Source organism: Azospirillum endophyticum, assembly GCF_016595245.1.
GTDB classification, from domain to species: Bacteria; Pseudomonadota; Alphaproteobacteria; order Azospirillales; family Azospirillaceae; genus Azospirillum; species Azospirillum endophyticum.
The window spans coordinates 165,884-279,974 of record NZ_JAENHM010000030.1; the positions used below are offsets into that span (position 1 = coordinate 165,884).

At 68.1% G+C, this 114,091-nt stretch carries 99 protein-coding genes, 1 tRNA gene, 1 other RNA gene and 1 pseudogene (2 of these 102 cut by a window edge); 33 read left to right on the forward strand and 69 right to left on the reverse strand.

Features of this window, described 5'->3' with window-relative positions; translation table 11 throughout:
• The 25 genes and pseudogenes from lpxC to JHL17_RS10345 form a co-directional block, all read right to left on the reverse strand.
• Positions 1-447: the 5' end (the start) of a UDP-3-O-acyl-N-acetylglucosamine deacetylase gene (gene lpxC / locus JHL17_RS10225; protein ID WP_345773778.1), read on the reverse strand. The gene continues 489 nt to the left of window position 1, outside the view; 447 of the gene's 936 nt are visible here — the first part of the coding sequence; its start codon is at positions 445-447; the stop codon falls past the left edge of the window.
• 404 nt (positions 448-851) lie between these two features.
• Positions 852-2,780: a cell division protein FtsZ gene (gene ftsZ / locus JHL17_RS10230; RefSeq protein ID WP_200192683.1), complete on the reverse strand. Its 1,929-nt coding sequence runs from the start codon at positions 2,778-2,780 to the stop codon at positions 852-854.
• 120 nt (positions 2,781-2,900) lie between these two features.
• On the reverse strand, positions 2,901-4,175 hold the full coding sequence (gene ftsA / locus JHL17_RS10235) for a cell division protein FtsA (RefSeq protein ID WP_200193157.1): 1,275 nt from the start codon (positions 4,173-4,175) through the stop codon (positions 2,901-2,903).
• Between the two features lie 85 nt (positions 4,176-4,260).
• Positions 4,261-5,220, reverse strand: a complete 960-nt coding sequence (locus JHL17_RS10240; RefSeq protein ID WP_200192685.1) for a cell division protein FtsQ/DivIB — start codon at positions 5,218-5,220, stop codon at positions 4,261-4,263.
• A complete protein-coding gene (locus tag JHL17_RS10245; protein WP_200192687.1) occupies positions 5,205-6,164 on the reverse strand; it encodes a D-alanine--D-alanine ligase in 960 nt (319 codons plus the stop codon). The genes JHL17_RS10240 and JHL17_RS10245 overlap by 16 nt, the downstream gene beginning before the upstream one ends.
• 140 nt (positions 6,165-6,304) lie before the next feature.
• Positions 6,305-7,252: pseudogene (gene murB, locus JHL17_RS10250) on the reverse strand (UDP-N-acetylmuramate dehydrogenase); the annotation flags it as partial.
• Between the two features lie 14 nt (positions 7,253-7,266).
• Complete coding sequence (gene murC, locus JHL17_RS10255) at positions 7,267-8,685, reverse strand: UDP-N-acetylmuramate--L-alanine ligase (RefSeq protein WP_200192689.1); 1,419 nt, start codon at positions 8,683-8,685, stop codon at positions 7,267-7,269.
• A 7-nt stretch (positions 8,686-8,692) separates the two neighbouring features.
• On the reverse strand, positions 8,693-8,944 hold the full coding sequence (locus tag JHL17_RS10260; protein WP_200192691.1) for a hypothetical protein: 252 nt from the start codon (positions 8,942-8,944) through the stop codon (positions 8,693-8,695).
• A complete protein-coding gene (gene murG / locus JHL17_RS10265; protein ID WP_200192693.1) occupies positions 8,941-10,197 on the reverse strand; it encodes an undecaprenyldiphospho-muramoylpentapeptide beta-N-acetylglucosaminyltransferase in 1,257 nt (418 codons plus the stop codon). The genes JHL17_RS10260 and murG overlap by 4 nt, the downstream gene beginning before the upstream one ends.
• Positions 10,194-11,315, reverse strand: a complete 1,122-nt coding sequence (locus tag JHL17_RS10270; protein WP_200192695.1) for an FtsW/RodA/SpoVE family cell cycle protein — start codon at positions 11,313-11,315, stop codon at positions 10,194-10,196. The genes murG and JHL17_RS10270 overlap by 4 nt, the downstream gene beginning before the upstream one ends.
• The gene (gene murD / locus JHL17_RS10275) at positions 11,312-12,733 is read right to left on the reverse strand and encodes a UDP-N-acetylmuramoyl-L-alanine--D-glutamate ligase (RefSeq protein WP_200192697.1); all 1,422 of its coding nucleotides are present in this window, start codon (positions 12,731-12,733) and stop codon (positions 11,312-11,314) included. Before murD ends, JHL17_RS10270 begins: the two co-directional genes overlap by 4 nt.
• An 11-nt stretch (positions 12,734-12,744) precedes the next feature.
• Positions 12,745-13,830 carry a phospho-N-acetylmuramoyl-pentapeptide-transferase gene (gene mraY / locus JHL17_RS10280; protein ID WP_200192699.1) on the reverse strand — a complete coding sequence of 362 codons (1,086 nt, stop codon included), beginning with the start codon at positions 13,828-13,830 and terminating at the stop codon, positions 12,745-12,747.
• Positions 13,831-13,839: 9 nt separating this feature from the next.
• Positions 13,840-15,363: a UDP-N-acetylmuramoylalanyl-D-glutamyl-2,6-diaminopimelate--D-alanyl-D-alanine ligase gene (locus JHL17_RS10285; RefSeq protein ID WP_200192701.1), complete on the reverse strand. Its 1,524-nt coding sequence runs from the start codon at positions 15,361-15,363 to the stop codon at positions 13,840-13,842.
• Entirely contained in the window at positions 15,360-16,835 is a 1,476-nt protein-coding gene (locus JHL17_RS10290) for a UDP-N-acetylmuramoyl-L-alanyl-D-glutamate--2,6-diaminopimelate ligase (protein WP_200192703.1), read from the reverse strand. Before JHL17_RS10290 ends, JHL17_RS10285 begins: the two co-directional genes overlap by 4 nt.
• Positions 16,801-18,672: a peptidoglycan D,D-transpeptidase FtsI family protein gene (locus JHL17_RS10295; RefSeq protein ID WP_200192705.1), complete on the reverse strand. Its 1,872-nt coding sequence runs from the start codon at positions 18,670-18,672 to the stop codon at positions 16,801-16,803. The genes JHL17_RS10290 and JHL17_RS10295 overlap by 35 nt, the downstream gene beginning before the upstream one ends.
• Positions 18,669-19,502, reverse strand: coding sequence for a cell division protein FtsL (ftsL, locus tag JHL17_RS10300; RefSeq protein ID WP_200192707.1), 834 nt, complete (start codon positions 19,500-19,502; stop codon positions 18,669-18,671). The genes JHL17_RS10295 and ftsL overlap by 4 nt, the downstream gene beginning before the upstream one ends.
• Complete coding sequence (rsmH, locus tag JHL17_RS10305; protein ID WP_200192709.1) at positions 19,499-20,488, reverse strand: 16S rRNA (cytosine(1402)-N(4))-methyltransferase RsmH; 990 nt, start codon at positions 20,486-20,488, stop codon at positions 19,499-19,501. The genes ftsL and rsmH overlap by 4 nt, the downstream gene beginning before the upstream one ends.
• Complete coding sequence (locus tag JHL17_RS10310) at positions 20,488-20,934, reverse strand: division/cell wall cluster transcriptional repressor MraZ (protein WP_345773779.1); 447 nt, start codon at positions 20,932-20,934, stop codon at positions 20,488-20,490. Before JHL17_RS10310 ends, rsmH begins: the two co-directional genes overlap by 1 nt.
• Before the next feature lie 780 nt (positions 20,935-21,714).
• Positions 21,715-22,116: RNase P RNA component class A (gene rnpB / locus JHL17_RS10315), an RNA gene on the reverse strand.
• A gap of 59 nt (positions 22,117-22,175) precedes the next feature.
• On the reverse strand, positions 22,176-22,772 hold the full coding sequence (locus JHL17_RS10320; protein WP_200192713.1) for a Uma2 family endonuclease: 597 nt from the start codon (positions 22,770-22,772) through the stop codon (positions 22,176-22,178).
• A 66-nt stretch (positions 22,773-22,838) separates the two neighbouring features.
• Positions 22,839-23,534 (reverse strand): N-acetylmuramoyl-L-alanine amidase, encoded by a 696-nt coding sequence (locus tag JHL17_RS10325; protein WP_200192715.1) that lies wholly within the window; start codon positions 23,532-23,534, stop codon positions 22,839-22,841.
• A gap of 7 nt (positions 23,535-23,541) precedes the next feature.
• On the reverse strand, positions 23,542-24,420 hold the full coding sequence (locus JHL17_RS10330) for a DMT family transporter (RefSeq protein WP_200192718.1): 879 nt from the start codon (positions 24,418-24,420) through the stop codon (positions 23,542-23,544).
• Positions 24,417-26,246, reverse strand: a complete 1,830-nt coding sequence (locus JHL17_RS10335) for an ATP-binding cassette domain-containing protein (protein ID WP_200192720.1) — start codon at positions 26,244-26,246, stop codon at positions 24,417-24,419. Before JHL17_RS10335 ends, JHL17_RS10330 begins: the two co-directional genes overlap by 4 nt.
• 116 nt (positions 26,247-26,362) lie before the next feature.
• Positions 26,363-27,415, reverse strand: coding sequence for a hypothetical protein (locus JHL17_RS10340; protein ID WP_247893440.1), 1,053 nt, complete (start codon positions 27,413-27,415; stop codon positions 26,363-26,365).
• A gap of 212 nt (positions 27,416-27,627) precedes the next feature.
• Positions 27,628-28,410 carry a TerB family tellurite resistance protein gene (locus tag JHL17_RS10345; RefSeq protein WP_200192724.1) on the reverse strand — a complete coding sequence of 261 codons (783 nt, stop codon included), beginning with the start codon at positions 28,408-28,410 and terminating at the stop codon, positions 27,628-27,630.
• A 279-nt stretch (positions 28,411-28,689) separates the two neighbouring features.
• Between JHL17_RS10345 and JHL17_RS10350 the strand changes: the two genes are divergently transcribed.
• Both JHL17_RS10350 and JHL17_RS10355 read left to right on the forward strand, forming a co-directional pair.
• A complete protein-coding gene (locus JHL17_RS10350; RefSeq protein WP_200192727.1) occupies positions 28,690-29,271 on the forward strand; it encodes a GNAT family N-acetyltransferase in 582 nt (193 codons plus the stop codon).
• A 195-nt stretch (positions 29,272-29,466) separates the two neighbouring features.
• Positions 29,467-33,123, forward strand: a complete 3,657-nt coding sequence (locus tag JHL17_RS10355; RefSeq protein WP_200192729.1) for a hydantoinase B/oxoprolinase family protein — start codon at positions 29,467-29,469, stop codon at positions 33,121-33,123.
• A gap of 253 nt (positions 33,124-33,376) precedes the next feature.
• Here JHL17_RS10355 and JHL17_RS10360 read toward each other — a convergent pair whose 3' ends face one another.
• Positions 33,377-35,326 (reverse strand): sigma-54-dependent Fis family transcriptional regulator, encoded by a 1,950-nt coding sequence (locus JHL17_RS10360; RefSeq protein ID WP_200192731.1) that lies wholly within the window; start codon positions 35,324-35,326, stop codon positions 33,377-33,379.
• A 254-nt stretch (positions 35,327-35,580) separates the two neighbouring features.
• Here JHL17_RS10360 and JHL17_RS10365 point away from each other — a divergent pair, with 254 nt between their 5' ends.
• Positions 35,581-36,495: a GGDEF domain-containing protein gene (locus JHL17_RS10365; RefSeq protein ID WP_200192733.1), complete on the forward strand. Its 915-nt coding sequence runs from the start codon at positions 35,581-35,583 to the stop codon at positions 36,493-36,495.
• Between the two features lie 121 nt (positions 36,496-36,616).
• Here the strand turns inward: JHL17_RS10365 and JHL17_RS10370 are convergent.
• The 7 genes from JHL17_RS10370 to epsC all read right to left on the reverse strand — a co-directional run bounded on the left by JHL17_RS10370 (position 36,617) and on the right by epsC (position 41,877).
• Positions 36,617-36,691, reverse strand: a tRNA-Met gene (locus tag JHL17_RS10370).
• A 137-nt stretch (positions 36,692-36,828) separates the two neighbouring features.
• Complete coding sequence (gene mnmA / locus JHL17_RS10375) at positions 36,829-37,992, reverse strand: tRNA 2-thiouridine(34) synthase MnmA (RefSeq protein WP_200192735.1); 1,164 nt, start codon at positions 37,990-37,992, stop codon at positions 36,829-36,831.
• A 125-nt stretch (positions 37,993-38,117) separates the two neighbouring features.
• Positions 38,118-38,447: a ferredoxin family 2Fe-2S iron-sulfur cluster binding protein gene (locus JHL17_RS10380; RefSeq protein WP_200192737.1), complete on the reverse strand. Its 330-nt coding sequence runs from the start codon at positions 38,445-38,447 to the stop codon at positions 38,118-38,120.
• A 62-nt stretch (positions 38,448-38,509) separates the two neighbouring features.
• Entirely contained in the window at positions 38,510-39,187 is a 678-nt protein-coding gene (locus tag JHL17_RS10385; protein WP_200192739.1) for a molecular chaperone DnaJ, read from the reverse strand.
• 205 nt (positions 39,188-39,392) lie between these two features.
• Complete coding sequence (locus JHL17_RS10390) at positions 39,393-40,529, reverse strand: aminotransferase class V-fold PLP-dependent enzyme (RefSeq protein ID WP_200192740.1); 1,137 nt, start codon at positions 40,527-40,529, stop codon at positions 39,393-39,395.
• Positions 40,530-40,585: 56 nt separating this feature from the next.
• On the reverse strand, positions 40,586-41,071 hold the full coding sequence (locus JHL17_RS10395; RefSeq protein WP_200192742.1) for an Rrf2 family transcriptional regulator: 486 nt from the start codon (positions 41,069-41,071) through the stop codon (positions 40,586-40,588).
• On the reverse strand, positions 41,068-41,877 hold the full coding sequence (gene epsC / locus JHL17_RS10400) for a serine O-acetyltransferase EpsC (RefSeq protein ID WP_200192744.1): 810 nt from the start codon (positions 41,875-41,877) through the stop codon (positions 41,068-41,070). Before epsC ends, JHL17_RS10395 begins: the two co-directional genes overlap by 4 nt.
• 311 nt (positions 41,878-42,188) lie before the next feature.
• Here epsC and JHL17_RS10405 point away from each other — a divergent pair, with 311 nt between their 5' ends.
• Positions 42,189-42,851 (forward strand): alpha/beta hydrolase, encoded by a 663-nt coding sequence (locus JHL17_RS10405; protein WP_200192746.1) that lies wholly within the window; start codon positions 42,189-42,191, stop codon positions 42,849-42,851.
• A 69-nt stretch (positions 42,852-42,920) separates the two neighbouring features.
• Here JHL17_RS10405 and JHL17_RS10410 read toward each other — a convergent pair whose 3' ends face one another.
• The 7 genes from JHL17_RS10410 to JHL17_RS10440 all read right to left on the reverse strand — a co-directional run bounded on the left by JHL17_RS10410 (position 42,921) and on the right by JHL17_RS10440 (position 47,753).
• On the reverse strand, positions 42,921-43,223 hold the full coding sequence (locus tag JHL17_RS10410) for a DUF2155 domain-containing protein (protein WP_211113378.1): 303 nt from the start codon (positions 43,221-43,223) through the stop codon (positions 42,921-42,923).
• Positions 43,224-43,492: 269 nt separating this feature from the next.
• Entirely contained in the window at positions 43,493-43,747 is a 255-nt protein-coding gene (locus tag JHL17_RS10415) for a hypothetical protein (protein ID WP_200192750.1), read from the reverse strand.
• A gap of 118 nt (positions 43,748-43,865) precedes the next feature.
• Positions 43,866-44,402 (reverse strand): outer membrane lipid asymmetry maintenance protein MlaD, encoded by a 537-nt coding sequence (gene mlaD / locus JHL17_RS10420; protein WP_200192752.1) that lies wholly within the window; start codon positions 44,400-44,402, stop codon positions 43,866-43,868.
• Between the two features lie 91 nt (positions 44,403-44,493).
• Positions 44,494-44,886, reverse strand: coding sequence for an NADH:ubiquinone oxidoreductase subunit NDUFA12 (locus tag JHL17_RS10425; RefSeq protein ID WP_200192754.1), 393 nt, complete (start codon positions 44,884-44,886; stop codon positions 44,494-44,496).
• 134 nt (positions 44,887-45,020) lie between these two features.
• Positions 45,021-45,428, reverse strand: coding sequence for a hypothetical protein (locus JHL17_RS10430; protein ID WP_200192756.1), 408 nt, complete (start codon positions 45,426-45,428; stop codon positions 45,021-45,023).
• Positions 45,429-45,438: 10 nt separating this feature from the next.
• Complete coding sequence (locus JHL17_RS10435) at positions 45,439-46,689, reverse strand: MFS transporter (protein WP_200192758.1); 1,251 nt, start codon at positions 46,687-46,689, stop codon at positions 45,439-45,441.
• A 125-nt stretch (positions 46,690-46,814) separates the two neighbouring features.
• Complete coding sequence (locus JHL17_RS10440) at positions 46,815-47,753, reverse strand: LysR family transcriptional regulator (protein ID WP_200192760.1); 939 nt, start codon at positions 47,751-47,753, stop codon at positions 46,815-46,817.
• A gap of 119 nt (positions 47,754-47,872) precedes the next feature.
• On the opposite strand from JHL17_RS10440, the gene JHL17_RS10445 reads away from it, so the two are divergent.
• Positions 47,873-48,340 (forward strand): NUDIX hydrolase, encoded by a 468-nt coding sequence (locus JHL17_RS10445; protein ID WP_200192762.1) that lies wholly within the window; start codon positions 47,873-47,875, stop codon positions 48,338-48,340.
• Here JHL17_RS10445 and JHL17_RS10450 read toward each other — a convergent pair.
• From JHL17_RS10450 to hisS, 10 genes are all read right to left on the reverse strand, one after another.
• Positions 48,294-49,169, reverse strand: coding sequence for an EAL domain-containing protein (locus JHL17_RS10450; RefSeq protein ID WP_345773781.1), 876 nt, complete (start codon positions 49,167-49,169; stop codon positions 48,294-48,296). The two genes, JHL17_RS10445 and JHL17_RS10450, sit on opposite strands and share 47 nt — an antisense overlap.
• A gap of 206 nt (positions 49,170-49,375) precedes the next feature.
• Positions 49,376-51,046, reverse strand: coding sequence for a Na/Pi cotransporter family protein (locus tag JHL17_RS10455; RefSeq protein WP_200192766.1), 1,671 nt, complete (start codon positions 51,044-51,046; stop codon positions 49,376-49,378).
• Between the two features lie 148 nt (positions 51,047-51,194).
• Positions 51,195-52,295, reverse strand: coding sequence for a redox-regulated ATPase YchF (ychF, locus tag JHL17_RS10460; RefSeq protein WP_200192768.1), 1,101 nt, complete (start codon positions 52,293-52,295; stop codon positions 51,195-51,197).
• 104 nt (positions 52,296-52,399) lie between these two features.
• Positions 52,400-53,002, reverse strand: coding sequence for a DUF4276 family protein (locus JHL17_RS10465; protein WP_200192770.1), 603 nt, complete (start codon positions 53,000-53,002; stop codon positions 52,400-52,402).
• A 3-nt stretch (positions 53,003-53,005) separates the two neighbouring features.
• Complete coding sequence (locus JHL17_RS10470; RefSeq protein ID WP_200192772.1) at positions 53,006-54,223, reverse strand: AAA family ATPase; 1,218 nt, start codon at positions 54,221-54,223, stop codon at positions 53,006-53,008.
• A 92-nt stretch (positions 54,224-54,315) separates the two neighbouring features.
• Positions 54,316-54,888, reverse strand: a complete 573-nt coding sequence (gene pth / locus JHL17_RS10475; protein WP_200192774.1) for an aminoacyl-tRNA hydrolase — start codon at positions 54,886-54,888, stop codon at positions 54,316-54,318.
• A gap of 91 nt (positions 54,889-54,979) precedes the next feature.
• Positions 54,980-55,576 carry a 50S ribosomal protein L25/general stress protein Ctc gene (locus JHL17_RS10480; RefSeq protein WP_200192776.1) on the reverse strand — a complete coding sequence of 199 codons (597 nt, stop codon included), beginning with the start codon at positions 55,574-55,576 and terminating at the stop codon, positions 54,980-54,982.
• A gap of 267 nt (positions 55,577-55,843) precedes the next feature.
• A complete protein-coding gene (locus JHL17_RS10485; RefSeq protein ID WP_200192778.1) occupies positions 55,844-58,900 on the reverse strand; it encodes a transglycosylase domain-containing protein in 3,057 nt (1,018 codons plus the stop codon).
• A gap of 93 nt (positions 58,901-58,993) precedes the next feature.
• A complete protein-coding gene (locus JHL17_RS10490; protein ID WP_200192780.1) occupies positions 58,994-60,709 on the reverse strand; it encodes a DUF262 domain-containing protein in 1,716 nt (571 codons plus the stop codon).
• A 114-nt stretch (positions 60,710-60,823) separates the two neighbouring features.
• Positions 60,824-62,173, reverse strand: a complete 1,350-nt coding sequence (hisS, locus tag JHL17_RS10495) for a histidine--tRNA ligase (protein WP_200192782.1) — start codon at positions 62,171-62,173, stop codon at positions 60,824-60,826.
• A 205-nt stretch (positions 62,174-62,378) separates the two neighbouring features.
• Here hisS and JHL17_RS10500 point away from each other — a divergent pair, with 205 nt between their 5' ends.
• Both JHL17_RS10500 and pyrC read left to right on the forward strand, forming a co-directional pair.
• Positions 62,379-62,939 carry a hypothetical protein gene (locus JHL17_RS10500; RefSeq protein WP_200192784.1) on the forward strand — a complete coding sequence of 187 codons (561 nt, stop codon included), beginning with the start codon at positions 62,379-62,381 and terminating at the stop codon, positions 62,937-62,939.
• Positions 62,940-63,107: 168 nt separating this feature from the next.
• A complete protein-coding gene (gene pyrC, locus JHL17_RS10505) occupies positions 63,108-64,163 on the forward strand; it encodes a dihydroorotase (protein ID WP_200192786.1) in 1,056 nt (351 codons plus the stop codon).
• A 184-nt stretch (positions 64,164-64,347) separates the two neighbouring features.
• Here the strand turns inward: pyrC and JHL17_RS10510 are convergent, their stop codons facing one another.
• Both JHL17_RS10510 and JHL17_RS10515 read right to left on the reverse strand, forming a co-directional pair.
• A complete protein-coding gene (locus JHL17_RS10510) occupies positions 64,348-65,340 on the reverse strand; it encodes an alpha/beta hydrolase (RefSeq protein WP_200192788.1) in 993 nt (330 codons plus the stop codon).
• 41 nt (positions 65,341-65,381) lie between these two features.
• Entirely contained in the window at positions 65,382-65,909 is a 528-nt protein-coding gene (locus JHL17_RS10515) for a phenolic acid decarboxylase (protein ID WP_200192790.1), read from the reverse strand.
• Positions 65,910-66,035: 126 nt separating this feature from the next.
• On the opposite strand from JHL17_RS10515, the gene JHL17_RS10520 reads away from it, so the two are divergent.
• Entirely contained in the window at positions 66,036-66,926 is an 891-nt protein-coding gene (locus JHL17_RS10520) for a LysR family transcriptional regulator (RefSeq protein WP_200192793.1), read from the forward strand.
• A 192-nt stretch (positions 66,927-67,118) separates the two neighbouring features.
• On the opposite strand, the gene xseA is transcribed toward JHL17_RS10520, so the two are convergent.
• Positions 67,119-68,750 carry an exodeoxyribonuclease VII large subunit gene (gene xseA, locus JHL17_RS10525; protein ID WP_200192794.1) on the reverse strand — a complete coding sequence of 544 codons (1,632 nt, stop codon included), beginning with the start codon at positions 68,748-68,750 and terminating at the stop codon, positions 67,119-67,121.
• A 72-nt stretch (positions 68,751-68,822) separates the two neighbouring features.
• Here xseA and purD point away from each other — a divergent pair, with 72 nt between their 5' ends.
• The 3 genes from purD (at position 68,823) to JHL17_RS10540 (ending at position 70,899) form a co-directional block, all read left to right on the forward strand.
• Positions 68,823-70,109, forward strand: coding sequence for a phosphoribosylamine--glycine ligase (gene purD / locus JHL17_RS10530; protein ID WP_200192797.1), 1,287 nt, complete (start codon positions 68,823-68,825; stop codon positions 70,107-70,109).
• A gap of 131 nt (positions 70,110-70,240) precedes the next feature.
• A complete protein-coding gene (locus JHL17_RS10535) occupies positions 70,241-70,510 on the forward strand; it encodes a nucleotidyltransferase domain-containing protein (RefSeq protein WP_200192799.1) in 270 nt (89 codons plus the stop codon).
• On the forward strand, positions 70,507-70,899 hold the full coding sequence (locus JHL17_RS10540) for a HEPN domain-containing protein (protein WP_200192801.1): 393 nt from the start codon (positions 70,507-70,509) through the stop codon (positions 70,897-70,899). Before JHL17_RS10535 ends, JHL17_RS10540 begins: the two co-directional genes overlap by 4 nt.
• 67 nt (positions 70,900-70,966) lie before the next feature.
• Here the strand turns inward: JHL17_RS10540 and JHL17_RS10545 are convergent, their stop codons facing one another.
• Both JHL17_RS10545 and JHL17_RS10550 read right to left on the reverse strand, forming a co-directional pair.
• Complete coding sequence (locus JHL17_RS10545) at positions 70,967-72,472, reverse strand: methyl-accepting chemotaxis protein (RefSeq protein WP_200192803.1); 1,506 nt, start codon at positions 72,470-72,472, stop codon at positions 70,967-70,969.
• Positions 72,473-72,720: 248 nt separating this feature from the next.
• A complete protein-coding gene (locus tag JHL17_RS10550) occupies positions 72,721-73,173 on the reverse strand; it encodes a nucleoside deaminase (protein ID WP_425599598.1) in 453 nt (150 codons plus the stop codon).
• Positions 73,174-73,278: 105 nt separating this feature from the next.
• Here JHL17_RS10550 and JHL17_RS37865 point away from each other — a divergent pair, with 105 nt between their 5' ends.
• The 3 genes from JHL17_RS37865 (at position 73,279) to oxlT (ending at position 77,236) form a co-directional block, all read left to right on the forward strand.
• A complete protein-coding gene (locus tag JHL17_RS37865) occupies positions 73,279-74,688 on the forward strand; it encodes a pseudouridine synthase (protein WP_200192805.1) in 1,410 nt (469 codons plus the stop codon).
• Positions 74,669-75,229, forward strand: coding sequence for a 16S rRNA (guanine(966)-N(2))-methyltransferase RsmD (gene rsmD / locus JHL17_RS10560; RefSeq protein ID WP_345773782.1), 561 nt, complete (start codon positions 74,669-74,671; stop codon positions 75,227-75,229). Before JHL17_RS37865 ends, rsmD begins: the two co-directional genes overlap by 20 nt.
• 660 nt (positions 75,230-75,889) lie before the next feature.
• Entirely contained in the window at positions 75,890-77,236 is a 1,347-nt protein-coding gene (gene oxlT, locus JHL17_RS10565; protein WP_200192810.1) for an oxalate/formate MFS antiporter, read from the forward strand.
• 83 nt (positions 77,237-77,319) lie between these two features.
• Here the strand turns inward: oxlT and JHL17_RS10570 are convergent, their stop codons facing one another.
• Positions 77,320-77,556, reverse strand: coding sequence for a hypothetical protein (locus JHL17_RS10570; protein ID WP_200192812.1), 237 nt, complete (start codon positions 77,554-77,556; stop codon positions 77,320-77,322).
• A 310-nt stretch (positions 77,557-77,866) separates the two neighbouring features.
• Between JHL17_RS10570 and JHL17_RS10575 the strand changes: the two genes are divergently transcribed.
• Positions 77,867-79,552 (forward strand): alpha-amylase family protein, encoded by a 1,686-nt coding sequence (locus JHL17_RS10575; RefSeq protein ID WP_200192814.1) that lies wholly within the window; start codon positions 77,867-77,869, stop codon positions 79,550-79,552.
• Here JHL17_RS10575 and JHL17_RS10580 read toward each other — a convergent pair.
• Positions 79,549-79,986, reverse strand: coding sequence for a winged helix-turn-helix transcriptional regulator (locus JHL17_RS10580; protein WP_200192816.1), 438 nt, complete (start codon positions 79,984-79,986; stop codon positions 79,549-79,551). The two genes, JHL17_RS10575 and JHL17_RS10580, sit on opposite strands and share 4 nt — an antisense overlap.
• 148 nt (positions 79,987-80,134) lie before the next feature.
• On the opposite strand from JHL17_RS10580, the gene JHL17_RS10585 reads away from it, so the two are divergent.
• Complete coding sequence (locus tag JHL17_RS10585; protein WP_200192818.1) at positions 80,135-80,746, forward strand: NAD(P)-dependent oxidoreductase; 612 nt, start codon at positions 80,135-80,137, stop codon at positions 80,744-80,746.
• 122 nt (positions 80,747-80,868) lie between these two features.
• Positions 80,869-81,108, forward strand: coding sequence for a zinc ribbon domain-containing protein (locus tag JHL17_RS10590; RefSeq protein WP_200192820.1), 240 nt, complete (start codon positions 80,869-80,871; stop codon positions 81,106-81,108).
• A gap of 130 nt (positions 81,109-81,238) precedes the next feature.
• Here the strand turns inward: JHL17_RS10590 and JHL17_RS10595 are convergent, their stop codons facing one another.
• From JHL17_RS10595 to JHL17_RS10610, 4 genes are all read right to left on the reverse strand, one after another.
• Positions 81,239-81,613, reverse strand: coding sequence for a helix-turn-helix domain-containing protein (locus JHL17_RS10595; protein WP_200192822.1), 375 nt, complete (start codon positions 81,611-81,613; stop codon positions 81,239-81,241).
• A gap of 2 nt (positions 81,614-81,615) precedes the next feature.
• Entirely contained in the window at positions 81,616-81,912 is a 297-nt protein-coding gene (locus JHL17_RS10600) for a type II toxin-antitoxin system HigB family toxin (protein WP_247893442.1), read from the reverse strand.
• A 132-nt stretch (positions 81,913-82,044) separates the two neighbouring features.
• A complete protein-coding gene (gene mutL / locus JHL17_RS10605; RefSeq protein WP_200192824.1) occupies positions 82,045-83,976 on the reverse strand; it encodes a DNA mismatch repair endonuclease MutL in 1,932 nt (643 codons plus the stop codon).
• A gap of 59 nt (positions 83,977-84,035) precedes the next feature.
• Positions 84,036-84,401, reverse strand: coding sequence for a hypothetical protein (locus JHL17_RS10610; RefSeq protein ID WP_200192826.1), 366 nt, complete (start codon positions 84,399-84,401; stop codon positions 84,036-84,038).
• A 301-nt stretch (positions 84,402-84,702) separates the two neighbouring features.
• Between JHL17_RS10610 and JHL17_RS10615 the strand changes: the two genes are divergently transcribed.
• Positions 84,703-85,938, forward strand: coding sequence for a DUF3095 family protein (locus tag JHL17_RS10615; protein WP_200192829.1), 1,236 nt, complete (start codon positions 84,703-84,705; stop codon positions 85,936-85,938).
• Positions 85,939-85,965: 27 nt separating this feature from the next.
• Here the strand turns inward: JHL17_RS10615 and JHL17_RS10620 are convergent, their stop codons facing one another.
• Positions 85,966-86,403, reverse strand: a complete 438-nt coding sequence (locus JHL17_RS10620) for a YccF domain-containing protein (RefSeq protein ID WP_200192830.1) — start codon at positions 86,401-86,403, stop codon at positions 85,966-85,968.
• A gap of 349 nt (positions 86,404-86,752) precedes the next feature.
• On the opposite strand from JHL17_RS10620, the gene JHL17_RS10625 reads away from it, so the two are divergent.
• A complete protein-coding gene (locus JHL17_RS10625) occupies positions 86,753-87,301 on the forward strand; it encodes a hypothetical protein (protein ID WP_200192832.1) in 549 nt (182 codons plus the stop codon).
• 389 nt (positions 87,302-87,690) lie between these two features.
• The gene (locus JHL17_RS10630; protein WP_247893444.1) at positions 87,691-88,245 is read left to right on the forward strand and encodes an alpha/beta fold hydrolase; all 555 of its coding nucleotides are present in this window, start codon (positions 87,691-87,693) and stop codon (positions 88,243-88,245) included.
• Positions 88,246-88,470: 225 nt separating this feature from the next.
• Here the strand turns inward: JHL17_RS10630 and JHL17_RS10635 are convergent, their stop codons facing one another.
• Together JHL17_RS10635 and JHL17_RS10640 are read right to left on the reverse strand one after the other, a co-directional pair.
• A complete protein-coding gene (locus JHL17_RS10635; protein WP_200192836.1) occupies positions 88,471-89,154 on the reverse strand; it encodes a LuxR C-terminal-related transcriptional regulator in 684 nt (227 codons plus the stop codon).
• A gap of 323 nt (positions 89,155-89,477) precedes the next feature.
• Positions 89,478-90,158, reverse strand: coding sequence for a LuxR C-terminal-related transcriptional regulator (locus JHL17_RS10640; RefSeq protein WP_200192838.1), 681 nt, complete (start codon positions 90,156-90,158; stop codon positions 89,478-89,480).
• A 582-nt stretch (positions 90,159-90,740) separates the two neighbouring features.
• Here JHL17_RS10640 and JHL17_RS10645 point away from each other — a divergent pair.
• From JHL17_RS10645 to recN, 10 genes are all read left to right on the forward strand, one after another.
• Positions 90,741-93,104 carry an ATP-dependent helicase gene (locus tag JHL17_RS10645; protein WP_200192840.1) on the forward strand — a complete coding sequence of 788 codons (2,364 nt, stop codon included), beginning with the start codon at positions 90,741-90,743 and terminating at the stop codon, positions 93,102-93,104.
• A gap of 145 nt (positions 93,105-93,249) precedes the next feature.
• Positions 93,250-94,446 (forward strand): hypothetical protein, encoded by a 1,197-nt coding sequence (locus JHL17_RS10650; RefSeq protein ID WP_200192842.1) that lies wholly within the window; start codon positions 93,250-93,252, stop codon positions 94,444-94,446.
• Between the two features lie 106 nt (positions 94,447-94,552).
• Positions 94,553-95,443, forward strand: a complete 891-nt coding sequence (locus JHL17_RS10655) for a 50S ribosomal protein L11 methyltransferase (protein WP_200192844.1) — start codon at positions 94,553-94,555, stop codon at positions 95,441-95,443.
• Between the two features lie 80 nt (positions 95,444-95,523).
• A complete protein-coding gene (locus JHL17_RS10660; protein ID WP_200192846.1) occupies positions 95,524-95,994 on the forward strand; it encodes a tellurite resistance TerB family protein in 471 nt (156 codons plus the stop codon).
• Between the two features lie 261 nt (positions 95,995-96,255).
• Positions 96,256-98,307 (forward strand): M24 family metallopeptidase, encoded by a 2,052-nt coding sequence (locus JHL17_RS10665; protein ID WP_200192848.1) that lies wholly within the window; start codon positions 96,256-96,258, stop codon positions 98,305-98,307.
• A gap of 245 nt (positions 98,308-98,552) precedes the next feature.
• The gene (locus JHL17_RS10670) at positions 98,553-98,918 is read left to right on the forward strand and encodes a chemotaxis response regulator CheY (protein ID WP_012974572.1); all 366 of its coding nucleotides are present in this window, start codon (positions 98,553-98,555) and stop codon (positions 98,916-98,918) included.
• Positions 98,919-99,065: 147 nt separating this feature from the next.
• The gene (locus tag JHL17_RS10675; RefSeq protein ID WP_200192850.1) at positions 99,066-100,223 is read left to right on the forward strand and encodes a protein phosphatase CheZ; all 1,158 of its coding nucleotides are present in this window, start codon (positions 99,066-99,068) and stop codon (positions 100,221-100,223) included.
• A 202-nt stretch (positions 100,224-100,425) separates the two neighbouring features.
• Positions 100,426-101,151 (forward strand): hypothetical protein, encoded by a 726-nt coding sequence (locus JHL17_RS10680; RefSeq protein ID WP_247893445.1) that lies wholly within the window; start codon positions 100,426-100,428, stop codon positions 101,149-101,151.
• A 126-nt stretch (positions 101,152-101,277) separates the two neighbouring features.
• Complete coding sequence (locus JHL17_RS10685; RefSeq protein ID WP_200192854.1) at positions 101,278-102,093, forward strand: outer membrane protein assembly factor BamD; 816 nt, start codon at positions 101,278-101,280, stop codon at positions 102,091-102,093.
• An 8-nt stretch (positions 102,094-102,101) separates the two neighbouring features.
• Positions 102,102-103,793 carry a DNA repair protein RecN gene (gene recN, locus JHL17_RS10690; RefSeq protein ID WP_200192856.1) on the forward strand — a complete coding sequence of 564 codons (1,692 nt, stop codon included), beginning with the start codon at positions 102,102-102,104 and terminating at the stop codon, positions 103,791-103,793.
• 3 nt (positions 103,794-103,796) lie between these two features.
• Here recN and JHL17_RS10695 read toward each other — a convergent pair whose 3' ends face one another.
• Both JHL17_RS10695 and JHL17_RS10700 read right to left on the reverse strand, forming a co-directional pair.
• Positions 103,797-104,702 carry a LysR family transcriptional regulator gene (locus tag JHL17_RS10695; protein ID WP_200192858.1) on the reverse strand — a complete coding sequence of 302 codons (906 nt, stop codon included), beginning with the start codon at positions 104,700-104,702 and terminating at the stop codon, positions 103,797-103,799.
• Positions 104,703-104,749: 47 nt separating this feature from the next.
• On the reverse strand, positions 104,750-105,373 hold the full coding sequence (locus JHL17_RS10700; protein WP_200192860.1) for an NUDIX domain-containing protein: 624 nt from the start codon (positions 105,371-105,373) through the stop codon (positions 104,750-104,752).
• Between the two features lie 393 nt (positions 105,374-105,766).
• On the opposite strand from JHL17_RS10700, the gene JHL17_RS10705 reads away from it, so the two are divergent.
• Positions 105,767-108,334 carry an HWE histidine kinase domain-containing protein gene (locus JHL17_RS10705; RefSeq protein WP_200192862.1) on the forward strand — a complete coding sequence of 856 codons (2,568 nt, stop codon included), beginning with the start codon at positions 105,767-105,769 and terminating at the stop codon, positions 108,332-108,334.
• On the opposite strand, the gene JHL17_RS10710 is transcribed toward JHL17_RS10705, so the two are convergent.
• The 3 genes from JHL17_RS10710 to mltA all read right to left on the reverse strand — a co-directional run bounded on the left by JHL17_RS10710 (position 108,331) and on the right by mltA (position 110,891).
• On the reverse strand, positions 108,331-109,098 hold the full coding sequence (locus tag JHL17_RS10710; protein WP_200192864.1) for a TrmH family RNA methyltransferase: 768 nt from the start codon (positions 109,096-109,098) through the stop codon (positions 108,331-108,333). The genes JHL17_RS10705 and JHL17_RS10710 overlap by 4 nt on opposite strands.
• Before the next feature lie 72 nt (positions 109,099-109,170).
• Positions 109,171-109,713, reverse strand: a complete 543-nt coding sequence (locus JHL17_RS10715) for a GNAT family N-acetyltransferase (RefSeq protein WP_200192866.1) — start codon at positions 109,711-109,713, stop codon at positions 109,171-109,173.
• A complete protein-coding gene (gene mltA / locus JHL17_RS10720) occupies positions 109,713-110,891 on the reverse strand; it encodes a murein transglycosylase A (RefSeq protein ID WP_247893446.1) in 1,179 nt (392 codons plus the stop codon). The genes JHL17_RS10715 and mltA overlap by 1 nt, the downstream gene beginning before the upstream one ends.
• A gap of 380 nt (positions 110,892-111,271) precedes the next feature.
• Here mltA and JHL17_RS10725 point away from each other — a divergent pair, with 380 nt between their 5' ends.
• Together JHL17_RS10725 and JHL17_RS10730 are read left to right on the forward strand one after the other, a co-directional pair.
• Positions 111,272-112,669 carry an RsmB/NOP family class I SAM-dependent RNA methyltransferase gene (locus tag JHL17_RS10725; protein WP_200192870.1) on the forward strand — a complete coding sequence of 466 codons (1,398 nt, stop codon included), beginning with the start codon at positions 111,272-111,274 and terminating at the stop codon, positions 112,667-112,669.
• A gap of 312 nt (positions 112,670-112,981) precedes the next feature.
• Positions 112,982-114,091, forward strand: the 5' portion of a protein-coding gene (locus tag JHL17_RS10730; protein ID WP_200192872.1) for a leucyl aminopeptidase. The gene runs 399 nt beyond the window's last position; the window shows 1,110 of its 1,509 coding nt (coding positions 1-1,110); it begins with the start codon at positions 112,982-112,984; its stop codon lies beyond the right edge, outside the window.

The window sequence follows — 114,091 nt, forward strand, 5'->3', positions numbered from 1 at the left end:
GCCGATGGCGACCGGCTTCAGGATGCGGATGAAGCGGCGGGGCGACTTCTGCACGGCGATGCCGGCCTGTTCGATGGCGGCGACGAAGGGAGCGGCGCTGCCGTCCATGATCGGCACCTCGATGCCGTCCAGCGACACGATGGCGTTGTCGATGCCGCAGCCGGCCAGCGCCGACATCAGATGCTCGATCGTGCCGACGGTGCTGCCATGCTCGTTGCCGATCACGGTGCACAGGCGGGTATCCACCACCGTGTCCCAGCGCGCCGGGATGACGGCCGCAGCCCCACGGAGATCGGTGCGCAGGAAGGTGATCCCGGAATTCGCATCGGCCGGCGAAATCGTCAACGTGACGATGACGCCCGAATGCAGCCCGACGCCGGCGATGGTCACCGACTTCTTCAGGGTCTGCTGGAACATGCCGTCCGCGTTGCTGCGATTGTTGGCCACGATGTCTTTTCCATCTTGGTCGTGAAGGAGAGGTTTCCGGCGATGCCGCGCCGCGTGATCTTGGGAGATCACCACGTCGGCGGCTTTCGCTTTCGACCATGCTGATAGGTAACACCCGGTCTCGGAAATCGGCAAATCACTCATTGTTACCGTTTGTTGCAGGGCAAAAGTGGTGGGCTACGCAAGCAATCAGTTGGGTTTCTCATGGGGTCGCAAACAAAAAATCCCCGGCGACGCATGACGGCGTCACCGGGGTCCGAAAAGTTCGGTCAGGTTGTGGAGCCGCCGGCGCCGCGATTGGAGGCTGCGGCGTCGACGGTTATCTCCGGCTTTCGCCGGGATCGGCCAGCCGCCGTGACGAACACGGCGGCCGAGTTCAGTTCACGTCCGGCCGGCCCGTCCGCTCAGTTGGCCTGCCGGCGCAGGAAGGCGGGGATGTCCAGCTCTTCCTGCTCGCCCGGCTTGGCATCGACCCGCGGGGCCGGAGCCTGCGCCTGAGGGGCGGGGTAGCCCGGAGCCTGCTGCGGAGCGGCCTGCTGCGGCGGGTAGACCGGCTGCTGCGGAGCCGCCGGGTATTGCTGGCCCGCCGGGTAGCCCTGGTGGGGCGCCTGCGGCTGTTGCGGATAGGCCGGCTGCTGCTGCGGGTAGCCCTGGGGCGCCGGCTGATAGGCCTGCTGCGGGGCCTGCTGCGGCTGGTAGGCCTGGGGGGCCTGCTGCGGCGCATGCTGGGGCGCCGGCGGGTGCGCCGGCTCGGACTTGCGGCCGAGGCCGGTCACCAGGCCGAACAGGAAGTTGCCCTTGCGGGCCGGAGCCGGTTCCGGCGCGGGAGCCGGGGCCGGGCCGACGGACAGGCCGCCGGGATGCTGCTGATGGGCCTGCGGGGCGGCGTGATGGTGCTGCGGCGCTGCCATCGGGGCCGGCTGCTGCTGCGGCTGGTGCTGCGGGTGCTGGGGCTGCTGATGGCCCTGCATCTGCGGCGCCTGGGGGGCGTGCTGTTGCGGGGCATGCTGCTGCGGGGACGACAGCGGGGCGGCGCCGACGGTCACCGGCTGGCGCGGGCCGGCATCGGCCGGCTTCGGCGCGAAGAAGTGGCCGCCCTGGTTCTCGCCATGCAGCGGGCCGGTGGCCGGCTTGGGCATTTCCGGCTGCTGGTGGGTCGGCTGGAGCTGGGCCGGGTCGTGCTGGATGGCGGCGGCACCGGCGGTGACCGGCTGCGGCGTGCGTAGGCCGGCGGCGGCGCTGGGGATCGCCGAGCCCTGGGGGGCCGCGGCGCCGGTCAGGTTGCCGGGAAGGGCCGGCTTCTTGGCGCGGTCGCCGGGGACCAGCGACAGGTTGACCGGATGCAGGGTGCGCGGGTTGCTCATCGCCGCGGCGTCGATGCCGGTGGCGACGACCGACACGCGCATCACGCCGTCCAGCGAGCTGTCGAAGGTCGAGCCGAAGATGATGTTGGCGTCGGGATCGACCTCGTCGCGGACGCGGTTGGCCGCCTCGTCGACCTCGAACAGGGTCATGTCGTAGCCGCCGGTGATGTTGATGAGGACGCCGCGGGCCCCCTTCATCGACACGTCGTCCAGCAGCGGGTTGGAGATGGCGGCTTCGGCGGCCTCGATGGCGCGGCGTTCGCCGCCGGCCTCGCCGGTGCCCATCATCGCCTTGCCCATCTCGGTCATCACCGACCGGATGTCGGCAAAATCCAGGTTGATCAGGCCGGGCATCACCATCAGGTCGGTGACGCCGCGCACGCCCGAATGCAGAACGTCGTCGGCCATCTTGAAGGCGTCCGCGAAGGTCGTCTTCTCGTTGGCGATGCGGAACAGGTTCTGGTTCGGGATGATGATCAGGGTGTCGACATACTGCTGCAGTTCGGCGATGCCGCCTTCCGCCAGCCGCATGCGGTGGCCGCCCTCGAAATGGAAGGGCTTGGTCACGACGCCGACGGTCAGGATGCCGCGCTCGCGGGCCGCGCGCGCGATGACCGGGGCGGCGCCGGTGCCGGTGCCGCCGCCCATGCCGGCGGTGATGAACACCATGTTGGAGCCTTCGAGATACTGGACGATCTCGTCGATCTGCTCCTCGGCCGAGGCCCGGCCGACATCCGGCTTGGAGCCGGCGCCCAGACCGCGGGTGGTGCCGGTGCCGAGCTGGATGCGCTTCTCGCACAAGGAACCCTTCAGCGCCTGCGCGTCGGTGTTGCCGACGACGAAGTCCACGCCTTCCAGGTTCGACTTGATCATGTTGTTGACGGCGTTGCCGCCGGCGCCGCCGACGCCGAACACGGTGATGCGCGGCTTCAATTCGGGTTCGATTTGGGGAATGGTCACGTTGATCATGTTTTCAGGCCTCCACAACCTGTTTTCGTTGGGTTTGATGTTCGATGAGCCGCGACCGGCGCCCGGTTGTGTCCGGTGTCTGTCCGATCGGGAATCGGTGGATGGCGGCGGGGAGGATCATTACAGATTCTCCCGCAGCCACAGGCCGACGCGGCCGAGGAGCCCGGTGGACGCGACCGCCTCTTGGCCGGTCACCATCAGCTCCGTCGGATTGCGGACGGCATGTAGGAGAAGGCCCGCCACCGTCGCGAAGGCCGGTCCGCCATGCGCCTCGTTGAGGCCGGCGATCCGGGTGGGACGGGCGATACGGACCTGCTTGTCCAGGATGGGGGCCGCCATGTCGCGCGTGTTGGGCAACTGGCTGGCGCCGCCGGTCAGCACGACGCGCCGGCCGACCAGCTGGGAATGGCCCGACTGCTCGATGGCGCTGCGCACCTCTTCGAAGATCTCTTCCATCCGCGCCTGGATGATGCTGACCAGGAAGGAGCGCGGATGGCTGGCGCTGCCGCTGCCGCTGCGCTCGTCCTCGCCGATCTGCGGCACCTCGATCATCTCGCGCTCGTCGGCCGGGTTCACCCGGGCGCTGCCGTAGAGCACTTTCAGCCGTTCGGCATGGGCCAGCGGCGTGGCCAGCCCATGGGCGATGTCGTTGGTGACATGCCTGCCGCCGAGCGGCACAAAGCCGGTCCATACCAGGTTGCCTTCGGCGAAGATCGAGATGGTGGTGCCGCCGCCGCCGATGTCGACGCAGGCCGCCCCCATCTCCATCTCGTCCTCGACCAGGCAGGCGAGGCCGGAGGCGAAGGGGCTGACCACGATGGACTCGATGTTCAGGTGGCAGCGGGCGATGCAGGCGTGCAGCGTGCGGATGGCGCCGGCCGCGGCGGTGACGACATGCAGCTGGGCGCCCAGCGCATGGCCGCTCATTCCCTTGGGGTCGCGGATGCCGCGGCTGCCGTCGAGCGTGAAGCCCAGCGGGATGGTGTGGATCAGCGCCTGGTCCGGACCGGCCTGCAGGGTGCGGGCATGGGCCATGGCGCGGCGGATGTCGCCCTCCGTCACCTCCTGGCCGGAGACCGGGACGGTCGCGGTGAAGGCATGGGAACGCGGGTGGCCCATCGACAGGTTGACGACGACGTCATGCACCGTCTCGCCGGCCATCTGTTCGGCGGCATGCACGGCGGCACCGATCGAGGTCTCCGCCGCCTCCATGTCGATGATGGTGCCGGCGCGGATTCCCGTGGCGATCTGGTGGCCGACGCCGATCACGCGGAGGGAGCCGGGCTCCTCCATCCGCGCGATGACGCAGCACACCTTCGTCGAGCCGACGTCGAGCGCCGTGACGATCCCGCCACGGGTCGGCCGCTTCGGCTTCTTGGCGCCGTTGAATCCCATACCGAACATGCCCCCCAAGACTTTTCCTCTGCTCCCGTCCGCCGGCAGCGGGCGCTTCCCCAAAAGCGCCTGCCGGCTGCCGGCCTTACGATTTCTTGCCGTTCTTCTTCTTCGTGTCGTCGTCCCAGCCCGGAAGCTGGGCGGTGGCGGAGGTCTGGATCGCGGCCTTGTCGGGCAGGCGCAGGTCGATGGCGACGATGTCGCGGTCCAGCACATGGCTGGCCGTGTGCATCTGCTCCAGTTGGCGCAGCGCACGGCGCATCTCGGCCGCGCCTTCCGGCAACTTCACCGTCACGCCGTTGCCGAGCTGCAGGTTCCAGCGGCGGTCGCTGATCCAGCTGGCCGAGGACAGCATCGGCGCGATGGTCGGGGCGCCGTCCAGCGCCGACAACAGGGTGTGGACCTGCTGCGGGGCGTTGGCGCCGATCACCTGCGGCAGCGTATCGATCCGCTGGTTGCCGCGGCGCGCCAATTCCGCCGCATCGGCCAGCGGGCGGCCGGCGCGGTCGATCACGGTGAACTGGCGGTCATGCTGCCAGATCGCCATCGGCTGGCGTTCGGACAGGCGGATATAGAGGAAGCCGGGCAACCGCCGCTCGATCGAGGCCGACGACACCCAGGGCAGCTCTTCCAGCCTCTGCTTGGCATCGGCGAGGTCGATGGACAGGATCGGCTCGCCCCGGCGCACGCCCAGCGCGTCGAGCACGGCGTCGCGTTCCGTCTCGCTGCGGCCGACCACCAGGATTTCCGACAGGCGGAAGCCCAGGTCGCCGGTCGTCCGGATGACGCTGTCCCGCGCCGCTTCCAGTGTGTCGGCCAGGTTGCCGCGCTTCCAGGCCGAGCCGGCGGCGGCGGTCAGCCCCAGCACCGGCACCAGCAGCAGCGCCGCCTTGACGGCGGAGCGGGTCCAGCGCGGCCAGGCGCGGCGCCGCTTGCCCTTCTCCGCCGACGCGGCCATGGCGCGCGGCGGGGTCGGCATCTCGTCCCGGGCGCGCGCGCCGGCGGCGGCGCGGAAATCCGGGTTGGCCATCAGGCGAGCTGACATGCGGCGTTCTCCACGAGCCAGCCGACCAGCGCGCCGTAGGTGATCCCCACATGCGCGGCCTGTTCGGGCACCAGCGACAGGGGCGTCATGCCCGGCTGGTTGTTGATCTCCAGGAAGTACAGGCCGTCGGTTCCCGGCCGGCCGTCATCCCAGCGGAAGTCGCTGCGCGACACGCCCCGGCAGCCCAGGGTGTGGTGCGCCAGCACCGCCACCCGCTTCGCCTCCTCCGCCACGGCCTCGGGGACCGCGGCGGGGATGGTGTGAACGGCGTGGCCGGCGCTGTATTTCGCGGTGTAGTCGTAGACCTGAGCCTGAAAGACGATCTCGGTCACCGCCAAAGCACGGTCACCCATGACGCCCACGGTCAGCTCGCGACCGGGGATGAACTCCTCGACCAGCACGCGTTCGCCGAAAGTCCCTCCGAACGAACCATCGTCGCCGACCGGGCTGTTCTGCCCCTCGCGGACCAGGGTTACGCCAACGGTCGAGCCTTCGTCCACAGGCTTGACGATATAGGGCGCCGGCATTGGGTGGGTACCGCCGGTGATCTCTCCGCGGGACAGCACCATTCCTTTGGGGGAACGAATGCCCACGGTCTCCAGGACCCGCTTGGTCATCGCCTTGTCCATGGCGATGGCGGCGGCCTGGACGCCCGAATGGGTGTAGGGCAGGCCGAGGAACTCCAGCACGCCCTGGATGGTCCCGTCCTCGCCGCCGCGGCCGTGCAGGGCGTTGAACACCACGTCGGGGCGCGGGCTGGCCAGGGCCTGCATCAGCCCGCCCAGGTCGCGCTGCACGTCGATGGCGGTGACCCGGTAGCCTTCCTCTTCCAGCGCCTTGGCGACGCCGGCCCCGCTGACCAGCGACACCTCGCGCTCGGCCGACCAGCCGCCCATCAGGACGGCGACATGCTTCTTGCGGGCGTGGAGCAGGGCTTCGGTCATGCGTGGCCTCCGTCGGCCATATCTCCCTCTCCCCCCCGGGGAGAGGGTTGGGGTGAGGGGGAACCGTCGGCCGGAGCGTCCGGCTGGCGCCGAACCCCCTCATCCCGACCTTCTCCCCGGGGGGGAGAAGGGGAAAATTCCACGCCGATGCGCTTGATTTCCCACTCCAGCGTCACGCCGCTGGCCTCGAACACGCGGCGGCGGACCTCCTCGCCCAGCGCTTCGAGCTGGGCGGCGGTGGCCGTGCCGTTGTTGATCAGGAAGTTGCAGTGCTTTTCCGACACCTGGGCGTCGCCGATCGACAAACCGCGGCAGCCGGCCTTGTCGATCAACTCCCAGGCCTTGTGACCGCCAGAGATTTCGGGGGCCGGGTTCTTGAAGGTCGAGCCGCCGGTGCGCGAGCGGACCGGCTGGCTGTCGGCGCGCTTGTCGGAGATCTCCGCCATGCGCCGCGCGATCTCCAGCGGGTTGCCGGGCTCGCCGCGCAGGACGGCACCGGTGAAGATGCAATCCTCCGGTGCGGCGCTGTGGCGGTAGGTGAAGCCCATGCCGGCATGGCTGAACTCCAGCCGCCGGCCGTCGCGCGCGACGGCGGTGGCCGACACCAGCACGTCGGCAAGCTCGCGGCCATAGGCGCCGCCGTTCATGCGCAGGGCGCCGCCGATGGTGCCGGGGATGCCGGAAAGGAATTCCACTCCGGCGATGCCGGCGTCGCGGGCGACCATGGCGACATTGAGGTCGAGCGCCGCGGCGCCCGCCGCCAGGAGCATCCCGTCGGCAGCGATGTCGGTGAAGCCGCGGCCGAGCCGGATGGTGACGCCCGGCACGCCGCCGTCCCGTACCAGCAGGTTGGAGGCGACGCCGATCACCGTCACCGGCACCTCGGCCGGCAATGCCGCCAGGAAGGCCGCCAGATCGTCGGCATCGGCCGGGCGGAACATCACCTCGGCCGGGCCGCCGACGCGGAACCACGTCACCGGCGCCAGCGGGGCGTCGGCGGTCAGCCGGCCGCGCACGGCAGGCATCCGCTCCATCAGATGGCCGCTGGGCAGATGGCCGTTGGGCAGATGGCCGTCAGCCGGACCCATGCGCGACACCGCCGTCATCGCGTCGCGCCGTACAGGGCGGTCAGCTCGCCCGGCAGGGCGTTCGCCCATTGGGTGATGTTGCCGGCGCCCAGGCAGACGACGAAGTCGCCGGGCCGCGCCATCTCGCGCACCACCTGCGCCAGCTCCTGCTGGTTGTGCAGGGCGACGACGTGGCGGTGGCCGTGCATGCGCAGGCCCTCGACCAGGCTGTCGCGGCTGACGCCCTCGATCGGGGCCTCGCCGGCGGCATAGACGTCGGCGACGATCACGGCGTCGGCGTCGTTGAAGCAGGTGCAGAATTCCTCGAACAGGGCGGCGAGGCGGGAGTAGCGGTGCGGCTGGACCACGGCGATGGTGCGGCCGGTGCCGGCGGTGCGCGCGGCCTTCAGAACCGCGGCGATCTCCACCGGGTGGTGGCCGTAATCGTCGATGACGGTGACGCCGTTGGCTTCGCCGGTCTTGGTGAAGCGGCGCTTCACCCCCTGGAACTTGGCCATGCTGTCGCGCATCACCACGTCGGGCAGGCCCATCTCGTTGCCGACCGCGAAGCAGGCCAGCGAGTTCTGGACGTTGTGCGGCCCGTACATCGGCAGGCGCACGCCGGCGATGGCGCGGCTCTCGCCGGTGTGGCGGTCATAGATCAGCACGTCGTATTTGGCGCCGTCGGGACCCAGCTCCACGTTCACCGCGCGGATGTCGGCCTGCGGCGAGAAGCCGTAGGTGACGATGCGGCGGTCCGACACGCGCGGGATCATCGCCTGCACTTCGGGATGGTCGATGCAGAGGGCCGCGAAGCCGTAGAAGGGGATGTTCTGGACGAAGCTGTCGAAGGCGGCCCGGGCGTTGTCGAAGGTGCCGTAGAAGTCCAGATGTTCCGGATCCATGTTGGTGACGACGGCGATGCAGGCCGGCAGCTTGACGAAGGTGCCGTCGCTCTCGTCCGCCTCCACCACCATCCAGTCGCCGGTGCCGAGCCGGGTGTTGGAGCCGTAGGCGTTGATGATGCCGCCGTTGATGACCGTCGGGTCGAGGTTGGCGTGCTCCAGCATGTGGCCGACCATCGAGGTGGTCGTGGTCTTGCCATGGGTGCCGCCGATGGCGATCGCCCATTTCAGCCGCATCAGCTCGCCCAGCATCTCGGCGCGGCGGACCACCGGCACCAGGGCTGCGCGGGCGGCCACGACTTCCGGATTGTCGCGCTTGACGGCGGAGGAGATGACGACCACCGCGGCCCCGGCGATGTTCTCGGCCCGGTGGCCGACGAACACCGTGATGCCCAATTCGCGCAGGCGCTTGACGTTGGCGTTCTCGGCGAGGTCGGAGCCCTGGACGGTATAGCCCAGGTTCCGCAGCACCTCGGCGATGCCGCTCATGCCGATGCCGCCGATGCCGACGAAGTGGATGGTGCCGATCGAGAGGGGGAGGGCGCGCATGTCAGGCTTACTTTCCGCGGCGAAGCATCAGGCGAAGGGTGGCGTCGACCGCTCCGTCGGAGAGGTCGTCGGGGAGGGGTTGCGATCCGTGGATCACCGACAGGCGGTCGCGCAGGAAACCGCCTTCGGCCAGGAAGCGCGGCACCAGCGGACAGCCCGGACGGTTGTACCAGCCCCCCTCGGTCCGAGTCATGTCCGCCGGCCAGTCCTGCAGCGGACGCAGCGTCGGTCGGGTCAGGTTCCGCATGGCTTTGATCATTCCGCGGCCCCCTTGGCGCTGGCGCCGGCGGCGGACCGCCGGGCGTGGTGGGATCGGTCGTGGTCGGTCAAGGTCGGATCGGTCTTGCCGGAATCGGCATGGGCGGAACGGGCGCCGCCGCCCAGCATCGCCAGCACGGCGTCGGCCAGCGCGGTGGCGGCGTCGGCGGTGCCCCACTCTTGCGCGGCCCGTGCCGTGGCGGCGAGCGCCTGCGGGTCGGCCAGTAGGGCGGACAGCCGCCCGGCGAGCGCCTCGGCGGTGAAGGAGGGCTGCGGCACCAGCCAGGCGGCGCCGGCCTCCGCCAGATGGCGGGCGTTGGCGGTCTGGTGGTCGTCGGTGGCGTGCGGGTAGGGCACCAGGATCGCCGGCCGGCCGACGCAGGTCAGCTCGGCGATGGTGGAGGCGCCGGCGCGGGTGACGGCGAGATGGCAGGCGGCCAGCCGGTCCGGCACGTCGCGGAAGAAGGTCTGCAGTTCCAGCCGGGCGAGCCCCAGCGGCTCCAGCGCGTCGCGGGCGGCCTCCAGGTCTTCCGGGCGGCACTGCTGCGCCAGATGGATGCGGGCGCGCATCCCGTCCGGCAGCAAGGCCAGCGCGGCGGGAATCACCTCGGAGAAGATGCGGGCGCCCTGGCTGCCGCCTATGACCAGCAGGCGGATGGGGCCGGCGGCACCGGGTGCCTCGTAGGGGCTCGGGCGGCGGGCGGCGACTGCCGGACGGACCGGGTTGCCGGTGCGGACGATCTTGGCGCGCTGCGCCTCGCCCAGCTTCTCGATGTCGGGGAAGGCGACGGCGATGCGGCGGGCCCCGGCGATCAGCATCCGGTTGGCGCGGCCCAGCACGGCGTTCTGTTCGTGCAGCAGGGCCGGCAGCTTGGACTGGATGGCGGCGTAGACGGTGGGGACGGACGGGTAGCCGCCGAAGCCGACCACCGCGGCGGGGTCGAGCCGGCGCATCAGCGCCCGCGCCTCCAGCAGGCCCAGCCCCATCTGCAGGGCAGCCTTCAGCTTGCCGCCGATGCCGGCACCGGGGGAGGCGGCGCGGATGCGGTGGACCGGCACCTCCGGCAGGTTTTCACCGAAGGCATGGCCGCGCTTGTCGGTGACCAGCGTCACGGCGCGGCCGCGGGCCAGCAGCTCGCGCGCCAGCGCCTCGGCCGGGAACATGTGTCCGCCGGTGCCGCCGGCGGCCAGCACGATCACCTTGCTGGCGCTCGTATCCAGGGTCGTCGCGCCCAAATCCGTCGGCCTCCTCATTCCAGGGGGCCGAAGCGCTTGCGTGTCAAAGCCAGAACCATACCCATGCCGAACCCGAGAGCGAGCAGCGAGGAGCCGCCGTAGGAGATGAAGGGCAGGGTCATGCCCTTGGTCGGCATGAGATGCAAGGACGAACCCATGTTGATCGCCGCCTGAAGACCGAACTGGATCAGAAGGCCGGCGGCGGCCAGCAGGACGAAGTAGTTGTTGTCGTTGAAGACCCGGGCGAACCCGCGCAGAACGACAAAGGCGAACAGCACCACCAATCCCAGGCAGAAGATCAGTCCCAGTTCTTCGCCTGCGACCGCGAAGATGAAGTCGGCGTGGCTGTCGGGCAGATAGAACTTCACCGTGCCCTGGCCGGGGCCGGTGCCCATCAGCCCGCCGTTGGCGAAGGCCTCCAGCGAGCGGTTGACCTGATAGTTGTCGCCGGCATGGGGGTCGAGGAAGCGGTTGATGCGGCTGGTGACATGCGGCAGCGTGTAGTAGGCGCCGACCAGCCCGACGACGCCGAGCCCGCCGAGCCCCATCACCAGAACGAGGTTCAACCCGGCCAGGAAGAATTGGGTGAACCAGACGGCGGACACGACGAAGGTCATGCCCAGGTCGGGCTGCAGGATCAGGCCGACCATGGTGATGCCGTAGAGCGCCATCGACACCAGCGCGCCGGGGAAGCCGGGATTGGTGCGCGACAGCGAGAACAGCCAGGCCGCGACCACCGCGAAGGCGGGCTTCACGAACTCCGACGGCTGGATCGACAGGCCGGGAATATGGATCCAGCGGCGGGCGCCCTTGATCTCCACGCCCACCACCAGCGTCGCGTAGACCAGCGCCACCGAGATCAGGAACACGCCCAACGCCACTCGCCGCACGCCGCGCGGGCTGAGCAGCGAGACGCCGATCATGATGGCGATCGCCGGGATCAGCATCATCACATGGCGTTCGACGAAGTAGAAGGTGTCCTGGATGCCGATGCGCTCCGCCACCGGCGGGCTGGCCGCGGTGATCAGGACGGTGCCGAGGAACATCAGCAGGGCGACGGCGCCGAGCTGCCAGCGGTCGACGGTCCACCACCAGCGGCCGAAGATCGATTGGTCGGTACGGTCGAAGGTGATCATGCGACGTCCCCGCTGGTGCCGTCTCCGGCGCTCTCATGCGCCGCGATGATGTTCGCGACATAGGCCGCGAAGGCTTCGCCGCGCTTCTCGAAATTGGCAAACTGGTCCCACGACGCGCAAGCTGGGGACAACAGCACGCAGGCGCCGTCCAGCCGCTCCGCCAGCGCCAGCCCGGCCGCCTTCGCGGTCGCGACGTCCAGCGTTCCGCAGCGGGTGAAGGCGACGCCCTGCGCATCGAGCCACGCGGCGAACTGGTCCTGCGCCTCGCCGATCAGGAAGGCGTGGCGGACGCGGTCCATATAGCCCTCCAGGCCGTTCAGCCCGGTGTCCTTGGCCTGTCCGCCGAGGATCCAGTAGATCGGGTCGAAGGTCGCCAGCGCCTTTTCGGTGGCGTCGGCATTGGTCGCCTTGCTGTCGTTGACGAAGCGCACGCCCTCCAGCATGCCGACCAGCTGCTGCCGGTGGGCAAGCCCGGGAAAGGTCGCCATCGCCGCGACGATGGCCGGCGCCGGCAGGCCGGCGGCCTTGCAGGTGGCGAAGGCGGCGGCGGCGTTCTGCCAGTTGTGGACGCCCAGCAGGCTGGGCAGCGCCGACAGGTCCGCCACGCGCACCGCCTCGCCGTCGGTGTCGTCCACCAGCCAGCCGTCGGCGGCATAGACGCCGCCGGCGACCGGCCCCCGGGCGGAGATCGGCCAGATGCGCTGGTCGCCGGCGGCGACGAGGTCGGCGTGGATCTTGCGGCAATGCTCGTCGTCCACCCCGATCACCGCGGTGCGCGGCCAGGTCTGGCGGTGGAAGATCAGTGTCTTGGCGGCGATGTAGCCCGCCATCCCGCCATGGCGGGCGAGATGGTCGGGCGTGATGTTGAGCAGGACCGCGATGTCGAAGGTGATGGAGTGGGTCAGCTCCAGCTGGTAGCTCGACATCTCCAGCACGCAGGTGCCGCCGGACCCGATCGGATCGAAGGTCAGCACCGGCGTGCCGAGGTTGCCGCCGACGGCGGGCTTGCGCCCGGCGGCGGCCAGGACGTGGCCGATCAGGGTGGTGGTGGTCGATTTGCCGTTGGTGCCGGTGATGCCGATGAAGGCGCAGTCGCGCTCCGCCCGGCCCAGCAGCTCGACGTCGCAGATCAGCTCGATCCCCATCGCCCGGGCGCGCTCGGCCACCGGGTGCGGCTTGGGGTATGTGTGGGGGATGCCGGGCGACCAGACGATGGTGGTCAGATCCGACAGGTCGGCGGTGGCGAGATCGACCGCTTGGAAGCCCTCGGCCTCGGCCGCGGCGCGGGAGGCGGGGTTGTCGTCCCACACCCGCACCTCCGCCCCGCTGTCGCGGAGCGCGCGGGCGGTGGCGAGGCCGGACTTGCCCAGCCCCATCACCGCGACCGGCAGTTCCTGCATGTAGAACAGGTCGATCATCGCCGGCCCCCTCAGCGCAGCTTCAGCGTGGACAGGCCGACCAGCGCCAGGATCGAGGCGATGATCCAGAAGCGGATCACCACCGTCGGTTCGGCCCAGCCCTTCTTCTCGAAGTGATGGTGCAGCGGCGCCATGCGGAACACCCGCTTGCCGGTCAGCTTGAAGGAGGCGACCTGCACGATCACCGACACCGTCTCCAGCACGAACAGGCCGCCGATGATGGCCAGCACGATCTCGTGCTTGGTGACTACGCTGACGGCGCCGAGCGCACCGCCCAGCGACAGCGACCCGGTGTCGCCCATGAACACCATCGCCGGCGGCGCGTTGTACCAGAGGAAGCCGATGCCGGCGCCGACCAGCGCCCCGCAGAAGACGGTCAGTTCGCCGGATCCCGGCACATGGTGGATCTGCAGGTAGTTCGCGAAGATCGCGTTGCCGGACAGGTAGGAGATCAGCGCGAAGCAGCCGGCGGCGATCATCGTCGGCACGATGGCGAGGCCGTCCAGCCCGTCGGTCAGGTTCACCGAGTTCGACGCGCCCACCATGATGAAGGCGCCGAAGGGCACGAAGAACCAGGAAAGCTGGACCAGGAAGTCCTTGACGAAGGGCACTGCCACGCCGCCCGACAGCGGCGGGGCCGACACCCACATGATCAGCGCCGAGGCGACCAGCCCGATGGTGATCTCCCAGCCCAGCCGGAAGCGGCCCGAAAGCCCCTTGGTATTGCGCTTGGTCAGCTTCAGGTAATCGTCGCCGAAGCCGATCAGGCCGTAGCCGATGGTCACCAGCAGCACGATCCAGATGTAGGCATTGGTCACGTCGGCCCACAGCAGGGTGCTGACCGTCATGGCGATCAGGATCATCAGGCCGCCCATGGTGGGCGTGCCCTTCTTCTTGAAATGGCTCTCCGGGCCGTCGGCGCGGATGGGCTGCCCTTCGCCCTGCTTGCGCTTCAGCCAGGCGATCAGGCGCGGAAAGAAGACGAAGCTGATGACGAGCGAGGTCAGCACGGCGCCGCCGGTCCGGAAGGTCAGGTACCGGAACAGGTTGAACGGCGTGAAGACGTCGGCCAGACCGAAGAGGAGGTTGTAGAGCATTTGGGTCCGTCAGCCTCGCGGGGCTTGCGCGGATTGCGCGGCCGCCTGCGGCTGGTTGGTGGTTCGGGAGGCGGCTTTGTCCTCGCTTTCGCGCCCGCTGTCGAGTGCCGCGAGCGCATCGACGATCAGACCTGTACGACTGCCCAGGGAGCCCTTGACCATGATGACGTCGCCGCCCTTCACGGCCCCGGTCACGATGGGCGCCAGCTCCACGCTGGTCTCGGTCCAGGCGCCGCGGATCGCCGCCGGCAGGCGGTCGAACAGCGCCTTCATGTGCGGTCCGCAGGCGTAGACGGCATCGACCTGCGCGGCGCGCAACGGTTCGGCCAGCGCGATGTGCAGCGCGTCGGCACGGTCGCCGAGTTCGCGCATGTCGCCCAGTACGGCGATGCGCCGCCCGCCGGCACCGGGGTCGGTCTTGCCCAGCACCTCCAGCGTCGCCGCCATGGCGGCAGGGCTGGCGTTGTAGCTCTCGTCGATCAGGGTGAAGGCGCCCTGCGGCAGCGGGATGCGCTTGCGGGTGCCGCGGCCCTTGACCGACGGCAGGCTCGACAGCGAACGGGCGGCGGCGGCGACGTCGGCGCCCAGCGCCTTCACCGCCAGCAGCACCGACAGGCTGTTCATCACCCAATGCCTGCCGGGCTGCGACAGGCAATATTGCAGCCGCTCACCGCGGACGACCGCGGTCACGGCGCTGCAGGTGGCGTGCAGCGAGCAGTCGATCAGCCGGGCGTCGGCATCCTCATGGGTGCCGAAGCTCCAGATGTTCGCCAGGCCCTGGCGGCGCGCGGCGGCGGCCAGCCGGGCATACTGCCCGTTGTCGCGGTTCAGCACGGCGACCCCGTCGGGACCCAGCCCTTCGAAGATCTCGGCCTTGGCGTCGGCGATGGCCTCGACGCCGGAGAAGAATTCCAGATGCGCCGCCTCGACCGTGGTGACGATGGCGACATGCGGCTTGACCTGCCGCGACAGCGGCCCGAGTTCGCCGGCGTGGTTCATTCCCAGTTCGAACACGCCATAGGTGCAGTCGGCGGGCAGGCGGGCGAGCGACAGCGGCACGCCCCAATGGTTGTTCAGGCTGCCTTCGGTGGCATAGGTCGAGGCTTGCGCCGACAGGACGTGGCGCAAGGTCTCCTTGGTGCCGGTCTTGCCGACGGAGCCGGTGACGCCGACGAAGCGCGCACCGCAGCGGGCCCGGGCGACCGCGCCCAGCGCCGCCATCGACTCCAGCGTGTCGGCGGGGGCGATCAGCAGCGGCGCGTCGGCCGGCAGGCCGTCCGGCAGATGGTCGACCAGCGCCGCGGCGGCCCCGGCGGCCAGAGCGGAGCCGACGAAGGCATGCCCGTCGAAATTCGGCCCGCGGATGGCGACGAAAAGGTCGCCCTGCGCCACCTTGCGGCTGTCGATGGTGACGCCGGTGGCCGCCCAGGCGGACGGGCCGGCCAGCCGCCCGCCGGTGGCCGCGGCCGCCTCCCCGGCAGTCCACAGGACCATCTTCCCCGCCGTCCGGAGGACCGTCTTGTCCTCGCTCATGCTCCAACCTCCGCTACGGCCTTCCGGGCCTCGTCCGCATCGTCGAACGGACGCACCTCGGTGCCGATCGTTTGTCCCTGTTCGTGGCCCTTGCCGGCGATGACCAGCACGTCGCCGGGCTGAAGCTGCCGCACCGCGGTGCGGATCGCCTCGGCCCGGTCGCCGATCTCTTCCAGCCGGCCGGCCAGATCCCCGGTGGCGCCCGCCAGCACCTGCCCGCGCACGAAGGCGGGGTCCTCGGTGCGCGGGTTGTCGTCGGTGACGATGGCGCGGTCGGCCAGCCTCGCCGCCAGCGCCCCCATCACCGGCCGCTTGCTGCGGTCGCGGTCGCCGCCGCAGCCGAACACCGTCACCAACCGGTGCGCGGCATGCGACCGCAGCGCCAGCAGCACCGTTTCCAGCGCGTCCGGCGTGTGGGCGAAATCGACATAGACCGTCGCCCCGTTGGGGTGGGTGGCGACGTGCTGCAGCCGTCCCGGCACCCCTTCCAGCGAGGGAAGGGCGGCCAGCGCCTGCCCGGCGTCGCCGCCGGAGCCGATGACCAGGCCCAGGGCGCAGAGCACGTTCCAGGCCTGGAAGCGGCCCGCCAGCGGCAGGTCCACCGTCACGTCGCGGCCGAGCACGGACAGGGCGAGGCGCTGGCCATGGGCCAGCGGTTCCACCCCGGTCACCCGAAGCTCGGAGCCGGCCAGACCATAGGACAGGATCCGGTGTCCACGTTCGTTACAAATCGTGGCAAAAAATGGGAAGTCGTCACTGTCGGCGTTCAGGACGGCGGTGCATCCTGTCGGCAATACACGCTGGAACAGCATCGCCTTGGCGTCGCGATAGGCAGCCATCGTGCCGTGATAGTCCAGATGGTCCAGCGTCAGGTTGGTGAATCCGGCGGCCTTGACCGTCACGCCGTCCAGTCGGAACTGTTCCAGGCCATGGCTCGACGCTTCCATCGCCAGATGGTCGATGCCGGCATCCTTGGCAGCGGCGAGGTCGCGATGCAGCGACACCGGATCGGGTGTCGTCATCCCGCCATAGCCGTGCAGGCCGGGACCCAGCAGCCCCAGTGTGCCCAGGCTGCCGGCGGGCAGCCCCATGCGCGTCCAGATCTGTGCGGCGAACTGCACGGTGGAGGTCTTGCCGTTGGTTCCGGTCACCGCCACCACCGTCTCCGGCTGGCGCCCGCCATGGAAGGCGGCGGCCATGCGCGCGAAGGCGAGGCGGGGCTGCGGGTCGGTCAGCAGCACGGCGGCGGACCCGGCGGGCAGTTCGGTCCCTTCGGACGCCAGCACGGCGACGGCGCCCCGGGCGAGCGCATCGGCGATGAAGGTGCGGCCGTCGGCCTTCACGCCGGGCAGGGCGGCAAAGACAAAGCCGGGTCCGACCGCGCGGCTGTCGGCGGTCAGCCCGGCGATGTCGGGGTCGGCAGCGCCGCGGGTGGCGTCAGCGCGGCTTGGTCTGAGTTGGGAAAGACGCAACGGTGCTTCCCTTCGACGGGGGTGGGGCGGTGACGGGAGGCTGCGATTGCTGCCAATTGGTGGAGCCGGCGGCGTTCAGGTAGGTGGAGTTCAGGATCTCCGGCGCGTTCTCGTCCACCGTCGGCACGTTCAGCAGCGGGCCGATCTGCTTGACGATGCGGCCCACCGCCGGCGCGGCGACCCAGCCGCCGGTGGCATAGCCGTAGGTCTTGGCTGTCCCCTTGGGCTCGTCGATCAGCACATAGACGATGTAGCGCGGATCCTGCATGGGGAAGGCGCCCAAAAAGGACGACATGCGCGAGTTCTTCTGGTAATGCCGCCCCTTCTGCTTGTCGGCGGTGCCGGTCTTGCCACCGACGACATAGCCTTTCACTTCGGCCGACTTGCCGGTGCCGTCGGCAACGACGAAGCGGAACATGCGCCGCATCATGTCCGACGTCTGGCGCGACACCACCTGTTCGGTCGGGATCTCCGCATCCGGCTGGCGCTTCAGCAGCGTCGGCTTATGGAAGAGGCCGCCATTGATGACCGAGGCGGCGGCGGCCACCGTGTGCATCGGGCTGACCGAGATGCCGTGGCCGAAGGAGATCGTGAAGCTGTTGACCTCGCGCCACGGGTTGGGCACCAGCGGCCAGCCGTTTTCCGGCAATTCCAGCCCGGTGGGCTTGGTGAAGCCCATCTTGGTCATGAAGGCCTTCTGCGCCGCGATGCCGATCTGCTGCACCATGCGGACCGACCCGAGGTTGGAGGAGTGCTGGAACACCTCCGCCACCGTCAGGGCGCGGTGCAGGTTGTGAAGGTCGTTGATGGTGAAGCGGCCGATCTTGACCGGGTGGGCCGCGTCGAACATGTCCGACACCCGGATCTTGCCGCTGTCGAAGGCCAGTGCCGAGTTGAAGATCTTGAAGGTCGAGCCCATCTCGTACACGCCGAGCGTCGCCCGGTTGAACAGCGTGTCGGGGTTCAGGCCGGTCGGGTCCTGCGGGTCGAAATCGGGCAGCGAAACCATCGCCATCACTTCGCCGTTGCGCACGTCGAAGACGATGCCGGCGGCGCCGATGGCGCTGAACTCCTGCACCGTGGCGGCCAGTTCCTTCTTCAGGACATGCTGCAACCGCAGGTCGATGGAGAGCTGCAGCGGCGTTCCCGGCTCCTCGATCAGCCGCTTGTTGAAGCCCTGCTCCATGCCGGCGAGGCCGTTGTTGTCGATGCCGGTGAAGCCGACGATGTGGGAGGTCAGCGGCCCGGCCGGGTAGAAGCGGCGCTCCTCCCGCTCGAACGCGACGCCGGGAATGCCGAGCCGGTGGACGGCGGCCTGCTGCTTCGGCGTCAGGTTGCGCTTCAGCCAGACGAAGCGGCGGTCGCCGCTCAGCTTGCCCAGGACATCCTTGTAATCGAGGTCGGGCAGGGCGCCGACCAGCTTCTGCGCGGCTTCTTCCGGGCGCGAGACCAGCTTGGGATCGGCATAGAGCGATTGGGTGACGAGCGAGGTCGCCAGCAGGTTGCCGTTGCGGTCGGTGATGTCGGCGCGGTTGGTCGGGGTGTTGTCCAACTCCAGCGCGACATGCTGGCGCGGTTCGCCGCCGCCGGCGAACAGCGTGGCCATCGCCAGCTTGACGCTGATGGCGGTGAAGACGGTCGTGACCACGGCAGCCGTCACCATCAGGCGGTAACGGCTCTGATCCAGCGCAACCGCCAGCGAGGTCCGCGGCTTGGCGGACGGCTGCTGGGGCGGCGGGGAAAAGGGCGACGGCGCCGGCGGCGGCACATAGGTGCTGCCGGTGCTGGCGCCGGGCTGGCCGTGGCCGGCCGGGCCGCCGTGGTCGTGACCGGTCATCGATTGGCCCCCAGGCGCGCAACGAGCAGCCCGAGGCTGTCGGTCGGCTTGGGCTGGTAGGGCTGTGCCGCAGGAACCGCAGCGGCCGTCTTCGGAGCGGGAACGGGCGCCGGAGTCGGGCGGGAGGCCAGCTCGGTCGGACGCGAGGTCGGGGCGGTCGGCGCCAGCTTGCCGGCGGCACGGTCGGGAGCGGTCCGGTCGGTGGACTTCTCGACCGGCGCGCGGGCGGAGCCGGGGACCAGGGCGGCGGGCTTGATCCGGGTGGCGCGCGACGGGTCGGCGAGAGCGCCGGAGGAGGGCAGGGACGCCGGCACGATGACCGGCGCACGTTCCAGCGCCTTTTCCATCGGCAGCGGCTTCGCCAGGGCCGCACCGGCCGGGAGTGCGACTGGAACGATTCCCGCGGCGACGCTGTTGTTGGGAGCGGCGGGGGCGCGGGCAACGGCGACCTGCGGGGTGCCGGTGGCGGGCGCGCGGACCATCGGCGGCAGCGGGGCCAAAGCGGGCGGGGTCTGGCCGGGCGCGGTCTGGGCCGGCGGCTGGACGGCATCGCCCGGGCGCATGGGGATCACGTCCATCGCCAAGTACTGGCGCGGCTCGGTCGGCTGCAGCGCCAGATAGGCTTGGGCCATCTGTTCCAGCTTGGTCGGGTCGTTCAGGTAGCTCCACTCGGCCTTCAGGACCTGGATGGACTCCTGTTCCTGAATGATCTTGCGGTTCAGCCCGGCGAGCTTCTCCTCAAGATCCTGGACGTCGTAGCTGGTCTGGAACAGCACGCCACCGGCGGCTGCGATCAGGCCGCCCCAGAACAACCAGGTCTTGCCTTTCATGCTGCCTCCTTGCCGGGCGCCGGGAACGCGGGCGCCTCGGTACGTTCAGCCGCGCGCAGCCGGGCGGACCGGGCGCGGGGATTGTTGCGGGCTTCGGCCTCGCTCGGGTCCACGGGTTTCCGGGAGAGCAGGCGGAAGGATGCATGGTGCTCCGCGACCGCGGTCACGGGCGTGTGGCGGGACGGGGAGGGCGGCGGCGAGGAGCGTTCCCGCAGGAACGCCTTGACCTCGCGGTCCTCCAGCGAATGGAAGGAGACGACGGCCAGACGCCCGCCGGGCGCCAGCAGCGACTCGGCGGCGGACAAGCCGCGCCGCAACTCGCCCAGTTCGTCGTTCACATGGATGCGCAGGGCCTGGAAGCTGCGGGTGGCCGGGTCGATCCCGTCGCCCTTTCCCTTCGGCACCACGGAGCGGATGATCTCGGCCAGCCGCGCCGTGCGTTCGATCGGCGCTTCGCGGCGGGCGGCGACGATGGCGCGGGCGACGCGGCGCGCCATCCGTTCCTCGCCCAGGTGGTAGATGATGTCGGCCAACTCCGCCTCGCCGGCGGTGTTGACCACGTCGGCGGCGGTCGGCCCATCCCGTCCCATCCGCATGTCGAGCGGGCCGTCGAAGCGGAAGGAGAAGCCGCGCTCCGGCTCGTCGATCTGGGGGGAGGAGACGCCGACGTCGAGCGCCACGCCGTCGACCTTCTCGACGCCATGCCCGGCCAGCAGCTCGTCCCCCAGCAGCCGGTCCATATCGCCGAAGCGGCCTTCGATCACCTCGAGCCGGCCTGGGAACTCTTGAGCCAGGGCCCGGCCGCGCTCGATCGCCGCGGGGTCGCGGTCGATGCCGATCACCCGACAGGAGGACGACTGCAGCAGGGCGCGGCTGTAGCCGCCGGCGCCGAAGGTGCCGTCCACATAGAGGCCGCCGTCGCGCGGGGACAGCGCGGCGAGCACCTCGTCCAGCAGGACGGGAATATGGATGCGGGTGTCGGTCATCAGGCGCCTTCCCCGCTCCGGCCGGCGGCGCCGCGGGAGGCCTTGGCAACGATCTGGCTGAGGGAGATGTCCTTGCGCACGACCTGCTCACGGAGGACGGCCTCATGGGCCTTGAGGGCTTCGGGTTCCCAGACCTGGAAGGTCTTGCGGCGGCCGATGAAGGCGGCCTCCTCGGTGATGCCGGCGAACTCCGCCAGCTCCTTGGGCAGGACGATGCGGCCTTCGGCGTCGGAGGAGACGGGGATCAGCTTTCCGAAGATGAAGGTCTCGATCATGTCGCGCTCGTCGGCATCGAGGTCGGGGGATTCGAGGCTTTCGGAGAGGACGTCGAGATAGTCCTGATCGGCGCCTTCCAGCGCCTGGTGGTTCAGCGAGGGCCAGAGATAGACGGTGCTGGGAGCCGAAGTCTTGGCAAGCGACTGCCTGAACTGTGCCGGGATCGACACACGCCCTTTCCTGTCAACTTTATTGACGTATGTGGACAGGAAAACGGCCATAGGCCCGGCGATCCCCCCTGCTATTCCCCGTGCGCGGTCGGGTGCCCCGCGCTAGCCCCGCTTGGCCCATCCAACTCCCGCCCCCGGTGTTAACCAGAATGGGTAGGAGCCCCCCTGAAATGGGCGTTCTTGGGATAGCATGGGACGGCATGGGCGTCAACGGCCCCCCGAGTATTCAGACGGGGGTGTCAAGACTTTTGGGTCAGCCTGTGGCATCTGCGCAAGTTGGTGTACGAATTTTCAGAATCTTCGCAGTATTCCGCTGGACTCTGCCGATGTGGATAAAGTTATCCACATAGGTTCGTTGAACGTTCCAAAGTTTTAAGAAAATGTGCCCGATCCATGGTTTGTCAATCGTCCGAATCGACCCCCTCGGATGGCATAGGACCTTGGGTGGGAAGGACCGGTCCGGCATGGGACGGCATGGGAAATCGCCCCACAGTTATCCACCGGCTGTGGATTAGTCTGGGGAAAATGTGGATGGGGCCGTGGACATCCTGGGGATGGCCGCGGAAAAGCCCGGAGGACTGCGGGGTGGGGGCGGAGGAAGGTGCTGTCCGCCCTGTGGATGACGGAGGCCGCCCGCCCATGCCGTCCCATCCCGGACCATCGAAAGAGGCAGGGCCGGGGCAAAGGTATGCCGCCATGGGGCGCCATGGGCCCGGGCGCCCCGGCGAGGGGTCCGAACCGGGATGGCATGGGCGGATGGATGGGCGGATGGAAGGGAAAAGCGCCAGATGGCCTGTAAGCCGGGTTCTGTATCCCGCCCCGAAGGGCAGGCGATGGCCATTCGTCTGGGGCGCCGGTTGCCCGGACGCCTCGCGCGACCAACCCGAGCGGCGGCGCGGAAACGCGCTTGACCCACGCCCATCCCGTTGCGGGGACGGTGGTCGGGCCGCTCCTATTCGGTCTTGCTCCCGGTGGGGTTTACCGTGCCGTCCCCGTTGCCGGGTCCGCGGTGCGCTCTTACCGCACCCTTTCACCCTTACCCGCGTCGAAACGCTGGCGGTTTGCTTTCTGTGGCACTTTCCCTAGGGTCGCCCCCGCCGGCCGTTAGCCGGCACCGTGTTTCCGTGGAGCCCGGACTTTCCTCCCCCGGCCGAAACCGAAGGCGGCCATCCAGCCATCTGGCGCGGTCGTTCATATAGGGAAGCGGCCGTGGGGGCAAATCCCAAATCGCGAATGCGCATTCAGGGAGCCTGTTCGACTTCCGAAGGCTCCCGCCCCAGCTCCACATTGGCGTAGAGTGCCGATACCGGAACCTCGGCGCCGACGCTGTCCAGCCGCAGCACGTCGTCCGGCTCCACCAGCAGGTCGCATTGCCAGCGGCTGTCGTCTAGCCGGCGATGCACCTCAACGAACAGGAACTCGCTCTGCACCAGCAGAATTTCCTGCACCGACGGGATGGAGCGGTAGACCGGGAGCTTCACCCTGCGATCGCGGTCCTCGGTGGAGCGCGACAGGATTTCCACGATCACCAGCGGGTCGGGCGTGTGGTACTGCCCATGCCGGTGCGGCGTGCAGGTTACGGCAAGGTCCGCCTGGAAGAAGTTGCGGAAGCTGTTGGGCTTCAAGATGCCGGCTTCCGACCGGACATGGCAGGGCGGGCGCTTGCGTAGAACGCTGCCGATTTCCAAAGCGATGTTCCCGGCGATGATCTGATGGGCGCCATAGCTGGGCGCCATCGCCACCGGCACGCCATCGATCAACTCGTAGCGGGTCTGCGTCCCATCGTCCCACGATAGGAACTCGTCGAGGCTCATCCGCTTATAGGCTAGGGACGACATGCCGCTCTCCCGCTCAACTGGGCCGGAGTGCCTAATATAAGGGATCGGCCTCGCCGCGGCGAGACATCATCTCCGTCCCGTCAGCCGCAGCAACGCGCGCAATCGCCGCACGGTCTCGGGATCCGGGGTTCCGGTCAGGCGGGCGGGATGAAAATGGCGCTGGAAGGCCAACAGCGATCGCGGCTCCGTCGGGTCGTACCCATAGCGTCCCAACAGCGCGGCGACCTCGGCATCGGTGTAAGGACCGTCATCGGCCTGGGATGGCATGGGCCACAGACCGATGCCCTGGGCGGCAAGGCCCGGCCAGTCGAACAACTCGCCCGGATCCTCCTTGCGGGCCGGGGCCACGTCACTATGGCCCAGTACGTCGGCGGGGGCGATGCCATGGCGCTCGACGATGCCGCGGCACAGCTCGGCCACCGCCGCCATCTGGACCGGCGGGAAGGGGCGGTAGCCGAACTCGTGCCCGGGGTTGACGATCTCGACGCCGATGGAGCGGCTGTTGACGTCCTCGGCCCCGCGCCAGCTCGCCCGACCGGCATGCCAGGCGCGCCGGTCCTCCGGCACATGGGCGTAGATGGTGCCGTCCTCGTCGACGGTGTAATGGGCGCTGACCTGAGCCGCCGGATCGCACAGGCGGTCCAGCGCATGGGCGGCGGTCGGCATGCCGGTATAATGCAGGATCAAAAGCTCCACCCGCCCACCATTTGCCCGGGGGCCATGGTTGGGGGAGGAGCGATCGATCCGGCGGAAGCTGTTCATGGCGCCATCAGGTCGGGTTGGTGACCGTCTCGCTAACGGTGCGCGGCCGCCGCTTCACGATCACGGCCACGCCGCCGACCGTCAGCAGCCCGCCGATCGCCAGGTTGACCGTCAGCGGGTCGCCCATCAGCAGGGCACCGGAGGCGACGCCGAACACCGGCACCGTCAGCAGATAGGGCATGGTCTGGTTGACATCGTAGCGGGAGAGCAGCGGGTACCACAGTCCGTAGGCGATGATGGTGACGCCGACCGCCATGTAGAGGATCGACGCCCAACCGACCCAGGTCGAGTTGGCGAGCGCGTCCATCTGCCCGTGTTCCAGCAGCAGCGACAGCCCCAGCAGCTGGGGCATGGCGAAGAGCGCCATCCAGCCGTTGACAGCGAAGCCGTTCACCGAGCCGATCAGCTTCATCTGCACGCTCGCCACGGCGAAGGCGAAGCTGGCGGCCAGGATCAGCAGCAGGGAATGGAGGGCCTCGCCCAGCCGCGGCTCGCCGGCGATCACCGCCACCCCGGCGAAGGCGGCGGCCATGCCGATGCCGCGGCGCCAGCCCAGCTTGTCCTTGAACACCAGTGCCGCCAGCAGGGAGGAGAAGGGCACCTGCGCCTGCGCCGCCAGCGAGGCGGTGGCGGCGTCGATCCCCCGCAGCCCGGTGAACATCATCGGGAAATGGATGCTGCCGAGCGTCACCGACAGCAAGGCGATCTTCCACAGCTTGTCGCGCGGCACGCGGAAGAAGGGGATGATCAGCACCGCCACCAGGGCGAAGCGCAGGAACATGACGAACAGGGGCGGGAATTCGGCCAGGGCCCATTTCGCCACCACGAAGTTCAGCCCCCACAGCGCCATCACCACCAGCGCCTGGAGCGTGTGGGCGAAACTCATGCCCGGCCGCCTTCCAACTCCTCGCGCATCGCCTCCAGTTCCAGCCAGCGCTCCTCCGCTACGGCGAGCGCCGCCTGCTTGGCATGCAGCTGCTCGCTGGTCTTCTGGAACTTGGCGGGATCGCGGCTGAACAGGTCGGGGTCGGCCAGCGCCGTCTCCAGCTTGGCGATCTCGCCACCGAGTCCGTCCATGCGGGCCGGCAGGTCGTCCAACTCGCGCTGGTCCTTGTAGCTCAGCTTGCCGCGCGGCTTCGCGGCAGCCGGCGCCGCGGCGGCCGGCTTCGGCTTGGCCGCCGCGGGAACGGGCGCCGCCTTGGCGGGACGCTGCACCAGATAGTCGGAGTAGCCGCCGGCATATTCGGTGGCGGTTCCGTCGCCTTCCAGCGCGATGGTGGCGGTCACCAGCCGGTCGAGGAAGTCGCGATCATGGCTGACCAGCAGCAGCGTGCCCTGATAATCGCCCAGCACGTCCTCCAGCAGGTCCAGCGTGTCCATGTCGAGGTCGTTGGTCGGCTCGTCGAGGATCATCAGGTTGCTGGGCTTGGCGAACAGCCGGGCCAGCAGCAGCCGGTTGCGCTCGCCGCCCGACAGCGCCTTGACCGGACTGTCGAGCTGCCGGGTGTCGAACAGGAAGTCCTTCATATAGCCGGCGACGTGGCGCGACACGCCGTTGACCACCACCGCGTCGCCGCCGAAGGGGCACAGCACCTTGCGGATGGTATCCTCCGGGTCCAGCCCCTCCCGCCGCTGGTCGAAATAGGCGGCGTCGAGGTTGGTGCCCAGCTTCACCGTGCCCTCGTCGGGCGCGAGCTGGCCGGTCAGCATCTTCAGCAGGGTGGATTTGCCGGCGCCGTTCGGCCCGATCAGGCCGACCCGGTCGCCGCGCAGGATGCGGGTGGAGAAGCTCCTGACGATGGTCTTGCGACCGTCGGCCGTGTCGAAGCCCTTGGAGATGCCGGTCGCCTCGATCACCAGCCGGCCGCCGCGCTCGGCCTCGGCGATGGCGAGCTTGGCCTGCTGCCCGCCCTTGATCTGCTCCGCGCGCCCCGCGCGCAGGTCGAGCAGGTTGCGGACGCGCCCCATGTTGCGGGTGCGCCGGGCCGAGATGCCCTCGCGCAACCACTTCATCTCGCTCTCGATCTTGCGATCCAGCTTGTGGGCCGCCGCGGCGTCCTCCTCGAACACCTCGGCCTGCCAGGTCTCGAAATCGGCGAAGCCGCGGTCGGTGGCCCGCACCGTGCCGCGGTCGAGCCACAGCGTGCGCTTGGCCAGCCGGTTGAGGAAGGCGCGGTCGTGGCTGATCAGCAGCAGCCCGCCGCGGAAGGACAGCAACTCCTCCTCCAGCCACTCGATGGTGGGGAGGTCGAGATGGTTGGTCGGCTCGTCCAGCAGCATGACGTCGGGGTTGCCGACCAGCGTGCGCGCAAGTGCCGTGCGGCGCGATTCGCCGCCCGACAGGGTGCGGGGGTCGCGACCGCCGTCCACCTGGAGCCGGTCCAGCACGGCATCGACCCGATGCGCCTCGTCCTGCTCGTCGGCGGGCAGCCCCTGCACGACATAGTCGTGGACGGTCGCGCAGCCGGTGAAGTCCGGTTCCTGCGGCAGATAGGCGATGCGGGAACCCGGTTGAGTGAAGACGGTGCCGCCGTCGGGCTGGATCATCCCGGCCAGCACCTTCATCAGCGTCGATTTGCCCGACCCGTTGCGCCCGACGAGGCAGGCGCGGTCGCCGCGCGCGATCGACAGGTCGATGCCGTCGAACAGCGGACGGCCGCCGAAGGTGACGGAGACGCCCTGGAGCGCCGTGATGGGTGCGGGAGGAGCCATGGACCGTTCGTGCGCCGGAAAATCGAAGGAAGAGGGTGGGTTATAGCGCGCCGTGCCCGTCCGCCGCGACCCGGAAAAACGGGTGGGCGGGTTGCGCCCGCCGGCCCCGATCCCCCTCAGCCGGCCGGCTGCGTCATTCCGGTCGGCGTCGCCACCTGCTGTTCCTGCATCTTGAAGCCGAAATAGGTGCCGTTGCTGATGCCGGTCAGGGCCAGCAGGTTGGCCGACAGTTCCGGCATGCCCAGCGTGCGGGTGACCTCGTAGAGGAAGGTGATGCCCAGCACGCCGGTCCAGGCCAGCAGTTGCAGGCGGTGGATGTTGTAGCCGGCGGCATCGCTCAGCAGGTCGGGCAGCAGCCCTTCGGATGGCGGATAGACCTGGGCCAGGCTGGCGGCCATCGCCGCTTGGCCGGGCGGGTTGGTCGCGGCGGCGGCGATGTAGAGGGCGGCATGCTGCTGGCGCCGGGTCTGGTCGTCGCTCGGCCGGCGGTCCTGGAAGGCGGCCAGGACCGAGGTGCCCCCGACGATCCCCATCAGCGCCATCGTGCCGGTGGTGATGGTGTCCATCGACCCGGTGACGGTCAGGATGGCGACGTAGGAGGCGGTGACGATCCCGCTCCACCACAAAAGCTGGAAGCGGGCGAGGCTGTAGGGCGGCAGGTAGCGCGGCGGCATCGGTACGCCGGCGATCGGCGTGATGGCGTCGGTGCGTCCGAAATGGCGGAAGAAGGCAAGCAGGAACAGCGCCGCCACCAGCGCGAACCAGACCGCGGCCAGCCCCAGGTCGCGGTTGCTGGCACCCTGGATCGCAACCATCTTCGGCGCGGTGGTGATGCCGCCGGTGACCGGACCGAAGGCGACCGGCAGGCTCTTCGGTGCGGCGAGGTTGAAGAAGCCGCTGAAGGCGGTCTGCCAGGCCGACCGCCGCTGCGTTGCATCGTCGCCGTTGCCGGCGATCGAGGTGGAGGCGGTGCCCAGCAGTTCCCCCTTGGCGGAACAGACGAAGCTCGCCCGGGCACCCGGAATCGTCTGGCCGTTGGCGACCAGGACCAGTGCTTGCGCGTTCAACGCCGCAGCCTGCGCGGCGCAGTCGCCGGCCGTCGGCATCCCCAGGTTCAGCGTCACCGGCTGTCCCAGAACCACCGCGCCGTCGGCGGTCGCTGCCGGCATCTGCGCCTGGGCGCCACATCCTGCCGAAACCGTTGTTGCCAATGTCGCCGCGAAGATCGTCCGGAGGATCATGCGTTGCATTGTCGTGTCTTCCCCGAAGCCCACGGGCAACCGCTCGCCCGCCCCACCGGGGACGATATGTCAGGAAACGGGATAAAACCTATGAAAAATCAATTTCAAATCACCGGAAGCCGTCGCGGTTCGCGATTTTTTCAAGACAAGGCCGCCGTTCCTTCCCGTTGCCGGCGGATGCGATCGTAGGCGGCGTTGATCAGTGCAAGTTTCTGGGTCGCCAGATCGACGAACTCCTGCGGCATGCCCTGGGCGATCAAGCGGTCGGGATGGTGTTCGCGGACCAGCGCCCGGTGCGCGGCCTTCACCACCTCGGCCCCGGCTTGGCGCGGCACGCCCAGAACGGCATAGGGGTCGGTCTCCGTCGGGGTGCCGGCGAGGTGGTGGCCGGCGACGATTCGACGGAAATCAGCTTCGTCGAAGCCGAAGATCACGGCGACGGCGTGCAGATACTCCACCTCCGTCTCGTGCAGCTCGTCGTCGGCTTCGGCGATCATCAGCAGGCTGTCGAGCAGCTCCTCCAGCACCGCGTGTTTGTCCTCGAACAGCTTGGCGATCTGGCGGGCATATTCCTCGAACCCGCGGGTGTCGCGGCGGGCGAGGTCGAAGACCCGGCCGACATTCTCCAGCTCGTCCGGCGGCACGCGGAACAGCCGCTTGAAGGTGTCGACCTCCACCCGCTTCACCACGCCGTCGGCCCGCGCCATCTTGGCGGCCAACGCGATCACGCCGATGGTGAAGGCGACGGTCTGCTTGGCCGCCTCCGCTTCCGCATCGTTCATGCCCCGGCGTGGCTGGTCGTCGGGACCGCAGGGCGACCACAGGTCGACCGCATGCCCGGCCAGACCGCCCAGCAGGGCGCCCAGAGGCCCGCCGGTGAACAGGCCGGCCGCTCCGCCCAGGATCTTGCCCCAAATGCTCATGCTTCGCCCTTTGTCCGCAAAGCCCCCCGGGGTCAGCATAGCGGCCGGGAGAGGACCGGCCAACTGTGGCGTCCTCGCAACAGACCAGCATTGTTCGCATTGCAAAGTTCTAATGAGCGCTTGCGAATCCGGAGCGCGGCGCCATGTTGCATTGCAACAAAGAGCGCCGGGAAGCATGCCGGCGCCGACATGGCGGTGTCCGCCCTTGCGGAGCCGCAGCCTGGGGAAAGACGTTCTGCGCGAATGCGTTTTCGGAATTCGAGAACCGTGAGCAGAGCCATGCCAGTCATCCGCAAGATCATGCCGACCGAGTTGCCCCAATACCGGGCGCATCTTCTCCGTCTCGACCGTGCGGACCGCTATGCCCGCTTCACCGGCACCCTGTCGGACGAGGCGGTGAAACGCCATTGCGCAGCCATCGACTGGGGCCGGACGGTCCTCCTCGGTGCCTTCGAGGACGGCTTGCTGCGTGGCGCCGTCGAGCTGTGCGGCGACCGCATCCTCTGGCCGGAACAGGCGGAATTCGGCATCAGCGTCGAATCGGTGCTGCAGGGCAAGGGCGTCGGCAGCACGCTGGTCCGCCGCATCCTGACCGTCGCCCGCAATCGCGGCATTCACCAGGTCCACATGATGTGCCTGGCGGAGAATGTCCGCATGCGTGCGCTGGCCCGCCGCTTCGGCGGCCGGCTGGCACTCGACTGCGGCGAGATCACCTCCCTGTTCGAACTGCCGCCGCCCAACCAGTTCTCCATCGCGCTGGAAGCGCTGGAGGATGGCGCGAGCGCCTTCAACAGCATCCTGTCCGGCAACGCCATCCTGTCCCGCCTGCCCGCCGCGCGGCACGAGCGGCTCGCCGCCTGAGGAACGGGTCTCTTCCGCGGCGATCCTGTGTCGTTTCCGCCGCGGCCGGTGACGGTGATGGCTGTCCTGATGGGGGCCGAACACTCAGGCTGTTGAATTTCGCCGCCGGATCGCGAAACTCCGGCCCACGCGTGGTGCGGTTGCCGCGCGGGAAATTCGGCGGGTGCGACGATGGGTGAAACGGAGAGCGCGGCGATGGCCAAAGGGGCGGCCGGAGCCGGAGAGGCCAAGCCGGCCCGGTGGCAGTTCTGGGTGGATCGCGGCGGCACCTTCACCGACATCGTCGGCCGCCGCCCGGATGGATCGGTCGTGACCCACAAGCTGCTGTCGGAAAACCCGGAGTGCTATGCCGACGCCGCCGTCCAGGGCATCCGCGAGCTGCTGGGCCTGAAGACCGGCCAGCCGATTCCGCCGGACACGGTGGAGGTGGTGAAGATGGGCACCACCGTCGCCACCAACGCCCTGCTGGAACGCAAGGGCGAGCCGACCGTCCTGCTGATCACCGAAGGGCTGGGCGACCAGCTGCGCATCGGCCATCAGGCCCGGCCGAAGATCTTCGCCCGCCACATCCATCTGCCCGACCAGCTCTATTCCCATGTGGTGGAGGTGCCGGAACGGGTGATGGCCGACGGCCGCGTGCTGAAGCCGGTCGACCTCCATGCCGTCCGCCGCGGCCTGGAGGAGGCCTACCGCCGGGGTTTCCGCGCCGCCGCCATCGCGCTGATGCACGGCTACCGCTATCCGGAGCATGAACGGCAGGTCGCCTCGCTGGCCCGCGCGGTCGGCTTCACCCAGGTCTCGGTCAGCCATCTGGTCAGCCCGCTGATGAAGCTGGTCGGGCGCGGCGACACCACGGTGGCCGACGCCTACCTGTCGCCGGTGCTGCGCCGTTATGTCGACCGGGTCGCCAACGAGCTCAGCGTCGACGGCATGCCGGTGCCGCTGATGTTCATGCAGTCGAATGGCGGCCTGACCGACGCCCGCCGTTTCCAGGGCAAGGACGCCATCCTGTCCGGTCCTGCCGGCGGCGTGGTGGGCGCGGTGCGCACCGCCGGCATGGCCGGCTTCGACCGGGTGATCGGCTTCGACATGGGCGGCACCTCGACCGACGTGTCGCATTATGCCGGGGAGTATGAGCGCGCCTTCGACGCGGTGGTGGCCGGCGTGCGGGTGCGCGCGCCGATGATGCACATCCACACCGTGGCGGCCGGCGGCGGTTCGCTCTGCGTCTTCGACGGCACCCGCTTCCGCGTCGGGCCGGACAGTGCCGGCGCCAATCCCGGCCCGGCCTGCTACCGCCGCGGCGGGCCGCTGACCGTCACCGACTGCAACGTGATGGTCGGCAAGATCCATCCGCGCTTCTTCCCCCATGTCTTCGGCCCCAACGGCGACCAGCCGCTGGACGCCGAGGTGGTGAAGGCCCGCTTCACCGAACTGGCCGCCACCGTCAACGCCAAGCTCGGCACCTCGATGACCCCGCAGGAGGTCGCCGAGGGCTTCCTGCGCATCGCCGTCGACAACATGGCGAATGCCATCAAGAAGATCTCGGTGGAGCGCGGCTACGATGTCACCGGCTATACGCTGAACGGCTTCGGCGGGGCGGCGGGCCAGCATGTCTGCGCCGTCGCCGACGCGCTCGGCATGACGCGGATTTTCCTGCACCCGCAGGCCGGCGTGCTGTCGGCCTACGGCATCGGTCTGGCCGACACCGTCGCCATCCGCGAGCGCGCGGTGGAAGGACCGCTGAGCGACGCCGTGGTCGACCGGCTGACCATGCTGTTCACCGACCTGGAGACCGAAGGACGGGCGGAACTGGCCCGCCAGGGTGTCGACGCCGGACGGCAGGCGATCAACCGCCGCGTCCATCTGAAGGCCGCCGGGTCGGACACCACCCTGACCGTCGCTTTCGGCTCCAGGGTGGCGATGACCAAGTCCTTCGAGGAGGCGCACCGCCGCCGCTACGGCTTCCTCACCCCCGGCACCGCGCTGGAGGTCGAATCGGTGACGCTGGAGGCGGTCGGCCTGACCGACGTGCTTGAGGATCCGGAGCTTTCCGCCACCACCGCGGTGCTGCCGCGCCGGCTCGCCACCGTCACCACGCATATCGGCGGCCAGCGCCGCGAGGCGCCGCTCTACGACCGCCGCCAGCTTCAGCCCGGCAACCGGGTGGTCGGGCCGGCGATCCTGGCCGAAGCGGTCTCCACCACCGTCGTCGAGCCCGGCTGGATGGCGGAGGTCACCCGCAAGAACCATCTGGTGCTGACCCGGCTGGAGCCGGCGGGCCAGCGTCAGGCCGCCGGCATCAAGGGCGGGGCGAAGGTCGACCCGGTGATGCTGGAGGTCTTCAACAACCTGTTCATGTCCATCGCCGAGCGGATGGGCGTGACGCTGGAGAAGACCGCCCGGTCGGTGAACATCAAGGAGCGGCTGGATTTCTCCTGCGCCCTGTTCGACCGCGACGGCGGGCTGATCGCCAACGCCCCCCATATGCCGGTCCATCTGGGATCGATGGGCGAGAGCGTGCGCGCCGTGATCCAGCGCCGCGACGGCAATTTCACGGCGGGCGAGAGCTTCGCGCTGAACGATCCCTACCATGGCGGGACGCATCTGCCGGACATCACCGTCGTCTCCCCGGTGTTCGACGAGGCGGGCAAGGACCTGCTGTTCTTCGTCGCCTCGCGCGGCCATCACGCCGACGTCGGCGGCATCACCCCCGGTTCCATGCCGCCGGACAGCAGGACCATCGCCGACGAAGGCGTGCTGCTGGATTGCGTGCCTCTGGTCGAGGGTGGGCAATTCCGCGAAGAGGCCATGCTGGAGCTTCTGCGCACCGGCCCGCATCCGGCGCGCAACCCGGCGCAGAACATCGGCGATCTGAAGGCGCAGGTCGCCGCCAACGAGCAGGGAACCCGCGAACTGCACCGCGTCGTCCGCCTGCACGGCTTGGCCACCGTCACCGCCTATATGCGCCATGTCCAGGACAATGCGGAGGAGCAGGTCCGTCGCGCCATCGGCGTGCTGGGCGACGGCGACTTCGCGGTGACGCTGGACAACGGCGCGGTGATCAAGCTGCGGGTGTCGATCGACCATGACGCGCGCTCGGCGATCGTCGATTTCTCCGGAACCAGCGCGCAGCTGGCCAACAACTTCAACGCCCCCTCCGCGGTCTGCCGGGCGGCGGTGCTCTATGTCTTCCGCTGCCTGGTGGATGACGAGATTCCGATGAACGAGGGCTGCCTGCGCCCCATCGAAATCGTCATCCCGCCGAAATCCATGCTGGCACCCAACCCGCCGGCCGCGGTGGTCGCCGGCAATGTGGAGACCAGCCAGTGCATCGTCGACGCGCTGTTCGGCGCGCTGGGGGTGATGGCGTCGGCCCAGGGGACGATGAACAACACCACCTTCGGCAACGAATGGCACCAGTATTACGAGACGGTCTGCGGCGGCTCCGGCGCCGGCAACGGCTTCGACGGCACCGACGCTGTGCAGACCCACATGACCAACTCCCGCCTAACCGATCCCGAGGTGTTGGAATGGCGCTTCCCGGTCCTGGTGGAGGGGTTCCGCATCCGCCGCGGCTCGGGCGGGGTGGGGCGCTGGCACGGCGGCGACGGCGTGGTCCGCCGCCTGCGTTTCCTGGAGCCGATGACCGCCGCCATCCTCGCCAACCACCGCAAGATCGCTCCCTTCGGCCTGAAGGGCGGCGCCGACGGCGCGGTCGGCCGGACCTGGGTCCAGCGCACCGACGGCAGCGTGCAGGAACTGGACTCGCAGGACAGCACGGTGATGCGGCCGGGTGATGCCCTGGTGGTGGAAACCCCGGGCGGCGGCGGGTTCGGAGCGGTGGGGTGATACCAGCGCCGAAAAATTTCGACTTTTCGGCTCTGGTACGGCCGCGACGGCGGCCGCGCGGGCACATGCCCGCGAAGCCAAGGCCCGCGGAAGCGGGCCGCCCGGCGTCTGAGGGGCCGGAAAGTGCCGACCAAAGGTCGGAACTTTCCGGCATTGGTATAATACCGGATTCGGAAAGTTCTGACTTTTCGAACCCNCTTCTGACCGCGTATAAGAGGGGCGGAGGCCCGGGCAGGGGTGAGGGGCCGCCCCCTCACTCCGCCCGATGCGGCGCCACGATGCCGAAGCGGTGCATCTGCCGATGGACGGTGGAGCGGTCGACCCCCATCGCCCGCGCCGTCGCCGACACATTCCAATGATGCCGCCGCAGCGTCTCGCGCAGCCGGATGGCGGGGTCCTCCGCCGCCACGGCCGCCTCGACCGTCTCCGCCGCCGGCCAGGCCTGGAACAGGCCGCTGTGCTGCACCGGCTCGGGAATGTCGCCGAGATCGATCAACCCGCCGTCGCTGACTGCGCAGGCATAGTCCAGCGCATTCACCAGCTCCCGCACGTTGCCGGGCCAGCCGTGCCCCCGCAGTGCCGCCAGCGCCGCCGGTGTCAGGCGGTAGCCGACGCCGTCGCGGTCCGCCCGCTCGGCCAGCAGCCGTTCGATCAGCCAATCGAGGTCCCCGCGCTGGCGCAGCGGCGGCACGGTGAACACCGCGCCATTGAGACGAAAGTACAAGTCGTCGCGGAACCTGCCCGCCTTGACCAGGCCCACCAGATCGCGGTGGGTGGCGCCGATGACGCGGACATCCACCGACACCGCCTTGGTCCGGCCGATCGGCGTCACCTCCCGTTCCGCCAGCACGCGCAGCAGCCGGGTCTGCGACGACAAGGGCATGTCGCCGATCTCGTCCAGGAACAGGGTGCCGCCGTCGGCCTCCAGGATCAGCCCCTTCTTGCCGCGCGCCGTCGCCCCGGTGAAGGATCCGGGCTCGTAGCCGAACAGTTCGCTCTCGATCAGGTTCTCCGGCAAGGCGGCGCAGTTGACGGCGACGAAGGGCTTGTTGCGGCGGATGCTGGACTTGTGCAGGGCCTTGGCCAGATGCTCCTTGCCGGTGCCGGTCTCGCCATGAATCAGCAAGCTCATCCGGGTGTTGACCAGCTTGGCTGCCCGCGCCAGGACCGCCTTCAGTGCCGGATCGCCGCCGGACACCACGCGCAGCGGCTCCGGCAGCGGGTCGCCGCTGTGATCCGGGGCATGGCCGCGAGGCAGGGAAACGGCGGGCGGCGGCATCGCCTGGGCGAACAGCGGCAGGCCGGTGCGGCGCAGGCGCAGCGTGCGCTGCTCGGTCGGCAGCGAGCGGACGAAGCGGACCAGATCGTCCACCTCGCAGTCGAACAGTTCGGCGAAGGATCGGCCGAGCGGCGATACCCCGTCCTCCGCCAGAAGGTCGTGGGCCTTGTGGTTGAAGCCGACCACCCGCCCGCCGCCGTCCAACGCCAGGACGAAATCGGGATCGACCTCCGCGAATTCCTGCGAGGCGGACAGCTTCACCACCCAGTCGCGGCGGAAGTTGTTGTAGAGATTGGCGGTCTCGATCTTGTGGACATAGGCCCGCACCATCTGCAGAGCCAGATACTGACTGATCTTCGGTTCCGGCGAATGCAGGGCCGAGATGTCGAGAACCGCGGCCAGTTCGCCCCCGCTCTCGAAGACCGGGGCGGCGGTGCAGGTCAGCGGGATGTGGGTGGCGTCGAAATGGTCGGTCTGGTGGACGGTCAGCGCCTGGGCGGTGGCGATGCAGGTGCCGACCGCGCAGGTGCCGGCATGCCCCTCGTTCCAGTCGGATCCGAGATACAGCCCGGCCCGGCGCAGATGATTGTCGAAGGTCGGGTCGCCGATGAAATCCACCGTGACGCCGTTGCTGTCGGTCAGCAGCAGGACATAGCCCATGCCGGCCACCTGCCGGTACAGCGCCTCCAGCCCGAAGCGGGCCATGCGCAGGAACTCGTCCATCGCGTCGCGATGCTCGCGCAGCCGTTCCTGCGGCAGGATGTGCGCCTCGCGCCCGACGGTCGGATCCAGCTTGTGGTCGGCGACGCAGCGGCGCCAGGAGCTTTCGATGATGGGGTCGCGGGCGGACGGCACGCCGGCAGAGGCACGGCCGGTGGAGACACGGACGAGTTCATCGATGTGGGCCGCGCGCGCGCTGTCCATGGTCGTGCCTCCCGCACTCATCGTCCGCTTGTCCCGCGAACATATTTGACGGAACAGTACCAACCTGCCGACTTGGTAGGCAACATGTGCAAAAGCATCAGATCGACCTATCGGCCGAATCCCGTCACGAACCCCGTCATACCTGCGTATGACCCCGGCTTTTCGTTATTGTTCTGCGACATGACGTTAAGGACATTTGCATGAGTCGGGTCTCATGCTCCATAAACGGGCAGGGATCGCCGGGAGCTTTCGACTTGCGGATATTGATCGTCGACGATTCACCACGCCACCTGACGATGATGGTGTATGAGTTGAACAAGCTCGGCTACGCCACCAGCGTGGTCGAGACCGGAGCCGCTGCCATCGAGGCGATGGCGAATGAGCGGTTCGACGTGGTGATGGCCGACATCCGCCTGGCCGACATGACGGGGCTGGAGCTTTGCTGGCACCTGCGCACCGCCCAGGGGTTGCGCCACCTCTACCTGATCCTGATGATCCCGGGCAGCATGACCGAACAGTTCCACGAACTGGTGGAGGCCGGCGCCGACGAGTTCCTGCGCAAGCCGCTGGACTGGAAGTGGACGGCGGCACGGCTGCTGGCGGCCTCCCGTGTCGTGGCGATGCAGCGCGACCTGGAGCGGCTGGCGACCACCGACGCCCTGACGGGCGCCCTGAACCGCCGCCGCTTCCTGGAGAGGGGGGCTGAAGAGTTTACCCGCTCGCGACGATATGACCGTCCGCTGTCGGTGGTGATGCTGGACATCGACCACTTCAAGCGGGTCAACGACACCCACGGCCATGCCACCGGCGACGAGGCGATCCGCAGCACGGTGCGTGCCTGCAAGGAAACCCTGCGCGCCTGCGACATCATCGGCCGCCTGGGTGGCGAGGAGTTCGCCGTGGTGATGCCGGAAACCCCGCCGGTCAACGCCTTCACCGCCGCCCAGCGCCTGCGGCAAACCATCGCTGCCACGCCGGTCAAGCTGGAGACCGGCGGCGACCTGCACCTGACCGTCAGCCTCGGGCTGAGCTGGCTGACCGCCACCGACCCCGGCATTGAGCCCCTTCTGGCCCGCGCCGACGCCGCGCTCTATCGCGCCAAGAACGCCGGCCGGAACCGCGTGGAAATCGAACCGCGGATCGCGCTGCCGAAGTCGCTGGCAGGGTAGGAGGCGCCGCGGATGCTTTTCTTCGCAGGCGGCTGGCCTTGTCGCCGGCCGTAAGCGATGCGGGCGATGCGCAAAGAAAAACCCCCTGACTTCCTTGCGGAAACCAGGGGGTTTTCGATGATGGTAGCAGCGGAGGGATTTGAACCCCCGACCAAGGGATTATGATTCCCCTGCTCTACCACTGAGCTACGCTGCCATCGTGTCGACCATCGTGCCCGTCGTTGCCGCCGGGAGCCGCTATATAGGATAGGGCGACTTGGCCTGTCAACGCGGAATTTTCAGGGGGTGCGATTTTTTTCGGCCGGCCGGCGGAAACACACATAACCCTCTGATTCAGGCCGTCGTTTCGCCCGCTTCCACCTCTTCGGCCACAGCCCCGGCGGTGCCGGAAATCCAGCCGCCGCCCAGCACGCGGTCGCCCTGGTAGACGACGCAGGCTTGGCCGGGGGCGATGCCGTGCTGGGGCTCCCGCAACTCCACCCGTGCAGTGCCGTCCGAAGCGGGGCGCCACAGGGCGGGAGCCGCCGGCTGGGCGGAGCGGAGCTTCACCGACACCTCGATGCCCGCACCGTCGGCCAAGTCGGGGGCCAGCCAGTTCACGTCGCGCACCATGACCAGCGAGCGGGCAAGGTCGCGGCGCGGGCCGACGACGACGCGGCGGCGGGCCGGTTCCAGCCGGACGACATAGAGCGCCTCCTCCTCCTGGCCGCGGATGCCGCCGATGCCCAGCCCCTTGCGCTGGCCGACCGTGTAGTGGACGACACCCTTGTGGCTGCCCAGGACCCGGCCGTCGACATGGACGATGTCGCCGGGCTCGACTGAGCCGGGGCGCAGCTTCGCCACCACCTCGGCATAATTGCCGTTGGGGACGAAGCAGATGTCCTGGCTGTCCGGCTTGGCCGCGACCTCCAGCCCATGGCGCTCGGCCAGCGCCCGGGTCTCCGGCTTGGTCAGGCCGCCCAGCGGGAAGCGCAGGAAGTCCAGCTGTTCGCGCGTGGTCGCGAACAGGAAATAGCTCTGGTCCTTGGCCGGATCGACGGCGCGGTGCAGTTCGGCACCCTGCGGGCCGGCGATGCGGCGGACGTAATGGCCGGTGGCGAGCGCGTCGGCACCGAGATCGCGGGCGGTGTTCAGCAGGTCGCGGAACTTGACGCGCTGGTTGCAGCGCACGCAGGGGATCGGCGTCTCGCCGCGCAGGTAGCTGTCGGCGAAATCATCCATCACGTCCTGGCTGAAGCGGCCTTCATAATCCAGGACGTAATGCGGGATGCCGATGCGGTCGGCGACCTGACGGGCATCGTAGATGTCCTGGCCGGCGCAGCAGGCGCCCGGCTTCTGCAATGCCAGACCATGGTCGTAAAGCTGCAGCGTGATGCCGACGACGTCATAGCCCTCCTCCCGCAGCACGGCGGCGGTTACGGAGGAATCCACCCCGCCGGACATCGCCACGACGACGCGGGTGTCCTGGGGGCGCTTGGAAAGACCGAGGGAGTTCATGGCGCCCTATATGGGGTGGGCCGGCGTCCGGAAAAGAGATGATGGGGAAGGGCCGCCGGGCACCGCATCCAAGCGATGCCGGCCCGGCGGCGAGAACGGGATTTTCCCCTGCCTGACGCGGACCGTCACTTCATCGCGTTGTTGCTGCCGCCCGGCAGGCGGACGACCAGGCCGTCCAGCTCTTCGGTCATGATGATCTGGCAGCCGAGGCGGGAGGTCTTGGTCAGGCCGAAGGCGAGATCCAGCATGTCCTCCTCGTCTTCCTGCGCGTCGGGCAGGACGTCGAACCATTCCGGCTCGATCACGACATGACAGGTGGAGCAGGCCAGCGAGCCTTCACAGGCGCCTTCCAGATCCAGGCTGTTCTTGTGCGCGATCTCCAGCACGGACAGGCCGAGCGGGGCGTCGACCTCGCGGCGGGAGCCGTCGGTCTCGATGAAGGTCATCTTGGGCATGGGGTCCTCTTTTTTCTAAGGTTGCCTAGCGGAAGCGTGGGAATGGGAAGCGGCAAGGAGGGTCAGGGACGCGGCGGCGTCCGGGCGGCGCGGCGCTCGCGGACTTCGGCGGCCAGCGCCTCCAGCCGTTCCAGCCGGGCCAGGATGCGTGCGGCGCCATCGGAGGCCGGCGGACTGTCGGGGCCCGACGCCGTCTGCGCCTTGCGGAAGGCGGGGGCCAGGTACCTGATGCAGGCCTCGACCCGCTGGCTGAGGTCCAGCCCGATCCGGTCCAACTCGAGCGCTTCGTCGGCACGGGCCAGCCGGCCGGCGAGTTCGGCGATCTCCTCGTCCTCGTCGCCGGCTGCCGGTGAGCCGCCAAGCAGGTCCAGCAGCGCATGGGCGCGGCGGATCGGATCGCGCAGCACGTCATAGGCCTCGCGCAGCGCGTCGACCTGGGCCTTGGCGTTGGCCTGCTGGCGCCGGCCGCGCGCGGCGAAACGCGCGGGGTCCATGGCACGGGTGAAGCCGGCATGCTGCTTCGACAACTGGTCCAGGTCGATGTCGAAGCGGCGTTCCAGCCCCAGCCGGGTGAAGGGGTCGAGCGGCCGGGGCGGTTGCGCCGCGCCGCAGGCATGGCAGAACAGGGCGCGCGGCGCCACCGAGCGGCCACAGGTGCCGCAGGGCTCCAGATCGCCGGCGATGGCGCCGGAAATGCCGCCGCTGCTGTTGCCGGGCGGGCCGGATTTGGAACGGGTCATGCGCGCAGTCCGTCAAAGCGCCGAAAATCTCGGCCGATAGGATCGATTACCCGATATGAGGCCGCGACCGCCATCCGGGGCCGCCGTCATCCGGCGGGCCTTCCGCGGGGTCATACCCATAAGCCGCATCCGGCGCAATGCGCGAATGCCGGCTTTGCGGGCGGGAGACAGATGGTCGCGCAGCCATGGCCGGAGAAAACGGGCTTCAGCCATCCGCGGGCGTGCTTCGCCGCGCCATCGCGGCCCAGGCCGCCAGGAAGCGGTCGACCGCCTCGTCGTCGCTGGTCCAGCCCAGGCTGATCCGGACGGCGCTGGCGGCGGACCGGTCGTCCTCCCCCATCGCCGCCAGCACATGGGACGGCTTCACCTTGCCGCTGGAACAGGCCGATCCGGCGCTGACCGCCACGCCGGCGAGGTCCAGCGTCATCACCTGGGTCTCTCCCGGCAGGCCGGGCAGCATCAGGCAGCTGGTATTGGCGACCCGCGCGGCACCGGCCCCCATCACGCGGGCATGCGGCATGGCGGCCAGCGCTTCCCGCTCCAGCCGGTCGCGCAGGGACGCGAGGTCGGCCGCCTCGGCCAACCCTTCGCGGGCCAGCCGCGCGGCGGCACCGAAACCGACGATGCCCAGCAGGTTTTCGGTTCCGGCCCGCTTGCGCCGCTCCTGCCCTCCGCCTCGGATCAGCGCTTCCGGTTCCAACCCTTCGGCCAGGACCAGGGCGCCGACGCCGGACGGACCGCCCAGCTTGTGGGCCGACAGCGTCATCAGATCGACACCGAGGCGGGGCAACGACAGCGGCAGCCGCCCGGCCGCCTGTACCGCGTCGCAATGGAGCAATCCACCATGGGCGCGGACGATACGGGCAGCGTCCGCCGCCGGTTGGATCACCCCGGTCTCGTTGTTGACCAGCATCAGCGAGACCAGCGCCGGACCATCCGCGTCCAGCCGGCGTTCCAGCGCTTCCAGGTCGGCGACGCCGTCGCGGTTCACGCCGAAACGCTCCGCCTCGGGGCAGGCGGCCAGCACCGACTCATGCTCGATGGCGGAGGTCAGCACCCGGCGGCCGGGGAAGCCGCGCAGTGCGAAGTTGTTTGCCTCGGTCCCGCTGCCGGTGAACAGCACCTGGGACGGCTTCGCCCCCATCAGCGCGGCGACGGCGGCGCGAGCTTCCTCCACCGCCCGGCGGGCGGTGCGGCCGAAGGCGTGCACGGAGGACGGGTTGCCGACCAAGTCCATCGCCTGCACCATCGCCGCCTTGACCTCCGGCTTCAGCGGAGTGGTGGCGTTGTGGTCGAGATAGACGCCGGTCCGCCGGAACGGGGTGGCGAATGGAGTGGTCACTTTTCAGGCGTGCTCGTGTGCGAAGGAAAACCTCACTTGGCCGCTCCCTTGGGAACTCACTCTGCGGCGACGGCTGCGCCGCCCTCGGCGGCGGGGGCCGGGCGCAGCAGGGTCAGGCCGCTGGTGCCGATGATCCGCCGCTCCACCACGTCGGCGACGGTGACCGAGCTGAGATACATATGGATCTGGTTGCCAAGCTCTTCCCACAGGTCGTGGGTCAGGCAGCGCGAGCGGTTGGTGCGGCAGCCCTGGGGCGTGCCGTTGGCGCAGCGGGTGGTGCGGATCGGTTCGTCCACCGCCAGGATGATGTCGGACACGCGGGTGGCGTCGGCCGGATGGGCCATCAGATAGCCGCCGCCGGGCCCACGCACGCTCTTGACCAGACCGCCCTTGCGCAGCTTGGCGAACAGCTGCTCCAGATAGGAGAGCGAGATTTCCTGTCGCTCCGCGATGTCGGCCAGCGCGACCGGGCTGCCCTGGCTGGTCGCGGCCAGATCGACCATCGCCATCACGGCATAGCGTCCCTTGGTGCTGAGTCTCATCGCGTTTCTCCTTGCGCTTCGTGCATCCCGGTGGCGTAGCCCGTGGCTTGGCCGGTGGCGCGGGATGTCACCGCTTCGAACGGTGTGGGTTTTGGACGGGGAATGGCGGCCGGCGGCCGATCCGCCTCCAGTTCGTCGACCCGGCCCTGCAGCGCCGTCACCTGGTCGAGCAGGCCGGACAAGGCGCGGGCAACCGGATCGGGGATCTCGCCGCAGGGCGTGCCGTAGGGCATGAATTTCCGGGTTTCCACGCGGTCGGGCGGCAGGACCGGCCTCGCCGGGATACCGACGACCGCGGTATCGGCGGGGACGTCGGCCACCACCACCGCATTGGCGCCGATCCGCGCGCTGCGCCCGATGGTGATGGCGCCCAGGATCTTCGCGCCGGCGCCGACGATCACGCCGTCCTCCAGCGTCGGGTGGCGCTTGCCGGGGTCGAGCGAGGTGCCGCCCAGCGTCACCCCGTGGTAGAGCATGACGTCGTCGCCGATCTCAGCCGTTTCGCCGATCACCACGCCCATGCCGTGGTCGATGAAGAAGCGGCGGCCGATGGTGGCGCCGGGATGGATTTCGATCCCCGTCAGCGAGCGGGCGATCTGCGACACCAAGCGGGCCGTGGTGTGCCACCCGGCGTCGCGGGCGCGCCGGGCGATGCGGTGAAGGATGATCGCATGCAGGCCAGGGTAGCAAAGTGCAACCTCCAGCCGGGATCGCGCGGCGGGGTCGCGCGCCATGATCCCATCGATCTCTTCGCGAAGATGCTTGAACACGCCATCACCCGCCGTGGTATAGTCCGCCGCTCTCATCGGTCGCCCGTGCCCGGTTTCGGCCTGTCGGACCATTGCGGTTCAGGACCTTCCGGTTCGGCCCCCCAACGGTTTCGGCCGGCAGGGACCCGGACTTTCGGCCGGTCCCGCTAGCGCTGGGGCCGATCGGGCGGGTCAGGCGGGTTGTCCCGGAGGACGTTACGACGCATATATGATGACCAAGCAAAACGGTCAAGAATTGTGTGCGGAAAACCCCACTCCTTGATGGGAAAATCCGTGACGGGCTTGAAGGCCCGTGCGTCACGGCGACCGACCGGACNCCCCTTGTTCGCGTCAGGAACGTCGTTCCCATGCCTGAAGTGCTCTTCAACGGTCCCGCCGGTCGCCTGGAAGGCCGTTACACCCATGGCAAGCAGCCGAACGCCCCGGTCGCGCTGCTGTTGCATCCGCACCCGCAGCACAATGGGACGATGAACAACAAGGTGGTCTTCACCCTGTTCCAGTCCTTCACCAAGCGCGGCTATTCGGCGCTCCGCTTCAACTTCCGCGGCGTCGGGCGCAGCCAGGGCACCTATGACAAGGGAGAGGGGGAACTGGCCGACGCGGCGGCGGCGCTGGACTGGTTGCAGACCTACAATCCGAACGCGCCGCTCTGCTGGATCGGCGGCGTGTCCTTCGGCGCTTGGATCGGCATGCAACTTCTGATGCGCCGACCGGAGATCGATGGCTTCGTCTCCGTTTCGCCGCCGGCCAACCTGTTCGACTTCTCGTTCCTGGCACCGTGCCCGTCCTCGGGCCTGATCATCCATGGCGACAAGGACGAGGTGGTGCCTCAGGCCGCGGTGACCAAGCTGGTGACCAAGCTGTCGCACCAGAAGGACATCCGCATCGACCACCGCGTCGTTCCCGGGGCCAGCCACTTCTTCGTCAACCGCACCGACGATCTGGCGGTGCAGGTGGACGATTATCTGGACAAGGCGCTGGGCAATCCGGTCGCTGCGGTCGCGGAGTAGGACGGACTGCCGTTCGGACCCTTCCCCGTCACGTGGGGGAGGGTGGCTGGGGGCTGAAGCCCCCAGCCATCACTGTTCGCAGCCCAGGACCCACACGTCGTAGATCGGGTTCTCCATCGCCGACAGGGCGGGGCTGGAGGCGAACATCCAGCCGCTGAAGACCGCCTCCGCCTGCTCGCCGGGCTTGATCTCCGTCACTTCCAGGAAGGCGGCGGACTCCGGCGTCTCGATCGGCGGGTTCTCGCGGCAGGCGCGCAGGGTGATGCGCAGGCTGCTCATCGCCTTGGTCTCTCCCACCTTCATGGTGAAGGTGGAGGTGCGGGCGGTCACCTTGTCCAGCCATTGCAGCTTGGCCGCCGGCCGTTCGATCATCTGGCTCGGAACCGGAGCGGCTGGGACGGCCGCCGATGCCAGCAGAGCCGCTGCGCCCACAAGACCGGCCGCAGGCCGGAGAAATCCAGGCCGGAAAAAATTCGAAAGTCTCGTCACGTCGGATCGCTTCCGTTATTGCGGACGGCGCCTTGTGGCAAGAGCCAACCTGTCGGCGGGAGCTCTGCCGGGGCGCCCCGCCTTCTATCCCGGAAGCGGGGTCAGCGTCCAGTGGCGGGGCACGCCGATGTGCGTTTGCGGAAAAGTGAGGGTCAGCGCGTGACGCTGCTGCGCGAGGCGGGAGCACTGTAGGTGGCTCCGGACCCGCTCTGGGCTTGGTTGCGCTCTTCGATCTTTCCGGTCGCGGCACCCGCACCGGCCCCGGCGGCGGCTCCGGCCGGACCGCTGACCACGGCGCCCGCCGCAGCGCCGCCAAGCCCGCCGGTTGCCGCCTTCTCCTCCATGTTGGCGCCACAGGCCGCGGTCGCCAGGGCAAGACCGAACATGGTCAGATGGGACAGACGCATCGCAATTCCTCCGGCTTCGCAATCCGGCGGCATTGCCTTGTGGCCGGCAGCCGTCCGGATACAGGAAGGAACGCTCGGGCGTGGCCGTCGGTTCCGGCCACGCCCAGGTTGGGCGAGCTTACAGTTTCGGCGGCTGGGCCGGGGCTTGGCCCTGCATTTGGCCGGGCGCCTGAGAAGATTGGCCGTTGGATGACTGGTCGCCCGGCTTGCTCATGCTCTGCAGGGAGAAGATGACCTGGCCCAGCAACTGCTCCAGGCCCGGGGTGCTTTGCGTGAACTCGATCTTGCCGTTCGGCTTGATGGCGTCGGGATCGCCGCCCGGCTCCAGCGACAGGAACTTGCCGCCCAACAGGCTTTCCGACGCGATGACCGCCGCGGTGTCCTTGGGCAGCTTCACCGAATTGTCGATCGACAGATGGACCACTGCCTGATAGCTGGTGGGATCAAGTGTCAGCCCGGTGACCGTGCCGACCTTCACGCCGCTGATCCGCACGTCGGCACCGCTCTGCAGTCCGGTGATGCTGTTGAAGTTGGCGGTCAGGTCATAGCCTTGCACCTTGCGCAGGTCGGCGCTTTTGTAGGCGAAGGCAAGGAACACGGCGGCTACGGCGAGCACGACGCCGCCCAGCACGGTTTCGATCACATTCCGGCGCATAGAGCTATCCTGCTGCGAGTTCCCGAATCGAAACCCGGCCCGAAATGGGCCGGGCTTTCCGTTCCGACGTGATGGCCGGTCCTGGCAGGGATCAACTCGGAGTCCAGGGCTCGTAATCGCCGGTGGCCGGCACGCGCTGACCGCCGGCCAGCACATGGCCGGGCGGACGGTAGGCCTGCACAGACCCCGACATGTTGGGCAGATGTTCCTTCTGCCACGGCTTGTGGAAGGCGCTCGACCCCTCGGGCAGCGGCTCCCTGGTGGTGTGGTGCAGCCACCCATGCCATTCCGGCGGGATCTTGGAGGCGTCGGGCTCACCGGCATACAGGACCCAACGCCGCTCGCGCGTGCCGGCCTTGGTGTCCTTGCTGCGGTAATAGACGTTGCCGAAGCGGTCGCTGCCGACCTTGGCGCCCCGACGCCATGTGACGTAACGGATATGGATGTTCGCCAGTTTGGTGAACAGGGAGATCGGCTCGCTCATCGTCGCTCACGAATTCCGGAGTCTGGCCCCGCGGAAACGGGGCTGGTCGAATGCGGGCCGCACTATGACACCGCAAGTTCCGCGCGTCCACCGTTGGTAAGGCCCAAGCTGACCCACAGGGCGGAAAGACGCGGCTATTGCAGGCGGGTCGCGGCGATCTTGGCGGCGTCGACCGGGGTGGCGGTGCAGCCGCCCAGCGTCGGGCCGACCGGAAGCTCACCGAAGGCGGCCAGCGCCCCCTCCGCCTTCAGCCGGCCGACAAATCCGGGGTCCACCCCGCGGGCGACCCAGGCGAAACCGAGCCAGGTCGAGCGCACCGGTTCGCCCCCGGCCCGAACCATCGCCGCCATCGCCTCGGCATCGCTGGTGCCGGGGGAGAAGACCGCCAGCATCATGCCGTCGGTCGCATCCGGCAGGGCGGCACGTTGCAGCGACAGCCCCATCAGCCCGGCCCAGACCAGCAGGATGCCGCCCAGCAGCGCCGCGGCGAGGCCGTGGCCGATGGGGAGTCCGGGAGAGGGGGCGGTGGGACTGTCGCTCATGGGACTTACCTTACGCCTTCGCCTCGGCCGCAGCCAGCGACGGGGCGGGCTTCTCGGCGATCGGCCAGTGGATGATGGTCGCGAACATGGCCAGGGCCACGCCCAGCCACCAGACGACGTCGTAGGACCCCGTACGCTCATACAGCACGCCGCCCAGCCAGACGCCCAGGAAGCCGCCGACCTGATGGCTGAAGAAGGCGAAGCCGTAGAGCGTGCCCATGTAGCGGGTGCCGAACATCAGCGCGACGAGGCCGGAGGTCGGCGGTACGGTGGACAGCCACAGCAGGCCCATCACCGCGGCATAGGCGACGACCGTGACCGGCGAGATCGGCAGCAGGATGAAGACCGCCGTCGCGATGCCGCGCGAGAAATAGTTGGCGCACAGCAGGTAGCGCTTGCTGATCTTGCCCGACAGGATGCCGGAGGCGTAGGAACCGACGACGTTGAACAGGCCGATCAGCGCCAGCGCCCAGGCGGCCAGCGTCGGACTGATGCCGGCGGCGGTCAGGTAGGGCGGCAGGTGGGTGGTGATGAAGGCCAGTTGGAAGCCGCAGACGAAGAAGCCGGAAACCAGCAGCACATAGCTGCGGTGCTGGAAGGCCTGACGCACCGCGGCGACGAAGCCGATGTTGGCGCCGGTCACCGCCGGCACGTTGCGCGCCGCCATGCCCTTGGGTCCGGGGAAGACGATGGCCAGCAGCGGCACCGCGATCATCGAGGCGGCCATCAGCATCAGGGCGGTCTGCCAGCCGAAGCCGGCGATGAAGGCCTGCCCCATCGGCGCGAACAGGAACTGGCCCATCGAACCGGCGGCGGTGGCGATGCCGACCGACCAGCTGCGCTGTTCCGGCGGCAGCAGCCGGGTGAAGCCGGCGATGATGATGCCGAAGGAGGCGCCGGAGAGACCCAGCCCGATCAGCACGCCGGCCGTCAGGTACAGCTCGGCGCTGGTGGTGGCATAGGGCATCAGCAGCAGCCCGGCCGCATAGAGCAGCCCGCCGCCGGCCAAGACCGGGGCCGGGCCGTAGCGGTCGGTCAGCGCCCCGGCGAAGGGGCCGCCGGCACCCCAGAGAATGTTCTGGATCGCCATCGCCAGGGCGAAGACGTCGCGGCCCCAGCCGCGGGTTTCCGAAAGCGGGCCGATGAACAGGCCCATGCTGGACCTTGGTCCGAAGGCCAGCATCGAGATCAGGCAGCCGCAGATCACGACGAGTGCGGGCGTCCTCCAGGAGGGCGCCGGTGCAGGGTTGGCGGTGGTCAAGGCATCCTCCCGGACCCGGGGCGTCGGTGCGCGCCGGTGTTGTGGAACTGCTCGCAGTGGAATTGCGTCTGCCCCGACGATAGGCGGGCGTCAACAGTCCGGCAAATTCATAATCGGCAGCCGGGTCATTCCGCAGCGGAATGCAGCAGGGAATCTTGTTCCATCAGGCAACCGGATCGGCCGCCGGCAGCCATTTCACGCCGGAGCGCTTCCTCCAGCCGGTCGAACACCGGTCCGATACGTCCGGTCGTCCGCGACTGGATCAGCCAGATCGTCACCGCCATCCGGAAGTTGGGGAGGTCGAGCGGCCGGACCGTCGCCGCGCCGGGGATCGGCGCGATCAGTCCCATCGGCGCCAGACCGAAACCGACGCCGCGCGCCACCAGCGAGACCAGCAGGCTCTGGTCGTAAGCCTCCACCGTCACGTTCGGCTGCAGGCCGAGCGGTGCCAAGGCCTGATGCAGCGCCTCGCGGTAGCGGCAGCCGTTCGGTTGCAGAACCCAGCCGCGCCGGTTCATGGCGGCCAGATCGGCGGAGGCGTCTTCCGGGGCCGCGATGATGTTGACCGGCTCGGTGCCGATGCGGCGGACCGGCAGGTCGTCGGGGGGCGCCTGCTCCTCGCACAGCAGGATCACCGCGCCGTCCAGGGCGCCGGATCGGACCTGCTCGACCAGCGGGTTGCTCCAGTCCGAATGCAGCCGCAGGGTCAGGCCGGGAAAGCCGGCACGCAATTCGTCCAGCGGCCGTCCGGTGGTCAGCGCCGTCAGCACATGGGCGGTTCCCAGCCGCAGCAGACCGCGCGGCTCTGCCGATCCGGCGAAGGCGTCGGCGAAGTCGCTGGCCGCCGCCAGGATGCGCCGGGCATGGGCCAGCGCCAGTTCCCCGTCTCGGGTCAATGCCAGCGGCTTGGTCTGCCGGTCGAACAGAACGACGCCCAGCTCCGCCTCCAGCCGCTGGATCAGCCGCGACACCGCCGACTGGGTCAGCCCCAGGCGGTTGCCGGCCTCCTGCACCGACTGCGCATCGGCCACGGCGATGAAGGTGCGGATCTCGTTGAGCTTCATGGGGCGGCCGTAAAAATCGGATCGGAGCAGCGGCAAGACGCGGTGCTGTGTCTTCGCATCTGGTGTCCCAGTGTCGGACCGCGCTACCCTCGGGTCAAGCCATCGATAGGGAGCCGTTCATGTCCGTCACCCCGCCCGACCGTTCCAGCCGCGAATATCCCGACCGTCCCTGGGTCGGCGTCGGGGTCGTCGTCTGGCGGGGAGACAAGGTCCTGCTGATCCGGCGGGGCAAGGCACCGCGGATGGGCCAGTGGAGCCTGCCGGGCGGGGCGCAGTCGGTCGGCGAGACCGTGTTCGAAACCGCGGTGCGCGAGGTTCGGGAGGAGACCGGGGTGGAGGTTGTGCCGACCGGGATCGTCACCGTGGTCGACGCCATCACCCCCGATGCCGAGGGGCGCGTCCACTACCACTACACGCTGGTCGAGGTGGCTGCGGAAAGCGCCGAGGGCGATCCGCTCTGCGCCGACGATGCGCTGGAGGCCTGCTGGGCGACCGCCGAGGAGGCGGGGGAACTGACGGAATGGGACGAGACCCGCCGGGTCATCCTGATGTCTGCGGGCCAGCGGCAGGCCCCAGGTCACCGATAGACCGCACGATCACGCTGCGCTTGGCGAGGAAATCGCTCACGCCGTCGGTGGTCAGCGGGCGCGACAGCCAGTAGCCTTGCAGCACATCGCACCGGTAGGCCTGCAGATAGAGCCGCTGTTCCGGCGTCTCCACCCCCTCCGCCACCACGCCGAGGTCGAGCGCGTGGGCCAGCGCCACCACAGCCTGGACGATGGCGGCGGCATCGCGGTCTTCCACCATGGCCTGGACGAACTGCTTGTCGATCTTCAGCGCTTCGACCGGGACCCGCCGCAGGGTCGCCAGTGACGACCAGCCGGTGCCGAAATCGTCCAGCACCAGCCTGATCCCGGCCCCCCGCAACTGCACCAGTGCTTCCCGGGCCTCGGCGGCTTGGCTGAACATGCTGGTTTCGGTCAGCTCCAGCTTCAGGTTGGCGGCAGGCAGGCCGGTCTCGGCCAGGATCCCCAGCACCTTCAGCACCAGTCCCGGGTCGTCGAGCTGCCGCGCCGACAGGTTCACCGACACCGGAATGTCGGGATAGCCGGCGCGGACCCAGCCGGCCGCCGCGGCACAGGCCGTCCGCAGCGTCCATTCGCCCAGGAGATGAATCGCCTCGCCCTGTTCGGCCATCGGCACGAAAACGTCGGGGGGCAGCATGGTGCCGTCGGACAGGCGCCAGCGCGACAGGGCCTCGAACCCGGTCAGCCGGTTGGTGGCGACATCCGCTTGTGGCTGGAAGACGAGCGACAGTTCCTGCCGGTCGATGGCGTCGCGCACCCGCTCGACGAATCCGGCGTCGGATATTCCCGGTGCACCGGGCCCGTGCGACGTCGCGTGCGTGTTCGCCACCGTCAACTCCCTTTCGACAACCATGCCTTGGCTCGACGACCGTTCTTTGGTGTCCACTGCCATAACAACCATAGGAACGGTTTGTTAACCATGTCGCGAAAGAGCTTGACGAATTTTATATGGTTACGAAAGTATTAACGTGGCTGAGCCGGTGACAAGAAAAGGTCGAAGCCGAAGCCATGCCGCACCCCGATCGGGAGAGGCGGTCAGGCCCGCGCCGTTCCCCGTTTGAGGCGGCTGGGCAGCAGTTCCCCCGATTGGTCGAGCACAGGATAGGCGGTGGCGACCAGATGGGCGTTGATCCGGCGCAGGTCGCGCAGGATATCGAGGTGAAGGGCACTGGTTTCCACACTTTCAGTCCGTCCTGCGCGCAGCCGGGCGAAATGCGCCTCGGTGGCGCTGGTCTCCAGATCGCGGATCACCTCCTTCTCGTGGATCAGCGTGCGGGCGGAGCGGACGTCGCCCGAGACGAAGACGGCGGCGGCCAGCCGCTGGGTCTCGCTCAACCGCTCCAGCATGCCGGCGATCTCGGCCGCCCCTTCGGTCGAGAAGCGGAGCTTGCGGCGGATCTTCTTCGATGCGGTGTCCATCAGGTTGCAGTCGACGATGTCGCCGACATGCTCCAGGTTGATGGTGAAGGTCAGCACATCCGATACGCGGCGGGCGTCGCGTTCGTCCAGGTCCTCGACATTGATCTGGGTGAGGTAGCGCTTGATCGCCTCATGCAGTTGGTCCAGCACATCGTCCATCCGGCGGATCTCCTGCACCCGCTTGCGGTCGTCGGTCTGGATCACGTCCAGCGCTCCGCGCAGCATGCCGTCGACGGTATCGGCCATGCGCAGCGCCTCGCGTGCCGCGTTGGCGATGGCGAGATGGGGAACACGCAGGGCGCTGCGGTCGAGATAGAGCGGCATCGCCGGATCCGCGACCGCCACCCGTTCCGGGAACAGCCGGGTCAGGACCCGCGCGAACCAGGGCAGCGGACCGATGAACAGCCCGGCCATCGCCAGATTGAAGGCGAGGTGGAAGTTGGCGGCCAGCCGCGCGGCATCCGGCGATACCGTCTGCAGTCCGGCCGTGATCGGTCCCAGCAGCGGCACGACGATGAGGCAGCCGACGAGGCGGTTGATCAGGTTGCCCACCGGCAGCCGCCGGGCCGCCGGGTTGCGGCCGTCGCCGCCCGGGCCCTCGATCACCGGGTTGACGGCACTGCCCAGATTGGCGCCGGCCACCATGGCGACGGCGGCTTCCGGCCCGATCACCCCGCCGCCGGCCAGCGAAGCGATCAGCAGGATGGCGGCGACGCTGGAATGGGCGGCCCAGGACAGGATGGCGGCCAGCATCACCGCCACCACCGGGTCGGCGGTCAGCATCGTCAGCATCCGCCGCAGCATCGGCGCGTTCTCGGCCGGGGCGATGGTCGCCAGCAGCAGGTGCAGCGACAGCAGCATCAGGCCCAGCCCGATGGCGACCCGGCCGAGGTCGCGGCTGCGGGTCCGGGCTCCGCGGCGGAAGGCGATGAAACCGCCCAGCAGCAGGACCGGCGCCACATGGGCGACGTCGAAGGCGAGAATCTGGACGATCAGGGTGGAGCCGACATTGGCGCCCAGCATCACCGCCAGCGCCGGCATCAGCGACACCAGCCCGGTGGCGGTGAAGCCGGTCGCCATCAGGCCGGTAGCGGTGCTGCTCTGCAGCAGCATGGTGATGCCCATGCCGGACAGGAAGGCGGTCCAGCGGTTGCGCAGCCCGGCCCCCAGGATGCGGCGCAGATCGCCGCCCAATGCCCGGGTGAGCCCGCTCTGCACCATGTGCAGCCCCCACAGGAGCAGCACGACATTTCCGGCGAGTTCCAGCAGCACCCGTGTCGCCTGCATCGCACCCCCTCCGTCGGATCGGGGATGCGGTCAGGCAGCACCCCTAACTGAAGGGCAGGGAGTGCTGAATGTTACGACAATATGACGGTTGGGTGACAGCGCAGGGGGAAGGGGGCCATGAAGCCCCCGTTCCCCCGGTCAGCATGCCTCAGACGTTGAAGCGGAAGTGGAAGATGTCGCCGTCCTGGACGACGTATTCCTTGCCCTCCTGGCGCATCTTGCCGGCGTCCTTCGCCCCCTGCTCGCCACCCAGCGTGACGAAGCTGGTGTAGTCGATGGTCTCGGCACGGATGAAGCCGCGCTCGAAGTCGGTGTGGATGACGCCGGCGGCCTCGGGCGCCTTGGCGTTGCGGCGCACGGTCCAGGCCCGCGTCTCCTTCGGGCCGACGGTGAAGAAGGTGATCAGGTCCAGCAGCTTGAAGCCGGCGCGGATCAGCTTGTTCAGGCCGGTTTCTTCCAGCCCCATCGATTCCAGGAACTCGGCCTTCTCGGCCGGGTCGGAAAGCTGGGCGACCTCGGACTCGATGGCGGCGGAGATCACCACGACCTCGGCGTTCTCGGCCTTGGCCTTTTCGGCGACTTTGGCGGAAAAGGCGTTGCCGGTCGCGGCCGACGCCTCTTCGACGTTGCAGACATAGAGGACCGGCTTGTCGGTCAGCAGCATGAACTGCTTGAACACCGACCGCTCGTCGTCCGACACCTCGACGACGCGGGCGGGCTTGCCGTCCTGGAGCACCTTGAGAGCGCGCTCCATCAGGTCGGCCTTGATCTTGCTGTCCTTGTCGCCGCCCTTGGCCTTCTTCTGCAGGCTGGTCAGCTGGCGCTCCAGGCTCTCCATGTCGGCGAGCATCAGCTCGGTCTCGACCACCTCGGCGTCGCGCAGCGGATCGACGTTGCCTTCGACATGGGTGATGTCGTCGTCTTCGAAGCAGCGCAGCACATGGACGATGGCGTCGACCTCGCGGATGTTGGCGAGGAACTGGTTGCCCAGCCCTTCACCCTTCGACGCGCCGCGGATCAGGCCGGCGATGTCCACGAATTCCAGCTGGGTCGGGACGACCTTCTGCGACTTGGCGATTTCCGCCAGCCTGTCCTGCCGCGGGTCGGGCACGCTGACGCGGCCGACGTTCGGCTCCTTGGTGCAGAAGGGAAAATTCGCCGCCTCGGCCGCCTGGGTGGCGGTCAGCGCGTTGAACAGGGTCGACTTGCCGACGTTCGGCAGGCCGACGATGCCGCAATTGAAGCCCATGGTTGGGTGCTCGCCGTCGGAAATGCTGGAATTGTTGCGCTTTATCCTACGATGGGGGGCAAAGCGCAAACGCGAAGTGGGGGAGGGCGGCTATGCCTGTACCGTCATTTCCCCAACATCACCATCCGCAGGCGTTCGCAGAAGCGCCGGAAGGACGGATTGGCTTTGGCTTGCTCAAGATCGAAGATGCGTGTCATCTGGTGCTGGTGGGTGACCGGATCATATCCACTGGTCATCCGCGACCCTAGCCACTCCTTGGCTCCTCGCCGGCTTTCGGGATTGGGGGGAGGGGTAAGATCCGCTGGCAATCCGAAATAACCGCGCAGTGATACCGCGGCGGTCATGAACCAAGTTTCGAACTCTCGCGAAGCCAGAACAACCAAATAGGGAACGTCGTCGCGCACGGCCTTAGCCTTGGCCAGTATTCTTGGGCCTAGGTGAGCGGGACAATCATCCTCGCAATCCAATAGGATCAGAACGCTACCATTTCTTTCCTTTGCCTTGGCGGACGCTAGTGCAACATGCTTGGAGAAATAAGCATCAAATTTCAGAAAAGCGGTGGCCTTGATCCTAATCGGCGGATTGATAAGGAGTGGTTTGGTATAATCCTCTTCAGATTTATTAATGTGCTTGGCAATTCTATGAAGGAGAATTGGTACCGCTTCGCCTTCTCCCTGACCTTCGACGATAGGGGCGATGAAAGTCATAGTTCAGCGTCCGACGATGTTAAACAGCTTTAGTTGCCGCTCATCGCTGATATCTTCAAGAGCCTCCCGATCCGGTGAGAGTTGACGTTGGCGCAACAATTCACCCGGCGTGAACAGATGATCGCGCAGCATTTGCTTGCTAGCTTCGTCGATAGGACCTATGCAAGTCAGCCCCTCGTGATTCTCAACAGCAAGCAAAGAGTCTATAGGAATATCCGGATTATCGAGCAAATCCGGACTGTGACTAGTGACGATGATTTGGCAGTGGCGAGCGCCTTCACGAAGAGCCGACAATAGAACTCCGGCTGCCGCCGGATGTAGGGCAACCTCCGGTTCCTCAAGACCGATCAATAATGGCGGATTGTTTCCCGCTCTTGAGGACGCAGCCTGGAAAACGGCAAGTAAAATACCGAATGCTCTTAGTGTTCCATCGGACATGGCCCCTGCAAGGAAACGCCATGGATGCGGCTGCCCACGGACAATTTGACGGAATTCTATGGTTTCTTGTGATCCTAACGTTTTCGCTTCGGCATCAGCTATCCCAGGCACAATCCTGGATAAATTATCTCGGATAGCCTCTCGAACATTAGGAGAAAGTTGATGCAGTACGCTTGCAGCGTTACTACCATCCCGCCTTAATAAGTCGCCGGGATCAGGTCTTTGCATCGCTGCTATTTCACGAGGGTTAAGATTATATACCTCAATGCTCGACAAAGCATCGTACACGGGACGGAATTCGGGAATGCCCGATGCAGAAACAAGGTAAAGCCGGTCAGCAATTACAGCTGGCATCGGCGTCACGGAGCTTTCTACAAGCTTGCCTGACTGCACACGGAAATAGTGTGAGGGGCCGAGCGCATCGAGAGCATGAATGAAACATTCCTCGTCTTGAACCTCGTAAGCCCCTGCAGGTTTTGCCCCAACACGGAAAGCGTAATGGCCTGTCTGACCGTTCGGAAGCTCGAATCCGAAGCGCAACGCAAAGTGGTTTGGATGACCGCCTGATCGGCGGCGAACTTCTTTAATGGTTCCCCGATCCCGGAGCGCATGGTCTAGGGAACTACGCAATGCGTCTGCCACAAAGCGGAGTGCATCAAGGAAGTTGCTTTTGCCAGCGCCATTAGGGCCGACCAGAAAAGTCAAAGGACCCAGGTTCAGGCGACATGCGGCAATGCTTTTGTAATTGCGGATGGCTACATGGCGGATGAAAGGGGACATCATGAGCGTTCCGGCGGCCTCGATGTGGAAATGCGGATCGTGATCGAGATATAGGCAACGACCTCATCCCATACTACAACGCTACAGCTTGCTCGTCACCGTACCTGCGTCGCCACCGTCACCTTGTTCATGAACAGCTCCGGCTGGCCTTCCACGATTAGGGGCAGGTTGTCGGAGACGGCGTCCAGCAGCGGGTCGATCCAGCTCTGGTCGGCCTTGGCGAAGTCGTGCAGGACATAGCCGCTGACCAGATCCTTGTTGCCGGGATGGCCGATGCCGAGCCGGATGCGCCAGTATTCCTTGCCGATATGGGCGTCGATGGAGCGCAGGCCGTTGTGCCCGCCATGGCCGCCGCCCTTCTTCACCCGGATTTTGCCGGGGGGCAGGTCCAGCTCGTCATGGATGACGACGACGTTCTCGGGCTTCAGCTTGAAGAACTGCAGCGCGGCCACCACCGACTGGCCGGACAGGTTCATGAAGGTGGCGGGCTCCAGCGCCAGTACCTTGTCGCCGGCGACGGCGCCCTCGGCGGTCTGGCCCTGGAAACGCTTCTTCCACGGGGTGAAGCGATGCTGCCGGGCGATGGTCTCCACCGCCATGAAGCCGATGTTGTGGCGGTTGCGGGCATACTCGTTGCCGGGGTTGCCCAGTCCGACCAGTAGCAGCATGTCCCTCACCCTCTGGAAGGCGATCCCCACAAAACGAAGCGGGGGGCCGAAGCCCCCCACCGTAACCATCTTCGAAGAACGAACGCTCCGTTTAGGAAGCGGCGCCCTCTTCCGACTTCAGGCCCGACGGTGCAACGATGGTCGCGATGGTGAAATCGCGGTCGGTGATCGTCGAGGTCACGCCTTCCGGCAGCTTGACCGCCGAGATGTGGATCGAGTCGCCGACGTCGAAGCCCTCGCACGAGATGGTGATGTGCTCGGGGATGCTGTCGGCCGGGCAGCTCAGCTCCAGCTCGTGACGGACGATGTTCAGGACGCCGCCGCGCTTCAGGCCGGCCGACTTGTCCTGGTCGGCGAACTCGACCGGAACCTGCACGTTGATGCGGGTATCGGACGACACGCGCAGGAAGTCGACATGCAGCGGGACGTCGGTCACCGGGTGGAACTGCACGTCGCGCGGCAGGACGCGGTGGCCGGCGCCGTCGACGGTCACTTCGAACAGGTGGGTGAAGAAGCCCGGCTGATGCAGCACGCGGGTGAACTCGAACTTCTCGAGCGAAATGGTTACGGGAGCCTGCTTGCCACCGTAGATGACGGCCGGAATACGGCCGTCACGGCGGGTCTGGCGGGCGGTCCCCTTGCCGGCCCGTTCGCGCGTCTCAGCGCCGAGCGGAATGATCTTGGTCATGACGATGCTCCAAAACGAAAAGGGCGCCGGCCTCCAGGGGTGCCGACGCGTGCGCGGCGTGCTTACGGCAATCGGGGGGCCGCGTCAAGGGGCGTGGCGGAATTTCACGGAAAGCGGGTCCGACTGGAACGTTTGGAACGGCATGAAACAGGCTTCGCGTCCCTGTTCAGTGTTCACCAGGCCGTCGCCGCGGCAAGGGCTCGATCCGTCCATCCTATCACGGGCGGCGAAGCGGCTTTAAGCATCGCCGCGAAAATGCGGCGGCCCTCACAGCCCCGTGGGGGCAGGCCGCGTGTCGGCGGTCCGCGTGGCGCCCTGCTCGATCAGGGGCTGGAGCGCCGGGGCAAGGCTTTTCAGCAATTGGGCGGGCAGGGCGCTGGTGAAGCGGTAGTCGTCGGCCTCCGGCCCATGGACGAAGGCGGTCATCGTGCCGAAGAAGCGGTCGCCGATGTAGAAGACGAAGGTCGCGGTGCGGTTGACCGCCTTCGATTCGATCAGCACGCCGCCCGGCCCCCAGCGGTCGAGCCGGTGGTCGCCGGTGCCGGTCTTGCCGCCCATCGGGATCGGCGCGCCGGTCTGGTCCTTGAAGGATCCCCAGACCCGCTTGGCGGTGCCGTTCTGCGCCACGTCCATCAGGGCGCGGCGCAGGGTGGCGCAGACCTCCGGCCGCAGCACGCGCTCGGCCGTCAGCGGGCCCAGCCCCAGCTTCGCCTCATAGGGCGTGCCGGCGGCGAAATGCAGCGAGCGGATCTTCACCGTCGGCTGGCGCATCCCGTCGTTCAGGATCAGCCCCATCAATTCCGCCAGCGCCGCCGGACGATCGGCCGAGCTGCCGATGGCGGTCGCCAGCGACGGGACCAGCGTTTCGAACGGATAGCCGACGCTGCGCCATTGGGCGGTGATGCGCTGGAACGCCTCCTCCTCCAGCCCGATGCGGATGCGGGTGTTCTGGGCGGCCATGCCCTTCTTGAACAGCCAGCGGTAGCTTTCCTGGCGCTCGTCGGCGCTGGCGGCCAGCACCTCGGCCCGCTTGGCGTCGGGATGCTGCTGGAGATAGGCGACCAGCCACAGCTCCAACGGATGGACGCGGGCGAGATAGCCCAGATCGTTCAGCGGAAAGCGGTCCGGTCCGTATTTGGCGTAGAGCGCCGAGAGCTGAGTGTCCGACAGCGTGATTTCCGGCAGCCGGGCGCGCAGGAAGGCGGAGAAGTCGGCCAGCCCGGCCTTGGGCCGCACGGTACGGAAGATCACCGCCAGCCGGTGCGGCACCGGGCGCGAGCGGGTCGCCAGCCGGGCCAGCGCCTCGTCCGGCGTGCGCTTGCGGTAGTCGTTGTAGAAGCGGTTGAGGAAGTCCGACCCCTCGCGGTCGGCGAAGCGGGCGAGATAGGCTTGGCGGGCCGGGTGGTCTGGCGTGCGCAGGATGTCGGCGCCGTCATCGGCCCCTTCGTCCATGTAGAACTGGACGACATCGCGCATCAGCCGGATGAAAGGCAGGTTGACGCTGTTCCGCAGCGCGTCCTGCACGGACAGGATCCGGCCATTGTCGTCCTTGTTGAAGTTGACGAAGCTGTGCTGGCCGCCGCCGGTGAAGAACACCTCGCCCGGGCTGGCGGAATAGCGCCGCTCCATCGCCGCGTCGAGCATGGCCGGTAGCCGCCGGTCGGGGGCCGAGGCCAGCCACGCCGTCGCCCAGCGCGTCAGATTGTCCGATGCCTCGTCCTGAACGTCGGCCAGCAACTCCTTCGGCAGATGGGCGTAGCGGCTGTGCAGTTCGGCGACGATCTCCAGGTAGGTCGTCAGCGTCCGCAGCTTGGCGGTGGAGCCGAGATCGAGCTTCGCCCCGTCGTTGATGTCCAGCGGCTGGTCGAGGTTGTCGGCCTGGACGCGCAGGTAGTTGGCCTCGGGACCGCGCTCGTACAGCGTGATCGAGTAGACCAGCTTCGACAGGTCGTTGTTGCGGGCGTCCAGCAGCCGCTCGCCGGTCAGCCCCAGCGAGCGGGCATAGGTGGGGTCGTTCAGCTTGCCCAGCACCTCCACCACGCGCGCCTGTGTCTGGGCATCCAGGGTGGATTGCGCGGTCAGGTCGAGCCGGTCGAGCGCATAGAGGTTGGAGACGCCGAGCATGCCCAGCAGTCGGGCGCGGATGGCGTTGGTCGCCTTCTGCTCGACATAGGAGGTGGCGGGAGTGGTCGGGGCCTCCTCGCGGAAGACCAACGGGGTGGCGAGGGCCGCGTCGCGGAGGCCCGCGTCGATCACGCCGGCTTGGGCCAGCGCCCGCAGATGGGCGTCGGCCAGCCGGTCGAGCGCGGCGCAATCCTGGATCAGGTAATGGGACGGCCGCCGTTGGGCCAGCAGCAGGGCCAGAACCTGCTTGTAGGCCAGAGCCTTCAACTTCCGGGACCGCGGCTCCGCCGCCGGTTCGGCCAGGACGCGCTTGGCGACGGACAGGTCGGTGCCGAACCAGGCCCACAGCCCGTCGCCCAGCCCGTTCACCTCGCCGTATCCCGCCCTGGCGGTCAGCGGGGTGGAGTTCAGATAATCGACCAGGATGCGGCGGCGGGCCAGCGTGGTGTCTTCGCCGTCGCTGTAGGCGCGGATGCTGGCCGACGCCATCTGGCGCAGCTTCTCGACGCTGCCGGCGGTCTGGCCGTCGGGCGAATGGCGGTACTTCTCGATCTGGGTGGCGAGGGTCGAGCCGCCGGGGGAGCGCTGGCCCGGCCGGACCATCTGCAGGGGCAGCATCGCCACCGCGGCACCGAAGCGGTCCCATTCCACCGCCGGGTTGCGGCGCGGCTGGTCCTCGTCCAGCAACTCGCGGTTCTCGATGAACAGCAGTGTGTCGGCGACCAGTTTCGGCACATCGTCGAAGCCGTCGAACACCCGTTCGGGATAGCGGGCCGCATACATGATGGCGCCGTTGCGGTCGAGCAGGGTCAGCCCGGCCTGCGTCTTCTCGCGATAGATCGGAAAGCCGCCGCCGGCCATGAAGCGGTCGAGCGCCGGCGACAGCACCGCCTGCCGTTCGACCGCATAGAGGTCATGGGTCAGCGCGTCGAGCTGGCCGGGCAGGGCGGTGTAGCCGAGCCGCTCGTTGTAGGGGCCATGCTTGGGGTAGCGCGCCTGCGGGTTGGGGCCTTCGCGCAAGCTGACGGTCATCGACTGGGCGACGCCGGACAGCAGCCGGGCCTGGAGGCGCGAGGTCTCCATCTCCCGCCAGCCGGCATAGCCCGCGGCGGCCACGGTGACGGCCAGGGTGACGCCGATCGCCGTCCGCCGCACCCATGTGCCCGCCCGCGCCCAGCCCTGGACCGAACCTTTCGCCATGCCGGTTGCACGCCCTCTACCGCCCGGCCGAAACGGCCGGTTTCGGCGCGGACAGTAGGGGTATTTTGGTTAATATGGGTTTAAGGGGCAAAATCACGAGAGTTGAGGGACACGCCACACAGCGGTTGCAATCTTGGCCATGGCCTTCTGACGCTGGCTGACCGCCCGGGGCATCCACTCTTCATGGTTCTCCGCAATCTCTCGCGTCAGGGCGTAGATGCTCTCCGCATAGATCGGACGTTTATCGACGTACTCGGCGTTGCCAAGTCGCTTGTTGGTGCTTGTTTGGAGAAGCGTCATGTTTCCCAATCGGGATGTCAGTGTCTCAACCTCTTCGTCGGTGAACGCGCTCCAGCCACCGCTGGGATTCACCGGGCAGATGTGCTCGACGTTGAAACTGCTGCTTTCATAGTCCAGGTCGATGCCCGACATTTGCCGTTCCAATGAGCACAGGATATAGCGGACGATCTTGCGGTTGCGGCTCTGCAGAGTTCCGATCGATTTCTCGGAAAAAGCGGCATGGAAGCTTGCATCGGAAACGTAAACTCCGCGCAGTCCTTCAAGGATCTGCTGCAGGTTTCCGTGCTCTCCCTTGCTGATCCTCTGGGCTTCCGCATGGTAAGTGCGTTCCTGCTCGGCAGGAAGAAGGCCGCCGATGACGTTGTAGCGGAATGAAATAACGACGGTGGCTTTGAGAAGCTTCTCGAAGTCCGTCTCGTTCAACCGTCTTTTGGCCGCCATCAGCAATGGGAATGGCTGTCGGACGCTGAACGTCTTGATGATCCGGGCGGAGTCTTTGGCGCTTTGCGACCAATTGGAGCCCTCGGGGCTGGTCAGCGCCAGATAGGTGTCGATGTCTTCATCCATGGCGTTCAGAAGGGAGAAGACGTCGGATCGAACCTTGATCTCGCTGCGCACGGCTTTGAAGAGATCGGTTTGCCGGACGAAGCTGCGACGGCTGATCCAATGGAATCGCAGGAAATCCGGAAGGCTGGCGGCGGCCAGACGTCCGACGATCCGCTCCCATCTGTTGTCCAGGACCATCAACTCGTGCTCGTGCTGCTCTTCGCGGTGCAAGACCGAGAACAGGTAGTTCTTCAGAAGATCCGTTGCCGATAGCCGGACACCGCGCGCGTTCAAGGTTTCGAATACCTTGTATGCATTCAGTTCGTCGGTCACGGTGATCACTGTGAAGAACAGGCGATCGCTCATCGTATCGATCAGTCGAGCTGTTTCCATTCCGGGATCCGTTGCGCCTTGCAGATAGTCCTGCAGGCGGCCTCCGAACCATTCGAACGCCCGGCGAAGGAGGTTTTCCGAGGGCTTGATCCCTCGCTGTGGTGGGTTGTCGATCAGAGGCACAAGGTAGGTCTGGAAATAGGTGTCGTTGTTGCGGTTCAAAGACAGCTTCGAGCGCGCGACCAGCGTCACCGGATCGAGGTAGCCGATGTAGGTCTGCCGCAGGCCGTCCAGGCGTTTTTGTGCCGCATCGGCGTCTCGGCCCTGCTCGACCAGTTTCTTCAGTTGCCGAAGGGCCGTGAGCACGATGATGTTCAGCGTCGTCAGGCGCTGTTGTCCATCAATGACGTCATACAGTTTATCATCGGAGGATTGGAGCACGAGATAGCCCATATAGTGGGCCGGTTCTCCACCTTCCTTGACCGTTCCGAGGATGTCCTGCCAGAGGTCGTCCCACTCCTCTTCGCCCCAACTGTAGTCGCGCTGGAAACGGGGCACACGGTAGGTCAGGCCGTTGCCCATCAGCTTACGGAACGTGTCGTTCTTCGTATTGAAGTTCGTCGCTGACATGGCCGCGCTCGTTGGCATTGGAACAGTGGGACGACGCCGACGACCCTGGGATCGTCGGCGAAATCATCCAATGTTTACTCTATCACGCGCGGCTTCATGCGACGACGGAGCGCCTCACCCCTCCAGCAGCGCCTTCGCGCGCGCCGCCAGCTCGGCCAGCGGGACCTCGACCTGCTCGCCCTTGACCAGATGCTTGAGGGTCGCGGTGCCGCGGGCCTGCTCGTCGGAGCCCATCAGCAGCACGACGGGGATGCCGGCGCGGTCGGCGTATTTCATCTGTTTGGCGATCTTGCCGCCGTCCAGCTGGATTTCCGTGTTGATGCCGGCGGCGCGCAGCTCGCTCGCCATGCGGAAATAATCGGCCGACAGGGCCGGGTCCATCTGCGTCACCAGCACCTGGGCGGTGGGGGCGGCGTCCTTGATCAGGCCGGCCTCCATCAGTTGGTAGAACAGGCGGGTGGCACCGATCGAGATGCCGACGCCCGGCAGCTTCGACTTGGTGTAGTGGCTGGCGAGATTCTCGTAGCGCCCGCCCGAGCAGACCGAACCGATGCCGGGATGGTCGTTCAGGAAAGTCTCGTAGACGGTGCCGGTGTAGTAATCGAGGCCGCGCGCGATGGCGAGGTTGATGCGCACCGTCCCTTCCGGCACCTGGAAGGCGTTCAGCCCCTCGATGACGGTGGTCAACTCGCCGACGCCCTCGCGGAAGAGGGCGGTCTCGATGTCGAGCGCGCCCAGCGCCGCCAGCGTCTCGGCGTTGCTGCCGGTCATGGCGATCAGCGACAGGATGGTGTCGGCGGCATGTTCGGTCACGCCGAGGCCGAGCAGGCTCGCGCGCACCTTGTCCTGGCCGATCTTGTCGAGCTTGTCGATCTCGCGCAGAACCAGCACGCGGGTGTCGGCGTCGGCGACGCCCAGCCCGTCGAGCAGGCCCAGCAGAATCTTGCGGTTGTTCACGTTGATGGTGAAGCCGCCGAAGTTCAGCTCGGTGAAGACATGGTGGATCACCGCCGGGATCTCGGCGTCGTAATGGGCGGACAGGCTGTCCTTGCCGATCACGTCGATGTCGCACTGGTAGAATTCGCGGAAACGCCCGCGCTGTGCCCGCTCGCCGCGGTAGACCCGCTGGATCTGGTAGCGGCGGAAGGGGAAGGCGAGGTCGCGCTCATGCTCCGCCACATAACGGGCGAGCGGCACCGTCAGGTCGAAGCGCAGCGCCAGTTCCGGCTTGTTGCCCTGCTGGATCGCGCCGGTCGACTGGACGAAATAGACCTGCTTCTCCGTCTCGCCGCCCGACTTGGTCAGCAGCGTATCGACCGTCTCGAACACCGGGGTCTCGACGGGGACGAAGCCGAACCGCTCGTAGCCGCGGCGGATGGTGTCCAGCATGCGCTGGAAGGCCACCTGCTGGCGCGGCAGCAGCTCCATCGTTCCGGGCGGGGTGCGGGGCGTGATCAGGCTCATCGGAGAAGGTCCGCGCTTGGATGGGAAAAGCGTGGGTTTTCTAGCCCCTTTCGCCGGCCCCGTCATCTGCGCCCAAAAAGGCGGGGATAAATTTTTCGATGCCCGCGAAAATTTTTTGGACGGGCGTGGAATGAACGGCAGCGGGGCCGCGTTCATCTAAGCACGATCCCACAACGAGGATCGCTCACCGAAATGGAGAAACCAAATGTCCGGCACCGTCTTTGGGTCGCGTATCCGCTCGTCCGTTTCGACCTTTGCGTTTGCCGCCCTGCTGGCGGCCGCCCCCGTGCTGAGTGCGGGTGCCGCAACCGTCGCTCCGGCCGCTCCGGCCGCGTCCACCACCGCCGCGACGACCGACTCCACCACCACGACGCCGGCCCCGACCACCAAGGTCGAACAGAAAGCCGACCAGAAGACCGTCACCAAGAGCGAGGCGACCAAGGCCGACGCCACCAAGGCCGAAGCCGGCAAGACCAAGCATGAGCAGGTCGCGGCCACCCCGAAGGCCGAGGTCACCAAGACCCAAGCCGACGCCGTCGCCAAGGAGTTGGGCGCCAAGCCGACCGATCAGCTGTCGGTCCAGCTCGGCAAGTACCACGAGCAGATGCTGGCCGCCCATGCGCTGAAGGACAGCGCCGCCCGCGACAAGGCGGTGGCCGACGCTCGGCAGCAACTCGCCAGCATCGGCGGCAAGCCGGTGACCGCCGAGCAGGCGGCGAAGATCGACGGCATCCTCGGCCTGAAGACCTCGACCACCATCCAGTAAGGGTGCAGGCCGCTGCACCGTCCCGCCTGCCAACGCCGGCTGGCGGACGGGGAGGTGCAGCGGCGCGAGGATGCGGCGTCCCGGTCCTGTTGAGTAGCGGCGGCGATGGCGATAGAACGTCGTCCAGGCTCACCGCCCCATTTCGACATCAGCGCCGGGACCCGATCCATGCCCAACGAACGCCTTGTCATCCGCCGTCCCGACGACTGGCATGTCCATCTGCGCGACGGCGCCATGCTGAAGGCGGTCCTGCCCTTCACCGCCCGCCAGTTCGGCCGCGCCATCGTGATGCCGAACCTGAAGCCGCCGGTGGCGACCGCCGCCGATGCCGTCGCCTATCGCGAACGCATCCTGGATGCCCTGCCGGACGGCGTCGCCTTCACCCCGCTGATGACCGCCTACCTGACCGATGGCACCGACGCCGTCGATCTGGCGCAGGGATTAACGGACGGCGTGTTCGCCGCCGCCAAGCTCTATCCGGCCAACGCCACCACCAACAGCGCCCATGGCGTCACCGACATCGCCCGCATCGCCCCGGTGCTGGAGCGCATGGCGGAGATCGGCATGCCGTTGCTGATCCATGGCGAGGTGACCGACCAGTCCGTCGACATCTTCGACCGCGAGGCGGTGTTCATCGACAGCATCCTGGCACCGCTGCTGGAGCGCCATCCGACCCTGCGCGTCGTGCTGGAGCATGTGACCACGGCCGACGCCGTGCAGTTCGTGCGGGCGCATGCCGCCAGCGGCCGGATCGGCGCCACCATCACCGCGCACCATCTGCTGATCAACCGCAGCCACATCTTCCAGGGCGGCATCCGCCCGCACCTCTACTGCCTGCCGATCGCCAAGCGCGAAACCCACCGGGTGGCCCTGGTCGAGGCGGCGATCTCCGGCGAGGGGCCGTTCTTCCTGGGCACCGACACTGCCCCGCACACGGTGACGGCCAAGGAGGCGGCCTGCGGCTGCGCCGGCTGCTTCACCGCCGCCAACGCGCTGGAGCTTTATGCCGAAGCCTTCGACGAGGCCGGCGCGCTCGACAGTCTGGAGGCCTTCGCCAGCCTGAACGGCCCGCGTTTCTACAACCTGCCGGTCAGCGAGGAGCGCGTGGCGCTGGAGCGCCGCCCATCGGTCGCCCCCGACCTGATCCTGGTCAGCGAGGGCGACGCCGTCCTGCCCTTCCGCAGCGGCGAGACCCTGCGCTGGAGCTTTGCCGGCGCGGCATAAAGTTCAGTGTGATTGTCCGCCGGCGGGCTGCATCATGATTCGATGATTGCCCGTTCGGCTGGCAGCCCGGTGAGCAATTCCCTTAGAGTCTGTCTGGTACTTATTGAGGCACCAGACAGACTCCAAGCTTTTGGTTTCCCGTGCGATTCACGCTTCAAGCGATTTCGCTTGAAGCGATCGCGCTCTAGAGCTGCGCCTTGCCGTTGACGGGCTGAGCATCTCCTTTGAGCGGCGCCCCGAGCGTCTGGCGGAACCAAGCCGTCACCCGGTCGATCACCGGCGCCTGAAACCAGTGAATGTCCCCGTGCCCGGCACCGTCCACAAGATCATAGTCCGCCGGGGTGCCGCCCTTGCGCAGGGACTCGTAAAGCTGTGCGCTCTGCCGCGGCGAGACCAGTGTGTCCGCACTGCCGTGCATGATCAGGAAGGGCGGCTCATGGCCAGCGATGTGTCCCATCGGGCTTGCCGCCAGCGCTTCCGTAGGATCGCTCTGAATGGTCGCGCCGGGAAAGTCACGGAAGGCGGGGCCATGCAGCAGCAACGCCTCGGTGACGGCAGGGGAGGCGTGCACTTCGCGCACCGCTTCAGGGAAACCCTCGCCGATGTTGCGCAGGTCGGAGATCCCGTAGAGCGTGGCCGCGGCCTGCACGTCGGAGGATTGGTCGAGGAAGTCGCCCGTGTCGAATTTCTTCTCGCCGTTGGTGGTGCCCAGCATCTGCGCGAGATAGCCGCCAGCGGAATCGCCGAGCACGCCGATCCGCGCCGGATCGATGCCGTAGTCTTTCGCGTGTGCCCGCAGATAGCGTACCGCGGCCTTGCCATCCTCGACGGGGGCCGGAAATTTGTCGGGCACCACGCGATATTCCGCCGAGGCCACCACGAAGCCAGCCTTCGCCAGCGCCATACGCATCTCGATGAACTTCCCGTAGTCGGCGGAGGTGAAGCCCCCGCCGGGGAAATAGACGATGGTCGGCTTGCGGTCCGCATTGCGCGGCACCAGCAGGTCCATCCGCAATTGGCGCACCGACCGCAGCTGGTTGACCTGCGCGTAGATGATGCCGTTGAGCGTATCGATCTGCCCGCCGGTGACGGGCACCTCGATGACCTTGGCGCCCTCGGTATAGCCGGGCAGCGGGGTGTCTGCTGCGGCCATGATGGGCTGGCTCAGCAGAGCCATTGCCATTGCTCCCGCCAATAACCGGTTCGACCACGCCATGATCAGTTCCCGCCGTTTCTGCGGTCGGCGTAACCTGCCGGCAGCTCGGAGGGGGCGCAGGCGATTACCTCTTGATTATCCGGGCCGCAATTTTCCAAGAATGTGATCGGGGCGAATTCGTCGATCACCAGGCGCGGATAAGTCGGACCTGCGTCGCGCAGGGCCCGCATCTCGTCGAGATGCTCGTTCTGGAAACAGACCGTTTTCTCAGGCGCCTCGGCGACCCAGCGGGGGAAGAAGATCACCCCATGCACCCGGCGGGCCTCCAGGTTGAAGGCAAGGCTGACGGCGGTGCCTGTGGGTTCGTCCCAGGACACCTTGAAGACCTGGGGGGCGAGGCGGACGATATGGGCGATCTGATCGCGCACCCAGCGCCCGCCGACCATGCCGCTGTGGATGCGGTAGTCCACGGTGCGGTCGTTCTTGACGTAGAACTCGTACTGCCAGCCATTGTCATAGGTGTAGATGAAGTGGCGGCCGATGAAATCGGTCAATTCCTCGGGCTTGGTGGATTCGAAGGGATCGGACATGGCGGGCTCTCCCGGTTGGCTGCTGGAGAGGAGAGTCGCATCTGATTATCCGAATAAAAAGCGCTCTTTTCCGTGCAAAACAATCGGAATATCAGATAGGATTATGGTCCGTTCGGGGAGGCCTCCATGGATCACCTGCCGCATTCGACCATAGAGCAATGGGGCGTCTTGCGGGCCGTCGTCGAGCATGGCGGCTTCGCTCAGGCCGCCGCCGCGCTGCACCGCAGCCAGTCCTCGGTGAGCTATGCCGTGGCGCGGCTGCAGGAGACGCTCGGGGTGGCGTTGCTGGAGCCGCAGGGACGGCGGGCGGTGCTCACCGAGGCAGGAGCTGCGCTGCTGGCGGAAGCGATGCCGTTGATCGATGAACTCGCTCGGCTGGAGGAGCGTGGGCGTGCCATCGCCGGAGGCGGAAGCGTGCGGCTTCGGGTCTTGGTGGACACGCTGTTCCCCAAACCGCGTCTGTTCGATGCGCTGGAGGCGTTCGCCTTGCGATATCCGCAGGTCGAGGTCTCCTTGTGCGAGGTGGTGCACCGGACACTGCAGGAGACTCCCGACGCAGAGTACGACCTCGCCGTGCTGCTGGCCGAGCCCGGGGCGCGCTGGACCACGCTGATCGCCGATATGCCGTTGCTGGCCGTGGCGGCGCCGGTGCATCCGCTCGCGCAAGCCCAGCACACGCTGACGCGCATCATGCTCTCGAGCCATTTGCGGGTGGAGATGCGCGAGGCGGAAGCCGCCATTGTCCCGAACGCCAATTCGCTTTGGGAGGAAGGGCGGGTCTGGCGCATGAACTCGGTGGAAACGGCGATCGAGGCGGTGCGCCGGGGGCTTTGTTATGGCTGGTTGCCGCATCACATGATCGAGGCGGATCTTGACGCGGGCCGGCTGGTGCGGCTGCAGCTCGCCAGTGGCGCCGTGCGGCACATTCCACTCGGTCTGCGCTTCGACAGCGATAGCGCCGGCGTTATCCCCGCCATAGCTGCCTTGGCTGCGCTGCTTGCCGCAAAGGAAGAATGAGCATGGGCGCGGAAGCACTCAGGGTCGGCTCTGGGCTTCTGCTCCAATGAGTTGAGTTCATCGATTTACCTGGTTTTCAGGCCTGTTTTATTTAGAGCCTGTTTGAGAATGCGGCAAGAATGCAATATGCAGCAGTATAAATCTCGCTCTACCCGCTGCACATTGCGTTCTTAGCCAGTTCTCAAACAGGCTCTAAAACAAACTCCCCTGCACCGGAACCACCCGCGGCTTGCGCGGCGCCACCTTCTTCTCCGGCTTGGCCTCCCCCTGCAGTTCCGGCTTCGTCTCCATCTTCGGCGCGCCGCCGTCGATGGTCGCGGCGACCTTGGCGTCGTCGGCGAAGACGATGTTGACCGCCAGACCCGGCGTCGCCTGGTCGGCGCGGGTCACCGGGCGGCCGTCGCGATCCTCGACCAGGGCGAAGCCGCGGGCCAGCACGCCCTTGTAGCTGTAGCTCTCCAGCAACTGGCCGAGCGATGCCAGCTTCGCCGCCTTGTCGGCGACGCCCTTGGCATAGCTGCGGTCGAGGCGCGGCGTCAGGTCGGCGACGCGGCGCTCGCCGTCGGCCAGCTTGACCCGGGCCGGGGTCAGCGACAGCCGGCCGGCGACGCGGTCGAACCGCCCGCCGGCGGTGGTCACCGCATGGCGCAGGGCCGAATCGAGCGCTCGGCTTTCCGAAACCAGCTTCTGGTCGGCCTGGGCCAGCTTCTCGCGCGGGTGGCGCAGTTTGGCGGCCAGTTCGCCGACCCGGGTGCGGCGGCGTTCCAGCAGGGCCGAGGCCGCGAGGTTCAGCCGCTCCGCCCGGTCGTCCAGCCGCTGGGCATGGCCCTCCAGCAAGGCGCGGGGATCGCCCAGGCCGCGGGCCAGCCCCTCCACCCGGTTGCGGCGGTCCTCCACCGCGCGCAAGGCGCTGGCGAGCAGGCGGCGCTCGTCATCGAGGATCTGGGCCAGCAATTCGCCGCGCACCGGCACCGCCATCTCGGCGGCGGCGGTCGGGGTGGGCGCCCGCAGGTCGGACGCGAAGTCGATCAGCGTGGTGTCGGTCTCGTGCCCGACGGCGGAGATCAGCGGGATGGCGCTGGCTGCCGCGGCGCGGACGACATTCTCCTCGTTGAAGGCCATCAGGTCTTCCAGCGAGCCGCCGCCGCGCGCCACGATGATCAGGTCTGGCCGGGGCACCCGGCTCCCTTGGGCTCCGCCCGGCTGGATGCGGTTGAAGCCCTCGATGGCCGCCGTCACCTCGGCCGCCGCGCGCTCGCCCTGCACCGCGACCGGCCACAGCAGGACATGGCGGGGGAAGCGGTCGTTCAGCCGGTGCAGGATGTCGCGGATCACCGCCCCGGTGGGAGAGGTGACGACGCCGATCACGTCGGGCAGGAAGGGGATGCGCTTCTTGCGGGCGGGATCGAACAGTCCCTCCGCCGTCAGCCGGCGCTTGCGCTCCTCCAGCATCTTCAGCAGGGCACCTTCGCCGGCGAGTTCCATCGACTCGACGATCAGCTGGTACTGCGAGCGGCCGGGATAGGTCGTCATCCGCCCGGTGACGATGACCTCCAGCCCTTCCTCCGGCCTGATGGCCAGCTTCGCCATGGTGCCGCGCCAGCACACCGCCTCGATCACCGCGGTGTCGTCCTTGAGGCGCATGTAGCAATGGCCGGAGCTGTGCTTCTTCGGCTGGCTGATCTCGCCGCGGACGCGGACGAAGCCGAATTCCTCCTCGATGCTGCGCTTCAGCCGGCGGGCGAGGTCGCCGACGGTGAATTCCGGAAGGTTGGAGCCGGGGCGCGGTTCCGGGGCGATGAGGGGTGCGTTTTCGGACGTCATGGCGCTCTTGAGTTGGGGCGCCGCCATGATACAAGGCGCGCAGATCGCAACAAGGCGGAAGGAGCGCCCCCCATGAAAGTCCTCGTCGTCGGATCGGGCGGTCGTGAGCACGCGCTCTGCTGGGCCATTTCCAACTCGCCGCTGTGCGACGCGCTCTATTGCGCGCCCGGCAATGCCGGCATCGCCGACGTCGCCACGCTGGTGCCGATCGGGTCGGAGGATGTCGACGCGCTGGTGCGCTTCGTCCAGGACACCGCCATCGACTTCGTCGTCGTCGGTCCGGAAGGCCCGCTGGTGCTGGGGCTGGTCGACAAGTTGACCGCGTTGGGCGTCAAGGCCTTCGGGCCGAGCGCGGCGGCGGCGGAGCTGGAGGGCTCCAAGGGCTTCATGAAGGACATCCTGGCGAAATACGGGGTGCCCACCGCCTTCTACGAGCGCTTCAAGGACCCCGACGCCGCCAAGGCCTATGTCCGCAAGCATGGCGCCCCCATCGTGGTGAAGGCCGACGGTCTGGCCGCCGGCAAGGGCGTCACCGTCGCCCGCAGCGAGCAGGAAGCCTTCGAGGCCATCGACGACGCGCTGGTCGGCGGCCGGTTCGGCGCCGCCGGTGCGGAGGTGGTGGTCGAGGAGTTCCTGGACGGCGAGGAGGTCAGCTTCTTCGCGCTGTGCGACGGCGAGAACGCCCTGCCGCTGGCCTCGGCCCAGGACCACAAGGCGGTGGGCGACGGCGACACCGGACCCAACACCGGCGGCATGGGCGCCTATTCCCCGGCTCCGGCCCTGACCCCCGACCTGCAGGACCGCGTGATGCGCGAGATCATCCTGCCGACGGTCAAGGGCATGGCGGCGGAAGGCAAGCCCTTCAAGGGCGTGCTGTTCGCCGGGCTGATGATCATGGCGACGGCGGACGGCCCGGTGCCGAAGACGCTGGAGTTCAACGTCCGCTTCGGCGACCCGGAATGCCAGACGCTGATGATGCGGCTGAAGTCCGACGCGCTGGCGGCGCTGGTCGCCGCGGCCGACGGCGTGCTGGACAGCATCGACCTGCGCTGGCACGACCAGACCGCGCTCTGCGTGGTGATGGCGGCCAACGGCTATCCGGGCGACTATGCGAAGAACACCGAGATCCGCGGGCTGGACAAGGCCGGCGCGGTGGACGGCGTGACCGTTTTCCATGCCGGCACCAGGCGCGCCGAGGATGGCCGGGTGCTGTCGGTCGGCGGCCGGGTGCTGGGCGTCACCGCGCTGGCGCCGACGGTGGCCGAGGCGCAGGCGGCGGCCTACAAGGCGGTGGATGCGCTGGACTGGCCGGGCGGCTTCTGCCGCCGCGACATCGGCTGGCGGGCGGTGGGACGGTAAGGCAGCTACAAAAATAGTCCTGAAAGGACTATTTTAGGGTTCGGTCCCAACAGATGCCGTTTGCCTCCGGTATGGACACCGCACCCCAGACCCGCGCGGCCATCGCCGCATTCCGCCAGGGAGCCGAAGCTGTGTTCGGCTCCCGCCTGGACTCGATTCTTCTGTTCGGGTCGCGCTCCCGCGACGACTATACGGATGAGTCCGATTTGGATCTGGCGGTGATCCTGAAGGATGAACCGGCGGATCCGCTGGAGGCTGCGGACCGCATCATGGACATCGCCTTCGTGCCGACCATGGAAGCGGGCAGGATCGTTCAACCCTTCGTCTGGTCGATGCGGACTTTGCGCACCTCCCAGCACCCGTTGATCAGGACGGTGCGGGAGCAGGGAGTCCCGGTTTGAACGGAACCGTGGCTCCTCTGGCGCGTCTCGGTCGGGCCGAGGAAGCACTGGACGCGGCAAGACCGCTTTATTCAGGCGGCTTCCCACGTGACAGTGTCAATCGTGCTCACCTTGCGATGGAGTTGGCAGCATTGGCGATACTGACCCGGTATGGCTTCGGTTCGAAGTCACACCGTGGCGTCCAGGCTCTTTTCTTCGAACATGTCGCCAAGCCCGGCCTGATGCCGATGGAGCATGCACAGGCGCTGGCCGCAGCGTTGCGTGATCGCCTGCTGACCGACTACGAGGAACCTGCGGCGGATGTGACGCGCGATCGTGCGGCCAAGCATCTTGCCAATGCCGAACGTTTTCTCAGCGACGTCCGCTCCCTCCTGAACGCGGCGCCCTGAAAATCCACGCTATCCTGTTTCGTCCGGAAATGGGGGGCCGCATCGCGGCGCCCCCATTCCCCTCTTCTTACGCCCGCAGTCGTTCCGAAGCGGTCGCGATATTCTGCGACACCACCTCGATGTCGCGGACGACGCGGGTGACGCTGTGCGCGATCTCCTTGGTCGCCGATTCCTGCTGCGACACCGCCGCGGCGATGGTGGTCGAGATCTGCTGGACGTCGGTGACGATGGCGCCGATGCGGCGGATCGCGTCGACCGCATGCAGCGCTTCCTGCTGGACCGAGGCGATCTGGGCGGCGATGTCGTCGGCGGCGCTGCCGCTCTGCTGGGCCAGCGACTTCACCTCGTTCGCCACGACGGCGAAGCCGCGCCCCGCCTCGCCGGCACGGGCGGCCTCGATGGTGGCGTTGAGCGCCAGCAGGTTGGTCTGCGAGGCGATGCTGTTGATCAGCTTGGTGATGGCGCCGATCCGCTCGGCCGAGGTGACGAGGGCCTCGACCGCGGCGTTGGTGCGGGTGGCCTCTTCCGATGCCTTCAGCGAGGCGCCCGACGCTTCGCTGGCGCGGCTGCTGATGTCGGAGATGGAGGCCGACAGCTCTTCCGTCGCCGCGGCGACGGTCTGCGCGTTGGCGGTGGCGCGGTCGGCGGCGGTGCCGACTTCGCTGTCGAGCGCTTCGGCAAGGGTGGCGACGCCGCGGCGGCGCTCGCCGTCCATTTCCACCTGGCGCAGCTCGGCCTGCCTCTGGGCATCGATGTCGATCAGCGACCCGCAGGCGCGCAGGGCCAGGCCGTTGCCGTCGCGGGCGACGCCGCCGATGGCGCGGAACCAGCGGTAGCTGCCGTCCTTCACCTTGAGACGGTAATCGACGTCATAGCCGGTGCGGCCGCTGCGGTCGTTCAGGCAGGCCATGAAGGCGTCGAAGGTCGGCTTGGCGTCGTCGGGGTGCAGCCGGTCGGCCCAGGAGCCGACCTTGTCGGGGAACCCGGCCTTGTCGTCGCGGTCGAAACCGGCGAGACGGCGGAACTCCGGCGACCAGTGCCAGCGGCTTTGCGCGTGCATCGGATCGCCGTTGTGGAAGATCGCGTCCCACAACCCGACGCCGGCGTGGCGGTCGAGCAGCTTGGTCCGCTCCAATTCCCGGCGTTCGTCATCGATGTCGATCAGCGATCCGCAGGCGCGCAGGGCCAGGCCGTTGCCGTCGCGGGTCACGCCGCCGATGGCGCGGAACCAGCGATAGCTGCCGTCCTTCACCTTGAGACGGTAGTTGACGTCGTAGCCGGTGCGGCCGGTGCGATCGTTCAGGCAGGCCATGAAGGCGTCGAAGGTCGGCTTGGCATCCTCGGGATGCAGCCGGTCGGCCCAGGAGCCGACCACGTCCGGGAAGCCGGACTTGTCGTCGCGATCGAAGCCGACGAGACGGCGGAATTCCTGTGACCAGCGCCAACGGCTCTGCGCATGCATCGGGTCGCCGCCATGGATCGCCGCGTCCCACAGCCCGACGCCCGCATGGCGTCCCAGCAGAGCCAATTCTTCGGCCGCCTGATTGTCCTGGGGCTTGCGGAACGAAAACATTTTTGAACTCCCGGTGACCGATTTCCCTTGGGAGTTATCGTAAGAAAATTTATTCAATAAACAATTAACAGACTAAATGGTGTTTGCACGTATTTCAGCTTAGGCCACGTTGTTCGGCGGCATGTTCAAAGAGATCAAAGGATAGTGGAATTACTTTGAACCCTTCTACAAAAATTAAATTTCCCACCCTAGTGAGGATTGTTTCCTTTGGATAAATTACGTCCGCCGGTTGCCGATGAGGGCTGCCGTCATCGCCTGTCCCTGAAGAAGCTCCGCAGGAGTGTGCCCGACCGCGTCTCGCCGATGCCGCTGTAGACCTCCGGCGCGTGGTGGCAGGTCGGCTGCGTGAAGAATCTCGGGCCATGGTCGACGGCGCCGCCCTTCGGATCATAGGCGCCGTAATAGACCCGCCGGAGCCGCGCGAAGCTGATCGCCGCGGCGCACAGCGCGCAGGGTTCCAGCGTCACGTAGAGGTCGCAGCCGGGCAGGCGGGGCTGGCCGCGGGCGGCGCAGGCCGCGCGGATCGCCAGCAGTTCGGCATGGGCCGAGGGATCGCACAGCTCTTCCGTGCGGTTGCCGGCGGCCGCGAGGATCGCTCCCGTCGCGGGATCGACGACGACGGCGCCGACCGGCACCTCGCCGCGCGCGGCGGCGGCCTCGGCGGCGGCGAAGGCGAGGTCCATGGGGCGGGGGGAGAGCATGGCCGGGCAGGGTGCCAACCGCCCGGCGACCGCGTCAACCGGATTCAGGCGTCAGTGCGCCGGTCTCGTGTTGCGGGCGGCGCGTCCAGGCCCTATGGTCCGGCCATGGACCGCTCCGATACCGCCAAGAAATCCGATTCCGCCGATAACGGCGGCGAACGCATCGCCAAGCGACTGGCGCGCGCCGGCCTCTGCTCGCGCCGCGACGCCGAACGCTGGATCACCGAGGGCCGCGTCGCGGTCAACAGCCGCGTGCTGGACAGCCCCGCCTGCGTGGTGCGCCCCGGCGACATCGTCCAGGTCGACGGCAAGGTCATTCCGGAGCCGGAGCCGGCCCGCCTGTGGCGCTATCACAAGCCGTCCGGGCTGGTCACCACCGCCCGCGACGAGAAGGGGCGCGAGACCGTCTTCGACCGCCTGCCCGCCGACCTGCCGCGCGTGGTCTCCATCGGCCGTCTCGACCTGACGACCGAGGGGCTGCTGCTGCTGACCAACGACGGCGAGCTGGCCCGCTTCCTGGAACTGCCGGCCACCGGCTGGACCCGCCGCTACCGCGTGCGCGTCTTCGGCGAGGTGGACGAGAGGCAACTGGCGGCGCTGGAGAAGGGGCCGACCATCGAGGGGGTCAAGTATGGCCCGATCGAAGCCGCGCTCGACCGCGTCCAGGGCCGCAACGCCTGGCTGACCGTCAGCCTGAAGGAAGGCAAGAACCGCGAGATCCGCAAGGTGATGGAGTCGCTGGGGCTCCAGGTCAACCGGCTGATCCGCGTCGCCTACGGTCCCTTCCAGCTCGGCAAGCTGGAGGAGGGGGCCGTCGAGGAGGTGCCGAAGCGCGTCGTCCGCGAACAGATCGCCCCCTTCTTCGGCACGCCCGAAGGGGCGGAACCGGCGGAGTCCGGAACCAAGCAGCGGGCCAAGGCCCGTGCCGAGGCGGCGGTGAAGGCCGCTCCGGCAAAGGCGTCCGGCGCCAAGGCTTCCGCCGGCACCCGGCCGGCCGGGAAGAGCGACGCCGTGGCCGACGCCAAGGTCGGGCCGAAGCGCGCGCCGCGGTCCGCCACCAAGCGGCACGAGGCCGAAGCCGCCCGCACCGAAGAGTCCAAGCCGGCGCGGCGCGGCGCAGCGTCCCGCGGCACCCTGTCGCTCGGCGGCGGACCGGCCAAGCCCGGCCGCGCCGGCAAGCCGGACGGAATCCGCGCCGACAGCCCGCGCTCCGAGAGTGCACGGTCCCGCGACGCCAAGCCGCGGGACGGCAAGTCCCCGGGCTTCAAGGCGGCGGACTCCAAAACGATAGACTCCAAGGCGGCAGGCCCCAAGTCGGCTGGTCCCAGGTCGGCGGCTTCCAAGGGGGCTGGTCCGAGGAGTGCCGGTCCGAAGGGGACTGGTTCCGGTGGCAGCGGCCCGAAGGGGGCCGGTCCGGCGCCGAGGGGTGGGCCGAAGGCCGGCGGGGCCGGCGACAGGTCGGGCGGCGCGGCCGGCGGACGGACGGAGCGCCCGCGTGCGGATCGTCGGCGGTAGGCACCGCGGACGCAGTCTGGCGGCACCGGGCGGACGCGATACCCGCCCGACCACCGACCGCACCCGGCAGGCCATCTTCAACATCCTCTCCCATGCCGACTGGGCGCCCGAGTTCGAGGGCGCCGCGGTCGTTGACGCCTTCTGCGGCACCGGCGCGCTCGGGCTGGAAGCCCTGTCGCGCGGGGCGTCCTGGTGCGGCTTCCTCGACATGGGCCGGCCGGCGCTGGACGCCGTGCGCGCCAATGTCGAGGCTCTGCGCGAGGCGGAGAACGCCCAAATCCTGCGGGCCGACGCCACCAAGCCACCCCCGGCGTCCCGGGCCTGTGCGCTGGCCTTCCTCGACCCGCCCTATGGCCAGGGGCTGGCGCCGCGCGCGCTGGAGGGACTTCTGCGCACCGGCTGGCTCGCCGACGGCGCGCTCGCGGTGGTTGAGGTCGCCGACCGCGATCCCCTGCCTTTGCCGGACGGTTTCACGGCGGTCGACGAACGCCGCTATGGCGATACCCGCGTCGTCTTCGTGACGGTCCGCAACCCGGCCTGACCACGCCAGCCGGCCTCCCGTCCCCGCCCCCGGGGTCGTGGCGCCTATGTTTCAATCCCCCGAGTTTCATTTTTCCCGGACCCGGTCCACCGGCCGATGGTGACGCATCCCTTGCGCTCCAAGGCCGGCGTTCGTGTTTTTCCATCATGCGGAAAGACGAAACGGACTGTTGAGTTCCAAAACAATTCGAGCAAATGATCATGTGTCGCCGATGCGGTTCCTTATGGAAACGGCGGCATCTATCTATCTCCTAAGACTGCACACCCTCGTTCGAGGGGGCCGTGCAGGTACCGGCACGGCTTCTTTTTACAGAATACGCGTTGACTCGGCTGAGTTTGCAAAAGAACCGGTGTGGACCGGCTGAGAGGCGCGACGTGAGTAGTAAGTTTTACTTGTTATGACTGTGTGCCTACGGCGTCGATCCGTCCGCCGGTGTCTTTTTGTCCCCGGTTTTGGCATACCAGATTACATATCTGGCATTCCTAAATCGGGACAATCGAACTCCGAGCGATTGTCGGCATCCACGCCGAGTTCCGGAAAGGAACCGTCATCAAGAGCGGTCCGTCCGGGTCATTCCGCAATCGTGATTGGCGTGCCGGTCCCCGGGAGAGGGGTCGTGCCGCCGGCTCAGGCAAGTTCAAGGGAGGCACGATGGCTCATATGAATTCACAACCGGCGGCGGAATCCGCGGCGCCGGTGACCGACGCGGTGCGCTGGACGCAGATCGTCGTCGGCATCGTCTGCATGGTGGCTGCGGCCAACATCCAGTATGCCTGGACGCTGTTCGTCCCGGAAATCCAGGCGACCCACGGCTGGACGCGCGCGTCGATCCAGACCGCCTTCACCATCTTCGTCGTCGTGCAGACCTGGCTGACGCCGATCGAGGGTTACTTCATCGACAAGTACGGCCCCAAGGTGATCGTCGCCGCCGGCGGCTTCTTCACCGGCCTGTCCTGGATCATCGACAGCTACGCCGGCACGCTCAGCATGCTGTATGTCGGCTCGGCCATCGGCGGCATCGGCGTCGGCTGCGTCTACGCCACCTGCGTCAACAACGCGCTGAAGTGGTTCCCGGAAAAGCGCGGTCTGGCGGTCGGCCTGACGGCGGGCGGCTATGGCGCCGGTTCGGCGCTGACCATCCTGCCGATCTCGTCGATGATCCACAGCAGCGGCTACCAGTCGGCCTTCTTCTGGTTCGGCCTGGTGCAGGGCGCCATCATCATCTGCGCCGCGCTGTTCCTGCGCATGCCGCAGAAGGAACAGGTCAAGGCCTCCACCAAGGTCGCCCAGACCCGCCGCGACTACACGCTGGGCGAAGCCATCCGCACCCCGGTGTTCTGGGTGATGTGGGCGATGTTCATCGGCACCGTCACCGGCGGCCTGATGGCCGTGGCCCAGCTGGGCGTCATCGCCCACGATCTGGGCGTGAAGGAAGCCCCGGTCAGCGTCTTCGGCCTGACCATGGCGGCCCTGCCTTTCGCCCTGATGCTCGACCGCGTGATGAACGGCATCTCGCGTCCGCTGTTCGGCTTCATCTCCGACCATATCGGCCGTGAGGCGACCATGTTCGTCGCCTTCACGCTGGAAGGCGTCGGCATCATCATGCTGAGCCGCTTCGGCCACGATCCGATGATGTTCCTGATCCTCAGCGGCATGGTCTTCCTGGCCTGGGGCGAAGTGTACAGCCTGTTCAGCGCCACCTCGGCCGACACCTTCGGCACCAAGCATGCCGGCAAGATCTACGGCGTCCTCTACTGCGCCAAGGGTGTCGCCGCGCTGCTGGTGCCGCTGGGCAACCTGCTGATGGAAGCCACCGGCACCTGGGCGACCGTGCTCTACGTCACCGCCACCATGGACCTGACCGCCGCCGCCTGTGCGCTCCTGGTGTTGAAGCCGATGCTGGCCCGTCACCACGCCCGCAATGCGGAACTGGCGCGCCGCGCCGAACAGGGTGATGCCACGCGGTCCGTCCCGGTCGGCGCCGCCGCCGGCACCGCCAACGGGTAGGAACGCGGTCGGGGGGCTCCGTTCGCGAGGCTGACTGACGGATGCGGGCCGGGGATGCGTGAGAGCGCCCCGGTCCGCATCATTCATTCGATCCAGAAGGGGCGGTCCTTCGCCTTGCCAGACTTGGTTTCGCCGGAAGTAGCCTCGTTCTGCGCGGCCTGCTGGAAGCGGTCGGAGGAGAACAGGATGCCCGGCTCCTCTTCCGTCTCATCCTTCTCGGGCTCGATCACGGTGAAGCCGCCACGGCCGCTGGCCATATAGACGGCGTGGCCGATCATGCCGGTCAGCGCGAGGAACAGGAAGGCCTGGGTCTCGATCATGGAGGGGCGTCCTTACCGGGAGGGGAGGGGCATCGACAGCATCAACAGCGCATGACCGCAAACTACATCCTCCGCGGGAGGTGATCCTCCACGGCGACGGCCAAGTCATGCTGTGCTGCAACATAAGCAGAGTGGCATGCCATCGCAAAAAGTTTTGCATGCCAGATGCCGGATGCCTGACCTGCAACTTCGCCGCAAGCCGGCCTACCGCCGAAGACCGGTCCGCCACGCAACCAAACCGGCCTTGCCGCTGTTCCCCGCCTGTTGCCCCGGCATCGGGCCGGGGGAGCGGCATCGGGATGGAGCGGCCATGATCCGGGACCTTTGGTACAAGAACGCCGTCATCTACAATCTGTCGCTGTCGACCTTCATGGACGCCAACGGCGATGGTATCGGCGATTTCCAGGGGCTGCTGCGCCGCCTCGACTATCTGCATGGGCTGGGGGTGACCTGCCTGTGGCTGGGGCCGTTCCAGACCTCGCCGCTGAAGGACGACGGCTATGACGTCGCCGACTATTACAACGTCGATCCGCGCTACGGCACGTTGGGCGACTTCGTGGAATTCACCCATGCCTGCGAACAGCGCGGCATCCGCGTCATCATCGATCTGGTGATCAACCACACGTCGGACCAGCATCCCTGGTTCAAGGCCGCCCGCAGCGACCCCGACAGCAAATACCGCGACTGGTATGTCTGGTCGGACAGCAAGCCGGAGAATGCCGACCAGGGCATGGTCTTTCCCGGCGTGCAGAAATCGACCTGGACCTATGACCGCGAGGCCAAGGCCTGGTATTTCCACCGCTTCTACAAATTCCAGCCCGACCTGAACACCGCCAATCCGGAGGTGCATGCCGAACTGCTGAAGATCATGGGCTTCTGGATCCAGCTGGGCGTCGCCGGGTTCCGCATGGATGCCGTGCCCTTCATCATCGCGGAGAAGGGGGCGGACGTCACCAAGCCGAAGGAGCAGTTCGGCATGCTGCGCAGCTTCCGCGAATTCGTGCAGTGGCGCCGCGGCGACGCCGTCCTGCTGGCGGAGGCCAACATCCTGCCGGAAGACGATCTGGAGTATTTCGGCGTCGACGGCGACCGCTGCCACATGATGTTCAACTTTCAGGTCAACCAGCACCTGTTCTATGCGCTGGCGACCGCCGATACCGGCCCGCTCGCCAAGGCGCTGGAGGTGACGAAGCCGCGCCCGGCCACCGCCCAATGGGGAACCTTCCTGCGCAACCACGACGAGCTGGACCTCGGCCGGCTGACCGAGGAGCAGCGCCAGGCGGTCTTCGCCGCCTTCGGTCCGGACAAGTCCATGCAGCTCTACGACCGCGGCATCCGGCGGCGGCTGGCGCCGATGCTGCACGCCGACCGGCGGCGGATCGAGCTGGCCTACAGCCTGATGTTCACCCTGCCGGGGACGCCGGTCATCCGCTATGGCGACGAGATCGGCATGGGCGACGACCTGTCGCTGCCCGAGCGCAACTGCGCCCGCACGCCGATGCAGTGGTCGGACGAACCGCATGGCGGCTTCACCAAGTCCGACGAGCCGGATTCTCCGGTCATCAGCGGCGGCGTCTTCGGCTATGAGCGGATCAACGCGGCGATCCAGCGCCGTGATCCCGAATCGATGTTGAACTGGACCGAGCGCATCATCCGCATGCGCAAGGAGTGCCCGGAGATCGGCTGGGGCGATTTCCGCATCCTGAAGACCGGCCGGCCGGAGGTGCTGGCCCTGCGCTATGACTGGCGCAACAACGGACTGGTCGTCCTGCACAACCTGTCGGACAAGCCCTGCGAGATCGTCCTGGACGTGGACGGCCATGGCGAGACCTGCCGGCTGGTCAACCTGCTGTCGGAGGACCACAGCGAACCTGACGCCGAGGGACGCCACCGTCTGGTGATGGAGGCCTACGGCTATCGCTGGTTCCGGGTCGGCGGGCTCGATTATCTGCTGCGCCGGACCGAGGCGAACGGCAAGCCCGGCGAGAACGTCTAGGCGACGTCCAAGCGGGCCGGGCCGGCCTCCTCCTCCCGGTCATAGGCGGTGCGCGCCTCCAGCATCTGCGCGATGTGGGTCTCGGCCCACACCCGCAGGGGCACCAGCGTTTCGGCCAGCGTGGCGCCCAGCGGCGTGATGGAATATTCGACGGTGACCGGAACGGTGGCGAAGGCCTTGCGGCTGACCAGCCCGTCGCGTTCCAGGCTCTTCAGGGTCTGCGACAGCATCTTCTGCGAGATGCCCTCGATCTCCCGGCGCAGCTGGTTGAAGCGCATCGGCCCGCCTTCCAGCAATCCCAGGATCAGCACCGTCCATTTGTCGGCGATCCGGTCCAGCGCCTGCCGCGTTGGGCAGGCCGAGGCATAGGCGTCGGGGAGCCGGTCCATCTCCGACGGCCGCTTGCCGCCCAGCCCCAGTAAAGTCCTGTCCATCCGCATCCGCTCCCAGGGGCGATCACCCGTTCATCATTCCCGGCGGTTACGCGCGGGTGACCATGTCACGAAAAGGTGCCTTCTTTACACCAGATTTCCAAAGCGGCATCAAGTCACCATTGGAAACCCATGGAGAGGACCCTCCGTCATGAACGTCGCCATCATCGGCGCCGCCGGCCGCGCCGGCAGCCGCATCCAGGCCGAACTGCTCCGCCGCGGCCACAGCGTCACCGCCATCGTCCGCGACCCCGCCAAGGTCGCCGCCGCTCCCGGCCTGACGGTGAAGGCCGGCGACGCCAACGACGGCGAGACGCTGGCTCCGCTGCTGGCCGGCCATGACGCCGTGGTCAGCGCCGTCATGTTCCTGATGAGCGATGCCGAGACCCTGATCGGTGCGGCCAAGCGCGCCGGCGTGCCGCGCTATCTGGTGGTCGGCGGCGCCGGCAGCCTGGAGGTGGCGCCGGGCGTGCGCGTTCTCGACCTGCCGGAATTCCCGGAGATCTACAAGGCCGAGGCCACCAAGGGCGCCGAGTTCCTCGACCGTCTGAAGGCCGAGCCGGACCTGAACTGGACCTTCCTGTCGCCGTCCGCCGAGTTCGTGCTGGGCGAGCGGACGGGCACGTTCCGGGTGGGGGCCGACTCCCTGCTGGCGGACGAGACTGGCCGCAGCTGGATCAGCTACGAGGACTTCGCCGTGGCGCTGGTCGACGAGATCGAGGCGTCGAAGCACGAGCGCAAGCGCTTCACGGTCGGGTATTGAGGCGATGGCCGGGGTAGCTCTCCGGTAGGATGTTCGAAGCCGGGGGCTGCAATGGTCCGTTCCCCCTCCCATGTCTTCGGCAAGGGCGAATCCAGCCCGGCGAGAACATGGGAAGGAACGGAATGGCACTGATCCCCTGCGCCGCCTGCGGTCACAAGATCTCCACCGAAGCTCCGGCCTGCCCATCCTGCGGACACCCTGGGGCGAATGTGCCGAGGGGTGGCCGCGAAGGGATGGCACGGATCGCCGGGACTGTCGCCGGCTCCTACATCTCGGCGCAGATGCTGGCCAGCATCATCGTCGGATCGGTCGCCATCGTCAGCTTCGCCGCCATCATGATCGCGATGATCCTGAAGGGGTGACGCCGGTCTGACTTGACCCTCTATGTGCTGTCGGCTGAAGCCACGGATGCAAGGGCTTGATTGTGGAAGACCGGGAGGAAGCGGGCGGCGTCTGGAATGGGGCGCCGCCCATTGGCCTGCGGGCGCCGCTTCAGGCGGCCCGTTGGACGGGATAGTCACGCACCAGAATGTCGACGGGTATCCGCAGCCCTTCCGACAGTCGCCGGATCATCGGCAAGGTCAATGCCCGTTTACGGTTCAGGATTTCGGCGACGCGGGCGCGGCTGCCGATCATCGGTTCCAGATCGTGTCGGGTCAGCCCGCGCTGCTCCATCATGAATTCGATGGCGCTGATCGGATCGCTCGGCGGGATCGGGTGGTTCGCCTCTTCATAGGCCTCCACCAGCATCATCAGGATTTCGAGCCGCGCACCGTCGGCGGTGTCGGGATCGGCTCCCCACAGGCGCTCGATTTCCTCCAGTGCGGCGGCGTGGTCCTCGTCGGACCGGATCGGGCGGATATCCATGATTACACCGTCCTCACGTCAATGGCGTCGTACTCGCGATGTGTGCCGACCCATTTCACATAGACTGTGCGGTACCGGTAATCGATCCCGGCAACCAGCCGATATTTGTTGCCGGCTATGTTGAAGACCACCCGGTCACCCACGAACGATGCCGAGCGGAACTGAGCCTTGAGAGCGGCGGTGTCCGCCCAGTCGACATTGCGGACAACGTTGAACCAATCGGTCAGCGGCGCCTCGCTGTCGCCCCGACCAGGCTTCTCCCAATACTCCCGCAGCGTTCGGCGTGAAATGATCCGCATGGTTGAAGCTTATAACGCTCCCAAAATGGGAGCAAGTCTTCCTGCAGCCTGAATTGTTCACATAAGAGTAGGCGTCAGAGCGGGGCCGGCAACAATTCCTACATACATGGTTCATCGACGGAGCTGGGATGCCTACCGCCGCCCGAACAGTCTCTCGATGTCCGCCAGCTTCAGCTCCACGTATGTCGGCCGCCCGTGGTTGCATTGCCCACTGTGCGGAGTCGCTTCCATCTGCCGCAGCAGGGCGTTCATCTCGTCGACGCTCAGCGTCCGGCCGGCGCGGACGCTGCCGTGGCAGGCCATCGTCGCGCAGACCTCCTCCAGCCGCTCCTTCAGCGACAGGGCGTCGCCCAGTTCCGACAGCTCCTCGGCGAGGTCGCGGATCAGGTTCTTGACGTCGGACTGACCGAGCAGGGCCGGCACCTCGCGTACCATGACGCAGCCATGGCCGAAGCCCTCGATCACCAGCCCCAGCTCGGCCAGTTCGGCGCCGCGGGCCAGCAGGCGGTTGGCCGACGGTTCGTCCAGCTCGATCAGTTCAGGGATCAGCAGGGCCTGGCGCTTCACCCCGCCCTCCAGCAGGGCGGTCTTCATCCGTTCATAGACCAGCCGTTCATGGGCGGCGTGCTGGTCGACGATGACGATGCCCTCGCGGGTCTGCGCCACGATGTAGGTGGTGTGAACCTGCGCCCGCGCCGCGCCCAGCGGGTGGCTGTCGGGCGGCGGCTCCGGCTTGTGCGCGGCCGGGTCGGGGGTGCGGTATTCCGGCGGGCGGGCCGCCGGGGCGAAGCCGTTGCCGAAGCCGCTGAGCCGCCCCTGCAGCGGCGGCAGGCCGGTCTGGGTCGGCGCCTGGAAGGCGGCGGAGCGCTCCGCCAGGCCGCGCGGCACGGCGGCCGGCGTGTAGGAGCCGCCCCAACCACTCCCTGGGCCGCCGCCCGACCCGCCGCCGGAGCGGCCGTAGGGCAGGGGAGACGGGGCGAAGCCGCCGTCGCTCCCCGCATCGCCGGACGGCTCCGGCCGCAGGGCGCCCAGCGTGGCGAGGCCGACGGTGGTCGACGCGCGGTGGCCGGCCTCGGCCAGGGCATGTTTCAGCGATCCGACGATCAGCCCACGCACCAGACCCTGGTCGCGGAAGCGCACCTCGGCCTTGGCCGGGTGGACGTTCACGTCGACCTCCTGCGGGTCGATGTCCAGGAACAGGGCCAGCATCGGGTGGCGGTCGCGCGGCAGGAAATCGGCATAGGCGGCGCGCACCGCGCCGACCATCAGCTTGTCGCGCACCGGGCGGCCGTTGACGAACAGGTGCTGGTGCTTGGCGGTCGGGCGGTGCAGGGTGGGCAGGCCGATCCAGCCGGCCAGCGCCACGCCTTCGCGTTCCGACCGCACCGGTACGGCGTTCTCCTGGAAATCGCGGCCCATCAGTGCGCCCAGCCGGGTCAACCGGGCATCCAGCAGGTCGCCCTGCGCCGCGCTCAGCCGCAGGCCGCCGCGCCCGCCGTCGCTGAGCGTGAAGGCGACGCCGGGATGGGCCATCGCCAGCCGCTCCAGGCAGTCGGCGATGTGGTCGTATTCGGTGCGGGACGCCTTCAGGAACTTCAGCCGGGCGGGCACGGCGGCGAACAGGTCGCGCACCTCGATCCGCGTGCCCTGGGCCAGCGCCGCCGGTTGCGGCGCCCCCTTGGCCCCGGCATCCACCGTCAGGCTCCAGGCGCTGTCGGCGTCGCGGGCGCGGCTGGTGATGGTCAGGCAGCTGACGGCGCCGATCGACGGCAGCGCCTCCCCCCGAAAGCCGAGGGAGCGGATGTCGAGCAGGTCGTCACTTGGCAGCTTGGAGGTAGCATGGCGTTCGACCGCCAGCACCAGCTCGTCGGCGGTCATGCCGCAGCCGTCGTCGGTGACGGCGATCAGCGATTTGCCGCCGTCGCGCGCCACCACGTCGATTCGGGTGGCGCCGGCGTCGATGGCGTTCTCCACCAACTCCTTGACGGCGGCAGCGGGACGTTCGACCACCTCGCCGGCGGCGATGCGGTTGACCAGGGTTTCAGGAAGAAGACGGATCGGCATGCCCATAGATATAGTGCCGGCCGGCTGCCGACACCACCATTTCAGGCAGGGATTCGCGCTTACAGCCCTTTCAGGGCCTTCATGTATTCGACCAGCTTGCGTTCGTAGAAGGGCTGCGGCGACTGGTAGCGGGCGACGAGGCCGGACTCTTCCGTCAGCTTCACCACCATGCCCATGCAGGAGACGTCCACCGGATCGCCGCCGAGGTCGAACTGCAGGCGGAAATCGAACTTCTGCCTGGCGATCAGGTCGCCGTCATAGGGGCGGATGCGGAAGGAGCCGAGAACGAACTCCTCCGGCACATAGTCGTGGTGATCGATCACGATCCTGGGCGGCGTGGACGGGCGTTCCCGCCGCGGCTCCGCGACGATTTTGGCGGCGCCGGGCGCCTTGTTGCCTCCGGAGAATTTCGACAGCCAAGACATGAAGAGCGAGGTCCCCTGTTTCAAAGGCGTTTCAAAGGCGTTCCGAAGGTCTGGAACCGGACCGGCATAGTCAGGCAGTTTTGCGGGCATACCCTTTAACAACGGTTAACGACGCAAGTATCGGCCGCGGTGCGGAGACTGGGCGGGAAATTCCGCAAGGGGCTTTCGCCGGTGCAACATTGTCGCAACCGCGCCGCCGTGACTTTGCCGGCACCTTCGGCCTTCCTTCGCTCTGCCGTCACGGGTGCGGGCATGCTACGCTTCATCATTGTCCTTAGTTGCCAGTCGGCGAGGTTCCGTCATGCCTCTGTTGCCGGTGATCCGCGATTTTGCCGCGGAAGCGTCGGATCCTCGATTTTATGCAATGCTCGGTGGCGGATGGTCGCTGGCGGTGGCCGATGTCACCGGCAGCACCCGGCTGGCCGGAGAGGGGCGGCACCGGGACGTCAATTTCGTCGCCGCCGGGGTGGTGGCGGTGCTGTCCGACGCGGTGCGGGTCGGGCAGGAGCCGGCGGCCTGCCAGTTCGGCGGCGCCGGCGCCATCGCCGCGGTGCCGCCGGGACGGGAGGAGGCCGCGCGTGCAGCGCTCTCGGCGCTCGCCCATTGGTCGGCGGAGGTGATGGACGTGCCGCTGCGAGTCGGGCTGGTGCCGGTGCAGGCGCTGCTCGACCAGGGGCTGGAGGTGATGGCGGCCCTGCATGATGTCGGCAACGGCAACAGCTTCGGCCTGTTCCTGGGTGCCGGGGTGGCGGCCGCCGATGCCTGGGTGAAGGAGGATGCACGCTGGCACATGGCGCCGCGGCCGGGGCCGCTGCCGGGACTGGAGTCGGTCTCCTGCCGCTGGAATCCGGTGCCGCCCCGCCGCGGCACCGTCCTGTGCGTGATCGTCGATGCGGTCGATCCCGGTGCGGCAGGCCTGCGGGACCTCGGCGGCGTCCAGCGGGCCATCGAGGCCATCGTGCCCACCGCGGGCGCCGCCCCGCTGGGCATCGGTGAGCGGCTGGAGGCACGTTGGCCGCCGGCTTGGCGGGCCCTGCTGATGGAGGCGCGCGGCGGCCGGGACGGCGATGCCGGGGGCTGGGCCACGCGGATCCGGCGGGTGGGGCGGGCGATGGCCGGATCGGGCCTGCTCGTCCTGCTGCTGAAGCTGGGGTGGCGGTTGGGCGGGTTCGATCCGCAGCGCTACCGCCGCCGCATGGCGGAGCGCACCGATTTCCGGAAGTCGGCCGGTGGGCCGCGGCTGGTGCTGGACGTGACGGCGGGAGAGGCGGATGCGATCGAGAGCCTGCTTGCCGATGTGGCGGAGACCGGCTCGATCCACTATGGCACCGCAAGGGCCGACGCCACCACGGTCACCTGCCTGGTGGGCGACGTGACCGCCGACCGGCATGTCCATTTCGTCGACGGTGCCGGGCTCGGCTTCTGGCGGGCTTCGGTGATGCTGAAGGCGATGAAGGCGCGGCAGGGCCACAGCCAGGGTGACGGTCGGATGGGGCGGACGGCGAGGGGACTGGAAGCCGCCGCCCCATCGGGCTGAAACCGCCGGAAGTCAGGCGGGCCGGGATCAGGGCCGCCCGGCCACGCGCCGGCCCATGTCGTCGGACGGCACGATCTCGGTTCCGATCGGCCACAAGGCCAGCAGGGCAAGCTTCAGATGGGCCCAGGCGAAGGGCAGGCCGATGATGGTGATGGCAAGCGCCGCCGCGGCGACCAGATGGCCCAGCGCCAGCCACCAGCCGGCCAGCACGAACCACACCACGTTGCCGATGAAGCCGAGGGCGCCGGTGCCCATGTCTTCGCGCCCGCGGAACTCATCCCGCCGCACGGCGGTTTGTCCAAAGGGGAGCAGGGTGTAATGGGCGATGGTCAGGGCGGAGCGGGCCCAGGGCAGGCCGACGATCGACAGCGCCATCAGGACCGCTGCGAACAGCCAGCCGAGCGCCATCCAGATGCCGCCCGTGACCACCCACAGCACGTTGAGGAGAAGACTGAGCAGAGGCATGACACGAAATCCTCCCTTTCGCCGCAGATGTGGGGACGGCCGTGCCGCTCGCCTAGAGGCGGGCCGGACAGATCGGTGCGGAGCGCCCCCACCCCGTTGTGCGCCCCTGTGGGCGCCGCCGTGGTACGCCGAGGACGCACCTGTCGACCGCGGAACGGCGGAGCAAGGATGGGGCACCCCGTCCGACGGCGCGAAAGAAGGGAAGGGTCTATGCCATCCATGCCTTGAAGCGGATCCGCTCGGTCCACAGATCCGTAACAGGCATCAAGACGACGCATCCGGACGGGTCCTTCGTCGGCAGCATCGCCGGCGGGCCGCCCGTTTCCGGATCACACGGATCGGAGGCCGCATGACCGAGGCTTTGAACACCGAGTCCGGCGCCGACGCGCCGAACATGCCGCGCGAAGGCGAATCGCTTTCGCCGGTGGTCGCCGCCATTCTCGGCACCGCCGTCGCCGCGGCGGCCAAGCGCGGCGGCAACGGCGACGTGGCCCGCGGGCTGATCGCCGGGCTGCGCATACTGCGCGCCACGGTCGAGGAGGAGGCCGGATACACCATGGCCGCCGCAGTCGACAATGCGATCCGCACCCGCCTGCTGGCCGACAACCTGTCGCGCCTGCGTGTCAGCGGAGAGAAGCCTCAGGCCATCCCGTTGCCCGACCCCGGACCCGGCGCCAGCGCCGCGGCCGCCATCTTCGAAAGCGCCGCGGAATCCTGCCTGACCGTCAATGCCCATGCCGAGGACAACGGGCCGCTGGAACATGCGGTCTTCGCCTTCACTGCACAGTTGCTGCAACAGTTGGGTGGAGCGCCGGAATGGCGCAGCCTTGTCGGCGAGTTGCGGCGCCCGCTGGCGGTCGCGCCGGATGGCGAAGGCGAGGAGGTGACTCTGCATTGATCCGCCATCCGGTGGCCTGCCGTCCGGGGAGTCCGCCTCGGGCGGCAAGTCGTGGATTATTCTTTGCTTTTATCGTGTTTCGGTGATGGCTGAAACCTTTTGCGGACGGAGCGGCTTTTCCGGCGCTGTTAAGGTTTCTGCCCGATTTATGGAACGGGACGACTTGGGTTCCGCTTCGTTAGGGTTGGTTGTGGCGGTGGGACGGTTCCACCGCGAATGGCCAACTCCGGGGATCACCGACCGTGTTCTTTCACACCCAGCCTTCCGCCGTCCGTGCCGGACGGGCAGAGACCGCCCGTTTTCCGGTGAACGGCTTGGCCGTGGATGGGGGGAATGCCTGGGCCGGCGATCGGGCGGCCGATCGCGCGGGCGATCCATCGGGACGGCGCGTGATCTTTCTCCATCCCGGCAAGGGAGCGTGGTGGCGGCTGCTCGACCAGGTGCCGGCAGGCCAGGAATGGCTGACCGTACCGGCTGCCGCGGGAGCGGCGATCCTCTCGCCGTTGCTGGTGGAGCGCGGCGGGCGCCGGCCGGTGCTGGTTGCAGGGGCGATGACGGCGCCGCTCGCGATCGCCGCGGCGCTGGATTTTCCCGAGCAGGTCGGCGGCGTGATGATCGTCGACGACGTCGGTGCCGAGTCGCCGATGCGTCGGCGCTGGAACGCGTTGGCGGCCCGTTTCGGCCGGACATCACCGGCCGTGCGGTCCGGCACCCTCGGTGAGCTTGAAGCCGAACTGCCGGCGGTCCGCTTGCCGGTTACCCTGATACAGGGCAGCGACCCGACCGGCCTGTTCTCGCTCCTCGAAGGCGGACTGACCGGCTGCCGGACATTGACGGTCGTCGCGGTCCCCGACGCAGCCGCCATCCGTCCGCGGACCCACGCCGCCGAATTGCGCGGCGCCCTGCTGGCCCTGGTCTCCGCCGTGGAGCGGGCGCAGCGGTAAGGGATGACGGCCGGCAAGGCCGGCCCTCGGCTTCAGAAAAACCGAGCCCTTCGAAGTCAGCGCCCGCTCTTCAGGCGTTCACGGAAACAATGGCCGGGTGGCGGGCGGACAGCCGCTTCGCATCCGACAGGGCCGCAGGAAGCCGGCCTCGATTTGAAGCGTGAAGCCGATCGCCAGCCAGGGGTTTCAGAGCGCGCGAAGCGCACCCCGCCGAGTTTCAGAGCCTCACAGGCTTTGCGCCGTCAGGGCGGCCTGGGTACGGTTGCGGACGCCCAGATGCCGCAGGATGGCGGTGACGTGAACCTTCACGGTGCCTTCCGTCAGACCCAGTTCATGGGCGATCTGCTTGTTGGATTTGCCGTCGCGCAGCCGTGCCAGCACGTCGCGCTGGCGCGGCGTCAGCTGGTCGCCGTTGCCGTTGCCGAGGCCCGCGGACTCGTCCATCGTGTCGCCGTTGCCGGTCCCGCCGTAGCTGCCGCCATAGCCGCCATGCATCTGGTCGACGCGGTCGCCGCCGCGGATGGCCTGCTCGGGAAGATAGATGCCGCCGGCAAGCACCAGTTGCAGCGCGCCCAGCAGAACCTTGGCGCTGGAGGATTTCGGGATATAGCCGGCGGCTCCGTTCTCCAGCGCGGCCAGCAGGTCCGACCGCTTCTCCGACCCCGACACCACCACCAGCAGCGCCTTGGGCAGGCTGGCATGGATGTCGCCCAGCGCCGAGAAGCTGGTCCAGCCCGGCATTCCCAGATCCAGCAGGATCAGGTCGAAGGGCCTGGTCCCGTCGCAGAGCGACCGCACCTCGTCATAGGTGCTGGCTTCGAAAAACGTCATGTCGGCGTCGAATTGCGCCAGCAGCCGGCGCAGACCATCTCGGAACAGCAGGTGATCGTCGGCGATCAGCACGTTCATCGCAGGCATTTCCAGAAGGTTGCGGCGATCTCACACCGGGATGGCGTCATCGATCCGGACGTTCAGATAGGCACGCCCATTCAGGCGCTGTAGTTCGCTTTTGGTCTTAGACCGCTTCCTCTATGCCCGCCTGCGCGGCTTATCCGCATCCGTCTCGCGGCAAGAGCCTGCAAAGGACAAGGCTTTGCAAAAGGCAACGTCCCGCCCCGCCGGCCGCCTGCCCCGGATGGACGGGACGGGCGGCCTGTACGGAAGGCGGGCGAGACCTTTTGGCGGAGCTGTCGAAGAGCCGGCGACCGGGCCGGCGACCGGATCGGAGAGGATCAGACCGTAGCGGCGACGCCGGTCTCGGCAGCCTGATCGCCGATGCCGTTGTTCAGCGCCCAGATGGCGGCCTGGGTGCGGTTGGAGGCGTTGATCTTGCGCAGCAGGCTCTTCAGATGAACCTTCACGGTGGCTTCCGTGATGTTCAGGTGATTGGCGATCATCTTGTTGCTGTTGCCGTTCAGCAGGCAGCGCAGGATCTGAACTTCGCGCTGCGACAGGCCCTTGCGGCGGGTCGGCAGCTCGGCGCCCATGTCCTCGGTGCGGCCGCTGACCAGCAGTTCGGCCAGATGGGTCGGGAACACCTTCTCGCCCATCATCACCAGCTTCAGCGACTGCATCAGCGCCTCGCAGGCGATATCCTTCAGCAGGTAGCCGCCGGCGCCGGCACCGAGCGCCGCCGACAGGCGGCGGGTCTCCAGGTCGTTGGTCAGAATGACGACCTTGATCGACGGGTGATGCTCGCGCAGCGAGCGCATCGCCTCGACCTCCTCGTCGGCGCCGCTCGGCAGATCGATCAGGATCAGATCGGGGTTCGTGCCGGTGCCGAGGGTCGACAGGCCCTCGCGCAGGGTGCCGGCCTCGCCGACGACGTTGAAGGGGGTGCCTTCGAACAAGCGCTTCATGCCCTCACGGAAAAGCTTGTTGGCGTCGATGAGGAAAACGTTGATGGCATCCATGGTCTCAGCCCGCCTTTTGTTCCATTCCGATCGAAGTGGCGCCGAATGGCGCTTCGGAGGCATCCCCGACCGTTCGCCCCAGCGTCCGGTCCGCTCACCCCTCGGGGTTCGGGGGTGCCTCGTTGTGATCCATAGATACCCCCGATTTGCGCCGGGCAAAATTTCGCTTAGGTAAATTTCGCGTCGAGCAATGGGCATATGCCGTAAGACCGCATAAGACAAGATGCGGACATAAAGCGCCTTGCAATGGTCGGGTGGAGTAACGGTCTGTGACATAAGAGGGCAAATCGTCGACAGACTGCCTGTGATTTCGTCAGGACCCTGAACTACAGTGTCAGGAGACTTCTCCGCCTAACGGTTCTTGCCGTGCAGAACTATGTCATCGCCCGATGGTTGGAGTCCTATGCCCGGGAATTCCGCCCTTCGGCATAAGCTTGGCCGCTTCGTCCCGTGATCGCCGCCGGATGCCGCCGCGTCTCGCCGGGGGTCGTGCCGGGGCGCTCTGTGCTGTATACGTTCCGACCACGAGATGGCATTCGCATGCCTCAGCCGATTTTTGTCCATCGCCAGTCCGGGCCCCCCATGTCAGACGCTTATGATGATGATCCGTTGAGCCATGCCGCTCCTGCCGCTGCCGGTTCGACCTCCGGCTTTCCGCGGGAGAGTTTTCCGGCGGCCCAGCGTTTCGCCTATCTGGACGGATTGAACCCGACCCAGCGAGCGGCGGTGGAGGCTCTCGACGGACCGGTGCTGGTGCTGGCCGGTGCCGGCACCGGCAAGACGCGGGTGCTGACCACCCGGCTCGCCCATTTGCTGATGACCCGCCGTGCCGCCGCTTTCCAGATCCTGGCGGTGACCTTCACCAACAAGGCCGCCCGCGAGATGCGCGAGCGCGTCGGCCATCTGATGGGGATCGAGCCGGAAGGCTGGTGGCTCGGCACCTTCCATGCGCTGGCCGCCCGCATCCTGCGCCGCCATGCCGAACTGGTCGGGCTGAAATCGAACTTCACCATCCTGGACACTGACGACCAGGTCCGTCTGATCAAGCAATTGCTGCAGGCCGAGAACATCGATTCCAAGAAATGGCCGCCGCGTCAGGTGCTGGGCGCGATCGAGCGCTGGAAGGACCGCGGCCTGACCCCCGACCGCCTCGCCGATGCCGACGGTGGCGACGTGGCGGGCGGCCGGGTGGTGGCGATCTACCGTGCCTACCAGGAGCGGCTGCGCACCCTGAACGCCTGCGACTTCGGCGACCTGCTGCTGCACAACCTCGCCATCTTCCAGAACAATCCGGACGTGCTGGCGGAGTATCACCGCAAGTTCAAATACCTGCTGGTCGACGAATATCAAGATACGAACGTCGCCCAGTATCTGTGGCTTAGAATACTTTCGCAGGCCCATAAGAATATTTGTTGTGTTGGCGATGAAGATCAATCGATATACGCTTGGCGTGGAGCTGAGATTGGAAATATCCTCAGGTTCGAGACCGATTTTCCTGGGGCTACTATAATAAAGCTGGAACAGAATTACCGCTCCACCGGCCATATCCTGGCCGCAGCGAGCGGCCTGATCGCCAACAACCAGGGCCGGCTCGGCAAGACGCTGTGGACCGAGGCCGACGGCGGCGAGCCGATCAAGGTCAAGGCGGTGTGGGACGGCGAGGAGGAGGCGCGCTGGGTCGGCGAGGAGATCGAGGGGCTGCAGCGCAAGGGCACGCCGCTGTCGCAGATCGCCGTGCTGGTCCGCGCCGGCTTCCAGACCCGCGAGTTCGAAGAACGCTTCATCACCCTGGGGATGCCCTACAAGATGCTGGGCGGTCCGCGCTTCTACGAGCGGCAGGAAATCCGCGACGCGCTGGCCTATTTCCGCGTGGTCAATTCCGGCGACGACGACCTCGCCTTCGAGCGGATCGTCAATCTGCCCAAGCGCGGCGTCGGCCCGGCGGCGATGCAGAGCCTCTACACCGCCGCCCGCGCGCGGGGGCTGTCGCTGACCGAAGCCGGATGGGCGCTGACCGAGACGGACGAGCTGAAGCCGAAGCTGCGCGCCACCCTGCGTGGACTGCTGCAGGACTTCTTCCGCTGGCGGACGCTGATGGAGACGGTGCCGCACACCGAGCTCGCCCGTACCGTCCTCGACGAGTCCGGCTACACCCGCATGTGGCAGGAGGACAAGACGCCGGAAGCGCCCGGCCGGCTGGAGAACCTGAAGGAACTGATCACCGCCATGGCGGAGTTCGAGAATCTGCCGGGCTTCCTGGAGCATGTGGCGCTGGTGATGGAGAATGCCGAGGCCGCCGGGGTCGAGCAGGTCACGGTGATGACCCTGCACGGCGCCAAGGGGCTGGAGTTCGACCATGTCTTCCTGCCGGGCTGGGAGGAGGGCGTGTTCCCCAACCAGCGGGCGCTGGACGAGACCGGCATCGCCGGGCTGGAGGAGGAGCGGCGGCTGGCCTATGTCGGCCTGACCCGGGCGCGCCGCCGCGCCTATGTCAGCCATGCCGCCAACCGCCGGCTCTACGGCAACTGGGTCAGCGCCGTGCCGTCCCGCTTCGTCGAGGAAATCCCACAGGACAATGTGGAGGCGGAGGCCGCCAACGGCCTGTTCGCCGGCAGCGGCGGGCGGGGGAGTTTCGGCGGCGGTTCAGGCAGCTATGGCGCCGGCGGATCGGCGGGCGGTTTCGCGGGCGGCGGCTTCCAGTTCCGCGGCTCGACCCGGCAGGCGCCGGCACCCAAGACCATCACGCTGGACCAGGGCGCCTATGCGGTGGCGCCGCGCCCGCGCCCCGATGCGCCCTTCGCCAAGGGCGCGCGGGTCTTCCACCAGAAATTCGGCTACGGCACCGTCGTCGCCGTGGCGGAGGACAAGCTGGAGATCGACTTCGACCATTCCGGCAACAAGAAGGTGATGGACAGCTTCGTCGTGCCCGCCGACAAGGCGGGCTGATCTCGGGGAGCACGCCGACAACGCGGATTGATCCGGCCTCCGGCTCCCTTGTGGGACGTGTTGCCGCACTGTGATGGCCGTCACAGCCCGGCAATCCGCCGCGGCACATCATTGCAGCATTGCAATGGAGCCGGGGGCATCCGCCGTGTTCGGAACGGGCAGCATCAGCTACGAGGTGCAGAGCCGCCGCGAAGGCCATTGGCGCATCGAGGGGGCCTACACCGACCAGGAGGCGGCGCTGTCGGCCGCCCGTTCGCAACTGGCGGCCTCCGGGGTGGAGGAGGCGAAGGTGGTGAAGTTCCGCACCGTCGCCGGCCTGTCGCTGGAAACGGTGATCCTGCACAAGACGGCTCCCCAGCCCCAGCGCCAGGGCCTCTCCCTCGGCGGCACGGCGGAGGGGGCGCCGCTCTGCCGCACGCCCGACGACCTGCGCGGCTTCGAGAGCCGGATGGTCATCGGCCGGCTGCTGCGCCCCTATCTCGACGCCCAGCGCATCACCCCGACCGAACTGCTGCATTCCTGGCCGCTGTTCCGCCGGCTGGAGGAGCAGGGCGCGCTGATGGGCGCCGCCATCCATGCGGTCGCCCGCCACCACGCCGATCTTCACGGCGTCTCCCACGCCGCCCGTGCCCGCGAACTGCGCCAGCTGGTGGAGGCGGTCACCGCCGCCGCCCGCGATGCGCTGGCCGAAGGCCGCCGGCTGCCGCGCTTCGATGCCACCGATCTGCCCGGCACCAGCAGCCGCATCGTGGAGGCGGTGGGGCCGGCCGGCCACGACCCGCTGTTCCTCACCCTGCTGTGCCGGCATCTGGAAGCCGGTGGGCCGCTGGCCGGAAAGCTTGATCTGTTGCTGGCGCTGATGGGTGACGCGGCCGAGCCACGGCATCTGGCCCTGCTGGACGGGGTGGTCGCCGACATCCTGGGCTCCGCCGACACGGTCAAGGAGTTGCTGGGTGCCCAGCCCAGCCTGCATGCCGGCCTCTGCACGCTGGCCGACGCCCTGTTCGACCGCGATCCCGTTCCGGCGCAGGTACCGATGGGCGCTCCGCTGCGCCGGGTCTGCCGCCTCGCCCTGCGGGGCCGCGCGCCGCAGAGCCGGGCTGTCCTGCTGGAGCGTCTGCGCCGGAGCATCGCCGGCGACCAGCCGCTCGACCGCCGCGACGCGACGGCGGAAGGCCTGTTGGCCCATGACCTCGCCGACCGGCTGAGGGGAGCGGACGGCATGATGCTTGGCGGAGCGGCGATGGAAAAGGCGCTCGACCGCCGACTGACGCGCCACCGGCAGGCGGTCCTGCGGGCGCAGGGCATGCACGACATCGCCGACCGCCTGTCGGGGCGATAGAGGAGCGATAAGGGTTTCTCCAAATCTCCGGAAGCCTTGGTCTCTTTCCGCCTTGATGCTAAAAACGCCGCTTCTGTTCTCGCGCCGTCGTCGGAAAGCCCCTGTCATGTCGCAAACCCCGCTCTGGCGCATCGCGCTGGTCGTTCCCGAAGCCCATGCGCCGGCCTTTGCCGAGGCGGTGGGCGACCATGCCGATGCGGTGTCGACCTTCGAACTGGAGGAGGGCGGCGACTGGCTGGTCGAGGCGACCCTGTACGGCGTCCCCGACGAGGCGCGGCTGCAGTCCCGCGTCGCCGTGCTGGCGAAGGCGCTGGGGATCGAGGAGCCGCGGCTGGCGATCGAGAGCCTGCCGCCGATCGACTGGGTGTCGCACAGCTACCAGGGCTTCCCGCCGATCCGCGCCGGGCGCTTCTTCGTCCATGGTTCCCATCATGAGGGCATCGTTCCGGCCGGCAGCATCCCGCTGCTGGTGGATGCCGCCACCGCCTTCGGCACGGGGGAACACGGCTCGACCAACGGCTGCCTCCAGGCGCTCGACCGGCTGTCGCGCCACCTGAAGCTGCCGCGCGGCGGCCGGCGCGGCGCGCTCGACATGGGCTGCGGCTCGGGCATCCTGGCGCTGGCGGTTGCCAAGCGCTGGCGCGTGCCGGTGACCGCCGTCGACATCGACCCCGAGGCGGTGCGCGTCACCGGCATCAACGCGGCGCTGAACGGGCAGAAGGGCATGATCCGCGCCCAGGGCGGCGATGGCTACCACACCCGCATCGTCGGCCGGCACAAGCCCTATACGCTGATCACCGCCAATATCCTGGCCCGCCCGCTGTCGCGCATGGCGCCGCAGCTGCGCCGCCATCTGAAGAAGGGCGGCTATGCCGTGCTCGCCGGGCTGCTGAACCGCCAGGAGCGCCACGTCATCCAGGCGCACCGCAACCAGGGCCTGCGGCTGGTCGCCCGCATCCCGGTCGGGGAATGGACCACTCTTGTGGTCAAGCGTTAAGCCAGGGGCCGTTGAAACCAAAGGGCCGGGTCGCGACTTCCCCTAGGGACGATGTTCCGACATGTTCCTGGGGAGCCACCATGCTGAACCGCATCCGGTCCTTGTTCACGGGCGACGACGCCACCGAGCCGGGCGAGGACGCCCTGCAGGCCGCCGCCGCCGCCCTGATGGTCGAGGCCGCACGGACCGACAACACCATTTCGGAGGCGGAGCGCGACCGCATCATGGCGGTCGCACGGCGCCACTTCAACCTGAGCGAGGAAGAGGCGCAGGACCTGCTGTCCGCCGCCGTCTTCGACACCGAGGACGTCTCGCCCTACCTCCGCTATGTCAGCATCATCATGGAGCGCTGCCCGCCCGGCCAGCGCCTCTGGATCATCGAGATGCTGTGGGAGGTTGCCTACGCCGACGGTGTGCTGAACGACCTGGAGTCCAGCCTGCTGCGGCGGATCGGCGGCCTGCTGCACATCTCCGACGTCGAACGCGGCGAGGCCCGCAAGCGCGTGCTGGCGCGTCTGGGGCTGCCGGACGATGCGGGGTTGCCAGTCTGAGGGGGTGCGTTTTTCCCCTCCCTAACCCTCCCCCACCTTCGGTGGGAGAGGGGACTGCCGCCGCTTCGGCATTTTCGTTACGCTGACAAGCATCCAACCCCCTCCACCGCCGAGGGCGGGGGAGGAATGGGGAGGGGGCATTCGAAGCCGCCCCCCCAACCGGCCCCCCAACCAGCATAACCGTCGCACCACCGCTTGCGCGGGACCGGCCGGGTGCCTAGCCTGTCACCTCAGGATTCACTCTTCCGAGGAACAGGTTCCGTGCCCAGCGCGATCCCCTCCGCTGCCTATCGTGGCGACGACGTCCTTGCGACCCTGTTGGCCGAAGCCGGGACCGGCCGGTCTCCCGCCGACGTCCGTGCGCTGCTCGCCGGCGTGCTGGCGGCGCCGGAGGGAGAGGATCCGGCGGCCTGGCTGGTGCTGGTGGGCGAGGCCCTGCCGCCGGCCCTGACCGAACAGCTCCAGGCGCTCAAGTCGCTGCTGGCCGCCGAGGCGCCGGCGGAGGAGCCCGCACCGGCGCAACGGCTGGCGGACCTGCGCGCCGCGCTGAAACGCCGCGACCTCGACGGCTTCATCGTTCCGCGCGGGGACGAGCACCAGGGCGAGTATGTGCCGCCGCGGGCGCAGCGGCTGGGCTGGCTGACCGGCTTCACCGGATCCGCCGGCCATGCGGTGATCACCGCCGACCACGCGGCGGTCTTCGTCGATGGCCGCTACACCCTTCAGGTCCGGGCCGAGGTGCCGGCCGACCTGTACGAGTACCGGCATCTGATCGAGGATCCGCTGACCGACTGGATCGCCGCCGCCCTGCCGGATGGCGGGCGTTTCGGCTTCGATCCCTGGCTGCACACCATCGGCTGGGTGGAGAAGACCCGCGCCGCGCTGGAGCGCGCCGGCATCCTGCTGATCGCCTGCGAGGACAACCCGCTCGATTCGGTGTGGCGGGGCCAGCCGCCGGCCCCGCTCGCGCCGGTGGTGCCGCAGGACGAGGACTTCGCCGGCGAAAGCTCCGCCGACAAGCGCGCCCGCCTGGCCGACGAGCTGGGGCAGAAGGGCATCGCCGCCGCCGTGCTGACCCAGCCCGACAGCGTCGCCTGGCTGCTGAACATCCGCGGCGCCGACGTGCCCTGCACGCCGCTGCCGCTGTCCTTCGCCATCCTGTCGGCCGATGCGTCGGTGGAGCTGTTCCTGGACCCGCGCAAGCTGGCGCCCCGAACCCATGCTCAGCTGGGCAACCAGGTGCGGGTGCGGCCGGTGGAGGAATTCGGTCCGGCGCTGGATGCCGTCGCCCGCGGCTCCGCCCGCGTGCTGGCCGACCCGGGCTGCACCTCGGCCTGGATCGTCGACCGGCTGCTGCTGGCCGGCGCCAGGGTGGAGCGCGACGGCGATCCCTGCGCCCTGCCCAAGGCGGCCAAGAACGCGGCGGAACTGGCCGGCACCCGGGCCGCCCATCTCCGTGACGGCGCCGCCATCGTCCGCTTCCTGTCATGGTTCTCGCAGGAGGCGCCGAAGGGCACCCTGACCGAACTGGCGGTGGTGGAGCGGCTGCTGGCCTGCCGCCGGGAGAACGAGCGGTTCCGCGGCGTCAGCTTCGACACCATCGCCGGGGCCGGGCCGAACGGGGCCATCGTCCATTACCGCGCCACCCCGGAGACCGACCGCCGGCTGGAGCCGGGCAGCCTGTTCCTGCTGGACAGCGGCGCGCAATATCTGGACGGCACCACCGACGTCACCCGCACGCTGGCGGTGGGCGAGCTGGATCCGGCGCTGGCGGCTGAGATGCGCGACCGCTTCACCCGTGTGCTGAAGGGGCATATCGCGCTGTCCACCGCCCGCTTCCCGCGCGGCACCACCGGATCGCAGCTCGACGTCCTGGCGCGGCTTCCCTTGTGGCAGGCCGGTCTGGACTACGACCATGGCACCGGCCATGGCGTCGGCAGCTTCCTGTCGGTGCATGAGGGGCCGCAGCGGGTGTCCAAGGTCGGCAACACCGTCGCCCTGCAGCCGGGCATGATCCTGTCCGACGAGCCCGGCTATTACAAGACCGGTGCCTATGGCATCCGCATCGAGAACCTGATCGTCGTCCGCCCGGTGGAGCCGGAGGGCGAACCGGCCGGTGCCGAACGTCCGGTCCTGGAGTTCGAGCCGCTGACCCTGGTGCCGATCGACCGGTCGGTGATCGAGCGGGCGTTGCTGACCGATGCGGAGGCCGCCTGGGTCGACGCCTATCATACGCGGGTGTGCGAGTCGCTGTCGCCGCTGCTGGACGAGGCGACCCGCCGCTGGCTGGAGGCGGCGACGGCTCCCCTGTGACCGCCAAAGCGCAGTCATGTCGAATCGGAACCGATGTTGGGGACACCCCTGATTCCGCAAGAAGTTGTCGTCCGTGGTAACACGTTCTTTACCGGCCTGCTGCAGTGTGACCCAAGGGGATGACTTTTGGCGGCGGTTAGGGCACTACAGTCGGCATCACTTCCCGGATTACGGCGCAGCCCCCGCGCCGGGTGGGCGTAACGGCCGGACAGACACCGGCAACGGATTATTGCGGAGACGTCTAGATGAAGATCCTCGTCGTCGATGATTACGCCACCATGCGGCGCATCGTGCGGAACCTGTTGACCCAGATCGGCTACACCGACATCGACGAGGCCGGCGACGGCGTGTCGGCGCTGGCGAAGCTGCGTGAGAGCAAGTTCGGCCTCATCATCTCCGACTGGAACATGGAGCCGATGACCGGCTTGCAGCTCCTGAAGGAAATCCGTGCGGACGCGAAGCTGGCGGCGACGCCCTTCATCATGGTCACCGCCGAGAGCAAGACCGAGAACGTCATCGCCGCCAAGCAGGCCGGCGTGAACAACTACATCGTGAAGCCCTTCAACGCCGACACGCTGAAGCAGAAGATCCAGGCCGTCATCGGCGGCTGATCTTCGGCGGCAGATCTTTAACGGCTGACGTCGCGGCGGCTGATCCGGCCCGGATGATCGGGACCGGGTGATCGGCCGCCCGCCACCCGGGCAAAATGTCCGGGTCATCGGAGCGGCTGGCGAATCCAGTTTGGGGAGTGGACCGGTTTGGAGCAGCTTCCGCAGCTGTCCGATGAGGAATTCGAGCAGATCGAGGACGCCATCGCCCGATCGGCGAAGGGCAGGGCGTTCCTGCGGCGGCTCCACCGGCGGTCCCTCGGGGCCGCAACGGAGGAGGTGCGCGCCATGCTCCAGGAGTTCCGCGATTCCTGGAGCCGGCAGAACGAGGCCGTGGAGGCCGGCAAGCACGTCGGCGTCCTGCGCCGCGAACTGATGGAAATGGCCGCCTCGATCGAGCAGGCCAGACGGGAAGTGGCGGCCTTGCGGCCACCGGACGGATCGGGCGACAAGATCCTGTCCGCCACGAACGAGCTGGACGCCATCGTCATCTCGACCGAGCGTGCGTCCTTCGAGATCCTGAACGCCGCCGAGCGGCTGATGGACCTGTCGGGCAAGCTGCGGGCCGGCGGCGCCGATCCGTCGATCTGCAGCGACATCGACACGCAGGTGAACGACATCTTCACCGCCTGCTCCTTCCAGGATCTGACCGGCCAGCGCACCAGCAAGGTCGTCAACGCGCTCCGCTACATCGAGCAGCGCGTCATGGCCATGATCAGCATCTGGGGCGAGGATGGGCTGGCCGGCATCATGGTCAAGGAAGAGCAGACGGACAGCCGTCCCGACGCCCATCTTCTGAACGGTCCGCAGTTGGACGGCCACGGCGTCAGCCAGGCCGATGTCGACAGCATGTTCGACAGCCCGGCCCCCGCACCGGCGCCGGTCGCGGCACCGCCTCCGCCGTCCGCCCCGCCCAAGGCCAGCCAGGCCGATATCGACAGCATGTTCGACGCGCCGGCGCCTGCCGCGGCTCCGGCCAAGGCCAGCCAGGCCGATATCGACAGCATGTTCGACGCTCCGGCGCCCGCCGCGGCTCCGGCCAAGGCCAGCCAGGCCGATATCGACAGCATGTTCGACGCTCCGGCGCCCGCCGCGGCTCCGGCCAAAGCCAGCCAAGCCGATATCGACAGCATGTTCGATGCGCCGGTCCCGGCGGCGCCCGCCCCGGCCAAGAAGCCCGTGCCCAAGCCGGCGGGTGCCGCGCCGAAGGCCAAGGCAGCGTCCAAGCCGGCCGCGCCTCCACCGTCCGCGGCGGCGGAACCGCCGGTACCGCTGGATCAGGCGGCCATCGACGCCCTGTTCGGGTAAGCGCCCGCCGGTCCGTCCCGACGCAGACGGCTGGGATTTTCGTGCCGAGCCTTCCCCCCGGATTGATCCCGCTCCGCCGGCCGATGGCCGGGCGGCGCGCGTTCAACCGATCCAAAAGCAGAACACCGACACGCGACCAGACATCCATCACACACAGGCCATAGGCGGCCATTTGCGAGAGGCGCGACCGACGATGAAGCAGATGACCAAGCCTTTCATGGCCGAGCTTCAGAAGGCCCGCAAATCCGGGCATCCGTTCCAGTCCCTGATCGAAGACGGCGCGGCGGTCGCGACGCTGCCGGCGCCGACCCAGGTGGTCCAGGCCGACAACACCGAGGTCCTGCGGGCGGTCAGCGAGCTTGGCGCCAAGCTGGACCGCTTCCTGGCGATGGACGCGGCGCAGATCGACCAGATCCAGGTGGAGATCGCCGACATCTCCGGCCGCATCAAGGCGACCAAGGTGGAGATGGCCGCCATCCGCCACCCGCTGGCCGGTGACGACAAATTCGAGCAGGCCAGCCAGGAGCTGAGCGCCGTCGTCGCCGCGACGGAGGCCGCAACCAACACCATCATGGCCTGCGCCGAAGAGCTGGAAGAGGTGGTGTCGGAACTGAAGTCCTCGCTGCCGGAGGGCTACCACAACGACCGCGTCAACGACATGGTCGACGTCATCGTCCGCATCTACGAGGCCTGCAACTTCCAGGATCTGACCGGCCAGCGCATCACCAAGGTCGTCCGCGCCATGTCCTTCATCGAAGAGCGCGTCGACGCCATGATGGGCCTGTGGAACAAGCGCGAGTTCGAGGCGATGCCGCTGCCGCCGTCCGTCACCAAGAAGGACGAGAACCTGGATCTGCACGGCCCGGCCGAAGCCGGCCCGGACAGCGGCAACATCAGCCAGGCCGACATCGACGCGCTGTTCGGATAGGACGCTTTCCCGTCCGTTTTCCGTCGGGGCGGGGAGGGGCTCATCGCCCACCCCCGCGTTACCGCTTGCGGCGCCCTCACCCCGGCGTGCTATACAGGGGCAACTTCGAAAGCGCCCAAGACGACGATGCTTCCTCGCCCGTACCGCCTGCCGCTGACGGCCATTCTCCTGTCCGCCGCCCTGTCCGCCTGCTCCTCCACCAAGGAGGATGCGTATGTCGAACGCCCGGCCGACCAACTCATGTCGGAAGCCGACGCGGCGATGCGCGAGGAGTCCTACAAGAAGGCCGCGAAGCTCTACGACGAGGTGGAGCGCCAGCATCCCTATGCGGATGCGGCCAGCAAGGCGCAGCTTCTCGCCGCCTATGCCCAATACCAGGACCTGAAATACGACGACGCCATCCTGGCGCTCGACCGCTTCATCCAGCTTCATCCGGGCAGCCCGGATGTCGACTACGCCTATTACATGCGGGCGCTGTGCTATTACGAGCAGATCACCGACGTGCGCCGCGACCAGCGGATGACCCGGCAGGCGCTCGACGCCCTGTCGGAGGTGGTCCGCCGGTTCCCCGACAGCAAATACGCCCGCGACGCGAAGCTGAAGATCGACCTGACCAACGATCACCTTGCCGGCAAGGAGATGGAGGTCGGGCGCTTCTACCTGCGTCAGCATCAGTATACCGCCGCGATCAACCGGTTCCGCGCCGTCGTTGAAAACTACCAGACCACGTCCCATGTGCCTGAGGCGCTGCACCGTTTGGTGGAGTGTTATCTGGCGCTGGGCGTGACCGACGAGGCGAAGGCCGCCGCGGCCGTGCTCGGCCACAACTTCCCCGGCAGCGAATGGTACACGGACAGCTACGCACTGCTGGTGGACGCCAATCTGCGTCCCGAGCGAAACGAGAAGTCGTGGCTCAATCAAGCCTGGAACTCCCTGTTCTAGGACGCTCCATGCTCGTGTCGCTGACGATCCGGGACGTCGTCCTGATCGAACGGCTGAGCCTGTCCTTCCGCAAGGGCCTGTGCGCCCTGACCGGCGAGACCGGTGCCGGCAAGTCGATCCTGCTCGACGCACTGGGTCTGGCGCTCGGCGCGCGCGCCGATTCCGGCCTGGTGCGGCACGGCGCCGATCAGGCCGCCGTCACCGCGGAGTTCGAGCTGTCGGGAGACCACCCGGCCTTCACCATCCTGAAGGAACAGGGGCTGGACGCCGATTCCGGCGAGTCCGGCTCCGGTTACGGCGCGCTGGTGATCCGCCGGACCGTCAACACCGACGGCCGCAGCCGTGCCTGGGTCAACGACCAGCCGGTCGGCGTCGGTCTCTTGAAGACGCTGGGCGCCGAACTGGTCGAGGTCCATGGACAGTTCGACACCCATGGCCTGCTGAACCCCCAGACCCATCGCAGCGTGCTCGACGCCTATGCCGGCCTGTCGACCCAGGCGGCGCAGGTCGCCGCGGCGCATCGTGCCTGGAGACAGGTCGAGGACGCGCGCCATTCCGCCGCCGCCGACATCGCCCGCGCCCGGTCCGAAGAGGAATATCTCCGTCACGCCGTGGCCGAGCTGGATGCGCTCGCCCCCAAGATCGGCGAGGAGGAGGAGCTGTCGGAGACCCGCGCGGTGCTGATGCACCGGGAAAAGCTGGTCGACGGCATGAACGCCGCCTATGCCGAACTGTCGGGCGACCGCGGTGTCGAGCGTGCCCTGTCCTCGGCCATCCGCACGCTCAGCCGCATCGCCGACCGGGCCGCCGGCACGCTGGACCCGGTGATCGCGGCGCTCGACCGCGCCGCGACCGAGGCGGGCGAGGCGATCGCCTCGCTGCAGGCCGCCTCCAGCAGTGTCGATATGGACCCCCGCGCGCTGGAAAAGCTGGAGGAGCGGCTGTTCGCGCTGCGCGCCGCGGCCCGCAAGCATGGCGTGGACGTCGATGCCCTGGCCGCCTTGCGCGAGGAGATGGCCGGCCGGCTGCTGCTGATCGAGGATCAGGGCGACCTGCTGGCCAAGCTGGCGAAGGAGGCCGAGCAGGCCCGCACCGCCTTCCACAAGGCGGCCGAGGTGCTGGGCGCCGCCCGCCGCGAGGCCGCAGGCCGGCTCGACGTCGCGGTGGCCGGCGAACTGGCGCCGCTGAAGATGGAGAAGGCCAAGTTCCGCACGCTGGTCGAGCCGCTCGGCGAGGCGGAATGGACTGCGGCCGGCATCGACCGCGTCGCCTTCCAGGTCGCCACCAACCCCGGTTCGCCGCCGGGCGCCTTGAACAAGATCGCGTCGGGCGGCGAGTTGGCGCGCTTCATGCTGGCGCTGAAGGTGGTGCTCGCCCAGACCTCCACCGTCGGCACGCTGGTGTTCGACGAGGTCGACACCGGCATCGGCGGCGCCGTCGCCGCGGCGGTGGGCGAACGGCTGGAAACGCTGGGCCATGGGCTGCAGGTGCTGGTCGTCACCCACAGCCCGCAGGTCGCAGCGCGCGGCGCCGTCCACCTGAAGGTGCAGAAGTCCCAGAAGGGCGAGCAGGTGACCACCGGCGTCGCCGAGCTGGACGGCGACGAGCGGCGCGAGGAGATCGCCCGCATGCTGTCCGGCGCCACCGTCACCGCCGAAGCCCGCGCCGCCGCCGACAGCCTGATCGCCGGCCGCGGCTGAGGATCAGTGTCCCGCCAGCGCGGCGGCGTGGCGGCGGAACAGCCGCACCAGAGCCTCGACCACCGCGGCCACGGCCGGCGCGTCGCGCCGGTCGCGGTGGACCAGCAGATGAACGTCCTCGCTGAGCGCGGCCGGCGGATCGACGACCCGGACCAGCGCCGGTTCGGCATCGCCCAGCACGCAGGGCAGCAGCGTCAGGCCCAGCCCGCGCCGGGCGGCGTCGAGGCGCATCGGCAATTCGCTGAGCCGCGCCACGATCCGCCCGCCGCGGTCCCGCACCGTATCGTCGAGCCATCCCGCCTGGGACGGCCGCCGACGGGTCTCCGGCAGCCCGACCACCGGCGCGCCGTCCCAGCGGCCGCTCCAGTCGTCGCGCAAGCCCCGCGCCGCATAGAGGGTGAAGGCGAAGCCTCCCAGCCGGCGGGTGACCAGATCGCCTTCGGCCGGCACCCGGTCCATGCGCAGGGCGATATCGGCCTCCCGCTGGGCAAGGTTCAGGGCGCTGCGGGTGCTGAGGATGGTCAGGTCGGCCCCCGTCTCGCCCAGCAGCTCGGGCAGATGCAGGATCAGGAAGGCGGAGACGGAGGTCGTCGCCGTCACCCGCACCGGCTGCGCGGACGCGCTCGAACGTTCGGCATGGCGGTCGGCATGGCGGGCGAAGGCCGCGGCGGCATCGCCCATCGCCGCGGCGCCGTCCAGCACGGAGCGGCCCAACGCCGTCAGTTCCAGCCGGTTGGGCAGCCGGTCGAACAGCGGGCCGCCCAGCGCGTCTTCCAGCCGCTTCGGCCGGCGGCCCAGGGTCGGCGGGCTCAGCCGCAGGCGCCGTGCCGCCGCGGTCAGGCTGCCGCTGCGGGCCGTGGCCAGGAAGGCGCGGATGTCCTCCCAATCCAGGTCGCCGTCGTCGATCATCCGGTCCCCGTCCGTATCGCCCGGTCCGGCGGGGCCGGCGGGTGCCGTCACCGCGGCAGCAGGCCGTGAAGGGCGGCATACTGCAGCAGCATGATGGTCTTGCCGTCCAGGATCGCCCCGCTGCCGACCATGGCAAGGGCATCGGCGAAGGTCAACTCGACCACTTCGATGTCCTCGCCCTCCTCGGCGATGCCGCCGCCGGCTCCCCCGGCCCCGCTGCGGTCGGCGGCGCGGTATTCGGCGACGAAGAAGGCCAGCCGCTCCGTCACCGAACCCGGGCTCATGAAGGCATCGAACACCCGGCGCGGCGCCTGGACGGACACTCCCAGCTCCTCCGCCGCCTCGGCCCGGATCGCCTCCTCCGGGCTGCGGTCGTCGAGCAGCCCGGCGCACACCTCCAGCAGCGGTTCCGCATGGCCGTTGACATAGGCCGGAAAACGGAACTGCCGGGTCAGCAGGACGGTGCCGCGGGCCGGATCGTACAGCAGCAGGGCGGCGCCGTTGCCGCGGTCATAGGTCTCGCGGCTCAGGGTCTGCCAGCTGCCGTCGCGGCGGCGATAGTCGAAGATCGTCTTCTTCAGCACATACCAGTCGTCGGACAGCAGCGTGACCTCACGGATGCGGATGCGCTCGTCCGGGATGGTGGGCGGAGTGGCGGACGAAATGGTCATGGCGGAACCCGATGATTGATGGGAACGGCCGGCATCCTGCGTTGCCGCCGGCTTCCGGGCAGCCCGCCGTTGCTGAAACTCCCCATTGCGGATTTTTGGGGCTGGCGCCGCCCCGCCGGTGCGCCGCCCATTTCGGGTTTGAAAGTACTTGCGTCGGATTTCGGCACTCTCCCGCCTAGCTACAGATAGAAAGCCAAATTACGCGCGAGGTTTTCAGATCTTATCATAGGTTAAGTTAATGAGGCTTAACGCGAGCATAGGAATAGCCATTTTGGAGCGTTGCAGTGGTCCATCGTCGTGCCTAAATTGTTGATCAGATCCCTTGGCAGCGCGTGACAAACGCCGCCGGTCCAGCTTCCGCTTGAGGTCGCGTTTGTCCGAAGTCTTCGCTCGATGAGCGGCCCGGTTTCTAGGGGGTCTGTCGACCTCACCGATTGTGACCGGGAGCCCATCCACCAGCTGGGTCTTATCCAGCCCACCGGTTTCCTGATCGCCGTCACGGCCGATTGGATCGTCCTGCACGTCTCCGCCAACATCGGCCGCTGGCTGGGGGTGGAGCCCGACGATCTGCTGGGCCATCCGCTTGCCCGCGTGATCTCGGGCGAAGCGCTGCACACCATCCGCGGCCGGCTTCAGGTCGCCCACATCAACGGCAGCGTCGAGCGCGCCTTCGGCTTGCGGCTGTCGGACATCACCCCGGTCTGCGACGTCGCCGTCCATCTGTCCGGCTCCACCATCGTGATCGAGGCGGAGCCGAGCGAGGGGGACGGGCCGCAGGACACGGGATCCCTCCTGCGCTCGATGATCGCGCGGGTCCAGAACACCCGCGGCTTCGACGCCTTCTGCCGTGAGGCGGCGCGCCAGATGCGGGCGCTGACCGGGTTCGACCGGGTGATGGTCTACCGCTTCGCTTCCGACGGCGCGGGGGAGGTGATCGCGGAATCGGCGGTGCACGGCATCGGCAGCTTCCTCGGCCAGCATTATCCGGCCTCCGACATCCCGCAGCAGGCACGGCGCCTGTATGAACGGAGCTGGCTGCGCTGCATCACCGACGTGAATGCGCAGCCCGTGCCAGTGGTCCCGGCGCTGGATCCCCTCAGGCAGCCGCTGGACCTGTCGCTCAGCCTGCTGCGCAGCGTGTCGTCGATCCATGTCGAGTATCTGCGCAACATGGGGGTCAGCGCCTCGCTGTCGGTGTCGATCCTGCGGCACGGCAAGCTGTGGGGCCTGTTCGCCTGCCACCATCGCCATGCCCGTTCGCTGTCCTTCGAGCGGCGCACCACCGCCGAGCTGTTCGGCCAGATGGTCTCGCTCCTGCTGGAAGGCCGCGAGCGCGAGCAGGAAAGCCAGCAGGAGGCGCAGGCGCGCCGTGCCCATGTCCGCATCATGTCCATGCTGGCCGACAGCGAATCGCCGCTGGAGAACCTGCTCACCTTCGGGGCCGAACTGCGGACGCTGATTGACTGCGACGGCTTCGCCTGCTGCATCGACGACCAGCTGCATCTGGAGGGGGAGACGCCGACGCGGGAGGAGACGCAAGCCGTGATGCGCTTCCTGCACCGGACGCCGCCCAGCAAGGTCTATCGCACCGACGAGCTGGGAGCCGTCCATCCGCCGGCCCGCGACTTCACCGAACGGGCCTGCGGCCTGCTGGCGATCCCGGTGTCGCGCACGCCGCGCGACTATCTGGTCTTCTTCCGCAAGGAGCTGGTTCGCACCGTCACCTGGGGCGGCGACCCGACCAAGCCGGCGCAATATGGCCCCAACGGCCCGCGTCTGACCCCGCGCAAGAGCTTCGAGGCCTGGAAGGAGACCGTGCGCGGGCGGTCGAAGCCCTGGTCCGAACTCGACGAGCGCAATGCCGAATCTCTGCGGGTGACCCTGCTGGAGGTGGTGTTGCGGCTGGCCGACGTCGCCGGCCGCACCCGCAAGGAGGCGACCGAACGGCAGGAATTGCTGATCGCCGAACTGAACCACCGGGTCCGCAACATCCTCAGCCTCGTCCGCGCCCTGGTGCGGCAGAGCGAGAGCGGGGCGGAGACGGTGCAGCAATTCGCCTCCATCGTCGCCGGCCGCATCGAGGCGCTGGCCCGCGCCCATGACCAGATAACCGCCGACAATTGGGGTCCGGCGTCGCTGCGCGTCCTGATCCTGGCGGAGATCGGCGCCTATCTGTCGCCCAAGAGCGAGCGGGTGCGGCTGACCGGGCCGGAGGTGATGCTGGCGCCGCAGGCCTTCTCCGTCTTCGCGCTGGTGGTGCATGAGCTGACCACCAACTCGGCCAAATACGGCGCGCTCAGCGACAGCGGCGGCTGGGTCGAGATCGACTGGTCGATCGACGAAGGGGGGCGGCTGCTGATCGACTGGCAGGAGAATGGCGGCCCGCCGGTGCGGGCGCCAACGCGCAGCGGCTTCGGCACCACGGTGATCGAGCGCTCCCTTCCCCATGACCTGCAGGGCGAGGCGGAGGTGAGCTATGCCCTGTCGGGCCTGCGGGCGCGTTTCATGATCCCGGCCCGCTTCGTCACCATCGCCTCCAGCCTGCCGAGCGGCGGCCGGCGCAGTCTGCCGATGCCCGACGCGGATTTCTCCATCGGCGGTCCGGTCCTGCTGCTGGAGGACAACATGATCATCGCCATGGCGACGGAAGACGTGTTGCTGAGCTTCGATGCCAGCCGCGTCAACACCGCCTCCGGCGTCCGCCATGCCCTGCGCCTGATCGAGGAGGACCCGCCGGTGGTGGGCGTGCTGGACGTCAACCTGGGCAACGAGACGTCGCTCGCCGTCGCCGAACGGCTGCGGGAACTGGGCATCCCCTTCGTCTTCGCGACGGGGTACGGCGAATCCGCCGCGGTGCCGGAGCGGTTTTCAACCGTGCCGGTCCTGAAGAAGCCCTATGGGTCGGATCAGGTGGCGCAGGTGCTGGCATCGGTGATGGGGCAGGCTTCGATTGCCTCTTAACCGTTTCCGACCGCTGCATACCGCGCGAACAGCGCCACGCTGACCGCCACCGTGGCGTTCAGGGACTCCACCGCCCCGGTGGTCGGCACCGACAGCCGCAGGGCCGGACAATCGGCCGGCACGCCCTGGCCTTCCTCGCCCAGGATCAGCCGCATGTCCGCCGGCCAGTCGAAGCGCGTCAGGTCTTCCCCGCCGCCATCCAGGGCATAGAGCGGTCCCGCCGCGTCGTTCACCGCCGCCCAGCGCGGCCCGCGCAGCAGGGTCAGGGCGAATTGCGCGTTGGAGGCCGCCCGCAGGCATTTGGGGTGGAAGGGATGGGCCGCCCCCTCCAGCAGCACGATCCGCGACACGCCGAAGGCGGCGGCGCTGCGCAGCAGGGCGCCCAGGTTGCTGGGGTCGCCCAGCGCGCACAGCAGCTCCAGCCCTTGCGGCGGCTGCGACAGGTCGATGGCCGGCATCTTCGGCACCGTGCCGACCAGCAGCGGGAAACCGGTCCCCGACACGTCGAGCGTCCGGAACAGGACGGGGGCCAGCTGCACCGGTTCCACCCCCGCCGGCAGGCGCCAACCCGCGACCTGCGCCGGATCGGTGAACAGCAGGCGCTCGAAGCGCCCGGGATGGTGGCGCAGCGCCTCCGGTACCGTCTTCAGCCCGGCCAGCAGGAACTTGCCGTTCTTCTTCAGCCCGCGACTTTCCAGCGCCGACTCCCACAGCTTGAACTGCGGGTTCTGCGGGCTTTCGATCAGCAGGGGCGGGCGGGTCATGGCGATGGGCTTTCGGGCGACGGGCTTTCGGGCAAGGTGATGGTCCTGCCTAGCACAGCGGTGCCATCGGAGTCAGGTGTCGAGGCGGCGGCCGAGGAACAGCAGGGGGCCGCGCTGGCAGGCGTCGGTGAAGCCGGCGCGCTGGTAGAATTCGACATTGCGGGCGAAGGCGGCGGTGACCAGATGCACGCCGGGCAGGCCGTCGGCGCGGCAATCCTCGGCGAAGCGGTCGACCAGCCGGCGACCCAGCCCATGCTCTCGCCAACTCGGCCGGACGTTGATGTGGAAATGGGCGGGATAGGCGGCGAACCGGTCGGCGAAGACCTCGTATTTCGGGATGCGCCGCGCCAGTTCCGGAGACCCTGCGCTGTCCTTGCAGCCCGTGAGGTAACCGGCGACCTGTCCGTCGCCCGCCACGGCCAGCCAGATATCCCGCGGCGCCTCCGCAACGTACCAGCCGGTCCAGGTGGCGAGAAAGGCCGCCCGGTCGGAATCGGAAGCGAACTCCGTCCGGGTGGTGGAGGCGAAGAAGATCTCCTCCAGCCCAGCCAGCGCCGCCCCGCGGTCGGGCAGGGCGGTCAGCCGTTCCAGCCTGATTCCATCACCTTCGGTCATCACTTCCGCTGCGCGGTCTCGACCGAGAGGCTGCGCGGCGCCAGCATGGTGTAGTGGCCGCGCGCTTTCATCACGCCGGCTCCTTCCTCGGCCTGCGGGCCGTGGCCCCAGAACAGGTCGCCGCGCACCGGCCCCTTGATGGCGCCGCCGGTGTCCTGCGCCACCACCAGCCGGTTGATGGCGCCGCCCGGCACCGGGGCGTCGCGCACCTCCAGCCAGAGCGGCACGCCCAGCGGGATGTGCTCGGCATCGACGGCGAGGCTGCGGCCGGGGGTCAGCTCCATGTTGCGGGCACCGCGGGCGCCGACCTCGGACTTCACCTTGAAGAAGACGTAGGAAGGATTGAGGTTCATCACCCGCTGGGCCTCGGCCGGATGCTCCTTCAGCCAGTGCCGGATCGTCTGCAAGGACATCTGTTCCGGCGTGGCGTCACCGCGGTCGATGATATGGCGGCCGATCGGGTAATAGCTGTGACCGTTCTGGCCGGCGTAATGGATGCCGACCACCGACCCGTCGGCCATGATCGCCCGGCCGGAGCCCTGGATTTCAAGGAAGAAGGCGTCGACGGGGTCGTCCACCCACATCAACTCCAGCCCCTTGCCCTTCAGCGCGCCGCCCTCGATCCGGGCGCGGCTGGGCAGGCCGTGCTTGCCGCGGGCCGGCATGCGGTAGAGCGGCACGGTGTAGCGCTCGGTCCGCGTCCAGCTGCCGTGCAGCTCGATCTCGTAGTAGCCGGTGAACAGGCCGTTCTCGCCGTTGCTGACGTCGCGCGGGCTGAAGAAGGCTTCGAAGAAGCGGCGCGCCGCCTCGCTGTCGCCGGGGGCCAGGTCGCGGGCGGCGGCGCAGATGGCGCGCCAGTCGTCGGTGGTGCCGGCGGCGCGCAATTGACCCAGCGCTTTGCCCGGCGGCTGGTTCCTCACCCAGCCGCAGGTGCGCTGCACCGCCGGAACCGCCAGGGCATGGTCGTCGTCGATCCAGCCGGCGAGATGGCGGAAGTCGGGAGAGACCTGATCCCAGCTCGGCCGCTGGGCCGTCTGCCGCTGCCCCTCCACGGTCGGGGCGGTTCCGGCGCAAGCCGCCAGCGTCGCCAGCAGGCCGCCCGTCAGCGCCAGCCGGGTGAGCCGCCGCCCGGCCCGCTTCATGTCACGCGCACACGCCACCCCAGCCGCAGCCGCCATCGCGCACTCCGCCACCAGCATCCGAATTTGTCCGTCGAAGACCCCCGGCCGTCCGGCCAGGCTGGCGGTCCGGTCACGATAAGGTCACATCACCCGAACGTTTGTGCCGGTGCAAGGCCCGAGTCGTCAATCCCCAACCTGAACTTTCGGATAGGTCGCGGCCGCTTGTCACGGGTGGGGCCGGATTGGGACGGTCCGGGTGTCGAGCGCGGCAGCCGCGCGGCGGCAAGGCGTGACAGCGGGCGGCAAACGCGGTATCGACAGCCCATACGCGAACGACCGTCGACAGCCCGTATCCTGCAACCCGTATCCTGCCTTGCGGACCATGCGGGCGGCCGGTCCTGTTCGCCGCCATGTGACACCCCAAGGGACCAGACGCCATGACACCCGCCGCCCGCCTCCAGGCGGTCATCGATCTGCTGACCGAGATCGACGAGACCCCTCGCCCCGCCGACGCGGTGATGAGCGCCTATTTCCGCAACCGCCGCTACATCGGGTCGAAGGACCGCACCGCCGTCGCCCAGATGGCCTATGCTATCCTGCGGCGCCACGCGCGGCTTGGCTGGTGGATCGAGCGCGGCGGCTACGAGCGCGCCACCCCCCGCGCGCGCGTCCTGGGCTATCTGCTGCTGGAAGAGAACCGCAATGCCGGCGTGGTGCTGGAGATGTTCAGCGGCGGCAAGTTCGCCCCGGCCCGCCTGACCGATGACGAGCTGGCGCTGGTCGGCAAGCTGGAAAGCCATACGATGGACCATCCCGACATGCCGGAGACGGTGCGGGTGGAGTGTCCGGAGTGGGCCGAGGGGCCGATGCGCGCCTCGCTCGGCGACCGCTTCGGGGTGGAGATGGAGAAGCTGCTGGAGGCGGCTCCGCTCGACCTGCGGATCAACCCGCTGAAGGCCAACCAGCAGAGCGCGATCAAGGCGCTGGCCAAGGCGCAGATCACGGCGGAGACCACGCAATGGTCGCCGCTGGGCCTGCGGGTGAAGGGCCGGCCGCCGCTGGGCAGCGTCGACGCCTTCAAGGACGGTCTGGTCGAAATCCAGGACGAGGGTTCGCAGCTGGTGGCGCTGGCGGTGGCGCCGAAACCCGGCCATCAGGTGGTGGATTTCTGCGCCGGCGCCGGCGGCAAGACGCTGGCGATCGCGGCGCTGATGAAGAACAAGGGCCGCGTCGTCGCCTGCGACGTGCTGGACAAGCGCCTGAAACGCGCCGCCGAGCGCTTCCGCCGCGCCGGCCTGCACAACATCGAGGCCCATCCGCTGACCAGCGAGCGGGATCCCTGGGTGAAGCGCCACAAGCGCAAGTTCGACCGGGTGCTGGTCGACGCCCCCTGCTCGGGCACCGGCACCTGGCGCCGCAACCCGGACGCCCGCTGGCGCCAGCTCGGTCCCGGGCTGGAGCAGCTCCTGCCGCTGCAGGCCAACATCCTGGACAGCGCCGCGCGGCTGGTGAAGCCGGGCGGGCGGCTGATCTACGCCACCTGCTCCATGCTGCATGACGAGAACGAGGCGCAGGTCGAAGCCTTCCTGCAGACCCACCACGACTTCATCGTGAAGCCGGTCAGCGAGGTGTGGGCGGAGGAGGAGGCCGGGGCGCCGCCGGTCGAAGGTCCGTACCTGCGCCTGACGCCCGCCTGCCACGATACGGATGGCTTCTTCGCCGCCGTGCTGGAGCGCCGCGCCGAGGAGACGGTGTCGGAGGAAAGCGTGTCGGAGGTCGGGCTGGAGCAGGGCGAGGTGGATCCGGTCGAGCTGGGCAAGGCGATCGATGCGTGAGTAAGGCGGGAGGTGTTGCCCCCACCTAGCCTCCCCCGCTGGGCGGGGGAGGAACTGCCGCCGCTTTACCGAACAGGCACTTGCCCCCTCCTCCGCCCAGCTCTCGCACAAAGCTATGCTTTGTGCTGACGCGGCAGGCGGACCGTAGGTCCGCTAAGAGCGGGGGAGGGTTGGGGTGGGGGTATAGCTCCGCCCGGCGCTGCTGCTCATCCCTGGCCTTGACAGCCGGGGTGGCGCGCTCCTTATCGGTGGAGTAGGCTTTCCGCCGCCGCAGCCATCCGGGCGCATCCGCCCAATCCTCAAGAGGACCAGATGAAGTTCTCCTTCGCCAAGCCGTCCCTGCCGGCGTCCGGCGTGCTCGCCGTGACCGTCGCCGCCGACCGCAGCCTCGGCCTGATCGGGCGCGAGCTGGACCAGAAGACCGGCGGGGCGCTGGCCCGCGCCATGGCCGCCGCCCGCTTCAACGGCAAGAAGGACGAGACGCTGACGCTGCTCGCTCCGGCCGGGACCGAACTCGACCGCATCCTGCTGGTCGGCATCGGCAAGAGCGCCGACCTGACCGACCTGATCCTCCAGGCCGCCGGAGGCGCCGTCGCCGTGGCTCTGGACAAGGTCGCCGACGAGGCGTCGCTGCTGGTCGAATTGCCGGAGGGCGCCACGCTGTCGCCGGCCGCCGCGGCGGCCGAGGTCGCTTTCGGTGCGCAGCTGCGCAGCTACAAGTTCGACAAGTACCGGACCAACGACAGGAAGTCCGACAAGAAGGAACCGAAGCCCAGCCTGCGCAAGCTGACGCTGCTGGTCGAGGACGACGGCGCCGCCAAGGCCGCCTTCAAGAAGCTGGACACGCTGGCCGACGCCATCCGCTTCACCCGCGATCTGGTGTCGGAGCCGGCCAACGTCATCTATCCGGAAAGCCTCGCCGAGAAGACGAAGGAGCTGGAGCAGTTCGGCGTCGAGGTCGAGATCCTCGACCAGAAGAAGCTGCGGAAGATCGGCATGGGCGCCCTGCTGGGCGTCGCCCAGGGCAGCGCCTTCGAGCCGCGCGTCGTCGTCATGCGCTGGAACGGCAACCCGGAGGCCGACGACAAGCGTCCGGTCGCCTTCATCGGCAAGGGCGTGACCTTCGACAGCGGCGGCATCTCGATCAAGGGTGCGGCCGGCATGGAGGACATGAAGTGGGACATGGGCGGCTCCGCCACCGTGATCGGCACCATGTACGCGCTGGCCGCCCGCAAGGCGAAGGTCAACGCCATCGGCATCGTCGGCCTGGTGGAGAACATGCCGTCCGGCACGGCGCAGCGTCCGGGCGACATCGTCACCTCGCTGTCGGGCCAGACCATCGAGGTCATCAACACCGACGCCGAAGGCCGTCTGGTGCTGGCCGACTGCCTGTGGTACGCCCAGGACGTCTACAAGCCCAAG

Bases quoted from the DNA above. Each gene is read 5' to 3' on its own strand.
- ftsZ (WP_200192683.1), bottom strand. From the start codon at position 2,780: ATGATCAACGTGACCATTCCCCAAATCGAACCCGAATTGAAGCCGCGC.
- ftsA (WP_200193157.1), bottom strand. From the start codon at position 4,175: ATGGGATTCAACGGCGCCAAGAAGCCGAAGCGGCCGACCCGTGGCGGG.
- JHL17_RS10240 (WP_200192685.1), bottom strand. From the start codon at position 5,220: ATGTCAGCTCGCCTGATGGCCAACCCGGATTTCCGCGCCGCCGCCGGC.
- JHL17_RS10245 (WP_200192687.1), bottom strand. From the start codon at position 6,164: ATGACCGAAGCCCTGCTCCACGCCCGCAAGAAGCATGTCGCCGTCCTG.
- murC (WP_200192689.1), bottom strand. From the start codon at position 8,685: ATGCGCGCCCTCCCCCTCTCGATCGGCACCATCCACTTCGTCGGCATC.
- JHL17_RS10260 (WP_200192691.1), bottom strand. From the start codon at position 8,944: ATGATCAAAGCCATGCGGAACCTGACCCGACCGACGCTGCGTCCGCTG.
- murG (WP_200192693.1), bottom strand. From the start codon at position 10,197: ATGAGGAGGCCGACGGATTTGGGCGCGACGACCCTGGATACGAGCGCC.
- JHL17_RS10270 (WP_200192695.1), bottom strand. From the start codon at position 11,315: ATGATCACCTTCGACCGTACCGACCAATCGATCTTCGGCCGCTGGTGG.
- murD (WP_200192697.1), bottom strand. From the start codon at position 12,733: ATGATCGACCTGTTCTACATGCAGGAACTGCCGGTCGCGGTGATGGGG.
- mraY (WP_200192699.1), bottom strand. From the start codon at position 13,830: ATGCTCTACAACCTCCTCTTCGGTCTGGCCGACGTCTTCACGCCGTTC.
- JHL17_RS10285 (WP_200192701.1), bottom strand. From the start codon at position 15,363: ATGAGCGAGGACAAGACGGTCCTCCGGACGGCGGGGAAGATGGTCCTG.
- JHL17_RS10295 (WP_200192705.1), bottom strand. From the start codon at position 18,672: ATGACCGGTCACGACCACGGCGGCCCGGCCGGCCACGGCCAGCCCGGC.
- ftsL (WP_200192707.1), bottom strand. From the start codon at position 19,502: ATGAAAGGCAAGACCTGGTTGTTCTGGGGCGGCCTGATCGCAGCCGCC.
- rsmH (WP_200192709.1), bottom strand. From the start codon at position 20,488: ATGACCGACACCCGCATCCATATTCCCGTCCTGCTGGACGAGGTGCTC.
- JHL17_RS10320 (WP_200192713.1), bottom strand. From the start codon at position 22,772: ATGTCGTCCCTAGCCTATAAGCGGATGAGCCTCGACGAGTTCCTATCG.
- JHL17_RS10325 (WP_200192715.1), bottom strand. From the start codon at position 23,534: ATGAACAGCTTCCGCCGGATCGATCGCTCCTCCCCCAACCATGGCCCC.
- JHL17_RS10330 (WP_200192718.1), bottom strand. From the start codon at position 24,420: ATGAGTTTCGCCCACACGCTCCAGGCGCTGGTGGTGATGGCGCTGTGG.
- JHL17_RS10335 (WP_200192720.1), bottom strand. From the start codon at position 26,246: ATGGCTCCTCCCGCACCCATCACGGCGCTCCAGGGCGTCTCCGTCACC.
- JHL17_RS10340 (WP_247893440.1), bottom strand. From the start codon at position 27,415: ATGCCGGCAGCGACCGCCGACGGCGCGGTGGTTCTGGGACAGCCGGTG.
- JHL17_RS10345 (WP_200192724.1), bottom strand. From the start codon at position 28,410: ATGAGCATTTGGGGCAAGATCCTGGGCGGAGCGGCCGGCCTGTTCACC.
- JHL17_RS10350 (WP_200192727.1), top strand. From the start codon at position 28,690: ATGCCAGTCATCCGCAAGATCATGCCGACCGAGTTGCCCCAATACCGG.
- JHL17_RS10355 (WP_200192729.1), top strand. From the start codon at position 29,467: ATGGCCAAAGGGGCGGCCGGAGCCGGAGAGGCCAAGCCGGCCCGGTGG.
- JHL17_RS10360 (WP_200192731.1), bottom strand. From the start codon at position 35,326: ATGGACAGCGCGCGCGCGGCCCACATCGATGAACTCGTCCGTGTCTCC.
- mnmA (WP_200192735.1), bottom strand. From the start codon at position 37,992: ATGAACTCCCTCGGTCTTTCCAAGCGCCCCCAGGACACCCGCGTCGTC.
- JHL17_RS10380 (WP_200192737.1), bottom strand. From the start codon at position 38,447: ATGCCCAAGATGACCTTCATCGAGACCGACGGCTCCCGCCGCGAGGTC.
- JHL17_RS10385 (WP_200192739.1), bottom strand. From the start codon at position 39,187: ATGACCCGTTCCAAATCCGGCCCGCCCGGCAACAGCAGCGGCGGCATT.
- JHL17_RS10395 (WP_200192742.1), bottom strand. From the start codon at position 41,071: ATGAGACTCAGCACCAAGGGACGCTATGCCGTGATGGCGATGGTCGAT.
- epsC (WP_200192744.1), bottom strand. From the start codon at position 41,877: ATGAGAGCGGCGGACTATACCACGGCGGGTGATGGCGTGTTCAAGCAT.
- JHL17_RS10405 (WP_200192746.1), top strand. From the start codon at position 42,189: ATGCCTGAAGTGCTCTTCAACGGTCCCGCCGGTCGCCTGGAAGGCCGT.
- JHL17_RS10410 (WP_211113378.1), bottom strand. From the start codon at position 43,223: ATGATCGAACGGCCGGCGGCCAAGCTGCAATGGCTGGACAAGGTGACC.
- JHL17_RS10415 (WP_200192750.1), bottom strand. From the start codon at position 43,747: ATGCGTCTGTCCCATCTGACCATGTTCGGTCTTGCCCTGGCGACCGCG.
- mlaD (WP_200192752.1), bottom strand. From the start codon at position 44,402: ATGCGCCGGAATGTGATCGAAACCGTGCTGGGCGGCGTCGTGCTCGCC.
- JHL17_RS10425 (WP_200192754.1), bottom strand. From the start codon at position 44,886: ATGAGCGAGCCGATCTCCCTGTTCACCAAACTGGCGAACATCCATATC.
- JHL17_RS10430 (WP_200192756.1), bottom strand. From the start codon at position 45,428: ATGAGCGACAGTCCCACCGCCCCCTCTCCCGGACTCCCCATCGGCCAC.
- JHL17_RS10440 (WP_200192760.1), bottom strand. From the start codon at position 47,753: ATGAAGCTCAACGAGATCCGCACCTTCATCGCCGTGGCCGATGCGCAG.
- JHL17_RS10445 (WP_200192762.1), top strand. From the start codon at position 47,873: ATGTCCGTCACCCCGCCCGACCGTTCCAGCCGCGAATATCCCGACCGT.
- JHL17_RS10455 (WP_200192766.1), bottom strand. From the start codon at position 51,046: ATGCAGGCGACACGGGTGCTGCTGGAACTCGCCGGAAATGTCGTGCTG.
- ychF (WP_200192768.1), bottom strand. From the start codon at position 52,295: ATGGGCTTCAATTGCGGCATCGTCGGCCTGCCGAACGTCGGCAAGTCG.
- JHL17_RS10465 (WP_200192770.1), bottom strand. From the start codon at position 53,002: ATGACTTTCATCGCCCCTATCGTCGAAGGTCAGGGAGAAGGCGAAGCG.
- JHL17_RS10470 (WP_200192772.1), bottom strand. From the start codon at position 54,223: ATGATGTCCCCTTTCATCCGCCATGTAGCCATCCGCAATTACAAAAGC.
- pth (WP_200192774.1), bottom strand. From the start codon at position 54,888: ATGCTGCTACTGGTCGGACTGGGCAACCCCGGCAACGAGTATGCCCGC.
- JHL17_RS10480 (WP_200192776.1), bottom strand. From the start codon at position 55,576: ATGACCAAGATCATTCCGCTCGGCGCTGAGACGCGCGAACGGGCCGGC.
- JHL17_RS10485 (WP_200192778.1), bottom strand. From the start codon at position 58,900: ATGGCGAAAGGTTCGGTCCAGGGCTGGGCGCGGGCGGGCACATGGGTG.
- JHL17_RS10490 (WP_200192780.1), bottom strand. From the start codon at position 60,709: ATGTCAGCGACGAACTTCAATACGAAGAACGACACGTTCCGTAAGCTG.
- hisS (WP_200192782.1), bottom strand. From the start codon at position 62,173: ATGAGCCTGATCACGCCCCGCACCCCGCCCGGAACGATGGAGCTGCTG.
- JHL17_RS10500 (WP_200192784.1), top strand. From the start codon at position 62,379: ATGTCCGGCACCGTCTTTGGGTCGCGTATCCGCTCGTCCGTTTCGACC.
- pyrC (WP_200192786.1), top strand. From the start codon at position 63,108: ATGCCCAACGAACGCCTTGTCATCCGCCGTCCCGACGACTGGCATGTC.
- JHL17_RS10510 (WP_200192788.1), bottom strand. From the start codon at position 65,340: ATGGCTCTGCTGAGCCAGCCCATCATGGCCGCAGCAGACACCCCGCTG.
- JHL17_RS10515 (WP_200192790.1), bottom strand. From the start codon at position 65,909: ATGTCCGATCCCTTCGAATCCACCAAGCCCGAGGAATTGACCGATTTC.
- JHL17_RS10520 (WP_200192793.1), top strand. From the start codon at position 66,036: ATGGATCACCTGCCGCATTCGACCATAGAGCAATGGGGCGTCTTGCGG.
- xseA (WP_200192794.1), bottom strand. From the start codon at position 68,750: ATGACGTCCGAAAACGCACCCCTCATCGCCCCGGAACCGCGCCCCGGC.
- purD (WP_200192797.1), top strand. From the start codon at position 68,823: ATGAAAGTCCTCGTCGTCGGATCGGGCGGTCGTGAGCACGCGCTCTGC.
- JHL17_RS10545 (WP_200192803.1), bottom strand. From the start codon at position 72,472: ATGTTTTCGTTCCGCAAGCCCCAGGACAATCAGGCGGCCGAAGAATTG.
- JHL17_RS10550 (WP_425599598.1), bottom strand. From the start codon at position 73,173: ATGCTCTCCCCCCGCCCCATGGACCTCGCCTTCGCCGCCGCCGAGGCC.
- JHL17_RS37865 (WP_200192805.1), top strand. From the start codon at position 73,279: ATGGACCGCTCCGATACCGCCAAGAAATCCGATTCCGCCGATAACGGC.
- oxlT (WP_200192810.1), top strand. From the start codon at position 75,890: ATGAATTCACAACCGGCGGCGGAATCCGCGGCGCCGGTGACCGACGCG.
- JHL17_RS10570 (WP_200192812.1), bottom strand. From the start codon at position 77,556: ATGATCGAGACCCAGGCCTTCCTGTTCCTCGCGCTGACCGGCATGATC.
- JHL17_RS10575 (WP_200192814.1), top strand. From the start codon at position 77,867: ATGATCCGGGACCTTTGGTACAAGAACGCCGTCATCTACAATCTGTCG.
- JHL17_RS10580 (WP_200192816.1), bottom strand. From the start codon at position 79,986: ATGGACAGGACTTTACTGGGGCTGGGCGGCAAGCGGCCGTCGGAGATG.
- JHL17_RS10585 (WP_200192818.1), top strand. From the start codon at position 80,135: ATGAACGTCGCCATCATCGGCGCCGCCGGCCGCGCCGGCAGCCGCATC.
- JHL17_RS10590 (WP_200192820.1), top strand. From the start codon at position 80,869: ATGGCACTGATCCCCTGCGCCGCCTGCGGTCACAAGATCTCCACCGAA.
- JHL17_RS10595 (WP_200192822.1), bottom strand. From the start codon at position 81,613: ATGGATATCCGCCCGATCCGGTCCGACGAGGACCACGCCGCCGCACTG.
- JHL17_RS10600 (WP_247893442.1), bottom strand. From the start codon at position 81,912: ATGCGGATCATTTCACGCCGAACGCTGCGGGAGTATTGGGAGAAGCCT.
- mutL (WP_200192824.1), bottom strand. From the start codon at position 83,976: ATGCCGATCCGTCTTCTTCCTGAAACCCTGGTCAACCGCATCGCCGCC.
- JHL17_RS10610 (WP_200192826.1), bottom strand. From the start codon at position 84,401: ATGTCTTGGCTGTCGAAATTCTCCGGAGGCAACAAGGCGCCCGGCGCC.
- JHL17_RS10615 (WP_200192829.1), top strand. From the start codon at position 84,703: ATGCCTCTGTTGCCGGTGATCCGCGATTTTGCCGCGGAAGCGTCGGAT.
- JHL17_RS10620 (WP_200192830.1), bottom strand. From the start codon at position 86,403: ATGCCTCTGCTCAGTCTTCTCCTCAACGTGCTGTGGGTGGTCACGGGC.
- JHL17_RS10625 (WP_200192832.1), top strand. From the start codon at position 86,753: ATGACCGAGGCTTTGAACACCGAGTCCGGCGCCGACGCGCCGAACATG.
- JHL17_RS10635 (WP_200192836.1), bottom strand. From the start codon at position 89,154: ATGAACGTGCTGATCGCCGACGATCACCTGCTGTTCCGAGATGGTCTG.
- JHL17_RS10640 (WP_200192838.1), bottom strand. From the start codon at position 90,158: ATGGATGCCATCAACGTTTTCCTCATCGACGCCAACAAGCTTTTCCGT.
- JHL17_RS10645 (WP_200192840.1), top strand. From the start codon at position 90,741: ATGTCAGACGCTTATGATGATGATCCGTTGAGCCATGCCGCTCCTGCC.
- JHL17_RS10655 (WP_200192844.1), top strand. From the start codon at position 94,553: ATGTCGCAAACCCCGCTCTGGCGCATCGCGCTGGTCGTTCCCGAAGCC.
- JHL17_RS10660 (WP_200192846.1), top strand. From the start codon at position 95,524: ATGCTGAACCGCATCCGGTCCTTGTTCACGGGCGACGACGCCACCGAG.
- JHL17_RS10670 (WP_012974572.1), top strand. From the start codon at position 98,553: ATGAAGATCCTCGTCGTCGATGATTACGCCACCATGCGGCGCATCGTG.
- JHL17_RS10680 (WP_247893445.1), top strand. From the start codon at position 100,426: ATGACCAAGCCTTTCATGGCCGAGCTTCAGAAGGCCCGCAAATCCGGG.
- JHL17_RS10685 (WP_200192854.1), top strand. From the start codon at position 101,278: ATGCTTCCTCGCCCGTACCGCCTGCCGCTGACGGCCATTCTCCTGTCC.
- recN (WP_200192856.1), top strand. From the start codon at position 102,102: ATGCTCGTGTCGCTGACGATCCGGGACGTCGTCCTGATCGAACGGCTG.
- JHL17_RS10695 (WP_200192858.1), bottom strand. From the start codon at position 104,702: ATGATCGACGACGGCGACCTGGATTGGGAGGACATCCGCGCCTTCCTG.
- JHL17_RS10700 (WP_200192860.1), bottom strand. From the start codon at position 105,373: ATGACCATTTCGTCCGCCACTCCGCCCACCATCCCGGACGAGCGCATC.
- JHL17_RS10705 (WP_200192862.1), top strand. From the start codon at position 105,767: ATGAGCGGCCCGGTTTCTAGGGGGTCTGTCGACCTCACCGATTGTGAC.
- JHL17_RS10710 (WP_200192864.1), bottom strand. From the start codon at position 109,098: ATGACCCGCCCGCCCCTGCTGATCGAAAGCCCGCAGAACCCGCAGTTC.
- JHL17_RS10715 (WP_200192866.1), bottom strand. From the start codon at position 109,713: ATGACCGAAGGTGATGGAATCAGGCTGGAACGGCTGACCGCCCTGCCC.
- mltA (WP_247893446.1), bottom strand. From the start codon at position 110,891: ATGGCGGCTGCGGCTGGGGTGGCGTGTGCGCGTGACATGAAGCGGGCC.
- JHL17_RS10725 (WP_200192870.1), top strand. From the start codon at position 111,272: ATGACACCCGCCGCCCGCCTCCAGGCGGTCATCGATCTGCTGACCGAG.